The following is an 89,444-nucleotide window of genomic DNA, read 5'->3' as shown; positions in this document are numbered from 1 at the left end:
TGAACTCGACGGGATGGACGAGTTCATTTCCCAGGGTCTTCGCTGCCCCACCGGCCGGCGGCCCTGACGCACCAGGGTGGGTCAGGGCCGCCGCTGGTCACCGACCGGTTCCAGGCCGAGCGCGAGGTGGAGCTGGCGGGCCCACCAGCGAACCTGGGCGGCTGAATCGTCGGACGCGGCACCGGTGACGCCGGCACTGCGCCGGAAGGCGCGTCCGTACAAGGCCTCCGTCGCCATCGCCTGATGCAGGGCCGCGACCGCGAGCCGGGTGTCGTCGAGTGAACCGCCGTCACGCCGCAGGCCATGGAGGGCCTCGACGACCGGGGCGAGCATGCCGCTGCCCGGGTCACGCCATCCCGCCGTGTGCAGCGCCACCGCGAGCTCGCCGAAACCGCGCTGGTAGAGGGTATGGAGCGCCTCGACGAGTTCGAGCAGGTCGGCGTCGTGGTCCAGCCAGCCGGTGAGGAGTTCCTGAAGCGCGTCCCGGAGGCGGCGTCCGCCGTGCCGGAGCAGCTCGGCGAGCAGTTTCTCGCGGTTGCCGAAGTGGTGTGCCACGCCCGCGTCGGTCATGCCGACCCGCGCGGCCACCGCCCGCATCTGGACGGCGGGCACCCCGGACTCGGCGAGCAGCGATGCCGCCGCGTCGAGGATCAGCAGGCGAGCCTCTTCGGGAGTCCTTCGGGCTCGGGATGTCATCACGGGCGGCATCCTACCTTGATGTGCCAAGGTAGTTGAGCTACCTTGACAGCTCAAGGTAATTGGCCCCGGGAGCGACCCCATGACTCGATCAGCGACCACCGAAATCCGCCTCGACCTGGGCGAAGTCGTCCTGCAGGGCACGGTGACGGGTACCGGTCCGACAGTGCTGCTGCTCCACGCGGGCGGAGAGCGCCGCGGTGTCTGGGCGCCGGTCGCCGAGGTGCTGGCCGGGCACGGCCTCCGGACGGTGGCCTTCGACCTGCGCGGTCACGGCGACAGCACCGGCCGCGCGACCACGCTCCGGGCGCTCGCCCGCGACGTGGTCGGGATGATCGGCCGTGAACCGGCGCCGATCGTCCTCGTCGGCGCCTCGGTCGGCGGGCTGGCCGCCATCGCCGCCCTCGCGGACCCCGCCGTCGCGGCCCGGGTGAGCTGTCTCGTGCTGGTCGACGTCGTCCCGGATCCGGCCCCGGCGCGAGTGCGCTCGTGGCTGGACTTCCGCGGCCTCGGCGGCCGCTCCACCCAGCTCGTGGAGGACGTTCTCGGGTCAGGCGCCGCCCTGCTCGCGACGGCCGGCGCCTTGGACATGCCCATCCTCGTGGTGCACGGTGGCCGGGACTCACCGCTCAGCGAGGCCGATCTGCGCCGCTTGCGCGCGGCCAACCGCCGGGTCACCGTCGCCCGCGTTCCGGCCGCGGGCCATCTCGTGGCGAGGGACGCCCCGGAGGAACTCGCGCGCCTCGTGTGGGCGCACATCGTCGCGGTCAAGGCCGACGCGGGATGAAGAGCCGATAGCGGTGACCACCAGTGACGCACGATCGCTCGAACGTAATCGGCGATGGTGGTGACCAGGGGTATAGAACCACATACCGGTCGGCAACAGCGCGCTGCTTACACTGCTGGGCATGACCTACAGCGAACCAGCACCGGTAGCGGGCAGCCGCACGCGATCGCTGGCGTCCGCGTCCCCCTCCGCCGAGGAGGTAATGGGGATCACGATCTACGGATGCGGACAGGATGAAGCCGTCTTGTTCCGGGAGATGGCTCCTCGCTTTGGTGTGCAGCCGACCATCGTGGCGGAACCGGTATCCGAGGCCAATATCGAACTGATCGCCGGGAACCGATGCGTCAGCGTGGGTCATAAAACCCGAATCGAAAATTCCACTCTTCTCGCGCTCAGCGAGGCCGGTGTGTCCTATGTCTCCACGAGGAGCATCGGGTTCAACCATATCGACGTGGAATATGCCGAGAGCGTCGGCATCACCGTCGGAAACGTCTCTTATTCGCCGGACAGCGTCGCCGACTTCACGTTGATGTTGATGCTGATGTCGCTGCGGAACGCGAAGTCCATCATCCGCCGGGCGGACGTCCACGACTACAGACTGCATGACGTGCGCGGAAAAGAGCTGCGTGACCTGACCGTCGGCGTGGTCGGGACGGGGCGCATCGGCGTCGCGGTGATGGACCGGCTGCGCGGTTTCGGCTGCGAAGTACTGGCTTTCGACAAGGTCCAGAACACCGACGCCACTTACGTTTCTCTCGACGAATTACTGCGGCGGAGCGACATCGTGACGCTCCATGCGCCGCTCAACGCGGATACATATCATCTCCTCGGTCGTGACAATATCGAGCAGATGAAGCACGGCGCGTTCATCATCAACACCGGACGCGGTGCACTGATCGACACCGAGGCCCTCATCTCGGCTTTGGACAGCGGAAAACTGGGCGGAGCGGCGCTCGATGTCGTCGAAGGAGAGGAGGGGGTCTTCTACGCCGACTGCAGTGACAAGAACATCGAAAGCAAACCATTGCTGCGGTTGCAGGAACTGCCGAACGTCCTCATCAGCCCGCATACCGCCTATTACACGGATCACGCTCTGCGTGACACCGTTGAAAACTCTATCGTCAATTGCCTGAAATTTGAAAGCGGGAAGCAGCATGGGTAAGTTGAAACTCGGCATCATCTTCGGGGGATCCGGCGAAGAGCATCCGGTCTCGGTCAAGTCCGCGGTCGAGGTCGCGAAGAACCTGAACCTCGAAAAGTACGACCCGTACTACATCGGGATCACGCTGGCGGGCGAGTGGAAGCTTTGCGACGGCCCCAGCGCGGAGTGGGAGTCCGGCGACACCCGGCCGGTCGTGCTTTCCCCGGACCGGAGCGCCCACGGCCTGCTGGTCCTCGACGAGGGCAAGTACGAGACGATCGCCCTCGACGTGGTGCTGCCCGTCCTGCACGGCAAGTTCGGCGAAGACGGCGCGATGCAGGGCCTGCTGGAGATCTCCGGCATCCCCTACGTCGGCTGCGACGTCCAGAGCTCGGCCCTGTGCATGGACAAGTCCCTCACCTATGCCGTCATCCGCGGCGCGGGAATCGCGACCCCGAACTTCTGGATCGTCACGTCGGACAACGACGTCGATGCCGACAAGCTCACCTACCCCGTCTTCGTGAAGCCCGCCCGTTCGGGTTCGTCCTTCGGCGTCAGCAAGGTCTCGAACAAGGAAGAGCTGGCGAGCGCGCTGGAAACCGCGCGGGAGTTCGACTCGAAGGTCCTGATCGAAGAGGCCGTCGTCGGCAGCGAGATCGGTTGCTCCATTCTCGGCAACGGCGACGACCTGTTCGCCGGCGAGGTGGACCGGGTCGCGCTGACCCACGGGTTCTTCAAGATCCACCAGGAAGAAAGCCCCGAGACCGGGTCCGAGAACTCGTCCTTCATCGTTCCCGCCGACATCCCGGCTGAATCGCGCACGCTCGTCCAGGAGACGGCGAAGGCCATCTACCGCACCCTGGGCTGCCGGGGTCTCGCGCGCGTGGACCTGTTCCTCAAGGAAGACGGAAGCGTGGTGCTCAACGAGGTCAACACCCTGCCCGGGCTCACCTCCTACAGCCGTTACCCGCGGATGATGGCCGCCGCCGGCCTCCCGCTCGGCGAGGTCGTCGACCGGCTGGTGGCGTTGACCTTGGCGGGTCGTAACGGATGAAGGATGATTTCGTCTTCGTAGACGAGGTCGTCCCCGGAATACGTTGGGACGCCAAATACGCCACCTGGGACAACTTCACCGGCAAGCCGGTGGACGGGTACCTGGTGAACCGCATCGTCGGCACGAAGGCCTTGTGCGCGGCACTGGAAAAAGCGAAGGACGAAGCCGTGTCTCTCGGTTTCGGCTTGCTTCTCTGGGACGGGTACCGCCCCCAGCGCGCGGTGAACCGTTTCATGCGCTGGGCGGAAGAGCCTGAGGACGGGCGGAAGAAGGCACGGCACTACCCGAACATCGACCGACCCCAGATGTTCGAAAAGGGTTACGTGGCAACGAAATCGGGTCACAGCCGGGGTAGCACCGTCGACCTGACGATCTACCGCCTCGACACCGGTGAACTCGCTCCCATGGGCGGCGACCACGACGTGATGGACGTCGTGTCGCATCACGGCGCGGAGGGGATCACCGAAGAAGAAGTGAAGAACCGGCTCCACCTCCGTGCCATCATGGAGGCGAGCGGGTTCAGCGCTTATGAATGCGAGTGGTGGCATTACAGCTTGAAGGACGAGCCCTACCCGGACACCTATTTCGATTTCCCCATCGAATAGCCGGTCAGGGTGGCAGGTCCGTGAAGGTTTCCTTGAGGGACTTGTATTTGGTTACCCAGTGGTGTGGGTCGCCGGTCCGCACGAGCTTGATCAACGGAAGATCAGGGACGTTGAGTGTCCCGGATCTTCCGTTGATCAACACTGCTTCGCTCGCGGGTGGATGTGAATCGCCGCGCCACGCGCAGGGTGCGTTCTGAGCGAGGCTTGCGGACGCCGGGGCAGGTGTGCGGGTGCCGCGAGCCGGGGCTCACCCCTGCGCCGGCGACGGCACGAGGTGTTGACTGGACGCATGATCCGCAGCGAACCAGTACGGACAAGGGCCCGCCGGATCCCCGGCATCCTCGGAGCGGCGCCCCGTCGGGCACTCAGAGCCTTCGCCGCCGGCCCGCGGGTCGTCGTCGCGACGATCGCCAAGGCGTTCGGCTACCGGTTGGTCCGCATCGAGCCGCGCGACGCGCTCGGCGAGGCGCACGGCGCCATCCCCAAGGGAACAACGGTTTTCGACGACCGGGTTCCCGGTGTGGTCAATCTCGACCCGGGTCTCCTCGCCGCCCTGCGCGAGGCCGCGACAGCCGCCGCGGACGACGGAGTCGAGCTCTTCGTCAACAGTGGCCGGCGCTCCCCGGAGTATCAGGACCGCCTCCGTCGCAACGCTGTCGCGAAGTACGGATCCGAAGAGGAGGCCGCCCGGTGGGTGGCCACGCCGGAGAGGTCCATTCACGTGGCGGGCGGCGCGGCCGACATCGGACCGCCCGCTTCCGCGGCGTGGCTGTCCGAGCACGGGGCCGCATACGGGCTGTGCCAGATTTACCGCAACGAACCCTGGCACTACGAGCTTCGCCCTGAAGCGATCGAGCACGGGTGCCCACCCATGTTGCCCGACCCGAGCCACGACCCGAGATTGCGGCACTGACCTCTGCCGGGAAAGGGAGGGTGGCGAATCATGTCAGAACGTCACATACTATGCGCACGCACCCCGTTGACCCGGTGGTTTGACAATCGGACTCGTTTCGGTCCGGTCGTGAACACGACTCCTTTGCCTTATCGTCTCAAGTGGGACGAAGCGCCCTCGGTACCGGGGCAAAACTGAACCGCTCCGCTGAGGAACCCGCGTCGGCGCAATCGCCTTTGCCGGATAATCGGGCGAACGGCCCCGATGGGATAAGTTCGCCGGTTTCGGCGGTCGGGACGGAGTCGGCGCGCTGAACAAACGTTTCTCGATATCCGCGTTGTCAAGCCGTTAACGGACAATGACGGAATCGCTGTGCGCGGCTCGCTCGGGCACGGTCTCGACCGGGTGAATGGACGTCCAGCCCATCGTCGCCGCGTCTCGGCGCCCTCGGCGGGATCGGCTGAGCCGCCCCTGGCGGCTTGCTCCGAGCCATTCGGTCCCCGTGGCGCGAACCCTGGTGTTGTCGCAGGTCAATCCCATGATCGTGGAGATAATCAGTTGCCTCCCGTCGGTCGGCGCGTGCCCGTCGCGCCCTCGCGGATCACTCATGCCTACGTCCACCATTACATCCCTTACTTTGCTTGTGGGGTCCGACATCTCCCTCGGCATCATGATCACCCGTTCGACGCAGTGGTGCCCCGAAAGGAATACCGGTACGGCCATTCGTGTGAACAACTCGCGATGGACGGAATATGACCGGATCGCCGCATACTCAGGGAAGGGGGAAAATCAAGACCCGCGAACGGTCTAACAAGTGTTGCGAACAGGCTAATCGGGGTGACATCGAGAGGTGGAGATGTCGCGCGAGGGCGTTGTACGCACCGGATGACTGGTGCGTCAATAGAAAGAGTAAAAGTTCCGAAAAATGATCTTGGGTGGCGACCTCACTGCGGAAATCACACTGTTCGTCAATTGCCGACAACGATCGGTCATGCCATGCTGACAGTGTGTGCAATCGCTGGGGATGTGCGCACCTGCTGGGGACTTAGGGGGTGCGACGGTGACTCGCGACCGCGAGGAAATCGTAGAAACCAACCAGTGAGACCACTGGTCTGAGCTTGGCCTTCGCCGAGAACGCGAGGTCGGCCCTGTCCTGAGACCTCGCATCACAGCGCGCTCCGGCGTCGTCGAGCCGATCCGACATCGGCTCGACGAGCCGATGTCGTTGTGCGCTCGTCTCGCCGAAAGCGTGGCACCGAGGCGAGCAGAGGACACCGGTCGGCCCGGTGGTTCCACCGGAGCGCAACGTCGCCTCCGGATACCGGGTGGACCGTGGAAACGGCCCGTGCGCATACGGGTCTGTCAAAGGTGTTCGCGGGACCTCACTGTCGAGGACTCCCATCCCGCGGCCGGCCCCGCGCCGGCCGAGATCTCGGTGTCCAACCACGGAGCTTGAGCAGTTGGACCGTGGGTTCGATGCCGTACCGCAAGTTGCCGAATAACAGATCATTGGGGGCTAGGTGGATCCGACGAGAGTCGACGTTCTCGCTCTCCCGGTCGTCGAAATCGAGCTGTCCCGGCTGTCTTCCGTGTGCTCGCCGCGAACCTCGGGCGAGGATCCGGAGCACGTCGAGACGCTGTTGTCGGCAGAGTGGGAGCTTCCGCCCATTCTCGTGCACCGACCGACGATGCAGGTGGTCGACGGCCTGCACCGGTTGAAGGTGGCGCGGGTTCGAGGCGATACGAAGATCATGGCGAGGTTCATCGAAGGCACCGAATCGGATGCCTTCGTCATGGCGGTCGAGGCGAACATCCGGCATGGGCTGCCGCTTTCGCTCGCCGACCGCAAACGTGCGGCCGTCCAGATCATCGGGACGCATCCGCAGTGGTCCGATCGGCGGGTGGCCTCGGCGACGGGGATCTCCGCCGGCACGGTGGCCGACCTGCGAAGACGTGGAGGAGAAAACGGGAACCAGGCGAGGATCGGGCGGGATGGGCGGATCCGTCCCGTCGACAGTGCGGAGCGGCGGAAACTCGCCGCCGAGCTCATCCGCAACGATCCGGGCCTTTCGCTCCGTCAGGTCGCCAAGCAGGTCGGCATCTCCCCGGAGACGGTCCGCGACGTGCGGGGCAGGCTGGAACGTGGCGAGAGCCCGACCCCGGACGGGACCAGGAGATTGCGGACGAAGCCGCATCCCTTGAGTTTGACGGAGCCGGACCTCAGCCAGACCGTGGACCGTGAACGGCTCGCCATGCTGGAGCGCCTCAAGGCCGATCCCGCGCTGCGGCTGAGCGAAGTCGGCCGGATCCTGTTGCGCCTGCTCACCATGCACTCCATCGACGGGCAGGAATGGGAGCGGATCGTGCGCGGTGTCCCGCCGCATCTGTACGGCGTGGTCGCCGGATTCGCCAGGGATCACGCCAGGGTCTGGGCGGGTTTCGCGGATCACCTGGAGAACCGGGCAACCGATCTGGCCGCGGGATGAGCGCTCGGCGTACCGGTGGCCGGCGGCTCGCCGTTCGGCCACCGGCCGCTCTTGAGTCCACAGTGGACGCACTGGTCGATGCCCAGTCCTCGCGGCTGGACTTCGACAAGGAGGCGGCCTAAGAAAGAGCGGTGACCCTGCAGAAGGCGCTCGTCGTCGGCACCGGACTGATCGGCACCTCGGCCGCGCTGGCCCTTCGCGAAAAGGACGTGGCCGTGTACCTCTCCGACGTCGACCCGGATGCCGTACGGCTGGCGCGGGAGCTCGGCGCGGGCCGGAGGTGGGCCGGCGAGGAAGTGGATCTGGCGGTGATCGCCGTACCGCCACACCTGGTCGGGGAGCGGCTGGCAGCACTGCAGAAACAGAGTGCCGCGCGGGCGTACACCGACGTCGCCAGTGTCAAGGCCGATCCGATCGCCGACGCGGAGCGGCTCGGCTGCGACCTGACCTCCTATGTGCCAGGGCATCCGCTCGCCGGCCGGGAGCGATCCGGCCCGGCCGCGGCCCGCGTCGATCTGTTCTCCGGCCGCCCCTGGGCACTCTGCCCCGGCGCCGCGACCGGTACGGCCGCCTTACGGCTCACGCGAGAACTGGTGTCCTTGTGCGGCGCGAAGGCCGTCGTCGTCGGCGCGGATGAGCACGACTCGGCGGTGGCGCTGGTGTCGCATGCCCCGCACGTGGTCGCGTCCGCGGTGGCGGCGAGGCTGGCCTCCGCCGACGAGGTCACGTTGGCGCTGGCGGGCCAGGGGTTGCGCGACGTGACCCGCATCGCCGCCGGAAATCCCTTGCTGTGGCGGATGATTCTCGCTGGGAACGCCGACCCGGTGGCGGCGGTGCTCGATCGGATCGCGGCCGATCTCGCCTCGGCCGCTTCGGCGCTGCGGTCCGGCGACCTGGATCGGGTGACGGATCTGCTGCGGCGCGGCGCGGACGGCCAAGGCCGGATTTCCGCCTAGGCCAGCGGGTTCCGCGGCGAAAAGCGTTGCCACCGCGTCCAAGTGCCGAAAGTGCTCGCTTGGACCCACTCGTGGACATCGACTCGATTAAGCACGATTGAGATCGCCGACTTGGCGTATGAGAGAGGTGACCGGATGGATGTGGTGTTGCGCTTCGGGGGGGTGGACAAGAGTGATGACGATCCCGATCCCTGGGTGACCAAGGTCAACAAGGGGACTGTGCGCCGCGTCCTCACCTACTTTCGCCCGCATATCGGCAAGGTGGCGCTTTTCGTTCTCGTCGCCGTGCTGGAGGCGCTTATCGTCGTCGCGACTCCGTTGCTGCTGAAGGAGCTCATCGACGGCGGCATCGTCAAGAACGATTCCGGGGTCGTGGTCCTGATGGCCTGCCTCACCGCCGGACTCGCCTTGCTGGCCGCGGTGCTGGCGCTGGTGTCCGGTTACATCTCCGGGAAGATCGGGGAGGGGATCACCTACGACCTCCGCGTGCAGGCGCTCGACCACGTCCGGCGACTGCCGATCGCGTTCTTCACCCGCACCCAGACCGGGGTGCTGGTCGGTCGGCTGCACACGGAACTGATCATGGCGCAGCAGCACTTCACCGGTTTGCTCATGGCCGCCACCGGTGTGGTCATGGTCGTGGTGGTGCTGGCGGAGCTGATCTACCTTTCGTGGCTCGTCGCCATCATCACGCTGGTGCTGATCCCGCTCTTCCTCGTGCCCTGGATCCGGGTGGGACGGGTGATCCAGCGGCGCAGCGTGGCGCTGATGGACGCGAACACCGGCCTCGGCGGACTTCTCCAGGAGCGGTTCAACGTCCAGGGGGCGATGCTCTCCAAGCTCTTCGGTCGCCCGGCCGAGGAGATGGCCGAGTACGAGAAGCGGTCCGGACGGATCCGCGACATCGGGGTGAGCCTTTCGGTCTGGGGCCGCACTGCCTTCGTCATGATGGCGCTGATGGCCTCGCTCGCCACCGCGCTCGTCTACGGGATCGGGGGTGAGCTCGTGCTCGCCGGGGCGTTCCAGCTCGGCACGCTGGTCGCCATCGCCACCCTGCTCTCACGGCTGTTCGGGCCGATCACCCAGCTGTCCGGGATGCAGGAACTCGCGCAGACCGTCGTGGTGAGCTTTTCCCGGGTCTTCGAGCTGCTCGATCTGAAGCCGCTCATCCAGGAACGCCCCGACGCGGTCGAGCTCGAGAAGGACGTGGCGCCGGACGTCGAATTCGAGAACGTGTCGTTCCGCTATCCCACGGCGGACGAGGTTTCACTGGCGTCGCTGGAGCACCTGAAGGGCGAGCGGGAGCGCGGGGAAGTGGCGCCGGAGGTCCTTCGCGGCGTGAACTTCCATGTGCGGGCCGGCACCCTCACCGCGCTCGTCGGCCCGTCCGGCGCGGGGAAGAGCACCATCACCCACCTGGTCTCCCGGCTGTACGACCCGAATTCCGGGACCGTGCGCGTCGGCGGACACGATCTGCGGGACGTCAGCTTCTCTTCGCTCCGCGAAACGGTCGGTGTGGTCAGCCAGGACGCCTACCTCTTCCACAACACGATCCGGGAGAACCTGCTCTACGCCCGCCCGTCAGCCACCGAAGACGAGCTGATCGAGGCGTGCCGGGGAGCCCAGATCTGGGACCTGATCGAATCCCTCCCGCTCGGGTTGGACACCGTCACGGGTGATCGCGGCTACCGCATGTCGGGTGGGGAGAAGCAGCGACTGGCCATCGCCAGGCTGCTGCTGAAGGCGCCCACGATCGTCGTGCTCGACGAAGCCACGGCTCATCTGGACTCCGAGTCGGAGGCCGCCGTCCAGCGGGCGCTCAAGACCGCCCTGCGCAGCCGGACTTCGCTGGTGATCGCCCACCGGTTGTCCACGATCCGCGAGGCCGACCAGATCCTCGTGATCGACGGCGGCGGGGTCCGGGAGCGTGGCACGCACGACGAGCTGCTGGCCCAGGGCGGTCTCTACGCCGAGCTGTACCACACGCAGTTCGCCAACCCGGCGAACGACGCTCCCAAACCGGAACGCGAAGAGCCCGAACTGGACGAGCCCGAGCCGGCGATCCAATACATGGGTTTCGGAGGATGACGATGAATTCCGCCATGCGGACCACGCCGACGACGGTGCTGGCTCTGTTCGCCTCTCACGTCGACCGGACGCCCGAAGCGGTGGCCGTGGCCGAGGGCGATCGGGTTCTGACGTATCGGCAGCTCGACGAGCGCGCGGCCCGGCTGGCCGGGCGGTTGATCAACCGGGGTATCCGCCCCGGTGACCGCGTCGCGGTCATGATGGACCGGTCGGCCGACCTGGTGGCGGCGTTGCTCGCCGTGTGGAAGGCGGGAGCGGCGTACGTGCCGGTCGATGCCGCCTACCCCGCTCCGCGGGTGGAATTCATGGTCGCGGATTCGGCGTCCGCGCTGATGGTGTGCTCGGCCGCGGCGCGTGACGCCGTACCGTCGGGGATCGAGTCGATCGAGGTGGACGCCGCCACGGACGACGAGGTTCCCGACGCGTCCGCGGCCGCGGTGGGCCCGGGAGAGCTGGCGTTCGTGATGTACACGTCCGGCTCGACGGGCACGCCGAAGGGAGTGGCGATCTCCCAGGGCAGCGTCGCGGAATTGGTGCAGGACCCCAGTTGGGCGATCGAGCCGGGCGAAGCGGTGCTCATGCATTCGCCGCACGCCTTCGACGCTTCCCTGCTCGAAATCTGGACGCCGCTGGCGGCGGGTGCCCGGGTGGTGATCGCCGAACCGGGTGCGGTGGACGCCCGGCGGCTGCGCGCCGCCGCGGCGGCCGGGGTGACGAGGGTGTACCTGACCGCGGGGAGTTTCCGCGCGGTGGCGGAGGAATCGCCGGAATCGTTCGCGGCGTTCCGTGAGGTGCTGACCGGTGGCGACGTGGTGCCCGTGCACGCGGTGGAGCGGATACGGGAAGCCTGCCCCCTGGCACGGATCCGGCATATGTACGGCCCGACGGAAGCGACGATGTGCGCGACGTGGCTGGTGGTGGAGCCGGGTGACGAGCTGGGTCCGGTGCTGCCGATCGGGTCTCCGCTGTCGGGCCGCCGGGTTCAGGTGCTCGACGAGTCGCTGCGGCCCGTCGAGCCTGGCGTCGTCGGTGACCTGTACCTCTCCGGGAGCCTGGCGGAGGGCTACTTCGGCCGCGCGGGACTGACGGCGGAGCGGTTCGTGGCGGATCCCGCCGCGCCAGGGCAGCGGATGTACTGGACCGGGGACCTCGCTCAGTGGACCCCGGACGGTGAGCTGCTGTTCGCGGGCCGGGCCGACGACCAGGTGAAGATCCGCGGCTTCAGGATCGAGCCCGGCGAGATCGAAGCCGCGCTGATCGCGCAGCCCGAGGTGCAAGACGCCTTCGTGGCGGCGATCGACGGACGGCTCGTCGGCTACGTGGTGGCCAACGGGGAGGTGGACACCCTTCTCGTTCGCGAGCGGCTCGGGGCGGTGTTGCCGGCGTACCTTGTCCCGGTCGCCCTGCTCGCGCTGGACGCGCTTCCGCTGACCCGTAACGGAAAGGTGGACAGGGCGGCGCTGCCCGTTCCCGGGTTCGAGGCGAGCGCCACGAGCCGCGAACCCGCGACCGAGGAAGAACGGATCCTTTGTGGACTGTTCGCCCAGGTGCTGCGGCTCGACCGGGCCGGTGTCGACGACGGCTTCTTCGACCTGGGCGGCGATTCGATCTTCGCGATGCGCCTGGCGGCACGGGCGGCCAAGGCGGGCTTGCTGGTGACACCCGTCCAGATCTTCGAGGAGAAGACCCCCGCCCGGCTGGCGGCCGTGGCGCGCCCGGTACCGGCCGACAAGCCCGTCGACGGCCCCCTGATCACCCTGACCGCGGCGGAGGAGGCGGAGCTGGCGATCGCCGCTCCGGCTGCCGACGAGATCTGGCCGCTGGCACCGTTGCAGGAAGGCCTGCTCTTCGAATCGATCCTCGACGACCAAGGGCCGGACATCTACCAGGTGCAGGTGATCCTGGAGCTGAACGGACCGCTGGACGAGGCCCGGCTGCGGGCCGCGTGGGAAGCGGTCGTCCGACGGCACGCCGAGCTTCGGCTGACCTTCCATCGACTCGAATCGGGCAAGACGGTGCAGGCCGTCCACGGGGACTTCACCTTGCCGTGGCGGGCGGTGGACCTGACCGGGGCCGACGATGTCGACGCCGCCGTCGAGGCCTTGGCCGGACAGGAACAGGAGAAGCGGTTCGACCTCGCCGCCGCGCCGCTGGTCCGGCTGGTGCTGGTCCGGACCGGCCAGGACCGGCACCGGCTGCTGTTCGTCATCCACCACATCCTGGTCGACGGCTGGTCGGTGGCGGTCATTCTCAACGAGGTGTCCGAGGCGTACGCGGCGGGCGGGCAGCTGCCGGAACCGCGCGGCGGTGCCTCGTTCAAGGACTACCTGGCTTGGCTGGACCGGCAGGACAAGGACGCGGCCCGCGCGGCCTGGCGGACGGAACTGTCCGGCCTCGACGAGCCCGCCCTGATCGCGACGGCGGGCGCCGCGACGGACTACGACTACCGGGCCACCCACCTGTCGCCGGCACTGCACGCCAGGCTGCTGGAGTTCTCCCGCGAGCACGGGCTGACGCCGAGCACGGTGGTGCACGCCGCGTGGGCGATGGTGCTGGCACGCTTGACGCGGCGGACCGACGTGGTGTTCGGCACCATGGTCGCGACCCGGCCCGCGGAACTCGAGGGTATCGAGTCGATGCCGGGCCTGCTGATGAGCGCGGTGCCGGTCCGGGTGACCTTGGACGGCGGGCAATCGGCCGTCGACCTGCTCACCGAGCTGCACAGCCGTCAGACGGCCCTCAAACCGCATCAGCATCTGGGCCTGCCGGAGATCCAGAAGGCGGCCGGCCCCGGCGCGACCTTCGACACGCTGCTGGTGGTCGAGAACTACCCGCGCGAGTACGCCGCCCAATGGACGCATCGGCGCACGATCGAGGGCACCCACTATCCGCTGACCCTCGGCATCACGCCGGGGGACCGGTTCAGGATCCAGCTCGGCTACTGGCAGGGGCAGGTCCCGGAGATCGTCGCCGAGTCGCTGCTGGACTGGTTCGTCGGCGCGATCGACGCACTGGTCGCCGACCCGGCGGGCCTGGTGGGGCGGATCGGGGTCGGCGCGGCCGAGAAGCGCCGCTGGGAACCACCGTTGGTGGCGGGCGAGCCGCTGCCGACGTTGGTGGGCCGGATGGCGGCGCGGCTGCCGGACAACGTGGCGCTGGCGGACAGCCGCGGCGAGCTGACCTATGCGCAACTGTGGGAGCGGTCGCTGAAGTTCGCGGCCGTGCTGCGGGACCACGGTGTCGGATCCGAATGCCGGGTCGGCCTCGTGGTCGGAAGATCGTCCTGGTGGACGGTGGGCATGTTGGGCGTGTTGCTGGCCGGCGGCACGTTCGTGCCGGTGGATCCGGCCTATCCGGACGAGCGCAAGGAATGGATCTTCCGTAGCGCGGATCCGATGCTGGTGGTGTGCGCGGGGACGACGCGGACAACGGTGCCCGCGGAGTTCGCGGACCGGCTGCTGGTGATCGACGAGGTGGATCTCGCGTCGGGCTCGGAGGCGGAGCTGCCGCGGGTGGATCCGCGTAGTGCCGCGTACGTGATCTACACGTCGGGGTCGACCGGAACCCCGAAGGGCGTCGTCGTCACCCATACCGGACTGGGGAATCTGGCGCTGGCGCATATCGACCGGTTCGGGGTGACGCCGTCGTCACGCGTGCTGCAGTTCGCGGCGCTCGGCTTCGACACCATCGTGTCCGAGGTCATGATGGCGCTGTTGTCGGGGGCGACGCTGGTCGTGCCGCCGGAGGAGGATCTTCCGCCGAGGGCGTCGTTCACCGACGTGCTGGAAAAATGGCGCATCACGCAGGTGAAGGCGCCGCCGTCGGTGCTGGGCACGGCCGAGACCTTGCCGGAAACGGTGGAGACGGTGGTGGCGGCGGGAGAACTCTGCCCGCCGGGGCTGGTGGACCGGTTGTCCGCGGACCGGCGGATGATCAACGCCTACGGTCCGACCGAGACCACGATCTGCGCGACGATGAGCATGCCGTTGTCACCCGGCCAGCACCCGATCCCGTTCGGCGGGCCGGTTCCCGGGGTGCGCGGATATCTGCTGGACTCGTTCCTGCGCCCGTTGCCGCCCGGGGTCACCGGTGAGCTGTACCTGGCCGGGATCGGGGTGGCCCGTGGCTATCTGGGCCGCCCGGGGCTGACGGCCGAGCGGTTCGTCGCCGATCCGTTCGTCCCCGGTGAGCGGATGTACCGGACCGGGGATCTGGCGTACTGGACCGACCAGGGTGAGCTGGTCTCCGCCGGACGCGCCGACGACCAGGTCAAGATCCGTGGCTTCCGGGTCGAACCGCGCGAGATCGAGTTCGCCTTGTCCGGCTACCCTCGGGTGACTCAGGCCGCGGTGACCGTGCGCGATGATCGCCTGGTCGCCTACGTGACTCCCGGCGACATCGACACGCAGGCGGTGCGGGCGCGGCTCGCGTCCCGGATGCCGCAGTACATGGTGCCCGCGGCGGTGGTGGCGCTGGACGCCCTGCCGCTGACGGCGCACGGGAAGATCGACCGGCGCGCGCTGCCCGATCCCGATTTCACCACCGGGCCGCCCGCCAGGGAGCCCGCCACCGAGACCGAGCGGGCGTTGTGCGAGTTGTTCGCCGGGGTGCTCGGCCTGGAGCGGGTCGGGGTGGACGACAGCTTCTTCGAGCTGGGCGGGGATTCCATCCTCTCGATGCAGTTGGCGGCACGGGCGCGGCGGTCGGGGCTGACGTTCACCGCGGCGGACGTCTTCGACGGGAAGACCCCTGAGCGGATCGCGCGGCTGGCGGAGGAGGCGGCGTCGCCGGAGCCCGTTCGTTCGACGGCGCCGGAGGGTGTCGGTGAGGTCGCGTGGACGCCGGTGATGCGGATGCTGGGTGACGGCGTCACGGGACCGGGGTTCGCGCAGTGGACGACGGTCGGCGCGCCCGCGGATCTGACGGAGCAGGTGTTGGCGGCGGCGTTCGCGGCCGTGGTGGACACGCACGACATGTTGCGGGCGCGGGTCGTCGACGACGGGAGCGGCCGGCGTCTGGTGGTGGGAGAGCGCGGGGCGCTGGATGTGACCGGCTCGGTCACGCGCGTGAACGCCGACGGTCGCTCGCCGGACGAGGTCGCCGAGGAAGCGGCGCGAGCGGCCGTGAGCCGATTGGATCCGTCGGCCGGGGTGATGGCGCAGGCCGTGTGGGTGGACGCCGGACCGGATCGGGTCGGCCGCCTGGTCTTCGTGGCGCACCACCTGTCGGTCGACGGTGTGTCGTGGCGGGTTCTGCGGTCGGATCTGCAGCTGGCCTGCGAGGCGGTGGCCGCGGGACGGAAGCCGGCACTGGAGCCGGTCGGGCTGTCGTTCAAGCAGTGGGCGAGCCGGCTGAAGGAGTGGGCGGTCTCCGCGGAGCGGGTCGCCGAACTGCCCGCGTGGAAGGCGATTCTCGGATCGGACCAGCACCGGACCGACGCGTCGATGCCGACCACGAGCCGGGCCGCGGAAGGTGCGGTGCGCTCCCGGTCGTGGGTGGTGCCGAAGGCACAGACCTCGACGTTGGTGGGGCGGGCGCCGGTGGTGTTCCACTGCGGGGTGCACGAGGTCCTGCTCGCCGGGCTGGCGGGAGCGGTGGCGCGCTGGCACGGCGAAGACGCGGTGCTGGTGGAGGTGGAAAGCCACGGCCGTCATCCGGTCGACGGCGCGGACCTGTCCCGGACGGTCGGCTGGTTCACCAGCGCGCATCCGGTCCGGCTGGAGGTCGCGGGCACCGATCTGGCGGACGCGCTCGTCGGAGGTCCGGCGGCAGGGCGGTTGCTGAAGCTGGTGAAGGAGCAGTCGCGGGCCGTGCCCGGTGACGGGCTCGGCTACGGCTTGCTGCGTCATCTCAACGGCGCTACGGGGCCGGTGCTGGCGAAGTCGCCCTCACCGCGGATCGGGTTCAACTACATGGGCAGGTCCGCCACCGGTGAGCAGAGCGGTATACGGGCGTGGCAGCCGGTCGGCGATATCGGCAGTTCGCTGGAACCCGGCATGGGCCTGCCGCACGCTGTCGAGGTCAACGCCTTCGTCCAGGATCTGCCCGGCGGTCCCGAACTCACGTTCCTGCTGGAATGGCAGGACGGCCTCCTCGACGAGGCCGAGGTCGAACGGCTGGCCAAGGGCTTGCTGGACATGCTGTCCGGCTTGGCGCGGCAGGCGGACGATCCCGCCGCGGGCGGGCACACCGCGTCCGACTTCGCCCTCGTCGACCTGGGCCAGGGCGAGATCGAGGCCCTTGAAGCGGAATACGCGGACGCCGGCGGTGTCGCCGATCTGCTCCCGCTTTCGCCGCTGCAGCACGGGCTGGCCTTCCACGCGGGCTACGCCGGCGGAGTCGACGTCTACACCGCGCAGGCGGTGCTGGAGCTGACCGGTCCGCTGGACCTGGGGCTGCTCCGGAAGTCGGTGCGCGGGCTGCTGGACCGGCATCCGAATCTGCGCGCCGGCTTCCGGCACGCCGCCGACGGGACCGCCTACCAGGTGATCCCCGGTGTCGTGGAGGTGCCGGTGACCCTGGTCGACGTGACCGAGTCGGCGGATCCGGTCGCCGAGGCGGCGGTGGTGGCCGCGGCCGACCGGGCAAAGCCGTTCGAGCTGGCCGAGCCCCCGCTGCTGCGGATCACGGTGATCGCGCTGGGCGAGGACGAGCACCGGCTGGTGCTGACCAACCATCACATCCTGCTCGACGGCTGGTCGACGCCGCTGCTGTTGGACGAGCTGTGCACGCTTTACCGCGAGGGAGCGGTTCCGGCCGCGCTGGCGCCGGTCACCCCGTACCGGGACTACCTGGCCTGGGTGCGCGAAAGCGATCAGGAGGCGTCGACCGCCGCGTGGCGGGACACTTTGGCGGGTTTGCCGGAGCCGACCCTCGTCGCGGAGGACCGGCCGGTACCGGTCCAGCTGCCAGGGCAGCTGTGGGCCGCACTGGACGAGACGTTCGCCGAAGCCTTGGCCGCGCGAGCCCGCGAGTGCGGGGCCACGGTCAGCACGATGCTGCAGGCGGTGTGGGGCATGGTGCTGGCGGCGCTCACCGGACGCGACGACGTGGTGTTCGGGTCGGTGGTGTCCGGGCGACCGGCCGAGCTGCCCGGTATCGAGACCATGGTCGGCTTGTTCATCAACACCGTGCCGGTCCGGGTCCGGATGCGGCCGCGGCAGACCTTCGCCGAGCTGGTGCGGCGGATGCAGGACGAGCAGGTCGCGTTGCTGGCGCATCACCACGTCGGGCTCGCCGACATCCAGCAGGCCGCCGGGCTCGGCCGGTTGTTCGACACCCTCGTCGTCTACGAGAACTACCCCCGGCCCGCCGAGACCGCAGATGCGGAACCGGATCGGTTGAAGGTGGGGGAGTTGACCGCGGCCGACGCCACTCACTATCCGCTGGCGCTGGCGGTCGTGCCCGGCACCGACCTACGGCTGCGCCTGGAGCACCAACCCGCGTTGTTCACCACCGAGCAGGCCACTGCCGTGCTGGACCGCTTCACGCAGGTGCTCGAAGCCGTCGTCGCCGATCCGCGGCTGCCGCTGTCGGCGGTGCCGATCCTCACCGAGTCCGAACGGCGAGAGCTGCGAGCGCGTAACGAGACCGCGGTGGAGGTGCCGGACCGGACGCTGCCGGAGTTGTTCGCCGCCCAGGTCGCCGCCACCCCGGAGGCGACCGCGGTGACCTTCGAGGACCGGTCGTTGTCCTACGCCGAACTCGACGCCCGCGCCGATCGGCTCGCGCGCCGGCTCATCGATCGGGGTGTCGGACCTGAAGACCTGGTCGCGGTGATGCTGCCCCGGTCGCTGGAACTGGTCATCGCGTTGCTGGCGGTGACCAAGACAGGCGGCGCCTGGCTGCCGATCGATCCGGTCTATCCGGCCGACCGGGTCACCTACATGCTCGACGACGCCGGACCGGCACTGGTGATCACCACCGCGGCGCTTTCGGCGACACCGGCCGGTGCGGTACTGGCCACCCGGTCGACGACGATGGTGATCGACGATCCGGGCGTCGTCGGCGAACCGGCCGGTCCGGACCGGAAACCGGTCACCGGCACCGGCCGCGTCCGGCCGCTGGATCCGCGCGACCCGGCCTACCTCATCTACACCTCGGGTTCCACCGGTCAGCCCAAGGCCGTCGTCGTCACCCACCGGAACCTGGCGAACTATCTGTTCCACTGTGGACAGAAGTATCCCGGCCTGCGGGGACGATCGCTGATGCATTCGTCGATCGCCTTCGATTTGACGGTGACCGCGGTGCTCACTCCGCTCACCGTGGGCGGCACGGTTCACGTCGGCGCGCTGGAAGACCTGATCGGCACGGTGGAAAGCGCCCCGTCGGTTTTCCTCAAGGCCACGCCGAGTCACTTGAAGACCTTGGACACCGGCACCCGGGAAATCACCGTGCCGGGCGACCTTCTGCTCGGCGGCGAACAGCTGCCCGTCGACACGATCGCCCAGTGGCGCCGGACCTACCCGAATACCGTGGTGGTCAACGAATACGGGCCGACCGAAACGACGGTCGGTTGTGTCGAATACCGGCTCGAACCCGGTCAGGCGGCGCCGTCCGGTGACGTGGTGCCGATCGGTACCCCCATGACGAACGCGCGGGTGTTCGTACTGGATTCGTGGCTGCGGCCGGTGCCTCCGGGCGCGGTCGGCGAACTGTACGTGGCGGGCGCGGGAGTGGCACGGGGCTACCTCGGCCGGGCGGGATTGACCGCGACGCGGTTCGTCGCCGACCCGTCCGCTTCCGGTGAGCGGATGTACCGGACCGGGGACCTGGTGCGGTGGAATCCGGACGGGGAGCTGGTGTTCGCCGGCCGGGTCGACGATCAGGTGAAGATCCGGGGATACCGGATCGAGCCGGGAGAGATCGAAGCGGCACTGATGGCCCTGGATTCCGTCGGCCAGGCGGTGGTCGTGGCCCGCGACGGTGCTTCCGGCAAACGGCTGATCGGGTACGTGACGGCCGCCGGGGAGACCGGAGTCGACGAAGCCGCGGTGCTCGAAGGTGTCGCGGCCCGGCTGCCGCAGTACATGGTGCCGGTGGCGGTGGTGGTGCTCGGAGCGCTCCCGTTGACGGCGAACGGGAAGGTGGACCGGGACGCGCTGCCGGATCCCGACTTCAACGGCCGTGCTTCGGGCCGGGAACCGGTCACGGAGGCGGAGCGGTTGCTGTGCGCGCTCTTCGCCGAGGTGCTCGGCCTGGAGCGGGCCGGTGCGGACGACAGTTTCTTCGAACTGGGCGGGGATTCGATCCTTTCGATGCAACTGGCGGCGCGGGCCCACCGCGAGGGGATGGCCTTCGGCGCGCGCGAGGTGTTCGAGCAGCGGACGCCCGCGGCCATCGCGGCGATCGTGGAGCGGGGCACGAACGGCCCCGTCGCGACGGAATTCGCCGCGTCCGACGTCGCCCTTCTGGAACTGAATCAGGACGAGATCGACGAATTCGAGGCCGAGTTCGAAAGCGGCCGTTGACGCTAGTGGTGAGTGGTGAGCGCGGCAGGACCTAGCTCCCAAAGCTCATGTCGCGAAAGCCGCTTTCGAGACATCGCATGTCCGGGAAGTGGCTTTCGCGACACGGCGCATTTGCTTTACCATTGCCTCTACCGACCGGACCGGTCACGACGAAACTGGGCAGCCGCACAGGCGTGAGGTGTGTGTGGAAATAGGGACATTCAACGTCCCTATTTCCACACACCCCCAATTGTGAGCGACATCCACCTCGGCTTGGCGCTGCCTTGCCTTCTCTGTGATCCGAATCGACCACGAGATCATTGCCCTGCACCGGAAATAGCGCGGCTGGACATGTTGTCCGATAAGGCCGGGCAGGGGGATGATCCTGCTGCGGGGGATATTCCGCATACGACGTCGCCCTCCTCGAACCGGTTCGATGCCGGATCGAGGAATTCAAGCTGAGTTCTACGAACTTCAGGCCCTTTGCTGATCGAGGGAGACATTGATGAACCAGTCGCGGATTGAGGAAATCTGGCCGCTGTCGCCATTGCAGGCCGGATTGCTCTTCCACGCGGTTTACGACGGCGAAGGGCCCGACGTCTACATAGGTCATTGGATCCTGGACCTGGACGGCGCGGTGGACGCGGCCAGACTGCGCTCGGCGTGGGAAACGCTGCTGGCCCGGCATGCCCCGCTTCGGGCTTGCTTCCGGCAGCGCAAATCGGGTGAGACGGTGCAGATCATCACCAGGCAGGTGGACCTGCCGTGGCGGGAGGCCGACCTTTCCCATCTCGATGATCCCGCGGAGGCCGTGCGAGCACTGGCCGAGCAGGATCGGACGACGAGGTTCGACCTCGCGCAGGCGCCGTTGCTGCGGTTGACCTTCATCCGGCTCGGCGACCGCGCGTCCCGCCTGGTGGTGACCTGCCATCACACGATCATGGACGGCTGGTCGCTGCCCATCCTGCTGGACGAGATGTCGAAGCTGTACGCGGCGGACGGCGGCCCGCTGGAGCTGCCGGAAGTGACGTCGTACCGCGACTATCTCGCGTGGCTGGGCCGTCAGGACAAAGCGAAATCGCTCTCGGCCTGGACGGAACGGCTGCGAGGCCTGGACGAGCCGACCTTGGTGGTGGCCGCCGATCCGGGGCGGGCGCCGGCCGAGCCGGAGAGCGTCGAAATCGAGCTGCCGGAGCACGTCACGCGATCGCTGGGCGAGCTGGCCCGCGGCCACGGGTTGACGTTGAACACGGTGGTGCAGGGCGCTTGGGCACTGGTGCTGGCGCAGCTGGCCGGGCGCACGGACGTGGTGTTCGGGGCGGCGGTATCGGCGCGCCCGCCGGACCTGCCGGGGGTCGAGGGGATGGTGGGGTTGTTCCTCAACACCGTTCCCGTGCGCGTGCGGTTGCGCGGTTCGAGCCCGGTCATCGAGTTGCTGACGGAGTTGCAGCGGCAGCAGTCGGCGCTCATTCCCGACCAGTACGTCGGGTTGTCGGACATCCAGCAGGCGGCAGGCCCCGGCGCCGTCTTCGACACGTTGATCGTCTTCGAGAAGTTCCACCATGATTCCGGCGAACTGGGCTCCGCGGAGACTTTCGGCGTCGGAGTACATCAGGGCCGGGTGGCCGCCCATTATCCGCTCACGCTGGTCGCCGTCCCCGGCGAGACGATGTACTTCAAGCTCGACTATCTGACGGATCTCTTCGACACCGACGCCGCGCTCGCCATCGTCGAGCGCTTCACCGGGGTGCTGCGTCAGCTGGCGGACGCGGGCGACCTCACGGTGGCCGGCGTCGAGGTGGCGAGCGCGGCCGAGCGTGCCTTGGTGGTCGACGCGTGGGGTGTGGCCTCGCAGCCGTCGCCGAGCCGGTCGGCGCTGGAGCTGTTCGATGGTCAGGTCGAGAACCGCCGCGACGAGGTGGCCATCGTCGACGGCGATCGGACGATGTCGTACGGAGAACTCGCCGAGCGCGCCGAGCGGCTCGCCGGTCACCTGAACGACAAGGGAGTCCGGCGCGGGGACCGCGTGGCCGTGGTACTGGACCGGTCACCCGACCTGGTCGCGACCTTGCTCGCGGTGTGGAAGGCGGGCGCGGCGTACGTGCCGGTGGATCCCGCCTACCCGGTGGACCGCGTGCAGTTCATGCTGGCGGATTGCGGGCCGGCGGCGGTGGTGTGCGCGCAGACTTACCGGGACACCGTGCTGGACGTCGGCCTCGATCCGATCGTTCTGGACGATCCTCGGACGCGTACGGCGGTGGCGGAATCCCCGCGCCGGTCGGCGGGCACGAGCCCCGACGACCTCGCTTACGTGATGTACACGTCGGGTTCGACGGGGACGCCGAAGGGTGTCACCGTGTCGCACGGAAACGTCGCGGCGCTGGCCGGGCAGCCGGGATGGCGAGTGGGCCCCGATGACGCCGTGCTCTTTCACGCCTCGCACGCCTTCGACATTTCGCTGTTCGAGCTCTGGGTCCCGCTGCTGTCGGGCGCCCGCGTGGTGCTGGCCGGACCGGGTGCGGTGGACGGCGAAGCGCTGGCGGGTCAGGTGGCGGGTGGCGTCACGGCCGCGCACCTGACCGCGGGAGCCTTCCGCGTGCTGGCCGAGGAGTCGCCGGAGTCGGTCGCCGGGCTGCGCGAGGTGCTGACCGGTGGCGACGCGGTGCCGCTGGCGGCGGTGGAGCGCGTGCGGCGGACGTGCCCGGACGTGCGGGTGCGGCATCTCTACGGCCCGACGGAGGCCACGCTCTGCGCGACGTGGTGGCTGCTCGAACCCGGCGACCGGACGGGCTCGGTGCTGCCGATCGGGCGACCGCTCGCGGGACGGCGGGTCTACGTCCTCGACGCGTTCTTGCGTCCCGTGCCGCCGGGGGTGGCAGGCGAGCTGTACGCCGCCGGAGCCGGTGTGGCGCAAGGATATCTGGATCGTCCGGCGTTGACGGCCGAGCGGTTCGTCGCCGACCCGTTCGTGCCGTCCGGGCGGATGTACCGGACCGGGGACCGGGCGTACTGGACCGATCAGGGCACGCTGGCCTTCGCCGGGCGGGCCGACGACCAGGTGAAGATCCGCGGGTACCGGGTCGAGCCCGGCGAGATCGAGGTCGTCCTCGCGGGCCTGCCGGGTGTCGGGCAGGCCGTGGTACTCGCCAGGGACGAGCACCTGGTCGGCTATGTGGTCGCCGAAGCGGGGCGGGAGCTCGACCCGGTGTCGCTGCGCGAACAGCTCGCCGAGACGCTGCCCGAGTTCATGGTTCCGGCCGCGGTGCTGGTGCTGGCCGAGTTGCCGTTGACGGTCAACGGAAAGGTGGACCGGCGGGCACTGCCTGAACCGGACTTCGCCGCGAAGGCGGCGGGCCGGGAGCCGACCACCGAGGCCGAGCGAATCCTTTGTGGAGTGTTCGCCGAGGTGCTCGGCCTCGACCGGGTCGGGATCGAGGACGGCTTCTTCGAGCTGGGCGGAGACTCGATTTCGTCCATGCAGGTCGCCGCCCGTGCCCGTCGCGAAGGAATCTCCCTTACCCCACGGCAGGTTTTCGAGCACCGGACCCCGGAACGCCTCGCGGCCTTGGCGCGAGCGGCCGCCACGGCACCCCGCGCCGAGGTCGTCTCCGGCGTGGGAGAGATCCCGTGGACGCCGGTGATGCGCGCGCTCGGGGACGACGCGCTGCGCCCTGGTTTCGCGCAGGTGAGGGTCGTCGTCACCCCGGCGGGGTTGAACCTGGACGCGTTGGTGACCGCGCTGCGAGCGGTCCTGGACACGCATGACCTGCTGCGGGCCCGGGTGGAGCCCGGCGGTCGCCTGATCGTGCCCGAGCGTGGTGCGGTGAACGCGGCCGGACTGGTGACGCGGGTGGCCGCCGGGACAGGCGATCTCGACGAGATCGCCGGACGCGAGGTCAGGACGGCGACGGGCACGCTGGATCCGTCGGCGGGAGTCATGGCGCGGGTCGTGTGGATCGACGCCGGGGCCGCCGAGCCGGGCAGGCTGGCCTTCGTGGCGCATCACCTGTCGGTCGACGCGGTCTCGTGGGGCATCCTGCTGCCGGATCTGCGGGCGGCGTACGACGAGGTGGTCTCCGGCGGGACCCCTGCCCTCGAACCCCCGGCGACGTCGTACCGGCAGTGGGCGTTGCGGCAGGCCGAGCAGGCGCGCAGCGAGCAGACCGTGGCCGAACTCGAGGACTGGGTCGCCCTGCTGGACGGCGCGGACCCGGCCGTGGAAGCGGACACCGGACAGCACACCGGGCAGTCGCATTCGTGGTCCACGAGGCTGTCCGGCGGCGAGGCGCGCGCACTGGTGGGCCTTCTGCCGGGGGCGTTCCACTGCGGTATCCAAGACGTTCTGCTGGCGGGTCTCGCGGGTGCGGTGGCGCGCGTGCGCGGTACCGGCGCCGGGCTGCTGGTCGATGTGGAAGGACACGGTCGCGAAGCCGCCGACGGCGAGGATCTGCTGCGCACCGTCGGCTGGTTCACCAGCGTCCACCCCGTCCGCTTCGATTTGTCCGATGTGGACCTCGGGGCCGCCGGGCCGTTGCTGAAGACCGTGAAGGAACAGATCCGCGCGGTGCCCGGTGATGGATCCGGTTACGGGCTGCTGCGCCATCTCAATCCCGAGACCGCGGCGAGGCTGGCCGCGTTGCCGTCTTCGCGGATCGGGTTCAACTATCTCGGCCGGACCGTGCTCGCCCCCAAGGACAGCGCGTGGCAGCCCGTCGGGGAAGGGCCCCTCGGCGGTGGTCCGGACATGGTCCTCGCGCACGCCGTGGAGGTCAGCGCGGAACTTCAGGACACCCCGGCCGGACCCCGGCTGGGGCTGGCCATCGACACCCGGGATGCCGATCTCGCCACGGTGGAGCGGCTCGGGCAGGCCTGGCTGGAGATGCTGACCGGTCTCGCGGCCCTCGCCGAAGATCCCGGCGCGGGCGGCCACACCCCCTCGGACTTCGACCTCGTCGAGCTGACACAGCGCGACGTGGCGGAGCTTGAGGCCGCGGCGCCGGGGCTGACGGACATCTGGCCGCTGTCGCCGCTGCAGGAAGGCATGCTGTTCGAACGGGACTTCGACGCCGATGGGGTCGATGTCTATCAGAGCCAGCGGATCCTCGATCTTGACGGGCCGCTCGACGCGCGCCGCCTTCGCGAGGCGTGGAGCCGGGTGGTCGCCCGGCACGAATCGCTCCGGACCGGCTTCCATCAGCTGGGCTCCGGTGACACGGTGCAGGTCGTCGCGGGTGAGGTGGACGTCCCTTGGCGGATGGCGGATCTGTCGCACCTCGACGAGACGGCCGCGGCCGCCGAGGTCGAGCGGCTGCTCGCGGAGGATCAGGCCCGGCGGTTCGACGTGACCAAGGCGCCGCTGCTGCGGCTGCTGCTGATCCGGCTCGCCGCGGACCGGCACCGGTTCGTGCTCACGTCGCACCACGTCGTGCTGGACGGCTGGTCGACGCCGCTCGTGCTGGGTGAGGTGTCGATCGCCTACGCGGGCGGGCAGCTCCCGTCGACGGCACCGTCCTATAAGGACTACCTGGCGTGGCTGGGTGGTCAGGACGGGGAGAGGACCCGGTCGGCGTGGCAGGCCGAACTCGCCGGCTTGGCCGAACCGTCCCTTGTGGACGCTGACGCGGGCAAGACGATGGTGATGCCCGGGGAACACGCCGAATGGCTCTCCGAGGAGACGACGCGGGCGCTCACCGAGCTCGCCCGCGGGCACGGCCTGACGTCGAGCACGATCCTGCAGGCCGCGTGGGCACTGGTGCTGGCGCGGCTGACCGGCCGGACGGACGTGGTGTTCGGGTCGGTGGTGTCCGGGCGGCCGGCGGAGGTGCCGGACGTCGAGCGGATGGTGGGGATGTTCATCAACACCGTCCCGGTCCGTGTGCGGCTCGACGGCGGCCGTCCGGTGCTGGAGTTGTTCCAGGACCTGCAGGGCCGCCAGGCGGCGTTGACCGAGCACCAGTACCTGGGGCTGCCGGAGATCCAGAAGGTGGCCGGATCCGGCGCGGTCTTCGACACCATCGTGATGATCGAGAACTATCCGCACACCGCCGACGGCCTCGGCGACGACGGTGGCGTCGCGATCAGTTCGGTCGTGACCCGGACCGGCACCGGCTATCCGCTGACCATGAACGTCAGCCTCGGGAACCGTTTGCGGATCAACGTGTCCTACCGGCCCGACCGGATCGACGGCGAAACGGCCGCCGAGGTCGCCCGGCAGGTGGTCCGTGTCCTGGAACAGGTGGTGGCGCGGCCTTCGCTGCCGGTGGGCCGCCTCGGCGTGGCGAGCGGACAGGCGCGCGCTTCGGTGGTGGAACGCTGGAACTCGACGGGCGAAGCGGCCGACACGACGTCGGTGCTGGAACTGTTCCGGCGTCGGGTGGGCGCCTCGCCGGACGCGGTGGCGGTCGTGGACGGCGAACGCGCCCTGTCCTACACCGGCCTCGACCGCGAATCCGACCGGCTGGCCGGATATCTGGCCGCCGCCGGCGTGCGGCGCGGTGACCGCGTCGGCGTGATCATGGATCGCGGCGCGGACCTTCTTGTCGCCCTGCTCGCGGTCTGGAAGGCGGGCGCCGCGCAGGTTCCGGTGAACGTGGACTACCCCGCGGAGCGGATCGAGCGGATGCTGGCCGACGCCGGGGTGTCGGTCGCGGTCTGCCTCGAAGCGAGCCGCAAGGCGGTGCCGGACGGGGTCGAGCCGGTGGTCGCGGACCTGACGGCGATCGACGGAACGCGGCACGAGGCGCCGCTGGTGACGGTCGGCGCGCAGGACGTCGCCTACGTGATGTACACGTCGGGATCGACCGGGGTGCCGAAGGGGGTCGCGGTGCCGCATGGAAGTGTGGCGGCGCTGGCGAGCGACCCGGGCTGGTCGCAGGGCCCCGGCGATCACGTGCTGCTGCACGCTTCGCACGCGTTCGACGCCTCGCTGGTCGAGCTCTGGGTGCCGCTGGTCAGCGGGGCCCGCGTGGTGGTCGCCGAACCGGGCACGGTCGACGCGGAGCGGCTCCGCGACGCGATCTCCCGCGGCGTGACGACAGCGCACCTGACGGCGGGCGCCTTCCGTGCGGTGGCCGAGGAAGCACCGGAGTCCTTCCGTGGGTTGAGGGAGATCCTGACCGGTGGGGACGCGGTACCGCTCGCCTCCGTCGAACGGATGCGCCGGGCTTGCCCGGACGTGCGGTTCCGGCAGCTCTACGGCCCGACCGAAGGCACTCTCTGCGCCACTTGGCTCGTCCTCGAACCAGCGGCCGGAACGGGCGACACCTTGCCGATCGGCAGGCCGCTGGCCGGCAGGCAGGTCTACGTGCTCGACGCGTTCCTGCAGCCACTGGCCCCGAACGTGACCGGCGAGCTCTACATCGCCGGTGCCGGACTGGCACACGGTTACCTCGGCAACACCGCGTCGACCTCGGAGCGCTTCGTCGCCAATCCGTTCGGCCCGGGCCGGATGTACCGGACCGGTGACCTGGCGCGCTGGACGGAGCAGGGCGAACTGCTGTTCGGCGGGCGTGCCGACGCCCAGGTGAAGATCCGCGGCTACCGCGTCGAACCCGGCGAGATCGAGGCGGCGCTGACCGACGTCCCCGCCGTCGCGCAGGCGATCGTGGTGGCGCGGGAAGAACGTCCGGGCGAGAAGCGCCTGATCGCGTACGTGACCGCGGAACCGGGGCGGGAACTGGAATCCGACGCGGTCCGCGCGCACCTCGCGGCCCGGCTGCCGGAGTTCATGGTGCCGTCGGTGGTGCTGGTGCTGGACGGTTTCCCGTTGACGCTCAACGGGAAGATCGACCGCGCGGCCCTGCCCGCCCCGGAGTTCACGCCGAGGGCGGCCGGACGCGAACCGCGGACGGAGACCGAGCGGCTGTTGTGCGCTCTGTTCGCCGAGATCCTCGGGCTGGACCGGGTCGGCGCCGACGACGGTTTCTTCGAGCTGGGCGGGGACTCGATCCTCTCGATGCGGCTGGCCGCCCGCGCACGTCGCGAAAACCTCTTCTTCGGGGCGAAGCAGGTCTTCGACCGGAAGACACCCGCGGGGATCGCGGCGGTCGCCGAACACGGCGGACGGACGCGGGCCGAGGACGGCGAGGGCGTCGGAGAGGTCCCGTTGACGCCGGTGGTGCGGGCCTTGCTCGAACGCGACCCGCTCGGGCTGACCCGCGGCGGCATGGCGCAGTGGGTGATCGTGGACGTGCCCGGCGACCTTTCCGTGCCCGCGCTGGCGGCCGGGCTGGGCGCGGTGATCGACACGCACGACCTGCTGCGGAGCCGGCTCGTCGAGACCGAGGGCGACCTGCCCCGGCTGGTCGTGGCCGAGCGGGGAACGGTCGACGCGGTGACGCTGGTCGAACGGGTCGACGCCACCGCGGGCGACCTCGACGGAATCGCGAGCGACGCGGCGGCACGCCTGGATCCCGTCGGGGGCGTCATGGTCCGGGCGGTCTTGGTGGACGCCGGACCGGCGCGCTCCGGACGGCTCGTGGTGGCCGCGCACCACCTCGTGGTCGACGTCGTGTCGTGGCGAACCCTGCTGCCGGACCTGCAGGTGGCCTGTGAAGCCGCGATCGCGGGATTGCGGCCGTCGCTCGACCCGCCGGACGTCTCGTTCCGGCGCTGGTCGCGCACGCTGACCGCCGAGGCGGCGAACCGGACCGCGGAACTGGCGACGTGGACCGAGATACTCGGCGGGGCACAGCCGCGGCTGGGCGAACTCGATCCCCGGCGCGACACCGTGTCGACCGCGGGACGCCGGACCTGGACCCTGCCGGGGGAGCACGCGGGCACACTCGTGGAGAAGGTCACCTCGGCCTTCCACTGCGGTGTCCACGAGGTGCTGCTGGCCACCCTGGCGGGCGCGGTGGCAGGCTGGCGCGGCGGCACCGCCGTCGTGGTGGACGTCGAAGGCCACGGACGTCAGCCCCTCGGCGAAATGGACCTGTCGCGGACACTCGGCTGGTTCACCGACGTCCATCCGCTCCGGTTGGACACGACCGGCGCCGACCCGGCCGAAGTCATCGCGGGCGGCGCCGCGGCCGGTCGTCTGCTGAAGCAGGTCAAGGAGAACGTCCGGGCCGTCCCCGACGGCGGTCTCGGCTACGGGATGCTGCGCCGGCTCAACCCGGAGACCGCGCCGGTTCTCGCCGCGCTGCCGAAGGCGGAGATCGGGTTCAACTACCTCGGCCGCTTCTCGGCACGGTCCGACGGCGACGGCAAGCCTTGGCGGATAACGGGAATCGTCGGCGACGCGGCGGACGGGGACACGCCTTTGCGGCACGCCCTGGAAATCGACGCCGTCGTGGTGGACGGCGCGGACGGCCCCGAATTCAGCCTGACCGTGACCTGGGCCCGACGGATTCTCGGCGACGCCGAAGCGGACTCGTTCGCCGACGCGTGGCTGGCCACGCTGACCGGCCTCGCCGCGCACGCCGACGGCGGCGCGGGGGGACACACGCCGTCCGATTTCCCGCTCACCGCCCTGACGCAGCGGGAGGTGGCGGAGATCGAGGCCGCCGTGCCGGACCTGCTCGACATCTGGCCGCTTTCCCCGCTGCAGGAAGGTCTGCTGTTCCACACCGCCGACGAGGAGGGTCCCGACGTCTACGCGAGCATGCGGACCCTCGCCCTCGACGGTCCGCTGGATGTGGCCCGGTTCCGCGCGTCCTGGCAGGCCGTGCTCGACCGGCACGCCGCCCTGCGGGCGAGTTTCCACCAGCTCGGATCCGGGACGGCCGTGCAGGCGATCGCCCGCGAGGTGACGTTGCCCTGGCAGGAGACCGATCTGTCCCGGCTGCCCGAGGACGAGGCATTGGCGGAATTCGACCGCCTCGCCGCGGCACAGCACGCCGACCGGTTCGACTTGGCCCGGGGACCGATGCTGCGCCTGCACCTGGTGCGCCTCGGCGAACGCGAGCACCGGCTGATCTTCACGTCACACCACATCGTGGTCGACGGCTGGTCCCTGCCGCTGCTCGCCACCGGCGTGCTGACCGCGTACGAAGCGGGCGGTGACGGCCGGGCGCTGCCCGCCTCGGCGTCGTACCGCGACTATCTCGCCTGGATCGCCCGCCAGGACAAGGCGGCCGCCCACGAGGCGTGGCGGACCGAACTCGCCGGCCTCGACGAGGCGACCCAGATCGTGCCGCCGGAGTCGATCCTCACCCCGCTCGAACCCGACCGCGTCAGGTTCGAGCTCGGCGACGGGCCGAGCAGGCGCCTGGCGGAGTTCAGCCGCCGTCACGGGGTCACACCGAACACGCTCTTCCAGGGGATCTGGGCCCTGCACCTGGCCCGGCTGACCGGACGCCGGGACGTGGTCTTCGGCGCGGCGGTGGCCGGGCGCCCGCCCGAGATCCCCGGCGTGGAGGCCGCGATCGGCCTGTTCATGAACATGTTGCCGGTCCGGGCCCGTCTCGTCGGCACCGAGCCCGTCGTCGACATGCTGAAGAACCTGCAGGAGCGGCAGCTCGACCTGCTGCCGCACCAGCACCTCGGGCAGAGCGAGATCACCAAGTCCGCCGGCCGCGGCGCGGCGTTCGACACGATCGTGGTGTTCGAGAACTACCCGGCCCCGCCGCCCCGGCTCGACGGCTCCGACGCGCTCGTCATGCGGCCGGCGGGGAATTCGGACGACGACGGGCACTATCCGCTGTCCCTGCGCGCGTCCGTGGCGGGAGGCCGCGTCCACGGTGAAGTGATCTACCGGCCGGACGTGCTCGACCGGACCGGGGCCGAGGAGACGGTCGCGGCGATCCTCCGCGCGCTCGACCAGGTGCTGGCGCAGCCGCGGACGCCGGTGGGGCGGGTCGGCCTGATCGGCCCGGAGCAGCGCCGCCTGGTGGTGGACGAGTGGAATCGGACCGACGCACCGCTCACCGAAAAGACGTTGCCGGTGCTGCTCCGCGAACAGGCGGAGCGGACACCGGACGCGGTCGCCGTCGAAGACGCGGCGCGAAGCCTGTCGTACCGAGGATTGCTCAGTGAAGTGGAGGCGCTGGCGCGGCTGCTCTCCGGAGCGGGCGTGCGGCGCGAAGCCCGGGTGGGTGTACTGGTCGAGCGTTCGGTCGACCTCGCGGTGACCCTGCTGGGGGTCACCTTCGCCGGCGGCGCGTTCGTCCCGGTCGATCCGGACTATCCGCGTGACCGCGTCCAGTTCATGCTGGCGAACTCGGCGCCCGGGGTCTTGGTGTGCACGAAGGCGACCCGGTCGTTCGTGCCCGCGGAGTTCGCGGGCACGGTGCTGGTGCTGGAGGAGCTGCCCACCACCGACCCGGTCGCCGAATCGCCCGCGGTGGCACCGGAAGACGCGGCGTATGTGATCTACACGTCCGGATCGACGGGGGTGCCGAAGGGTGTCCTGGTCACCCACTCCGGACTCGTCAACCTCGGGTACGCGCACATCGAGCGGATGGCCGTGACGTCGTCCTCGCGCATCCTGCAGCTGTCCGCGATCGGTTTCGACGCCATGGTCTCCGAGCTCTACATGTCCCTGCTGGCGGGCGCGACCCTGGTCCTGCCCGACGCGGCGAGCATGCCGCCGAAGGTGACGCTGGGCGCCGCGATCCGGCAGGCGGGCATCACGCACCTGACGGTGTCGCCGAGTGTGCTGGCGAGCGAGGACGACCTGCCCGACACCCTGCGGACCGTGCTGACCGGCGGCGAGGCTCTCCCGGCCGCGCTGGTGGACCGCTGGTCACCGGGGCGCCGGGTGATCCAGGCCTACGGGCCGACCGAGACGACCATCTGCTCGACGATGAGCGCCCCGTTGTCCCCTGGACACGACGTGGTCCCGCTCGGCGGCCCGATCCACAACGTGCGGCACTACGTGCTCGACGCCTTCCTGCAGCCGGTGCCGCCCGGCGTGGTCGGCGAGCTCTACATCGCCGGTGTGGGGCTGGCCCGCGGCTACCTCGGGCGGCCCGGTCTGACGGCGGAACGGTTCGTCGCCAGCCCGTTCGCCCCCGGCGAGCGGATGTACCGCTCCGGCGACCTGTTCCGCTGGACCAGGGAAGGCCAGCTGATCTTCGCGGGCCGCGTCGACGCGCAGGTCAAGGTGCGTGGATACCGCGTCGAGCCCGCCGAGATCGAGGCCGTGCTCGCGGAACACCCGTGGGTGGGCCAGGTGGCGGTCTCCGTCCGCCGGGACGGGCCGGGCGACAAGCGGCTGGTGGCCTACGTCGTGCCGTCGGCGGACGCCGTCGCCGAGAACGGCACACTGGCTGCCGCGCTGCGGGAGCTGGCTGCGGAACGCCTGCCGGACTACATGATGCCCGCGGCGTTCGTGTCGCTGGAGAAGATGCCGCTCACCCCGAACGGCAAGCTCGACCACCGGGCGCTGCAGGCCCCCGACTTCGCCGCGATGGCTTCGAATCGTGCCCCGCGCACGCCCGTGGAAGCGAAGTTGTGCGACCTGTTCGCGGAGGTGCTCGGCCTCGCCCAGGTGGGGCCCGACGACAGCTTCTTCGAACTCGGCGGTGACTCCATCACCTCGATGCAGGTGTCGGTCCGCGCTCGCGCCCTCGGGCTGCGGCTGACCCCGCGGCAGGTCTTCGACGAGAAGACGCCGGAACGACTGGCGGCGATCGCACAGGAACTTCCGCCCGAGGAAGAGACCGTCGCTGCGCCGGAACCCGGCGGGGACACGCTCGTCGCCCTCTCCCCTGACCAGATGGACCTACTCGAGGCCGGGTTGGCAGGCGAATGACCGCCAGGCACTCGGGTACTCAGGCACTAAGGAGCACATTGTGACCGTTGACGACACTCGCGCGAAGCGTCGCTCCAGCGTGGAGGACGTCTGGCCTCTTTCCCCGCTGCAAGAGGGGATGCTCTATCACACCGCCCTCGACGACGAGGGTCGTGACACCTACACCGTGCAGACCGTCTACGCCATCGACGGACCGCTGGACGCCGCTCTGCTGCGGGCGTCGTGGCAGGCCCTCGTGGACCGGCATGCCGCGCTACGGGCGTGTTTTCGCTACGTCAGCGGCGCGCAGATGGTGCAGGTGATCGCGCGGGACGCCGAAATCCCTTGGCGGGAAACGGATCTCACCGGACTGCCCGAGGACGTCGCCGAGGGCGAGGTGGACCGGCTGGCCGCCGACGAAGCGGCCGAGCGGCTGCGCGTCGAGGTGGCGCCGCTGATGAAACTGCACCTGCTCCGGCTCGGCCCGGAGCGCCACCGGCTCGTGCACACCCTGCACCACGTGCTGGTGGACGGCTGGTCGATGCCGATCCTGCACCGTGAGCTCGCCACGATCTACGCGGCGGGCGGGGACGCGTCCGGCCTCCCGCCCACCGTGTCCTATCGGGACTATCTCGCGTGGCTGGGACGGCAGGACAAGGACGCGGCCAGGGCGGCCTGGCGGGCCGGGTTCGCCGGGCTGGACACCCCGACCACGGTCGCCGCGCCCGATCCGGCCCGCGTACCGGACATCCACACGACGGTGGTCGAGCTGTCCACGGAACTGACGGACGGTTTGGCGCGGTTCGCGCGGGGCAACGACCTCACGCTGAACACCGTCGTGCAGGGCGCGTGGGCCGTCGTGCTGGCGCAGCTCTCGGGCCGCGACGACGTCGTGTTCGGCGCGACCGCCTCCGGGCGGCCCGCCGACCTCGACGGGGTGGAAGCGATGGTCGGCCAGCTGCTCAACACCCTGCCGGTCCGGGTCCGGCTCGACGGCGGGAAACGCGCGGTCGACCTGTTCGCCCGGGTGCAGCGCGAGCAGGCCGCGCTCATGGCGCATCAGCACCTCGGCCTGCAGGACGTCCAGGCGGTCGTCGGACCCGGGGCGGTCTTCGACACCCTCGTGATCTACGAGAACTTCCCCCGCAAGGGCCTCGGCCGGACGTCGGACGGCGGACTGGCCCTGATCCCGGTGAAGCGGGGACGCAACTCGTCGCATTATCCGTTCACGCTGGTCACCGGACCCGGCGAGCGGATGCCGCTCATCCTCGACTACGACCGGAGCCTGTTCGACCCCGCGGCCGCCGAATCGGTCGTCGGCGCGCTGGAACGGGTGCTGGAGCGGCTGGTCGCCGAGCCCGACGTCCTCGTCGGCCGTCTGCCGCTGGTGAGCGACGCCGAGCGAGCCCTGGTGCTGGACGAGTTCAACGCGACCGACGGCCCGGTGCCGGGGGACTCCGTCGTCGAACTGTTCGCCCGGCGGGTGGCCGCGGCGCCGGACGCGGTGGCGATCACCGACGCCGCCGGTGCGGACCTGACCTACGCCGAGGTCGGCCAGGCGTCGGACCGGCTGGCCGGTTACCTCGCCGGTCACGGTGTCGGCCGCGGCGACCGGGTCGGCGTGGCCATGGAACGGTCGCCGGACCTGGTCATCGCGTTCCTCGCGATCTGGAAGGCGGGCGCCGCCTACGTCCCGGTGGACGTCGAGTACCCGGCCGAGCGGATCTCGTTCATCTTCACCGATTCCGGTGTCTCGACCGTCCTGTGCACCGAAGCCACGAGCGCGGTCGCGCCGGAGAACGCGATCGTGCTCGACGCGCCCGGAACGCGCGCGGCCGTGAACGACTGGGCCGCACCGGAAATCCGGCCGCACGCAGACGATCTCGCGTACGTCATGTACACCTCGGGATCCACCGGCCTGCCGAAGGGCGTGGGCATCCCGCACGGGGCCGTGGCCGGTCTGGCCGGTGACGCCGGCTGGCAGATCGGCGCGGGCGACGGCGTGCTGATGCACGCGACGCACGTCTTCGACCCCTCGCTCTACGCGATGTGGGTGCCGCTCGTCTCGGGTGCCCGGGTCCTGCTCACCGAACCGGGCGCGCTGGACGCGGCCGGGGTGCGGCAGGCCGTGCGCCGGGGCGCGACCTTCGTCCACCTCACCGCCGGTACCTTCCGCGCGCTGGCGGAAACGGCGCCCGAGTGCTTCGACGGACTGGTCGAAATCGGGACCGGCGGCGACGTCGTTCCCCTGCAGTCGGTGGAAAACCTGCGCCGGGCCCAGCCAAGTCTGCGGGTGCGCAACACCTACGGGCCGACCGAGACCACCCTGTGCGCGACGTGGCTGCCGATCGAACCCGGCGACGCGCTCGACGGCGAACTGCCGATCGGGCACCCGATGACCAACCGCCGGATCTACGTCCTCGACGCTTTCCTGCGCCCGGTCGCGCCGGGCGTGGAAGGCGAGCTGTACATCGCGGGGACGGGCCTGGCCCGCGGGTACCTGAACGCGCCGGGATTGACGGCGGGCCGGTTCGTGGCGTGCCCGTTCCTCGACGGCGAACGCATGTACCGCACCGGGGACCGGGCGCGCTGGACCTCGGGCGGCGAGATCGTCTTCCTCGGCCGCGCCGACGACCAGGTGAAGATCCGCGGCTACCGGGTCGAGCTCGGCGAAGTGGAGTCCGTGCTGGCCGCCCAGCCGGGAGTGGTCGAGGCCGTTCTCCTGGCGCGGGAAGACCAGCCGGGTGAAAAGCGCCTGGTCGGCTACTTCGTGTCCGACGGCACCGACGCGGGGCCGGAGGAGATCCGGCGGCAAATGGCACTGGTGCTGCCCGATTACATGGTCCCGATCGCGGTCGTCGCCTTGCCCGGTCTGCCCGTCACCCCCAACGGCAAGGTGGATCGCCGGGCGCTGCCCGCCCCGGATCTCGCGGGACGCTCCTCGGAGAAGGCGCCCGAGAACGAGACCGAGAAGGTGTTGTGCGCGCTGTTCGCCGAAATCCTCAGCGTCGACCAGGTCGGGGTCGACGACGCCTTCCACGATCTCGGTGGCAGTTCGGCGCTGGCCATGCGGCTCGTCGCGCGGATCCGTGAGGAGCTCGGCGCGGACCTGCCCATCCGGCAGCTGTTCTCTTCGCCGACGCCAGCGGGTCTGGCCAGGGCACTCGCCGCGAAGTCACGGCCCGCGCTGGAAGCCGTCCCGCGGCCGGACCGGCTGCCCCTCACCGCCCGGCAGCTGCGCGCCTGGCTGCTGGCGGATCCGAGCGGGGAGACGGCGGGCCTGCACACCTCGGTGACGCTGCGCCTGCGCGGAAAACTGGACGTGCCCGCGTTGACGTCGGCGCTCGGCGACGTCGCGGCCCGGCACGAACTGCTCCGCACGACCTTCCCCGGTGACGCGCAGAGTGTCCGCCAGGAGGTGCACGAGGCCTGGCCGGTCGAGCCGGCGGCGGTTCCGGTCACCGAGGAGGACCTCCCCGGCCTGCTCGCCGAGCGGCGCGGGTCGGACTTCGACCTCACCAGGGAAGTGCCGTGGCGGTGCGACCTGTTCGCGCTCTCGGACAAAGAACACGTGCTGCATCTGCAGATCCACCGGATCCTCGCCGACGACGACTCGCTGGACGTGTTCTTCCGCGACCTGGCGGCCGCGTACGGCGCGCGGCGCGAGGGCCGGGTGCCGCAGCGGGCGCCACTGGCCTTGCAGTTCGCCGACTACGCGCTTTGGGAGCAGCGGCTGCTCGAAGGCGGGAATGAGCCGGGCGGCCTGATCAACGAGCAGATCACCTTCTGGCGGGACAACCTGGCGGGTATCGACGAGGAGACGGTGCTTCCGTTCGACCGTCCTCGGCCCGCCGTCCCGTCCCGGCGGGCGGGCTCGATCGCGCTGCGGTTGGCCGCCGGCCCGCACGCCCGGTTGACGGAGGCGGCGGAACCGATCGGCGCGGAAACGCTCCAGCTGGTGCACGCCGCGCTCGCCATGCTGCTGATCAAGTACGGGGCGGGCCACGACGTGGTGATCGGCACGACGCTGCCGCGGGACGAGGAACTCTTCGACCTCGAACCGATGATCGGGCCGTTCACCCGGCCGCTCGCGCTGCGCACGGATCTCTCGGGGGATCCGACCTTCCTGGAGGTCGTCACCCGGGTTCAGGAAGCCTTCCAGGCCACGGAACAGCACCTGGACGTGCCTTTCGAGCGGATCGTCGAGCTGCTGGATCTGCCTGCCTCGCTCTCCCGCCACCCCGTGTTCCAGGTGGGACTGCGGGTGGACGAGGAGGACATCGACGGGTGGTCGGCGGCGGAACTGCCTGCCCTGCGCACCAGCGTCGAACCCGGCGGGACCGGGGCCATGGAGCTGGATCTCGCGGTCGAGCTCACCGAGCGCTTCGACGACGATGACGAAGCGGGCGGCCTCGAAGGCGCGCTGCACTACGCCGTCGACCTGTTCGACGAGGCGACGGCCGAGTCGGTGGCGCGGCGGCTGGTCCGCGTCCTCGAACAGGTGGCGGAGGACCCCCGGCGGCGGATCAGCGACCTGGACCTCTTCCTGGACGACTTCGAACGCGGTCGTCCGCCCATCGCACCGGCGCGCTGGGCCGGGGACGTGCCCCAGGTGGTCGCCGACCTCGCCGGGGACAGTCCACTCGGCGCGCTCCTGCTGGACGATCGGCTGCGTCCTGTCGCTCCGGGCGCCGTCGGAGATCTCTACGTCACCGGTCCCGCTGTGGACGAGGGACCGGCCGAACTGCCGACCGTGTCCTGTCCGTTCGGGGAGGCAGGGCACCGGATGCTGCACACCGGTCTCCTCGCCCGCAAGACTCCTGCCAAGACCTTGGTCGTAGTGGGCGAACGGCGGCGAGCGAGCGCTTCGGTGAAGACGGGTGACTTCGAGATCCTGTTGCCACTGCGGGTCAGCGGTGACCGCCCGCCCCTGTTCTGTGTCCACGCGAGCGGCGGACTGAGCTGGAACTACGAGCCGTTGCTGCGCTACCTCCCGCAGGATCAGCCGGTCTACGGCGTGCAGGCGCGCGGACTGGCCCGCACCGAACCGTTGCCGGGCAGCGTCGAGGAAATGGCCGCCGATTACCTGGCGCAGATCCGTGCCGTGCAGCCCGAAGGGCCGTATCACCTCCTCGGCTGGTCGCTCGGCGGCCGTATCGCGCAGGCGATGGCCAGGTCGCTCGAAGCGGAAGGGGAGCAGGTCGGCCTGCTCGCGCTGCTCGACGCCTATCCCGTCTACATGGGCCGCAAGACGACCGGTGCCGCGAGCGAAGAAGCGGCCCTCTCGAAGCGGAATCAGGCGGATCTGGATCTCGCGGGGCAACTGGTCAAGGGAGAGGCCGCCCGGGCACGGCTGGAGGCGGTCATGCGCAACCTCTGGGAGATCGGGCCGCGCCACACCTCTTCGCCCTTCGCCGGGGACATCCTGCTTTTCATCGCCACGGTGGACCGTCCCGAGCATTTGCCCGTATCGGTGGCGAAAGCCAGCTGGAAGGAGTTCACCAGCGGGTCCGTCGAGGCCCACGAGATTCCGTCCAACCACTACGACATGGTGCAAACCGCGGCGCTGGGCCAAATTGGAGCCATCGTCGCCGAGAAACTCCGGCACCGCCCGGAGGGTGAAAGGACACAACGATGACCAACCCCTTCGACAACGAAGACGGTTTCTTTTTCGTTCTGGTCAACGACGAAGGACAGCACTCCTTGTGGCCGTCCTTCGCGGAGGTGCCCGCCGGTTGGACCCGGGTGCACGGCGAGGCCACCCGGCGGGAATGCCTCGCCTATGTCGAGGAGAACTGGACGGACCTCCGGCCGAAGAGCCTCATCCAGGAAGCGAACGCCTGAGAGAAGGTGTCCAGCCGCTCAACGCGGACGGTTGGACGAGCGCGGTAGCCAGGTCGCGAAAGCCACTTTCGGGACGTCAGATGTCTCGAAAGTGGCTTTCACGACCCGCCCCTGCGTCGCCCTCCCCTAATTCATCGGCTGGACGAGGCGAAAGGACCTTGTGCGGTGTTCGAGGAGAACAACGCCCTCCGGGGCACGGAAATACACCGGAGAGACCGATTCGATCCGGGGCCGGAGTTGCGTTCCCTGATGAGCGAAGGCCCCTGGTCCATCTTGGAGGACAAGCATTCCCCCGACGGACGGACCGGGTGGCTCGCCACCGGGTACGACGAGATCCGGCAAGTTCTCGGCTCGGACAAGTTCAGCGCCAAGCTGCTCTTCGGCGGGACCGCGGCCGGCCGGATCTGGCCCGGCTTCCTCGGTCAGTACGACCCACCGGAGCACACGCGCCTGCGCCGGATGGTGGCGTCCGCGTTCACTTTCCGGCGGATGCAGGCCTTCCGGCCGCAGATCGAACTGATCGTCAAGGCCACCCTGGACGACGTCGAGGCCACCGGTGGCCCGGTGGATTTCGTCCCCCGCTTCGCGTGGCCCATCGCTACGACGGTGATCTGCGACTTCCTCGGCATTCCCCGTGACGATCAGGCGGACCTGTCCCGCGCCCTGCACGCCAGCCGGTCCGAGCGGTCGGGTAAACGGCGCGTGGCGGCGGGGAACAAGTTCTGGACGTACATGGGCCAGGTCGCGGCCAAGACCCGCCGCGATCCCGGTGACGACATGTTCGGCGCGGTGGTGCGCGACCACGGCGACGAAATCACCGACGCGGAACTGCTGGGAGTGGCCGCGTTCGTCATGGGCGCGAGCGGCGACCAGGTGGCTCGCTTCCTCGCGGCGGGCGCGTGGCTGATGGTCGAGAACCCGGAACAGTTCGCTCTGCTCCGGGAGAAACCGGAGACCGTCCCGGAGTGGCTGAACGAGGTGGCCCGCTACCTCACCAGCGACGAGAAGACCACTCCGCGCATCGCGCTGGAGGACGTGCGCATCGGCGATCAGCTCATCAAGGAGGGTGATGCCGTCACCTGCTCCTTGCTGGCCGCGAACCGCCGGAAGTTCCCCGCCGAGGAAGACCGGTTCGACATCACCCGGGAAAAGCCCGCGCACGTCACGTTCGGGCACGGCATCCATCACTGCCTCGGCCGTCCGTTGGCCGAGATGGTGTTCCGGACGGCCATTCCGGCGCTGGCACACCGTTTTCCGACGCTCAAGCTGGCGGAGCCGGATCGAGAGATCAAACTGGGCCCGCCGCCGTTCGACGTGGAAGCCCTGCCGCTCGACTGGTAGCGGCGTCGGTACAGGTGGTCGTGAGTGGCGATTCGGGTTAGAACCCGAATCGCCACTCACGACCAACGGTACCCACTCCTCACCTGTGTCCCCTTCTCCGCCGTAGCAAAGGAGTTTTCCCGTTGAGCGAGGATGACCCGCGGCCGCTGCACATTCGCAGGGACGGCTTGGATCCGGCGGACGAGCTGCTCGCCGCCGGATCGTTGACGAGGGTCACTGTCGGATCCGGCGCGGACGCCGAGACCCACTGGATGGCGGCCACGCACGCCGTCGTCCGGCAGGTGATGGGCGACCACAAGCAGTTCAGCACCCGGCGCCGCTGGGACCCGCGCGACGAGATCGGCGGGAAGGGCATCTTCCGGCCGCGTGAACTGGTCGGCAACCTGATGGACTACGACCCGCCCGAGCACACGCGGCTGCGCCAGAAACTGACTCCCGGCTTCACCCTGCGCAAGATGCAGCGGATGCAGCCGTACGTCGAGCAGATCGTGCACGGCTGTCTCGACGAGATGGCGGAAGCGGGATCCCCGGCGGATCTCGTCCCGCTCCTCGCCGAGAAGGTGCCCGGTGCCGTGCTGTGCGAACTGATCGGCGTGCCGAGGGACGACCGGGACATGTTCTTGAAGCTCTGCCACGGACATCTCGACGCCTCACTGAGCCAGAAGAGACGGGCGGCGCTCGGTGACAAGTTCTCCCGCTACCTGCTGGCGATGATCGCCAGGGAACGGAAGGAACCGGGCGACGGGATGATCGGGGCGGTCGTCGCCGAATACGGGGACGACGCCACGGACGAGGAGCTGCGAGGCTTCTGTGTTCAGGTGATGCTGGCCGGCGACGACAACATCTCCGGCATGATCGGGCTCGGTGTACTGGCGATGCTGCGGCATCCCGAGCAGATCGCCGCGTTCCGCGGTGACGACCAGTCGGCGCAACGGGCCGTCGACGAACTGATCCGGTACCTGACCGTGCCCTACAGCCCGACACCCCGTATCGCCACGCAGGACGTCACCATCGGGGGCCAGGTGATCAAGCGGGGCGAGAGTGTCATCTGTTCGCTGCCCGCGGCGAACCGTGACCCCGCCCTGGTGCCGGATCCGGAGCGGCTCGACGTCACCCGCGACCCCGTCCCGCATGTCGCGTTCGGGCACGGCATCCACCATTGTCTCGGCGCCGCGTTGGCCCGCCTCGAACTGCGCACGGTCTTCACCGCCCTGTGGCGGCGTTTTCCCACACTGAGGCTCGCGGATCCCGCACAGGACACCAAGTTCCGCCTGACCACTCCCGCGTACGGAGTGAGCGAACTGATGGTCGCCTGGTGATCGGCGGTCCCGTCCACCCGGGCCGCTGGACGTCCCGCCTGATTACGGGTGGAATTGGGGCGTCGGCGTGTTCGGGTCGATAAAGCCGAACGGTCATTTCCGGTCAATCAAGGAGCTTCCATTCGGATGGGGCACGGTATCGATCAGGTCGCGCCACTCCTGCGGGAGCCCGCGAACTTCCAGCTGAGGACGAACTGCGACCCGCATGAGGAGAATTTCGAACTCAGGGCGCACGGCCCGCTGGTCCGGATAGCCGGCGATTCGTCGGCACAGTTGGGCAGGGACTTCGTCTGGCAGGCCCACGGCTACGACGTCGTCCGCCGGATATTGGGCGATCACGAGAATTTCACCACGCGGCCGCAATTCACCAACGCGAAATCCGGGACACACGTCGAAGCCCAGTTCGTCGGGCAGATATCGACTTACGATCCTCCCGAGCACACCCGGCTGCGGAAAATGCTCACGCCGGAGTTCACGGTCCGGCGGATCCGCCGGATGGAGCCCGCGATCCAAAGCCTCGTCGACGATCGTCTCGACCTGCTGGAGGCCGAGGGATCGCCCGCGGACCTCCAGTCGCTGTTCGCCGACCCGGTCGGTGCCTTCGCCCTGTGCGAACTGCTCGGCATCCCGCGGGACGACCAGCGCGAGTTCGTCCGGCGGCTCCGGCGGAACACCGATCTGAGCCGCGGTCTCAAGGCGCGGGCGGCGGACAGCGCGGCGTTCAACCGGTACTTGGACAACCTCATCGCCCGGCAGCGCGCGGATCCGGACGACGGGTTCCTCGGCATGATCGTGCGCGAGCACGGCGACAACGTCAGCGACGAGGAACTGAAGGGGCTGTGCACGGCGCTGATCCTCGGCGGTGTCGAGACCGTCGCGGGGATGATCGGTTTCGGGGTGCTCGCCCTGCTGGAGAACCCCGACCAGATCAAGGTGCTCTTCGAAGGCCCGGAACGCGCTGATCGCGTCGTCAACGAACTGGTGCGTTATCTGTCTCCCGTGCAGGCGCCGAATCCACGTCTCGCCATCAAGGACGTGGTCATCGACGGACAATTGATCAAGGCGGGGGATTACGTCCTTTGCTCGGTCCTGATGGCGAACAGGGACGAGGCGTTGACGCCGAATCCCAATGTTCTCGACGCGAATCGTGCCGCGGTGTCGGACGTCGGATTCGGGCACGGAATCCATTACTGCGTCGGCGCGGCCTTGGCGAGGTCGATGCTGCGGACGGCGTATCAGACCCTGTGGCGGCGATTCCCGGGCCTGCGGCTGGCGGTGCCCATCGCGGAAGTGAAATACCGAAGCGCGTTCGTCGACTGTCCTGATCGGGTTCCAGTCGTCTGGTAGCACGACCCGGGGGTGAAAACCAGCCTCCGCAATTTGACACTCGATAGAGGAATGGTGGGAGATGTCGGTCGAAGACTTCGATGTGGTGGTGGCCGGTGGCGGACCGGGCGGTTCGACCGTCGCCACGCTGGTGGCCATGCAGGGCCATCGGGTGTTGTTGCTGGAGAAAGAGGTTTTCCCGCGATACCAGATCGGCGAGTCGCTGCTGCCTGCCACGGTGCACGGCGTGTGCCGCATGCTCGGCGTCTCCGACGAGCTGGCCAACGCCGGTTTCCCGATCAAACGGGGCGGCACGTTCCGCTGGGGTGCCCGGCCGGAGCCATGGACGTTCCACTTCGGCATCTCCGCCAAAATGGCCGGTTCGACGTCGCACGCCTATCAGGTCGAGCGGGCGCGCTTCGACGACATCCTGCTGAAGAACGCCAAGAGCAAGGGCGTGGTCGTGCGGGAAGGCTGCTCGGTCAACGACGTCGTGGAAGACGGTGAGCGGGTCACCGGTGCGCGCTACACCGATCCCGACGGCAACGAGCGTGAAGTGTCGGCGCGGTTCGTGATCGACGCGTCGGGCAACAAGAGCAGGCTGTACTCGAAGGTCGGCGGATCGCGGAACTACTCGGAGTTCTTCCGCAGCCTCGCGTTGTTCGGCTATTTCGAGGGTGGCAAACGCCTGCCAGAGCCGGTCTCGGGGAACATCCTGAGCGTCGCCTTCGACAACGGCTGGTTCTGGTACATCCCGTTGAGCGACACGCTGACCAGTGTCGGCGCGGTGGTGCGCCGGGAGGACGCCGACAAGATCCAGGGCGACCGCGAGAAGGCGCTGAACGCCTTGATCGCCGAATGCCCGCTGATCTCGGACTACCTCTCGAACGCGACCAGGGTGACGACCGGCAGGTACGGCGAACTCCGGGTCCGCAAGGACTACTCGTATCAGCAGGAGAGCTACTGGCGGCCGGGGATGATCCTGGTCGGCGACGCCGCGTGCTTCGTGGACCCGGTGTTCTCCTCCGGGGTGCACCTGGCGACCTACAGCGCGCTGCTCGCGGCCCGGTCGATCAACAGCGTCCTCGCGGGTGATCTGGACGAGAAGACCGCGCTGAACGAGTTCGAGTCGCGCTACCGCCGCGAGTACGGCGTCTTCTACGAATTCCTCGTGTCCTTCTACCAGATGAACGTGAACGAGGAATCGTATTTCTGGCAGGCCAAGAAGGTCACCCAGAACCAGAGCACCGACATCGAATCGTTCGTCGAGCTGATCGGCGGCGTGTCGTCCGGGGAGACCGCGCTGACCGCGGCCGATCGGATCGCCGCGCGCAGCGCCGAATTCGCCGCGGCCGTGGACAAGATGGCGGCGGGCGACGGTGACGACATGGTGCCGATGTTCAAGTCGGCGGTGGTCCAGCAGGCGATGCAGGAAGCGGGCCAGGTCCAGATGAAGGCACTGCTCGGCGAGGACGCCGAACCCGAGCTGCCGCTCTTCCCCGGCGGCCTGGTGACTTCGCCCGACGGGATGAAGTGGCTGCCGCACCACCCGGTGTGAGCCGCTGCCCGTCATGAGCCCACGGTGGCCGAGGACCTACGAAACAGGGGATGCGAAATGCGCGTGCTGATCTCGGGGTGTGGATCACGCGGAGACATCGAACCGTTGGTGGCCTTGGCCGTCCGGTTGCGAGAACTCGGTGCGGAGGCACGGATGTGCCTGCCGCCCGACTACGCGGAACGGTGCGCCGAGGTCGGTGTGCCGATGGTGCCGGCCGGGCCGGCGGTACGAGCGGGGGCACGCGGGCCGGGGGAACCGGCGCCGGGGGACCCCGAAATCGTGACCGATGTGGTCGCCGAATGGTTCGGCAAGCTTCCGGCGGCCGCCGAGGGTTGTACGGCGGTGGTGACGACCGGTCTGCTGCCCGCCGCCGTCGCCGCGCGGTCGGTGGCCGAGAAGCTGGGCGTCCCTTACCGCTACATCGTGCTGTCCCCGGACCATCTGCCGTCGGTGCACAGCCGGGCGGAGCTGGACATGTACAACGAGGGCGCTTATGGGCTCTTCGGTGACACGGTCAACGAAAAGCGGGCCTCGCTCGGCCTGGCGCCGGTTAAGGATCTCTTCGACTACGGCTACACCGAGCGGCCCTGGCTGGCGTCGGACCAGGTTCTGGCGCCGCTGCCGTCGTCGGACTCCGGCACTGTCCAGACCGGTGCGTGGATCCTGCCCGACGAACGGCCCCTGCCTTCGGAGCTGGAGGCGTTCTTGGCCGCCGGGCCACCGCCGGTCTACGTCGGTTTCGGCAGCTCGTCCGGTGCCAGGACCGCCGCTGCCGCGAAGGTGGCCGTCGAGGTGGTCCGCGCACAGGGCCACCGGGTGGTGCTTTCCCGTGGTTGGGCCGATCTCGCCCTGCCGGACGAGGACGACGGCTGCTTCGCCGTCGGCGAGGTGAACCTCCAGGAGCTGTTCGGCCGGGTGTCCGCCGCCATCCACCACGACAGCGCGGGCACGACGTACGTGGCCATGCGAGCGGGCATTCCCCATGTCGTCGTGCGTCGCGTGGTGGACAACGTGGTGGAGCAGGCGTATCACGCCGACCGGGTGGCCGCGCTGGGTGTGGGGGTGGCGATCGACGGGCCGATCCCGGCCGCCGATTCCTTGTCGACCGCGCTCACCACGGCCCTGTCGCCGGAAATCCGGGCGCGGGCGAAGGCGGTGGCGGACACGATGCGCGTCGACGGGACGACGGTGGCCGCGGGACTCCTGTTCGACGCGGCCGGCGTCGAGAAGCCGGTCGTGCCCGCATGAACGGGGGAAACGTGACGAGGGTGTTGCTGGCGACGTGCGGAAGCCGCGGTGACGTCGAACCGTTGGTGGCGCTGGCCGTCCGGTTGCGGGAGCTCGGTGCGGAGGCGAGGCTGGCCGCACCGCCGGACTGCGCGGATCGGCTGGCCGAGGTCGGCGTGCCGCATGTGCCCGTCGGTGCCTCCGCGCGCGAGCCGGTCAAGAACGCGGCGCCACCGACGCGTGAGGACATGCAGCGGTTCATGGCCGAGACGATCACCACGCAGTTCGACCGCATCCCGGCCGCCGCCGAGGGGTGCTCCGCCGTGGTGACGTCCGGGCTGCTGGCCGCCGCGATCGGTGTGCGGTCGGTGGCCGAGAAGCTGGACATCCCGTACTTCTACGCCTTCCACTGCCCGAGTTTCGTGCCGTCGCCGCACTATCCGCCACCACCGCCCCTCGGCGAGCCGCCCGCACCGGAGGGGACCGACATCCGGGCGCTGTGGGAGCGGAACAACCAGAGCGCCTTCCGGCGATACGGTGGTCCGCTCAACAGCCGACGGGAAGCGATCGGCCTGCCGCCGGTGGAGGACATCTTCGGCTTCGGCTACACCGATCACCCCTGGCTGGCCGCGGACCCGGTGCTGGCCCCGCTGCGGCCGACCGACCTCGACGCCGTGCAGACCGGCGCGTGGATCGTGCCCGATGAACGACCGCTTTCCGCTGAGCTGGAAGCCTTCCTGGCCGCCGGTACCCCGCCGGTGTATCTCGGGTTCGGCAGCCTGCGCGCGCCCGCCGACGCCGTCCGGGTGGCCGTCGACGCGATCCGTGCCCAGGGCCGCCGGGTGATCCTTTCCCGTGGCTGGGCCGATCTGATGCTGCCCGATGACCGGGAAGACTGTTTCGAGACCGGCGAAGTGAACCACCAGGCGCTCTTCCCCCGGGTGGCCGCCGTCGTCCACCACGGCGGCGCGGGCACGACGCACGTGGCGACGCGGGCGGGCGCGCCCCAGATCCTGCTGCCCCAGATGGCGGACCAGCCTTACTACGCGAGCCGCGTGGCCGAGCTGGGGATCGGCGTGGCGCACGACGGTCCGGTCCCGACCTTCGATTCCCTGACGGCCGCGCTCACCACGGCGCTCGCCCCGGAAACCCGTGCCCGGGCGACGGCCGTGGCGGCCACGGCCGGGACGGACGGGACGACGGTGGCGGCGGAACTGCTGCTCGACGCGGCCGGCCGGGCCAAGGCTTCGATTTCCGCGTGAAACCCACAACCGATCAAGATAGGGGACGCGAAATGCGTGTGCTGTTGTCGACGTGCGGAAGCCGCGGAGACGTCGAACCGCTGGTGGCCTTGGCGGTCCGGTTGCGAGAACTCGGCGCGGAAGCACGCATGTGCGCGTCGCCTTCCTCCGCCGACCGGCTCGCCGAAGCCGGTGTGCCGCATGTGCCGGTCGGCCTGGCGCACGAGGGCATGCTGCTGCAGGAGGGGATGCCGCCGCCGTCGGCCGAGGAGGAGCGCAAGTTCGCGGCCATGGCGATCGACATGCAGTTCGACCAGGTCCCCCCGGGGGCCGAGGGCTGTGACGTGGTGGTGGCGACCGGCGAGCTGGCCCACGCGACCGGCGTGCGGTCGGTGGCCGAGAAGCTGGGCATCCCCTACTTCTACGCCGCCTACAGCCCGAACTATCTGCCCTCGTCGTCCTATCCGCCGCCCGAAGACGAGCGGACCACGCCGGGCGTGACCGACAACGGTGTGCTGTGGGCCGAACGTGCCCAGCGTTTCGGCGAGCGGTACGGGGAAGCGCTCAACAACAGGCGTGTCGCGATCGGACTGGCCCCGGTCGAGGACGTCTTCCGCTACGGCTACGGCGAGCGGCCCTGGCTGGCGGCGGACGCCGTCCTGGCCCCGGTGGATCCGGCTCTCGACGCGGTGCAGACCGGCGCGTGGATCCTGCCGGACGAACGGCCGCTCCCGGCGGATCTGGAGGAGTTCCTGGTCGCCGGGCCGCCGCCGGTGTACGTCGGTTTCGGCAGCGCGTCCGGCCCCGGACTCGCCGACGCCACGAAGACGGCCATCGAAGCCATCCGCGCCAAGGGCCGCCGCGTGATCCTTTCCCGCGGCTGGGCCGATCTGGACCTGCCCGACGACGGGGCCGACTGCTTCGCCGTCGGCGAGGTGAACATCCAGGCGCTGTTCGGCCGGGTGGCCGCCGCCCTCCACAAAGGCAGCGCGGGCACGGAGCACCTGGCCACGCGGGCGGGCATCCCCCAGCTCGTGCTGCCCCGGCACACGGACCAGCCGTACTACGCGAGCCGCGTGACCGCGCTGGGGATCGGGGTGGCACTGGAGGAACGTCCGGTCCCGACCTTCGACACCTTCTCGGCCGCGCTCGCGAAGGCCCTTGCCCCGGAAACCCGCGCGCGAGCGGCGGCCGTGGCGGACCAGGTCCGCACCGACGGCCGGACGATGGCCGCGGAACTGCTGTTCGAGGCCGCCGGACAGGGCAAGCTCACTGTTCCCGCGTGACCGCGGGCCACGACTTCTTCGACGACAAAGCACAGAGGAGACCGCATGCCGACCACGTCCCAGTGCCGTATCTGTGACGGCACCGTCACCGAGTTCATCGATTTCGGGCGACAGCCGCTTTCGGACGCGTTCGTGGTTCCCGGCGAGGAGAAGAAGGAGTTCTTCTTCCGGCTCGCCACGGGGATCTGCGATTCCTGCACGATGGTGCAGCTGATGGAAGAGGTCCCGAGGGACCTGATGTTCCACGAGGCCTACCCCTACCACTCGTCCGGTTCGGCCGTCATGCGCGAGCATTTCACCGAACTGGCCAAGCGTTTGCTGACCACGGAACTGACCGGCGACGACCCCTTCATCGTCGAACTCGGCTGCAACGACGGCATCATGCTCAAGGCCGTGGCCGAAGCGGGGGTGCGCCAGCTCGGCGTCGAACCCTCCGGCGGTGTGGCCGATCTGGCCGCGGCCAAGGGGATCCGTGTCCGCAAGGACTTCTTCGAAGAGGCGACGGCGGCCGACATCCGGAAGAACGACGGTCCGGCCGACGTGATCTACGCGGCCAACACCCTGTGCCACATCCCGTACATGGACTCGATCCTGAAGGGCGTCACCACCCTGCTCGGCCCGAACGGCGTGTTCGTGTTCGAGGATCCGTACCTCGGGGACATCGTGGAGCGCACCTCGTTCGACCAGATCTACGACGAGCATTTCTTCTTCTTCACCGCGCGTTCGGTACAGGAGATGGCCGCGCGCAACGGTCTCGAGCTCGTGGACGTCGAGCGCATTCCGGTGCACGGCGGCGAGGTGCGCTACACCCTCGCCCTCGCCGGCGCCCGGAAGCCGACCCAGGCCGTGGCGGAACTCCTGGCGTGGGAGACCGAACGCAAGCTGGCGGAGTACGCCACGCTGGAGAGTTTCGCCACGAACGTGAAGAAGATCAAGGAAGACCTGATCGCGCTGCTGACCAAGCTCCGCGCCGAGGGCAAACGCGTCGTCGGCTACGGCGCGACGGCGAAGAGCGCCACGGTGACCAACTTCTGTGGCATCACCCCGGATCTGGTGGAGTTCATCTCGGACACCACCCCGGCCAAACAGGGCAGGCTCAGCCCTGGCCAGCACATCCCGGTCCGCGAGTACCGGGAATTCGCCGACGATCACCCGGACTACGCCCTGTTGTTCGCGTGGAACCACGCAGACGAGATCATGAACGCGGAGCAGGCTTTCCGTGACTCCGGCGGACAGTGGATCCGGTACGTGCCGAATGTGCACGTGAGCTGACGTGGCCGCGATGACCCACGACCTCGGCGCGGACCGGCTACTGGCGATCTCGCCCCATCTGGACGACGCGGTCCTGTCCTTCGGGGCGGGCCTCGCCCAGGCGGAACGCGACGGCGCGAAGGTGACCGTCCACACGGTGTTCGCCGGTAGCGCGACGCCGCCGTTCTCACCGGCGGCGGAGCGGCTGCACTCGATCTGGGGGCTCTCGCCGGATCAGGACGCGTCGCTGCGTCGCCGCGAGGAAGACATCGCCGCGCTCGGCCATCTCGGGGCTGAGTACCGGCACAGCCGATTCCTCGACGCCATCTATCGCAAGTCGCCGGACGGCCGATGGCTGGCCGACAACGTGCCGGGACGGCAGAAACTGGCCATCGGACCGCAGTCGCCGCAGGGGGATCCGGAGCTGTTCGCCGCGGTGAAGGCGGAAATCGCGTCGATCGTCGGCGAGTGCGACCCGACGCTGATCGTGACCTGCGCGGCCGCCAGCGGACATGTCGACAACGAGATCACGCGGGACGCCACGCTGCTCGTCGCGCGGGAGAAGGACATCCCGGTGCGGCTGTGGGAAGACCTTCCGCACGCGATGTTCGCGCCGGGCGCCGCCGAACTCCCGGCGGGTTTCGGGCTCGGTGTTCCCGATTTCGTCTCTGTCGAGCCGGCGGCGCGGACGCGGAAGTTCGAGGCGATGCGGCTTTATCCGACGCAGATGTCGATGCTCCACGGGCCGGAAAAGGACCTTTTCGCGCAGTTGGAAGGGCACGCCCGGAAAAGCTCGCCACAGGGAGCGTACGGCGAAACGACCTGGCCCGTCATCGCCCGCGAAGACAACGGCTGAACCGTGCCGGAGACGAATGCCGACCAGGAGGATGTCCTGATGACCGATCAACTTGAGCGCGGCCCGGCGCGGACCGCGCACGCCGGCGTCCTGCTTTCCTCGGTGGGGGAGCGGGGTGTGCTGTGCGACTTCTACGACGAGGACGGGTCGGACACCTATCGGGATTTGATCCAGGACTCCGACGGCACCCTGGAAACGCGGGAATTCGCGGCTCGCGTCCCCGGGGATCCCGGGCCGGTACTGGAGCTCGCGGCCGGAATGGGCAGGCTGACGTTCCCTTTCCTGGAACTCGGCTGGGAGATGACCGCCTTGGAGCTGTCGGCCACGGTGGTCGCCGCGTTCCGGAAGCGGCTGGCGGAAGCGCCGTCGGACCTGCGAAAGCGCTGCACGGTGGTCCAGGGGGACATGAGCGCTTTCGCGTTGGGCAAGCGCTTCGGCGCCGTGGTCATCAGCTCGGGTTCGGTCAACGAACTCGGCGAGGCCGACCGGAAAGGCCTGTACGCGTCGGTTCTCGAGCATCTCGCGCCCGGGGGGAAATTCCTGCTCAGCCTGGAATTGACGAAACCCGTCGACGCGGAGCCGGTGGAGCGCAGCCAGGAGTTGTCCGGGCGCAGCGGCAGGCGGCACGTACTGCACGTGAAGATCCTGCCGTCGGAGGAGATCCAGGAAATCACCATTTACCCCGCCGACGAGACCGCGGATCCCTTCGTCGTCTGCACCCATCGCCGCAGGCTCTTCACGGTGGACCGGATCGTGCGGGAACTCGGGCAGGCGGGCTTCGACGTCGTCGCGCGGAAACCGTTCGCCTCCACCGGCGGCGGTCGCGACGACATGGTGCTGGTGGAGGCACAACGGTCCTGAGCGGCGAGAAAAATCGACCCCCAGTACATGAAGGCCCCCTTCCTTGCGCCTGGCGCAAGGAAGGGGGCCTTCATGTACTTCATGCTCACGGCAGCCGTGAAGTGATCAACGCGGCGAGTCGGCTCACTCCTTCCTCGATCAGCTCCGGCGTGAGCAGGCTGATGGACAGCCGGAGCTGATTGAACCCGTCCTTCCCGCCGTAGAAGTGATGCATCGGGGTGAACAGCACACCGTGGTGGCGGGCGGAGTCGGCCAGCAGTTCGTCGTCGACGACGAAGGGCACGGTGACGGTGACGAAGAATCCGCCCGTCGGGGTGTTCCAGCGGACCCCGGCGCAGCCGCCGAGCCTGCGGTCGAGCTCGTTCAGCGTCAACTGCATATTGCGTTGGTAGATGGCGGTCTCACGAACGTTGGCCTTGGTCAGGCTGTAGTCGTTGAGCAGCAGCTTCCCGGCGATCACCGCCTGCGCGATGGGGGAGGTGTTCACGGTGAGCATGCCCTTGAGCTTGGAGAGCTGGTCGGCGTACAGGCCGCCGCCTCCCACGCGCTGATCCGCCACCGCGTACCCGACCCGGGCGCCGGGCATGCCGGTCTTGGCGAAGGATCCGATGTAGACCACGGTCCCCGACCGGTCGAGTGCTTTCAGCGTGGGGAGGCGCTCGGCGCCGAAGAGCCCGTACGCGTTGTCTTCCAGCAGCAGGATTCCGTGCGCCTCGGCGACGTCGAGAAGCCGGTGACGGGACGCCAGATCCATGCTGGTGCCGGTGGGGTTGGCGAAGTTGGGGGTCACGTAGCAGGCGCGCACCCGCTTGCCCTGTTCGTCGGCTCGCTTCAGCTGGAGGACGAGATCCTCGGGGTCGATGCCGTTCTCGCCCGACCGGACCGGCCAGACGGGGGTGTCGGTGAGCAGTGCCGCACCGGTCAGGCCGACGTAGGTCGGAGCGGGGGCGAGCAGCACGTCCCGCTCGTTCGCCCGCAGCGTGCGGAGCACCAGGAACATCGCCTCCTGGGCGCCGACGGTGACGACCACGGATTCCGGGGCGACGTCGATGTTCTCGTCCTCGGCGAGGTTGCGGGCGATGATGTCGGCGATGATGCCCTTCGTGGTGCCGTACTGGAAGAGTGCACGGGTGACACCGGCCTCGTCCATTTTCCGGTCGCGCCGGAGATGATCGCAGTACGCGTCGAGGTAATCATGAATGAGCCGGATGTCGAAGAACTCTTCATACGGTCGGCCTGCCGCCATGGAAATGGCCACAGGATATTCGTCGATCAGCTCGTTGAGCAGATTCATCGACGAGATGGCGGGATCGGTGAGTGATCCGTGCAGCGATTTCATGTCCAAATGATTGGACAAACCGTTCGAAAACATAAATGCTAGGATTTCCATCCGGCTGCGAAGTGTCAAGCAGCGGCGTGGACGCGATTACCGTCGATTTTTCGTCCATGTCCAGTACCGAATCCTTCCAGATGATCGAGCTTCGAAGGTACGGTCACGACAGTGCGCACGGGACCTGGGGATCGCACGTTCCACATCAGACGGAAACCGGCACCGACGTTATTCGACGGCTGCCATGTCGCTGCGCGCCGTGGCTGTGCGGCGAGCGGGGAAGGACCATCATGCTGATGACAACCGAGAACGGGATCCGGTTGTCTTACCACGACCAAGGTGACGGTCCGGCTGTGCTGTTGCTGACCGGCACCGGGGCGCCGAGCTCGGTGTGGGACCTGCATCAGGTACCGGCACTGCGCGCCGCCGGATTTCGCGTGATCACCATGGACAACCGCGGGATCCCGCCGAGCGACGATGGCGCGGGCGGGTTCACCATCGACGACCTCGTCGCGGATGTGGCCGCGCTGATCGACTACCTCGACGCGGCCCCGTGCCGCGTGGTCGGCACGTCGATGGGCTCGTACATCGCGCAGGAACTGGCACTCGCCCATCCGGAGTCGCTGGATTCGGTCGTGTTGATGGCGGCGTGCGGCAGGAGCAGCCTCGTCCAGCGGGTGCTCGCCGAGAGCGAGGCCGAGCTGATCGAGCGGGGGACCGAGTTGCCGCCGGGCTTCCTCGCCGCGGTCCGCGCCATGCACAACCTGGGGCCCGCGACCCTCGCCGACGACGATCTCGTCGGCGACTGGCTGGACCTGTTCGAGGCGTCGGGGGCCTGGGGACCGGGGGTCCGGGCGCAGCTGCTGCTGAGCGCGCTGCCCGACCGCCGCGAGGCCTACCGCGCGATCGAGGTGCCCTGCCACGTCATTTCCTTCGAACACGACCTCGTGGCGCCGCCGGCCGCGGGACAGGAGTTGGCCACCGTGATCCCTGGCGCCACGCACCACACCGTCCCGGGTGTCGGGCACTTCGGCTATCTGGAAAACCCGGCGGCGGTGAACCACGAGTTGCTCGGGTTCCTTCGCGCCGGGTCCGGCGCACGTCTGGGGGAGACCGCATGACCGGTACGACCATGTCACCCGAGCTCGCCGTGCCCGCGGCGGGCACGACGCCCGCGCTGTTCGAGGCGACCGCCGCGGCACTGCCGGACCGGCCTGCCGTGGCGATGGGTGCCACCACGCTGACCTACGCCGAACTGAACGCGGAAGCCAACCGGCTCGCCCGACGGCTCGTCGCGCACGGCGTCGGTCCGGAGCGGCTGGTCGCGTTGGCCATGCCGCGGTCGATCGAGTTCGTCGTCGCGATGCTGGCCGTGCACAAGGCGGGTGGTGCCTACGTGCCCGTCGATCCGGACTATCCGGAGGAACGCAGGCGGCACATGCTGGACGACACGGCGGCGCACTGCCTGCTGTGCTTGCCGGGACAGGATGTCTCGGACGCCGGGGACGTGATGAGCGTCGTGCGGGAGCCCGGTGCGTCCGAGCCGAACCTGGCCGACCGGGACCGGCTCGGCCCCTTGCTGCCCGACCACCCCGCTTACGTCATCTACACCTCGGGCTCGACAGGGCGGCCGAAGGGCGTGGTGGTCACCCACCGCGGCATCCCGAATCTGGCCGCCGACTACGTACGCCGCCAGCGATTACTGCCGGACAACAGGTTGCTGGCCTTCGCCTCGCCCAGTTTCGACGCCGCCGTCGCCGAGTTCTGGCCGATGTGGGCGGCCGGTGGCTGTCTGGTGCTCGCGCCCGCGGCGGACCTGGTCCCCGGCGAACCGCTCGCCAGGCTGGTCCGGGAGCAGGGCATCTCCCACATCACGTTGCCGCCGTCCGCTTTGGCGCCGCTGGAGGACGCCGGCGGGCTGCCCCCGGGAGTGACGCTCCTGGTCGCGGGCGAGGCGTGCCCGGCACCGGTCGCGAAACGCTGGGCGACGGACCGCGTCATGATCAACGCGTACGGTCCCACGGAGACCACGGTCGCGGTGACCGCGAGCGACCCGCTGACCGGCGACGGCACGCCGCCGATCGGCAAGCCGATCACCGGTGTCCGCGCGTATGTGTTGGACGATCGCCTGCGGCCCGTCCCGGACGGGGACGTGGGCGAGCTGTACGCGGTGGGCCCCGGTCTCGCCCGCGGTTACCTCCGCAGGCCGGGCGCGACCGCCGTGCGGTTCTTGCCGGATCCCTTCGGTGAGCCGGGTGGCCGCATGTACCGCACCGGAGACCGGGTGCGGCGGCGTTCGGACGGCCAGTTCGTCTTCGTCGGCCGCGTCGACGACCAGCTGAAGGTCCGCGGTCACCGGATCGAACCGGGCGAGGTCGAGACGGCCCTGCTCGCGGCCGACGGCGTGGCACAGGCGGTGGTGACCGAGCATGAGAACAGGCTCGTCGCTTACGTGGTCGGCACCGCGGGCGAGCGGGTGTCGGCCGAGGATCTTCTGCCGCCGCTGCGAAAGCGGTTGCCCTCGTATCTGGTACCCGATGTGGTCGTCAGCTTGCCGAGCCTGCCGATCTCGCCGAACGGCAAGGTCGACCGGGCCGCCCTGCCCACTCCCGAAGAGGAGCACGCCGGGCGGGCGACGACGGGGCGAGCGCCGCTCACGCCGACGGAGATCCTCCTCGCCGAGTTGTTCGCCGAAGTGCTCGGCGTCGGCAGTGTCGGCGTCGAGGACAGCTTCTTCGAGATCGGCGGCCACTCGTTGCTCGCGACTCGTCTGGTGAGCCGCATCCGCGAAAGCCTGAAGATCCGGCTGCGAGTGCAGGCCTTCTTCGACGCGCCGACCGTGGCACAGCTCGCCAAGGTGCTCGACGGCGCACTCACCTGACCTGGAGACCCTTCATGCAGACGACGACAGCGGTCGACCTCGGCAACCCCGATCTGTACACGACGTTGGACCGCCACACCCGCTGGCGCGAGTTCGCGGCGGAAGACGCGATGGTGTGGAGCGAGCCGGGCAGTTCACCCACCGGCTTCTGGTCGGTGTTCTCGCACCGGGCGTGCGCCGCGGTCCTCGGACCGTCCGCCCCCTTCACCTCCGAGTACGGGATGATGATCGGCTTCGACCGTGACCACCCGGATAATTCGGGTGGCCAGATGATGGTGGTCTCCGAACAGGACCAGCACCGCAAGCTCCGCAAGCTGGTCGGCCCGTTGCTCTCGCGGGCGGCCGCGCGGAAACTGTCGGATCGGGTGGGGGCCGAGGTGCGTGGCGTGCTCGACCGCGTGCTCGACGGTGAAGTGTGCGATGTGGCCGCGGCGATCGGACCGCGGATCCCCGCCGCGGTCGTCTGCGAGATCCTCGGCGTGCCCGCGGCGGACCAGGACATGCTCATCGACCTGACCAACCACGCCTTCGGCGGTGAGGACGAACTGTTCGACGGGATGACGCCGCGGCAGGCGCACACCGAGATCCTCGTCTACTTCGACGAGCTGATCAGCGCGCGCCGCAAGCAGCCCGGCGACGACCTCGTCGGCACGCTGGTCGCCGATGACGACCTCACGACCGACGACGTGTTGCTCAACTGCGACAACGTGTTGATCGGCGGCAACGAGACCACGCGGCACGCGATCACCGGTGCCGTGCACGCGTTCGCCACGGTGCCCGGTCTGCTGGACGAGATACGGGCCGGGAGCGCGGACATCGACACCGTCGTGGACGAGGTGCTGCGCTGGACCTCACCCGCGATGCACGTGCTCCGGGTGTCGACCGGCGAGGTCACGATCAACGGTCGCGACCTGCCGTCCGGCACACCGGTGGTCGCGTGGCTTCCCGCCGCGAACCGGGATCCCGCCGTGTTCGACGAGCCCGACACGTTCCGGGCCGGGCGGAAACCCAATCGGCACATCGCGTTCGGCCACGGGCTGCACCACTGCCTCGGCTCCGCCCTCGCGCGGATCGAGCTCGCGGTCGTGCTGCGGGAGGTGGCCGAACGGGTGTCGCGAGTGGAACTGGTGAAGGAACCGACCTGGTTGCGCGCGGTCGTCGTGCAGGGATACCGGGAACTCGCGGTGCGGTTCAGCGGACGCTGATCCCGCGTCGCGTCCGTCCGATGTGGACTCCAACTGTCAAGCGGACACCATTGATGCGAAATTGACCTCGCGTCATCCTGTGAATGAGCGTTGCATCTATTCCATGGAGGAATGTCTTGTCTTCTGAAGCGACCATGCGGAATTTCGAGATCGACTATGTGGAAATGTATGTGCCGAATCTCGAGGTGGCCGCGTCCGGCTGGATGGACAAGTACGATTTCACCGTCGCCGGTACGGACCGGTCGGCGGACCACCGGAGCGTCACGCTGCGGCAGGGACCGATCAAGCTGATCCTCACCGAGCCGACGTCGGACCGTCACCCGGGGGCGACCTACCTGCAGACCCACGGCGAAGGCGTCGCCGACATCGCGCTGCGCACGCCGGACGTGGCCGCCGCCTTCGAGGCCGCGGTGCAGGGCGGGGCGGAACCCATCCGCGAGCCGGGCGAGCGCTCGGAGTCCGTCGTCACGGCCACCGTCAGCGGTTTCGGCGATGTCGTGCACACCTTGATCCAGCGCGAAGAAACCCCCGAGACCCCGGCGACCGGCCGCGGGCGGGGAGCCGTGGAACTGCTCGCGATCGATCACTTCGCGGTCTGCTTGAACGCGGGGGATCTCGGCCCGACGGTGGCGTTCTACGAGCGCGCACTCGGGTTCAAGCAGATCTTCGAGGAGCACATCGTGGTCGGCGCGCAGGCGATGAACTCCACCGTCGTGCAGAGCGCGTCGGGAGAGGTCACCCTCACCCTGATCGAGCCGGACAAGAGCGCCGACCCCGGCCAGATCGACGACTTCATCAAGGAACACCACGGTGCGGGAGTCCAGCACATCGCCTTCACCAGCGCGGACGCGGTCCGCGCGGTCAAGGAGCTTTCCGCGCGCGGGGTGGAATTCCTGAAGACCCCGGACACCTATTACGACCTGCTCGGCGAGCGGATCGAGCTGGAGACGCATTCGCTGGACGATCTGCGGGAGACGAAGCTGCTCGCCGACGAGGATCACGGTGGCCAGCTGTTCCAGATCTTCACCGCCTCCGCGCATCCGCGTAAGACCATCTTCTTCGAGATCATCGAGCGCCAGGGCGCCGGCACCTTCGGCAGTTCCAACATCAAGGCCCTGTACGAGGCCGTCGAGCTGGAACGGACCGGGCAGAGCAAGCTCGGCCCAGCCCGTCGATGACGCACCTCTGCCTGGACGACCTCGAACGTGCCGCACGGGACGTCCTCCCCGGCGAGATCTGGGATTTTCTCGCCGGGGGGAGCGGTGCGGAGGCCTCGCTCACGGCCAACCGCGCCGCGCTCGAGCGGATCTTCGTGGTTCCCCGGATCTTGCGCGAGCTGACCGGCAGCACCACCGAGGTCGAGTTCTTCGGCCGCCGCGCCGCGCTGCCGATGGCGGTCGCCCCGATCGCGTACCAGCGGTTGTTCCATCCCGAGGGGGAACTCGCGGCGGCTCGCGCGGCGCGGGACGCCGGCGTGCCGTACACCATCTGCACCCTGAGCAGTGTCCCGCTGGAGGAGATCGCGGCCGTCGGTGGACGACCCTGGTTCCAGCTGTACTGGCTGCGCGACGAGAAACGCTCTCTCGAGCTGGTCCGCCGCGCGGAGGACGCCGGTTGCGAGGCGATCGTGTTCACCGTCGACGTGCCGTGGATGGGACGGCGGCTGCGGGACATGCGCAACGGCTTCGCTCTGCCGAATTCCGTGACAGCGGCCAACTTCGACGCCGGCGTGGCAGCGCACCGGCGTACCCGCGGTCAGTCGGCGGTCGCGGACCACACCGCGCGTGAATTCGCCCCGGCCACTTGGGAATCCGTCGAGACCGTCCGGGCGAACACGGACCTTCCCGTGCTGCTCAAGGGAATCCTCGCCGTCGAGGACGCCCGTCGCGCGGTGGACGCGGGTGTCGGCGGAATCGTGGTGTCCAACCACGGAGGTCGTCAGTTGGACGGGGCCGTGCCCGGCATCGAGATGCTGGGCGAGATCGCCGCCGCGGTCTCCGGATGGGACGGCGAACTGTTGCTGGACGGGGGAATCCGCAGCGGCGGGGACATCCTCAAAGCCGCCGCTCTCGGCGCGTCGGGCGTACTGGCCGGCCGGCCGGTGATGTGGGGGCTGGCCGCGGCGGGCGAGGAGGGCGCCCGGCAGGTGCTCGACCTGCTCGCCGTCGAATTCCGGAACGCGATGGGGCTGGCCGGTTGCGACTCGGTGAGCGCGGCGCGCCGGCTGGACACGAAGGTTTCCCACCACCGCTGACATTCCGCCTTCACCCGACGTCGAACCGAGCTTTCCCGAAGGAGGAAGGTGCTTCTCTCGCTACCCGCGCCGATCGCCCCGATCGCCGCACACAGTCTTCTGGTCTTCTTGCTCCAGGTCGGTTCGCTGCTGCTGCTCGCCGTCGTCTTCGGACGGCTGGCCGTCCGGTTCGGGATGCCGGCCGTGGTCGGCGAACTGCTCGTCGGGGTGCTCCTCGGTCCCTCGCTGCTGGCTTGGGCCGTGCCTGGCCTGCACGGCTGGCTGTTCCCCGCCGTCGCCGAGCAGTACCACCTGCTCGACGCCGTCGGCCAGATCGGCGTCCTGCTGCTGGTCGGGCTCACCGGTATGCAGATGGACATGCGGATGGTCCGCCGTCGCGGCGGCGCGGCCGCGGGAGTCAGCTTCGGTGGCCTGATCGTTCCTCTCAGCCTGGGTATCGGCGCGGGTTTCGTGCTGCCCAAGATGCTGATCCCCGACGGCACCGACATCACCGTCTTCGCGCTGTTCCTCGGCGTGGCGATGTGCGTCAGCGCCATTCCGGTCATCGCCAAGACCCTCATCGACATGAACCTGTTGCACCGCAACGTCGGGCAGCTCACGCTCGCCGCGGGCACGATCGACGACGCGTTCGGCTGGTTCATGCTGTCGGTCGTCAGCGCCATGGCGGTCCACGCGGTGACCACCGGCACCGTGCTTCTCTCCCTCGCTTACCTGGTCCTCATTGTCGTCTTCGCGCTCACCCTCGGCAGGCCACTGGCCAGGGGCGCGTTGCGGGTCGCCGCCAAGTCCGAGGGGCCGGGGCTCACCGTCGGCGTCGTCGTCGTACTGGTATTGCTCGCTTCGGCGGGCACCCAGGCTCTCGGCCTCGAAGCGGTTTTCGGGGCTTTCGTCTGCGGCATCCTGATCGGCACCGCCGGCAAGGTCGATCCGGCCAGACTCGCCCCGTTGCGCACGGTCGTCCTGTCGGTCTTCGCGCCGATCTTCTTCGCCACCGCGGGACTGCGGATGGATCTCACCGCGCTGATCCGTCCGCAGGTCCTGCTGACCGGGCTGGCGGTGCTCGCACTGGCCATCGTCGGCAAGTTCGTCGGTGCTTACGCCGGCGCGCGGCTCAGCGGGCTGAACAAGTGGGAAGGACTGGCGCTCGGCGCCGGGCTGAACGCGCGCGGGGTCATCGAAATCGTGGTGGCCATGGTCGGCCTGCGGCTGGGCATTCTCAGTGTGGAGATCTACACGATCGTCATCCTCGTCGCGATCGTCACTTCGCTGATGGCCCCGCCGATCCTGCGGTTCGCGATGAAGAGGCTGGAGCAGACCGCCGAGGAGCAGGTGCGGGAGACCGAACACCGGGCGTGGAATTCGCAATCGGCGGCGAGTCAGCAGGAGCAGCCGCTCTAGCACTGTCCATTATGGACCTATCAGCCGTCGGTCGGGTGAATCCGGTGTCGGCGAACGAAGAATCCGGCAAGAAAGGGTATTGGACGATCTGTTCCGCCGAGATCGGCCGAAGCTACCTTGTCCGAGGACATGGGGGTGGATGTATCGATGACGGTCCGTACCGCACCGGGCGGGGAACAGTCCGTTCGCCGGATCCCGGCCACTGGCCGCTCGACGACAGGGGGTCCTGTGATGCAGCATTGCCTGGTGCCACCCGGCACGGTGCGTCCCCGCGACGATCACGACCACGCGGACCGCATCGCCTTGTCGGCCGCGACCACCGAAGGCGTGCAGATGCGCACCGAGGACGTCCGTACCTGGATCGCCGAACGCCGCGAGGCCAACGTCTTCCACGTCGAACACATCCCCTTCGCGGCGCTGGACCAGTGGCGGTTCGAAGGCGGCACCGGCAATCTGGTGCACAGCAGCGGGCGGTTCTTCGCCATCGAGGGCCTGCATGTGGTCGAGCAGGACGGCCCGCACGGCGACGGTCCGTACCGCGAATGGTGGCAGCCGGTCATCAAGCAGCCCGAGGTGGGCATTCTCGGCATCCTCGCCAAGGAGTTCGACGGGGTCCTGCACTTTTTGATGCAGGCCAAGATGGAGCCGGGAAACCCCAATCTGGTGCAGCTCTCGCCGACCGTGCAGGCCACGCGCAGCAATTACACCAAGGCGCACGGCGGGACGAACGTCAAACTCATCGAGTACTTCGCCCCGCCCGACCCCGACCGGGTCATCGTCGACGTTCTCCAAGCGGAGCAAGGATCCTGGTTCTTCCGGAAGAGCAACCGCAACATGATCGTCGAGACCGACGACGACGTGCCGATGTGGGACGACTTCTGCTGGCTCACCCTCGGCCAGATCGCCGAGCTGATGTACGAGGACGAGACGATCAACATGAACGCGAGAAGCGTGTTGTCGTGTCTTCCTTACCACGACGAAGCGCCCGGCGCGCTGCTCTCCGACGTCCAGCTCCTGTCGTGGTTCACGAACGAACGGTCGCGGCACGACGTGCGTGCCACCCGAATCCCGCTCAAGGACGTGACCGGCTGGAAGCAGGGCGTCGAGGCGATCGAGCACGAAGACGGCCTCTACTTCAAGGTCCTCGCCGTCGCCGTGAAAGGCAGTAACCGCGAGAAGATCAGCTGGACGCAGCCGCTGCTCGAATCGGTCGGGCTGGGGGTCGCCGCGTTCCTCATGCGCGAGATCGGCGGTGTGCCGCACGTTCTGGTCCACGCCAGGGTCGACGGCGGTTTCGTGGACACGGTCGAGCTGGCGCCGACCGTTCAGTGCACGCCCCGGAATTACGCGCATCTGCCCGCGGAGAGCCGCCCGCCCTTCCTCGACGACGTCCTCAACGCGCCGCCGTCGCGGATCCGCTACGAGGCGATACATTCCGAAGAAGGCGGCCGCTTCCTCAACGTCAGGGCCCGCTATCTCGCGGTCGAGGCGGAAGACATGTTCGATCCGCCACCCGGCTACGCCTGGGTCACCCCGGCCCAGCTCACCGCGCTCACCCGGCACGGGCACTACGTCAACGTCGAGGCCCGCACGCTCCTCGCCTGTCTCAACGCCGCGTCGGCACAGCCCCGGCGAGGTGTGTGACATGCAGACGATCACCGTCCTCGGCGCGTCGGGCTTCGTCGGCTCGGCCGTCACCCGCGCACTGGCGCGGCGGCCGATCCGGTTGCGTGCGGTGGCGCGCAGACGTTTCACCCCACCGCCCGGCCGGGCCGAGATCACCGTCGTCGCCGCCGATCTCACCGACCGTGCCGCGCTCGCCGACGCGGTCGCGGGTTCGGACGCGGTCGTGTACCTGCTCTTGGCGGACGGCGGCTGGCGTGCGGCGGAGGGGGCGGAACGCGTGAACGTCGGCGTGCTGCGGGACCTGGTCGAACTAGTCGGCGGAGACGGGGAGCCTCCGTTGGTGGTGTTCGCCGGTTCGACCACTCAAGTCGGTGTGCCGCCGAGGGAGCCGCTCGACGGGAGCGAGCCCGATCATCCGGCGACCCCCTACGACGTGCAGAAGCTGGCGGCGGAAGAAGTCCTCAAGAAGGCCACGGCCGAAGGCGTCGTCCGCGGTATCAGTCTCCGGCTGCCGACGATCTTCGGGGAGAACACGGTGGAAGGCGGCAACCACGACCGCGGTGTCGTGTCCGCCATGGCGCGGCGCGCGCTCGAAGGCCAGGCGCTCACCGTCTGGGGCGACGGCACGGTGCGCCGCGACCTGCTCCACGTCGAGGACGTCGCGGCGGCGTTCACGGCGGCACTGGATCACCCGGACTCCCTGGTGGGCGGCCATTGGCTGCTCGGCGCGGGCCGGGGTGATCAGCTGGGGGAGGTCTTCCGGCTCGTGGCGAGGGAAATGGCCGCACAGACCGGGGAGGATCCGGTCGAGGTGACCTGTGTGGAACCACCGGCACACGCGCCCGAGACGGATCTTCGCAGCATCACCATCGATTCCACCTCCTTCCGGGCGATCACCGGCTGGCGCCCGGAGATCTCGCTGTCCGACGGGGTGCGTCGCACCGTCGCCGCTTTGACGTCATCAGTTCAGGGAAGGGTTCGCACATGACCACGCGTGTATGGGATTACCTGGCGGAATACCGGGCCGAACGGCTCGACCTGCTGGACGCGGTCGAGACGGTCTTCGATTCGGGGCAGCTTGTGCTCGGCGCGAGTGTGCGCGGTTTCGAGTCGGAATTCGCCGCATACCATGGGGTCGGGCACTGTGTCGGTGTCGACAACGGGACGAACGCGATCAAACTCGGCCTGCAAGCGCTGGGCGTCGGTCCGGGCGACGAGGTGATCACGGTGTCGAACACGGCGGCCCCGACCGTGGTCGCCATCGACGGCACCGGCGCGACCCCCGTCTTCGTCGACGTCCGCGAGGACGATTTCCTGATGAACACCGACCAGGTCGAAGCCGCGATCACCGAGCGAACCAAATGCCTGGTGCCCGTGCACCTGTACGGCCAGTGCGTGAACATGGTCCCGTTGAAGGAACTCGCCGCGAAGCATGGACTGTCCATTTTGGAGGACTGCGCCCAGGCGCACGGCGCCAGGCAGAACGGGACCGTCGCCGGTTCGACCGGCGACGCGGCCGCGTTCTCGTTCTACCCCACCAAGGTGCTCGGCGCGTACGGCGACGGTGGCGCGACCATCACCTCCGACGAAGCCGTGGATCGACGGCTGCGGCGGTTGCGCTACTACGGCATGGACAAGCAGTACTACACGCTGGAAACGCCCGCCCACAACAGCCGTCTCGACGAGCTCCAGGCGGAGATCCTCCGGCGCAAGCTCAAGCGGCTGGACACCTACATCGCCGACCGCCGGGCCATCGCGCAGCGCTATGTCGAGGGCCTCGGTGACACCGAGCTGGAACTCCCGCGGACGGTCCCGGGCAATGAGCACGTGTACTACGTCTACGTCGTGCGCCACCCGCGACGCGACGACATCATCGAGCGTCTCAAGGCCTACGACATCCACCTGAACATCAGCTACCCGTGGCCGGTGCACACCATGACCGGGTTCGCCCACCTCGGCTACGAGAAGGGTTCGCTGCCGATCACCGAGAAGCTGGCCACCGAGATCTTCTCGCTGCCGATGTACCCCACGTTTTCCCCCGACCTGCAGGACAAGGTCGTCCACGCGGTCCGCGAAGTGCTGTCCACCCTCTGACCGCTCCACCATCAGGAGTAGCCGTGCAAGCACGCAAACTCGCCGTCGAGGGTGCGATCGAGTTCACCCCTCGGGTCTTCCCCGACGACCGGGGCCTGTTCGTCTCGCCGTTCCAGGAGGAGGCCTTCGCCGAAGCCCGAGGCGGCCCGCTTTTCCGGGTGGCGCAGACGAATCAGAGCCTGTCCAAACGCGGCGTGGTGCGAGGCGTCCACTACACCACGACGCCACCGGGTACCGCGAAGTACGTCTACTGCGCGCGCGGCAAGGCCTTGGACATCGTGGTCGACATCCGCGTCGGCTCGCCGACGTTCGGCCGGTGGGACGCGGTTCTGCTGGACCAGCGAGACCATCGGGCGGTGTACTTCCCCGTGGGTGTCGGCCACGCGTTCGTGTCGCTCGAAGACGACACCACCATGTGGTACCTGATGTCCACGGCTTATGTGGCGGAGAACGAACTTGCCCTCTCCGTCCTGGATCCCGTGCTGGGGCTGCCCATCGACGTCGGCGCCGACATCGAACCGCTTTTGTCCGATCGGGACCGGGTGGCCGTCACCCTCGCCGAGGCGGAGCGGCAGGGGTTGCTGCCCGACTACGCCACCAGCCTGGAGCTCGAACGGCAGCTGTCGGGGATCACTCACGACCGCCACGGTGGCCCCTTGGACGACATTGACCGTCGAGTTCGGACAAGCCTACTTTCGAAATAGCCACCGAAATCAGGGAAAGGTGAGAGAAATGCCCGCTGCGCGGTACAAGCAGCTGCTTCGAAGCAAGCTCAGAACATGGGGGTGGATGTATCGATGACTACCGTTGCCGAACCTGCTGAAGACTTGTCCGTCCACAACGGACTCACCGAGATCACCCGATTCGCCGGGGTGGGCACCGCGGTTTCCGCCACGTCCTACTCGCAATCCGAGCTCCTGGAAATACTCGACGTAGCGGACCCCAAGATCCGATCGGTCTTCCTGAACAGCACGATCGATCGGCGCTTTCTCACACTTCCCCCAGAGAGTCCAGGCGGGGGACGTGTCTCGGAACCGCAGGGCGACCTCCTCGACAAACACAAGCGGATCGCCGTCGACATGGGGTGCCGGGCGCTCGAAGCCTGCCTGAAGTCGGCGGGAGCGACGCTTTCGGACCTGCGACACCTGTGCTGTGTCACCTCGACCGGTTTCCTGACCCCCGGCCTGAGCGCGCTGATCATCCGTGAAATGGGCATCGACCCGCACTGCAGCCGTTCGGACATCGTCGGCATGGGCTGCAACGCCGGCCTGAACGCGCTGAACGTGGTCTCGGGCTGGTCCGCGGCGCACCCGGGCGAACTCGGCGTCGTCCTGTGCAGCGAGGCGTGTTCCGCCGCTTACGCGTTGGACGGCACCATGCGGACCGCGGTGGTCAACAGCCTGTTCGGCGACGGATCCGCGGCCCTCGCCGTGATTTCCGGTGACCGGCGCGTGCCGGGCCCGCGTGTCCTGAAGTTCGCGAGCTACATCATCACCGACGCGGTCGACGCGATGCGCTACGACTGGGACCGCGATCAGGACCGGTTCAGTTTCTTCCTCGACCCGCAGATTCCTTACGTGGTCGGCGCGCACGCCGAGATCGTCGTCGACCGGCTCCTGTCCGGTACGGGACTGCGCCGCAGCGACATCGGCCATTGGCTGGTGCATTCCGGCGGCAAGAAGGTCGTCGACGCGGTCGTGGTCAACCTCGGCCTGAGCCGGTACGACGTCCGCCACACCACCGGTGTGCTCCGCGATTACGGGAACCTTTCCAGCGGCTCCTTTCTCTTCTCCTACGAGCGGCTCGCCGACGAGGACGTCGCCCGCCCCGGAGACTACGGCGTGCTCATGACCATGGGGCCTGGCTCCACAATCGAAATGGCGCTTATCCAATGGTGACGCGTAATGAAGTGAACGGTGAACTGGTGCTGCGGTTCGACGGCTCCCGGCCGTTGTCGGCCGCGGTGGTCGAGGAGCTCGGCGCCCTCTGCGATCGGGCCGAAGACCGGCGGGAAGCGGGTCTGGTCACCGTTCATGTCACGGGAGCCCCGCCTGCCGACTGGACGAAGGGGCTCGCGGTCGGCCTCGTCTCCAAGTGGGAACGGGCCGTGCGCCGGTTCGAGCGATTGGGCAGGCTCACCGCCGCGGTGGCGTCGGGTGAGTGCGCCGGACCGGCGCTGGACCTCGTTCTCGCCGCCGACGTCCGGATCGCCGAGCCGGGGACCCGGTTGCGACTCGCTTCCGTCGGCGAAGCCACCTGGCCGGGGATGACCGTCTACCGGCTCACCCAGCAGGCGGGCGCGGCGGGTATCCGGCGGGCCGTGTTGCTCGGCGCCCCGATCGGGACCGAACGCGCGCTCGCCCTCAACCTGATCGACGAGGTGTCCGGGGACCCGGCGAAGACGCTGGCGGAGTTGGACGGTGTGATGGACGGCGCGGAGCTGGCGATTCGCAGGCAGCTGATCTTCGAGGCGGGCTCGACCACCTTCGAAGAGGCGCTCGGCGCGCACCTGGCCGCGGCGGACCGGGCCTTGCGACGGGAAGCGAAGCCGTGACAACGGATTCCCGCACTATGTCGCCTTCGTCAGGGCTCGACCACCGAGCCCTGGCGGAGGCGGCCCGGCGAGTCGACGAGCTGCTCGCCGGACTGCCGTCGCCTTCCGCCCGGACGGACGCGCAACGCGACGCCGCGTCCTCGGCGCTGGACGAGATCAGGACACTGCGCACGGACTTCGTGGCGACGCACGCCGAGGAGATCTACGACGCGCTCACCGACGGCCGGACCCGGTACCTGCGGGTCGACGAACTCGTCCGAGCCGCCGCACTGGCCTATCCAGGACTGGTGCCCACGGAAGAGCAGATGGCGGCCGAGCGTTCGCGACAGCAGGCGGAGAAGGAAGGGCGCGAGATCGATCAGGGCATCTTCCTGCGCGGGATCCTGCGTGCCCCGCAGGCCGGTCCGCATCTGCTCGACGCCATGCTCAGGCCCACCGCCAGGGCGCTCGCTCTGCTGCCCGAATTCGTCGAGTCCGGGGTCGTGCGGATGGAGGCCGTCCGGCTGGAGCGTCGTGACGGTGTCGCGTATCTGACCCTGTGCCGGGACGACTGCCTGAACGCCGAGGACGCCCAGCAGGTCGACGACATGGAGACCGCTGTCGACCTGGCGCTGCTCGATCCGTCCGTCCGGGTGGGGATGCTGCGCGGCGGCGAGATGAGCCATCCCCGCTACCGGGGGCGCCGGGTGTTCTGCGCGGGGATCAACCTCAAGAAGCTGAGCTCGGGCGACATCCCCCTCGTCGATTTCCTCCTGCGGCGGGAACTGGGCTATATCCACAAAATCGTGCGCGGCATCGGCACGGACGGTTCGTGGCACTCGCGGTTCGTCGACAAGCCGTGGATGGCTGCCGTCGATTCCTTCGCCATCGGCGGCGGGGCCCAGCTCCTGCTGGTCTTCGATCACGTGATCGCGGCTTCCGACTCGTACTTTTCCCTGCCCGCGGCGACGGAAGGGATCATTCCCGGGGCTTCGAATTTCCGGCTTTCCCGGTGCACCGGGCCGCGGGTGGCCCGGCAGGTGATCCTCGGCGGCCGCCGGATCCTGGCGAACGAGCCGGACGCGCGGCTGCTCGTGGACGAGGTCGTCCCGCCGGAGGAGATGGACGCGGCGATCCAGGGCGCGCTGGCCGGACTCGACGGAGACGCGGTTCGGGCCAACCGGCGCATGATGAACCTGGCCGAGGAACCGCTCGAAGGATTCCGTGGGTACATGGCCGAATTCGCCCTGCAGCAGGCGTTGCGCATCTACGGCGCGGACGTGATCGGCAAGGTGGGTGGCTTCGCCCGGGGATCGCGATGAGCGAAACCGTGGTGCGGTACGAGAAGAAGGACCACGTCGCCTACGTGACGATGGACCGGCCCGAAGTGCTGAACGCGATGAACCGGCGGATGCACGAAGACCTCGCCGGGATCTGGGACGACGTCGAGGCCGACGACGACATCAGGGTGGTGGTCCTCACCGGTGCCGGAAATCGCGCGTTCTCCGTGGGGCAGGACCTCAAGGAACGCGCGCGGCTCGACGAGTCCGGCCTGCCGCCTTCGACGTTCGGCAGTGGGGGACAGCCGGGTCATCCGCGGCTGACGGACCGGTTCACCCTGTCCAAACCGGTGGTCGCCCGGGTGCACGGCTACGCGCTGGGTGGCGGCTTCGAGCTGGTGCTCGCCTGCGACATCGTCATCGCCGCCGAGGACGCGGTCTTCGCCCTGCCGGAGGTCCGGCTCGGCCTGATCGCCGGAGCCGGCGGGGTGTTCCGCCTGCCGCGGCAGCTGCCGCAGAAGGTGGCGATGGGGTATCTGCTGACCGGGCGCCGGATGGACGCGGCCACGGCACTTCGATACGGACTGGTGAACGAGGTCGTACCGCCCGCCGAAATGGACCGGTGTGTCGCGGAATGGACCGACAGCCTGGTGCGCGGTGCCCCGCTTTCGATTCGCGCTATCAAAGAGGCCGCACTGCGGTCGGTCGACCTCCCGCTCGAAGAGGCGTTCACCACTTCGTATTTCTGGGAAGAGCGCCGTCGGCGAAGTGCGGACGCCATCGAAGGGCCTCGCGCCTTCGCCGAGAAACGGGATCCGATCTGGACGGGGCGTTGGTCGTGAGTGATTCGGGCAGGCAAAACGGCCGGTGTCGCTTACGAGCTGGACAAAGCCTTTTCGGTTATTTTGAGTTCGTCATTCACCCGAGACCGCCGACCGGGCCGGGAAACCCCGGCTTTCCCAGTGCCCGGTGCCGGCAGAAACGCTGGATATCTGATGACAACAATCGCCGCCGCGGCCGATCTCGACAATCAGCGCATCGATCGCACGGTCCCTTTGGTCACCCCCGCCCTGCTGCACCATGAATTGCCGCTCAGCGCCACCGCGGCCGACACGGTGCGGGAAGGGCGCGCAAACGTCGTCCATGTCCTCGACGGTGAGGACGACAGGCTGCTCGTGATCGCGGGCCCCTGCTCGGTGCACGACCCCGCCGCGGCGCTCGAATACGCCGACCGCCTCGCCGCCCTCGCCGGCCGGTTCGCCGACGACCTCCTGATCGTCATGCGGGTGTACTTCGAAAAACCGCGTACGGTCGGTGGCTGGAAAGGGCTCATCAACGACCCCCACCTCGACGGCACCGGCGACGTCAACCAGGGGCTGCGCATCGCGCGTGACCTCCTCCTCGAACTGGCCGAAGGCGGCCTCCCCGTCGCGTGCGAATGGCTGGACACCACCATCCCGGCCTATCTCGCCGACGCCGTCTCCTGGGGCGCCATCGGTGCCCGCACCGTGGAAAGCCAGAACCACCGCATGCTCGCCAGCGGCCTGTCGATGCCCGTCGGCTTCAAGAACCGCCGCGACGGCGATGTCACCGTCGCCGTCGACGCGATCCGCGCCGCCGAGGCACGCCATGTCGTCCCCGGCGTCGACCCCGGCGGCCTGCCCGCGATCCTGCACACCGTCGGCAATCCCGACTGCCATGTGGTCCTGCGTGGTGGCAACAGCGCGCCCAACCACAACCCGGCGTCCGTCCGGGCGGTCCTCACCACCCTCCAGAACGCCGGACTGCGGCGGCGCGTCGTGATCGACGCCAGCCACGACAACAGCCGGAAAGACCATCTCCAGCAACCCGTCGTCGCCGAGCAGATCGCCGAACAGATCAGGACCGGCCAGCGTGGCATCGTCGGCGTCATGCTGGAATCCAACCTCCAGGCAGGCCGCCAGGACCTCCACCCGGACCGGCCGCTCACCTACGGCCAATCCATCACGGACGCCTGTATCGACCTCGCCGCCACCCAGAACGTGCTCCGGACCCTCGCCACGGCGACCGCCGCCCGCCGACGACGCGGCCGGTGAGACAACCCGGGCTCAGCTGCCACCGGCTCCCGGCTGAGGGGCGATGGCGTCGAGCAGTGCCAGCTCGTCCGCGCTGAGCCGGATGGCGCCCGCCGCGACGTTCTCCTCCAGGTGCGCGGGGTCGCCGGTGCCGGGGATGGCGAGCACGTGCGCGCCGCGGTGCAGCGTCCAGGCGAGCCGGATCTGCGCCGGGCTGGCGCCGTGCGCGTCGGCGACCTTCGCGATCTCGGCCTGTCCGGGAACGGGGCCATCGTGCGAGGCCGCGCCGGGAACCGAGGTCGTGACGGCGAAGAACGGTACGAAGGCGATGCCGTGCTCGGCGCACAGGTCGACCAGGGCATCGTCTTCCCGGTCGGTCAGGCCGTACCGGTTCTGCACACAGACCACCGGCGCGATCGTCCTCGCCTCGGTCAGCTGCTCGGCCACGACGTTGGAGATGCCGAGGTGGCGGAGCAAACCCGCTTCGCGCAGATCCGCGAGCGCGCCGAAATGTTCGGCCACCGAGCCGGGTTCCTTGCCCATCGCGGCGCCCCAGCGCAGGTTGACGACGTCGAGCTGGTCGCGGCCGAGCTGCCGGATGTTCTCTTCGATCTGACCGCGGAGCTGATCGGGACGCGCGAAGGAGAACTCGCCGTCCCGGGACCGGCCGGCCCCCACCTTCGTGGTGATCACGAGGTCTTCGGGATAGGGCTGGAGCGCGGTGCTGATCAACTCGTTCGCCGAGCGCGTGGGGGTGAAATAGAACGAGGCGGTGTCGATGTGGTTGACGCCGAGTTCGATCGCGCGGCGCAGGACGGCGATGGCGTCCTCGCGGCTCTTGGGTTTCGCGTCCCAGGGCATACCGGTCAACCGCATCGCGCCGAGGCCGAGCCGGTTGACGGTGCGGTCGCCGAGTCGCCACAGACCTGCGGCGTTGTGCTGGATGTTCGTCATGTGGCCCAGCGTCGCGACGGGGCGGCCGGAAGTCAGGAAATGGCAACAAGCTGCCAGGTGGTCGCGGGCCGGGAACGCCAGGCAGTATTGATGCCATGCGGGCTGACGACGGCATCACGCGGGCAGGTGACGCGGTCACGGTCGTGCGCGGTGAGGAGGAGCTGTTCCGGCGAGTGGGGCACCTGTTCACCACCGTGACCGACCTCGCGTGCGCCGCCAACGACCTCGCGACCTGGGTCGCCGACCGCAAGTCCGGCGAGATCCCCACGGCGGCGCGACGCCGTGCGGCCGACCTGCGGATCCGCAAGATCTACCGGTCCAGCGTGCTGCTCGACCCCGGCTCCGCGCAGGAACTCGCGGACCGGCGCGACACTTTCGGCGCGCGGATCCGCATCACCACCGAGGACCTCAACGAGACGATCATCATGGACGGCAGGCTCGTGATCCTGGCCGGTGACCTCATCGCCGGGCAACGCGGCTACAGCGTCATCACCCAGCCCGAAACCGTGCAGGGCGTGATTTCGCTGTTCGAGACGGCCTGGCGCTCGGCGACCGAGCTCGCCGTCTTCGACGCGCGGGTCTCCGAGATCCGCCGGCTCGCGCCTGCCGTGCTGGACCTGCTCGGCAGCGGGGTCAAGGACGAAGCCGCCGCCCGGTCCCTCGGCCTCGGCGTGCGTACCTACCGGCGCCGGGTGGCCGAACTGATGTCGGCGCTGGGCGCGGAGTCCCGTTTTCAAGCGGGTGTACGGGCACGGGAACTCGGCCTGGTTTAACGGGTCGTGAGTGATTCGGGTCGTTCAGGCCAAGGGTGTTTCTCCGGCGGGTGAGCCCGGTAGCGGCTGAGCCCCCAGTACATGATGGCCCCCTTCCTTGCGCTAGGCGCAAGGAAGGGGGCCATCATGTACTTCACGCCAGCAAGGCCGCAGATCCGTCGCTCAGCCGTTCGGAGTCGTGATCACCGCGAACGTCGAGCCCTTCGAGGCGATCCGCTCGCTGAGGTCGGTGGTGATCGTCTCGATCGGCGCGTAGTTGTTCAGTTCGCCCGCCTGGCAGGGACCGGACCGGGACTGCTGGTTGCCGATCAGGATGCCCAGCGCGGTGTGGTCGGCCTGGCTGAACAGCGGTCCGCCACTGTCGCCGGGACGGGCGCACAGGTCGGTGTTGATACCGACGTCCGTGGACAGGACGCGACCGCAGCGGGTGCCGACGAGGTAGCCGGCGCCCGCGCCGCTGTCGACGGAATCGGGGTAGTTCGCCGCGCTCGACGCCGTCCCGCTCGCGCAGACGACCCAGCCCGCCTTGATCTCGGCGAGCGTGTGGGTGCCGGTGATGTACTCGTCCACCGACGTGGCCTGCGTACCGCACGGGGTGTCACCGTTGCTGTCCATGCCGCCGTTGCGGCAGTACTTCAGCACCCGGTTGCGGCCGGTCTGCCCCTCGAGCCATTTCGTGGCCGCCGCGTCGTCCACGTACGGCAGGGCCGCGTAGTCGTACGGGTAGGAGCTCTTCTCGATGCCGTGCTGCTGCACCACGGCGTTGCCGTTGTGCTGGGTCGGCGTGTTGTTGGTCTTCGTCCGCATGCAGTGCCCCGCGGTCAACACCCAGCCCTTGCCGGGGAAACCGCCGCCGGTGGACCGCAGGTTGAAGGCGCTGGTGCAGCCGCCCCAGGTGCCGTCGTCCCGCTTCATGTCCAGCCGGATGCCGCCGCGCATCGGGCCGTAATCGGTGCAGTAGAGCGGATGGCAGTAACCCCAGTCCACATTCGGCGTGGACAGCGCGTTCGGCTCCGCCAAGACGCGGGAGACGACCATGCCGGATTCCGCCGCCGCGGCCTCGCGCGCGGTGTCCGCTTCGGCGGCCACGACGTCACCGGCGGCGCGCGTCGCCACCTTGTCTTTTGCCACCCAGGCACGTTCCCAAAGCACGACGCGGTTCTCGGATTCACTCACCGCCGGAAGGTAGACGGCCTCCCGTCCTGCGCCGACCTTGGCCGCGACGCGTTCCTTCGCCGCCGTGAGCTGCCGCAACGAATGCTGGACCCGCTGCGTGCGGACATCGGCCCGGACGGGCATCGCCTTCAGATACGGCTCGGCGGCCGCCGGTTCGGTCATCGCCACGACCAGCTGGCCCTTGCTCTGGTCGAGCCACATTCCGCCGTACTCGGCGCCGCGATCACGGCGCAGCAGCTCGTCCAGTTTCGCCCCGTCCGTCTGCAATTCCAGACGGCGCAACGCTTCCTGCTCGTTCACCTGATAGGTACGGACCAGGTAGTGCACCGACTCCCGCACCGAAGCGGGGTCGAGCGAAGTGTGGAACGACTGCACGGTGTCGGCCGACGCCGCACCTCCCAGCGCCGTCGTCGCCGCCAGTACCGAAACGGCCAGTGCCCCCAGCCTGCTAGCTCTCCGCACGAGATCTCCTCACCTGTCGGGAACTTCGTGAGTATTCAACCGGAGAAAGCGGGGCCGCCGGGCGGATTTCCCCATAACAGCGCGGAAATCGACTGGACGATGATCGGGCCTGGTCGTTTGGCGCACGGGTGTCCAGAAAAAGAAATTCCGGGTGATTGACACCGGGGGAACCCCCGCCCCTTTCAGGTTATACCAGAATCGCGCACCTCATGTGGCGCCGGAACTTGATCCATACTGCCCGTCGCACACCGAACCGACGAACGATGGAGCAGGGCAATTGGCCAAGGTGATGGGTTTCGAGCAGATCGACCGGACGAATCTCGCGGACGTCGGCGGAAAGGGCGCCCAGCTGGGTGAGCTCTCGCGGATCGACGGTGTCCGGGTACCGGACGGTTTCTGCGTGACGACCGACGCCTTCCGGCAGGTCGTCGCCGCGACGCCGTCGATCGGTGCGCACCTCGACCTGCTCTCCCGCGTGGACCCTGCCGATCGCGCGGCGATCCGCACGCTGAGCGAGGAGATCCGCGGGCTCGTCGAAGGTGTCACGATGCCCGCCGAACTGGTGGCCGAGGTCAGCGCGTCGCTGGCCAGGCTCGGGGAGCGGGCCGCCTACGCCGTGCGGTCCAGCGCGACGGCCGAGGATCTGCCGACGGCGTCGTTCGCCGGGCAGCAGGACTCGTACCTCAACATCGTGGGCGAGGAGGAGGTCCTCCGGCACATCCGGCGATGCTGGGCCTCGCTGTTCACCGAACGAGCGGTGACCTACCGACTGCACAACGGCTTCGATCACCGGAGCGTGTGGATGGCCGTGGTCGTGCAGCGGATGGTGTTCCCCGAGGCGGCCGGGATCCTGTTCACCGCCGATCCGGTGACGTCGAACCGGAAGATCGCCACCGTGGAGGCGGGCTGGGGGCTGGGCGAGGCGCTGGTCTCCGGTCTGGTGAACGGGGACGTCTACACGGTGCGTGACGACGAGATCGTCTCCACCGCTGTCGCCACGAAGCAGCGGGCCGTCCACGCGGCGACGGGAGGCGGCACCCTGGATGTGCCGATCGAGCCGGAGCGGCAGACGCGGCCTGCGTTGACGGACGCGCAGGTCCTGCGCCTGGTGCGGCTGGGCCGTCGGATCGAAGCGCGTTTCGGACGTCCTCAGGACATCGAATGGTGCCTGGCCGACGACGACCTCCACGTCGTCCAGAGCCGTCCGATCACCACGTTGTTCCCCCTGCCGGAGGTCGACGACCAGGAGAACCACGTCTACGTCTCCGTCGGCCACCAGCAGATGATGACCGACGCGATGAAGCCGCTGGGTCTGTCGCTCTGGCAGCTCACGACCCCGCGCCCGATGCACGAGGCGGGCGGCCGGCTGTTCGTCGACGTCGCACCCGCGCTGGCGACCTCCGCCGGTCGCGCGACCATGCTGGGGACGCTGGGGAAGTCCGATCCGCTGATCCGGGACGCGTTGCAAACGGTGCTCGACCGCGGCGACTTCGTCCGCTCGGTTCCCGACGGCGACGGCGGCGCCGGACCCGCTGCCGGTACGCCCGCCCCGATCGAGACCGACCCGGCGGTCGTCACCGAGTTGATCGCGCGAAACCAGGAGTCGGTGGCCACCCTGCGACAGGAGATCCAAGCCCGGTCGGGACCGGCGCTGCTCGACTTCATCCTCGCCGATATCGCCGAGCTGAAGCGGCTCCTGTTCGACCCGCGCAGCCACCAGGTGATCACGGCGGGAATGGAGGCGGCGGGCTGGCTCAACGACAACCTCGAAGCCTGGCTCGGCGAGAAGAACGCGGCCGACGCCCTGACGCAGTCCGTGCCCCACAATGTCACGGCGGAGATGGGGCTGGCGCTGCTCGACGTCGCGGACACGATCCGGCCGCACGCGGCCGTGCTGGAGTTCCTGCGGCGCGTGGTGGACGAGGGCCGGGACGGCTTCCTCGACGAGCTGGCCGACCTGCCCGGTGGCCGAGAGGCACGCGACGCCATCGTGGGCTACCTCGACGAGTACGGAATGCGTTGCGCGGGCGAGATCGACATCACCAGGACGCGCTGGAGCGAACATCCAGCCACCCTGGTGCCCCTGCTCCTCGGCAACATCAAGAACTTCGAGCCGGGCGCGGGCAAACGACGGTTCGCTCAAGGGGCCCAGGAGGCGCGACGGAAAGAGGAAGAACTGCTGACGCGGTTGGCGGCCCTGCCCGATGGGAAGGAAAAGGCCCACCAGACCAAGCTGATGATCGACCGCGTCCGCACCTTCGCCGGTTACCGGGAATACCCCAAGTACGGCATGGTCAGCCGCTATTTCGTCTACAAACAGGCGTTGCTGCGAGAAGCCGGGCGCCTCGTGCGGGCCGGCACTCTGCGGGAGAAGGAGGACATCTTCTATCTCCGGCTGCGGGAACTGCACGAAGTCGTGCGCAGCGGAAAGGCGGATGACGAACTGATCCAGGCGAGGCGGGAGGCGTTCCGCTCGTACGAAGCGCTCACGCCGCCCCGGGTCCTCACCTCGGACGGTGAGGTCGTCACCGGCGACTACCGGCGCGAGGACGCCCCGCCCGGCGCGCTGGCCGGTCTGCCGGTCTCGGCGGGCACCGTCGAGGGCCGGGCGCGGGTCGTCGTGGACATGGCGCACGCCGACATCGAGACGGGCGACATCCTGGTCACCACCTACACCGATCCCAGCTGGACCCCGCTGTTCGTCGCCGTCGCCGGACTGGTGACCGAGGTAGGCGGCCTGATGACGCACGGGGCGGTGATCGCGCGGGAGTACGGGCTGCCCGCCGTCGTGGGCCTGGAGGGAGCCACCCGGCTGATCCGGGACGGGCAGCGGATCCGGGTCGACGGCACCGACGGTCACGTGCAGATCCTCGACTGAGCGGAGGGTCGGCGTCCTCCCGAAGATCCGCTGGCCGAGGTGGGGAACCGAAGCGCGGTGAGGTGCGTCGGTGTACACGAAAGGTCGTCATCGCGTTTCGGGAAACGTCGCGCGCGGGTGGGTGTGAACTCCTAAGCTGCGCGATGGAGCACTATTGGTCAGGTACGCACGGGCGCAGGCGCCGAGACTGGAGGGATCACTCATGACTCGCCGATTCGACCCGGATCAGATCGCCGCGCTGGCCAAGAAGGTCGGCGGGCTCAAAGACGGGTTCAGCAAGACGGGCACGGACTTGGGTGACGGTAACCCCGGCGGCGCCTTCGGCGATCTGAGCAACGCGGCCAGCGCGGGTAAGACGGTGCAGGGGTTCTACAGTGGCGTGAACGCCGAGCTGAACGCCGCCGCGAAGCTCGTCGACGCCGCGTCGGCGGCGCTGGCCAGTGCAGCCGCGCGCATACGGGCCGACGAGGCCCAGGGCGTGCACACTCTCGGCGGCCACCGCGAGCGGGACTGATCGGATCGAGGACGGGAACACAGGGGGATTAACCGATGACCACCGCAGAACGGGATCTGGGTGCGCTCGACGACCCGTCGCGTGACCGTCCGAAGTCGATGGACGCCATCGACAAGCACGCCCAACAGGCACAGAAGCTCAACGCGCGCGCGGTCAACGACCAGGCGGCCAAGGTCGGCGGAGCCGCCACCAAGGCCAACGATCTCGGCGACGATCTGAAGCTTTTTCGCGATGACGTGCTGCGCGAATGGGAAGGCAAGGACGCCGACGCCGTCGCCGACCACCTCGAAGCGCTCGGCAAAGCCAGCTACAAGGTCAGCGACAAGGCCGAAGCGGCCAAGAACATCCTCCAGCGCGTGTCCGAGATCCTGGACGAGGTCAAGAAGAAGGTCGCGCAGCTCGCCCAGGAAGCCAACGACAAGGACGCCGACAACCGCGCCCTGATCGGCGCGGCCCGGCAGCGGAAGAACAACGCCAAAGACGACAACGAGATCGCCGCCGCGGCGACCGACATCGAGCGGCTCCGGCAGCTCAACGAGAAGGACTCCAACGGCAAGAAAGAGGAGATCGAGCGCGCGCTGGACGCCGCCGAGAAACAGATCGACGATCTCCTCAAACCGCTCGGCCTGGAAATCGAAGGCGGTTTCCTGGAGTTGATTCCCGCCGAAAGCGGCCAGACCACGGCGTCGAGCGTCCACGCCAAACCCGTCGATTCGAGGGTCGGCCCGGCCCCCGTGTACGGCGGCGGAGACGGCGGTGGCGGTGGCGGCGGTGGGGTCGCCGGGGTCCAGGGCGACGGAAGGCCCGCCAAGCCGATCGACGCGCGGGGCGACAACCCGGCCAAGATCGCCGAGCAGTTCCTCGGCCGTAACGCCGGTGACCTCAAGCGCAGCGGCGAGCTGCCCGCGATGCAGTCCTGGGTGCCCAACAACGTCAACTGCGCGAACTTCGTTTCGGGCTGCCTGGAGGCGGCCGGTCTGATCGACAAGAACCAGGCCAGCGCCTCGGTCGCGGGGCTGACGGCCAACCTCGAGGCGGACGGCTGGAAGTCGGTACCGCTCTCCCAGGCGAAGCCCGGCGACGTGGTGATCTCGAACGGCGGCGGGCACGTCGTGCTGTACGCGGGCGATGGTCAGTTCATCGGCTCGAACAACATCAACCCCGACGGTTCGCAGAAGATCAGCATGGGTGGCGGCGGCGGCCTCGTGAAGGTCCTCACCCCGCCGACCTGAGCCGGTCAGGCCGCGTCCTGTAAGTCGTCTTCGAACAGACTTACAGGACCCGGCCTCGGCGGAAGGGTCAGAATCCGAACAGCGCGCGCGGTGCCTCGTGCTCGTCCGGCCAGGTCAGCCAAGCGACGTCGGTCGGGCCGACCGCGTAGTTCGCCAAGCGCCAGGCCCGCGCGTCGTTCTCGGGACGCGGTTCGTCGGTCTTCTTGAGCAGGGCGACGTAGACGTCGGACATGACGCCGTCGGCCCGGCGTGCCTCGTAGACGGTGCCGGCGTAGTACGGGCGGCCGTTGTCGGTGCCACGCATCGTGCCCTGCAAGAACACCCAAGGCCCCAGGCGGTCGAAGCGTTCCACCTGCACCTGAACGCGATCGCCGAACCACTCGTCGAGGCGGGCGGTGGCGGCCTGGAACGCCGCTTCCCGGACCGGGTCGCCCGGGGTCAGCGCCACCGGAAACGGGTGTGCGGACGGGGTGTACATCAAGCTACCTCCCAATAGCGGGCAGCGATCCGGTCGACGGCGGCGGCCGGATCGGCTGGTCCCGTGATGCTACCGCGTGCGGTGGGCCGAGTCCTGGCTTCGGACATACCTCCGTCGTCGTGGCCCGAGCCCATGAGGGTTCATGGACGCGGCATCAAGCGCGCTTCGCCCTACTCCTCACTCACGAGCCCGGCGGAAAGATCTCGCCGAGCACGCGCCGCGCCTCCGCGGCCTCCTCGTCGGCCCGGCTCACCGTCCGCGCGTACCCGATCAGCGCCTTCCACAGCGCCCAGCCGCGCCCGCGCGCCCAGGTCGCGTCGTCGACGGACAGGCGCTCGCGAAACGCCTGCCTGGCGTCGTCGGTCAACAGCGTCCAAGCGATGGCCAGGTCGCAGGACGGATCACCGACCCCGCAGGTCCCGAAGTCGATGACGGCCGCCAGCTTCCCGCCGTCGAGCAGGAGATTTCCCGCTGCGATGTCGCCGTGGAACCACCGGTCGACGCCGTCGAAGGGTGAGTCCAGCGCGGTCTCCCAGAGCTCGCGCGCGAGGTCGACGTCGATATGGCCGTCCAGCGCGGTGAGGGCGCGCCGGACCTGCGCGTCGTAGGTGCGCAGGGTGGCGCCCCGGAACCAGTTGTGCTTACCGGGCCGGGGACCGTCGGTGGCATCGAGACTCTGCAAGACCGCCAGGAATCCGGCCAGGTCGAGGGCGAAGCGGACCGGGTCGGAAACGCGGTCCGCGCTCGCGGGTTCACCGTCGAGCCATCGGTAAATGGACCAGGAAAAGGGATAATCCGCGTCCGGCCGCCCCTTCGCCAGTGGGATGGGGATGGGCAGCGGCAGCAGGGGAGCGAGCACCGGAAGCCACCGTTGTTCCTTGTCGACGGCCAGTGCGTACTCGGCCGCGCTCGGCAGCCGCGCGATCATCGCGTCGCCGACGTGGAAGGTGACGTTGTCCCAGCCGTTTTCCGCCACGGGCCGGACCGGGAGGCCGGCCCAGTGCGGGAACTGGCCGGCGATCAACCGGCGCACCTGCGCCGCGTCGACGGTGATGCGCCGGGGTGGGGCTCCGAGATCCGGTGTGGTCATTCGCTGCTCTCGTCGAGGTCGCCGGTTACCCCCGCCATGATCCCAGGTCGGCCGGCGAGAAGCGCCGGTTCTGTCGGTGGGGGAGGTTAAGGTCTGCCGCAGCTGCCTGACCAGGAGGGACACCCTGCCATGACCACTCTCGACAACCGGCCGAACACCGCGCTCCTTGTCGTCGATGTCCAGAACGGCGTCGTCGACGACGCCTACGAGCGTGACGCCGTGGTCGCGAACATCGGCGGCCTCGTCGGCCGGGCCCGGCGGGAAGGCGTCCCGGTGGTGTGGGTACGGCATTCCGACGAGGAACTCGTGCAGGGAAGCGAGGAATGGCGCATCGTCGACGAGCTGCGGCCGGACGACGCCGAACCCATCGTCGAGAAGTCCTACGGGGATTCCTTCGAGGACACCGATCTGGAGAAGATCCTGGCCGAACGCGGCATCGGGCGGCTCGTGGTCACCGGAGCGGAGACCGACGCCTGCATCCGCTCGACGCTGCACGGGGCGCTGGTCCGCGGGTATGACGCGACGCTGGTCGGCGACGCGCACACCACCGGGGACAAGACGGCCTGGGGCGCGCCGTCGCCGGAGCAGGTCATCGCGCATACGAACCTGTACTGGCGGTTTCAGCTCGCGCCCGGCCGGAGGGGAGGGACGGTCGAAACCAGCGAGGTCGATTTCCGAGGCTGAGCCGCGAAAGACCGGCAGCCGGGGCGCGTTGCCGGCTACCACCCCTGATCCGGTGCCCCGGATCAGGGGTGGTAGCTCTCCTTGACCGTGGTGATCTGGTCGGCGCCGTCCACGTTGATCCGCGCGCGCACCGGGTTGCCGTCCTCCAGCTGCTGGATCAGCTGGTCCTGGCCGCACGGCAGGGTGCCGTAGCCCTGGTCGTCGATGGTGACCGAATCACTCGGGCACAGGGTGGCCGCGCTGAACACCCCCGCCCGGCCGGCACCCCGGCATCGGGATGAATGCCGTGGCTGGTTACGGAATGACGCGGTTACGCAGGTTGTGCGGGTACGGGCCTTCACCGTGGATGCTCAGCTCGGTGCCCACCTCGAAGCTGTAATACGGGTGCGAGGTGAAGTAGCTGTCCAGATTGGTGCCGCCGAAGCAGATCAGATCCGCGCCACCGGCCGAATTGGGGCCGTTGCACAGGCTCAGCGTCGGGTAGGCGAACGAGTCCAGCGGCCGGAAACCGGCGCCGCCCGGGCCGGGCACGGGCAGGTGCCCGATCAGGCCACCGGGGTCACCCGGCCAGTTCGACTCGACGGGCTGCCGCCGCCCGTCGGCGATCAGCACGCCCTGGATGTTCCGTCCGGGTGGCTCGGTCTCCAGCACGGTGCCCGCGACGAGGGCGCCGAGGCTGAACCCGACGATGTACACCTTGGTGTCGAGGTCGCAGCCATAGGTGACATAAAGGTTGTAGAGCGCGGTCCTGAGGTTGGCGACGCCCGCGTCGACGTCGGCGTACAGATTGACGTCGCCGGCGCTGTTCGGGTACGGGATGCGCACCGGGTCGGCGCCACCCGGCGCGAGCGCCGGGTCCAGAAGTTTCTGCGCCCCGCCGTCCTGATATCCCGGTACGACGAACATGACCGGCCCGCACGCGCCCGCCGTCCGGGCGGTGGCCGCCTGCGCCGCCCCCGGACCGGCGATCGCGCCCGCCAGTGCGACGACGGACAAAACGGCGGTCGCGAGCCACCGCGCTCCGACTTTTCTCATCGGTCTCTCCCCACTGTCGAATTCCCGGCCGAACGCTAATGAGCGCCGATGAAATACCGATGAAACGCCAGGGTGCCCTTCAGTCGATCGCCGTCGTACAGCTCATCGCCTCCTCCGGTGCGGTCACGCCACCGGTGCGCTGGAGATGTGTTTCACCCCAGACCCGGACTCCTTCGACGACGGGCAGGACGGTGGTCCCGTAAGGAGTGAGCCGGTAGATGACGCGTGCCGGGACCGGTCCGGTGACGACGCGTTCGATGAGCCCGTCGGCTTCGAGTTCGCGTAGCTGTTCGGTCAGCACCTTGGGCGTGATCGGCGTGCCTCGGCGACGGAGACCCGCGAAATGGGTTTCGCCGTGGGCGAGCCAGTACAGCAGGGTCAGCTTCCATTTCCCGCCGATCGCGGCGAACGCCGCGGCCATCGGGCAGCCGGGCAGCGGGTTGGGGCGGGAGGGGTTACCCGCAGGTGCCTTCTTGTCCACGAGCGCGCTCCACTCGGATAGTCGGACCATGACCGTGCCATACAGACGCATTCTGCTCGCGGGGCTTTCGGCCCTCATCCTGCTCGCGACGGCGGCCTCGGGCGACGCGGCGACGTCTCCCACGTCGTCGGCGACCGCCGACGGCCAACGAGACTTCGACTGGGAGGTCGGCACCTGGCGTTCCACGGTGCGGGTGCTGGCCGAGCCGCTCTCGGGTACGCCGGACGAATGGCTCCGGTTCACGGGAACCAGTGTCGTCAAACCGCTCCTCGACCGGCGGGCGAACGTCCTCGAATTCCAGGTCTCGGGCCCGAACGGCCGCATCGATGCCCTTAACCTCCGGCTTTACGAACCGCAGGCGCAGCGCTGGAGCCTGACCTTCGTCAACATGCGTGACGGGCTGCTCACCCCGGCGGTGTACGGCGGTTTCCGCGACGGAACGGGCGAATTCTTCGGCGACGACCAGTACGACGGCCGACCGATCAAGGTGCGCTTCCGCATTTTCCGGCCGAGCGTGGACGAAGCGAGATTCGAGCAGGCGTTCTCGGCCGACGGCGGAACGACGTGGGAAACGAACTGGAGCGCCGTGGACCGCCGAATCCGCCGGTGAGGACCAACGACAATCGCGAATTCGCCGGAAGCCATTCGCGCGCCGGAGGAACTACGCCGGTTTCGTCGCCGCCAAGAAGGTGCACGAGGAACTCCTCCGGTCCGGCCCGCTGCCCGTTCGTGGTTTGCGGGCCGCGCAGTTCCACGAGTTCGTCGGCCAGCTCCTTGAGTGGCAGCAGGACGGCGTCGCCTACATTCCCGCGCTGCCCACGCAGCTGGTGGCCTGCCGCGCTGTGGCCGAGGAACTGGTCGACCTGGCCATCGACCCGGCCGAGCCGGTCCCGGGAACCCCGATCCCGGAGATCGCCGGGCCCCGCAAGGAAATCATGGCGGAGGCCGCCGCGCTGCTCGGTGCCCGCCGGGGCGTCAAGGTCGTCGGCATCGACGGCTCCCGTATCCCCGACGGCGAGATCCCCGACGGCGAGATCGCCGCCAATGGGGGTGGCTCGACGCCCAGTCTTGAGCCGGGCATCGACCAGGATTCCACGTTGGTCGATCGGGCGCCGGTGGGAATGGCAGCGGCTTATGTGGTGGTATCGAGCCCCGGCGGCGTGTTCAGCGCCTCCAGGAGAAGGCGCGTGTCGCGGGCGTAGTCGGCATAGGAGACGCCGCTGCGCCGTACCAGGTCGCGGAAGCGATGCTCCAGTACTTCGCGGCACTGCTCGACCATGCGCTTGCCTTCGACGGTGAGACTCAGCCGCCGCCGGTTTCCGCCAGCCGGATCCGGTTGCGCGTCGAGCAGGCCCATTCCGGCGAGTACGCCCGTCATCCGGCTCGCCGACGGTTCCGAGACACCCAGTTCCTCGGACACCGCCCGCTGCGTGGCCGCGCCCAGCTTGCCCACGATCAACAGGGTCCGGAACCGGCGGTACGAGAGTCCGTACTCCGCCTGGAGTATTCGGTCGGCGGACCGATCCAGCCGGGCCGTCAACGCGTGGAGATCGAAGCTCAGATCTTGCGACACAAAGAACCTTAGCATGCTAACTTAGCTAAGCAAGTCTAGGCTGTCGGATTCGCCGGTCGCGAAAGGTGAAGCGCATGGTCCACCTCGCCCTGCTGGTCGTCCATATCGCCACCGGCACCGTCGGTTTGCTCCTGGGACCGTTGGCCATGCGACAGGACACCCGGCGCTTCGCCGCCGCCGAGCGGTCCACAGGCGTCCTCAGTGCCTGGTATCGCGCGATGGTTCTCGTCGTGTGCCTGTCCGCGACCGGGCTGGTGATCGTTCGCCGCGGCGACCTGTGGTGGCTGGTGCCGGTCTCCGCGCTGACCTACGGCCTGGCCGTGCTCGCCAAAAGGTCGGCGAGCCGTCGCCATCGCGCGTGGACCCACGGTTACGTGCACGGTCAGGGCGGCTCGTACATCGCATTGGTCACCGCCCTGATCGTGGTCGCACTGGTCGTCGATGGACCGGTTTCCGGCCCCGCCGAGCTGATCCCGTGGCTCGCGCCGACCCTGATCGGCACCGTCCTCATCGAAGTGTGGCGGCGCCGGCTGAACGCGGCACTGCCGGATGGTTCCCATCTCGCCGGTCCGCTGTCCCCGATGTCGCATTGGAGACACTGAGCGTCACGAATGCGACAGTGGGAACCCGCTCGCGTGCCTCAGTCGATGAGGACGTTCTTGTAGAACAGGTTCGCGTAGCGGTTGGGGTCGTCCATGCTGCTGCGCGAGCCGAAGCCCAGGTACAACCGGGTCTCCCCGGCCAGGCTCCGGTAGATCCCCAGTCCCTCCGGCTCACGGAACACCAGCGACTCACCCGCCTTGGTCAGCGCGCGGCTCTTCACCTTGCCGGTGTTCATGTCGATGCACGTGAGGTAGGAATCGATGTCGGCGGGATTCGCGTGGCCCGTACCGTCCACTGTGTACAGATACTGGCCGAAGATGGTGTATCCCTGGAATGTCACCGGTTCGTCGGCCAGTGCGGGCTGCGGGAAGTGTGCCAGCGGTGCGCTGAAATCACCGGCGGCGGCGGATGCGAGCGGGTAGACGCTGATGAACATCCTGCCGCCCTCCTTGCGGCGTACCGCGATCCGCTTGTTGATCGGGTCGGTGGCACAGGTGATCGTGTCGCTACCGGTGAGGAACTTCTTCACCGACGGCGTGCCTCCGTTGACGAACTTGAACCTGGCCAGCGCCGTCCCTCGCCCGTCACCAGTGGGTCCGTCCGAGTCACATTCCATCCAGATGTAGGAGTCGGCGCCCACCGGTTCGACGCCGATCGACACACCATGCCCGGCGTTGTTGAGATGCATCGAGCCCTGGATCTGCCCGGAGAAGTTGACCTGAGTGATGCACAGGTCGTCCCCGGTCCCGCCATTGCGGGCGTTCACGATGAAGATGCGCACGTTCTGGTTGTCGAAGGCGAAGCCCTGCATCACGTGGTGCGACTCGTGCAGGATCTTGCCGCGGAACTCGTCGTAAGACGGCTTGGTGAGGTCGAATCGCTTGGACACCGGCATCGCGGTGATCGCGGCCGAAGCCGGTCCGGCGGACATCGCGCCGGCGCCGAGCAGTGCCGTCGTCGCGGCGAGTCCGCCACCCATGCGCAGCAGTGAACGTCGAGAAACGAGAGCACGGGGCACTTGCTCGGACATTGAGCGCTCACCTTCATCGAGTTTCGCGGTCCGACCGAAAAATTCTTCAAGCCCGTACAAAATCCGTACAAAGCGGCCGCGATCGCCTTCCCGTTATGATCGGCGGCAGGGGGAGACACTTTGGAAGACTCAGAGACCGCAGCCGCCTACCGCAGGGTCGTCGAACATCTGCGTGCCCTGCACGAACCCGCGTTCGGTCGCCCGCAAGCACTCCGGGAGCCGCACGTGACGCAGGATGGCGGGAGGGCGGTGGTGACCGGTGCGGTCCTCGACGAACTCACCGGACTGCCGAGGACCGCGGTGTACGCCGCGGTGGCCGGGGAGCTTCGCGCGGTGTCGGCAGGACGGGGATCGGCGCGGTGGGCGCGATTCTCTCCGGACGGCGGCACGCTGGCCTTCCTCGCCGATCGCCGTGAGGCCGGTGTGTTCCAGCTGCATCTGCTCCGGGACAAGGGGTTCGGCGAGGCGGTCCCCGCGCCGGAGGCTCCCGGCAGCGTGGAGTACCTCCACTGGTCTCCCGATGGTCGCAGGATCCTGCTCGGCGTCTCCGGGCTCGGCGCGGACCGTTCCAGTGGCGAGGGATCGGGTTCGAACAACCGGCGGAGGACGGAACGGCCGTCGTGGTACCCGGAGGTCGAGGACGACGCCACCGACGACTCCGCCTGGCGTCGCCTGTGGGTCTACACGCCGGCCACCGGCACCCTGACCCGGTTGTCCCCGGACGGCCTCAACTGCTGGGAAGCGGGCTGGTGTGGGCCGGATCAGGTCGTCGCGATCTCGTCCGGCGAGCCGGGGGAGGACGCGTGGTACACCGCGCGGTTGAGCCTGCTGGATTTCGACGGTCAGGTGCGCGAGCTGCTGGACAGTCCCGTGCAATTGGCTCTGCCGGCCGGTGCCCCGGACGGGTCGCGGGTGGCGGTGATCGAGGCCGTGTGCAGTGACCGCGGGGTGGTCGCCGGCGATCTGCTGCTGGTCGATCCGGCCACCGGTGTGGTGCGGCGGATCGACACCGCGCGCACCGATGTCACCCAGGTCCAATGGCTCGACGCGGACCGCCTCGGCTACCTCGGGCAGCGTCGGCTCGATTCGGTCGCCGGGATCGTCGACGTGCCCGGTGGCGCGGCCCAGGAGGTGTTCGCCACGGAGTTGTCTTGCAGCGGTGACGCCTTTTATCCCACTGGCGCGTTCACCGCGGACGGCCGGGTGCTGACCGTGCGGGACTCCTACTCCCTCCCGCCCCAGCTCGTGCTCACGGGGGAGAGCGGCGACCGAGTACTCGCCTCGACAGCCCATCCAGGTACCGATTACCTCCTTTCTGTGGCGGGCGAGGCCGAGACGGTCACGTGGACCGCACCCGACGGCCTCGACATCGAGGGAATCCTGTGCCGTCCGGAGGCCCAGGGGCCGTTCCCGCTGGTGGTCAACGTCCACGGTGGACCCATCTGGGCGTTCCAGAACTGCTGGTCGATGCGTTACCCCTGGGTCCCGCTCCTGGTCGCGCAGGGCTACGCCGTGCTGAACCCCAACCCTCGCGGCAGCGGCGGCCGGGGCCAGGAGTTCGCCGCGCGCGTGGTCGGCGACATGGGCGGCGCCGACACCCACGACTACCTGTCCGGAATCGACACGCTGGTCGAGCGCGGCGTCGCCGACAAGGATCGGGTCGGCCTGATCGGCCGCAGCTACGGGGGCTTCATGTCGTCGTGGCTGGTGACCCAGGACAGCCGCTTCGCCGCCGCGGTCCCGATCTCCCCGGTCACCGACTGGTACAGCCAGCGGTTCATGAGCAACATCGCGTCCTGGGGTGACCGATTCCTCGACGGCGACCCGGAAACGCCGGGGACCCTCGTGCACACCCGCAGCCCGGTCCTGCACGCGAGCAAGGTCCGGACCCCGTGCCTGAATGTCGCGGGCGCGCTCGACCGCGCCACGCCTTCGGGACAGGCCCGGGAATTCCATCAGGCCCTGCGTGCCAACGGCGTCCCCTCGGCGTTGGTGATCTATCCGGAGGAGGGCCACGGTGTCCGGGCATACCCCGCGCAGATCGACCTCCTCGCGCGCGTCCTGCGGTGGTTCGAGCGCTACCTGCCCGCTCCCTGAACCCCGGCCCCGCGGCACCGTGGAGGGCCGCCATCAGGAACGCTCTCCGATGACGGCCTTCGAGAAGGTATCTCGGTCAACGCAAGGTGCGATCGAGGAACTTCCGGATGAGGGCGGTGATCTCCGGGCCGTGGGTTTCCAGGGCGAAGTGTCCGGCGTCGAGGAGGTGGAGTTCGGCGTCGGGTAGGTCCCGCAGGAACGCCCGGGCTCCTTTGGCACCGAAGATCTCGTCGTTCTCGCCCCAGGTGATCAGCGTCGGCGGCCGGTGCTCGCGGAAGTACTGCTGGAACGCCGGGTAGACGTCGAGGTTGAACTGGTAGTCCCAGAACAGCTGCAGCTGTACTTCCTTGTTGCCGGCGCGGTCGAGGAGCGCCTGGTCGATCGTCCAGGTGTCCGGGGTGAGCCGGTCGAGCCGGTCCGCGGGCACGCCGTGGGTGTACTGCCAGCGGGTCGCGTCGAGCTCCAGCAGTCCGCGTACTTCCGCCTCATGCGTTTCGCGGTCTTTGGCGTGCGCGAACAGCACGCCCCAGAACGGTGTGAAGCCCTCGACGTAAGCGTTTCCGGACTGCACCAGCAGGGCACTGACCCGCTCAGGGTGCGCGCTGGCGATGCGGAGTCCGATGGGGGCGCCGTAGTCCTGGATGTAGAGGGCGAAACGGTCCAGGCCGAGCGTGTCGATCAGTCCGAGGGTGATCGCGGTCAGGTTCTCGAACGAGTAGTCGAACTGATCCACGGGCGGGGCGTCGGAGTTGCCGAAGCCGATGTGGTCCGGGGCGACGACGTGGTAGCGGTCGGCCAGCGCGGGGATCAGCGTGCGGAACATGTGCGACGACGTGGGAAAACCGTGCAGCAGCACGATCGTCGGCGTGGCCGGGTCACCGGCTTCCCGGTAGAAGACGCCGCGGCCGTCGATCGTCACGGTGCGGTGGTGCACCACGGGGGTTTCGGACATGGGTGAGTACTCCTCGGTGCCAGATCTTTCTAACCGTCTAAAAATCTTAGAACGGTTAGACCCAAGCACGGCCGGAGCTAACCTGTCAAGCGGTTGACGGAGGGTAGGATGGGCGGCGTGCTGCGACGCCCCTTGTCCGGCGAGCCCCTCGCCCTGGACCTGCTGAACACCACGTGGCCGGACCGTGGTGAGCAGCGTGACGTCTTCGACGAGCCCGGCGGGGTCGGCGCCTGGCTGGCCGAGCGGGGTATCCCGGATGTGCCGGGTGTGGAGGGTCCGTTACGCCACACCCGTTCCGTTCTGCGCGATGTGCTCGAGAAGTCCACTGTGGAGGCCGAACACGCGCTGAACGCGGTGCTGGAGCGCGGGTGTCTGCGACCGGGGCTGAGGCAAGGCGCTCCTGAAGACGTGATCGAGGTCGAGCAGGCGGCGTGGCGGCCCGCGTGGCTCGCGGCCTACGACTACTTGATGTTGCTTCGCGGGCGCCCGGAACGGATCAAGCGGTGCTCGGCCTATCCGGTCTGCACGCTGTACTTCGAGGACACGACACGGAACGGCACCAGGCGCTGGTGCTCCATGGAAACCTGTGGGAACAGGGCGAAAGCCGCCCGTCACTATCGCCGCGGACACTCGGGCTGAAATCCCTCCCGAAGCCCCCCTGCCGACAGCCGAAAAGAAAATGGACGGTCGTTACGTCGTTTAGATCCAGCACACCGATCTTCTTGTGGTCGGCGGTACGGAGCAGCTCTCTTCACGGTGGGGTGGCCGGCGAGGTTCGGTCAAGATCAGGGGCGGACTGCTAGGCGACGTCGTCCAACGCGACGCCACCCAGCCGTCGCGCGTCAGTGACCAGGTCGGACCGACCGGTGCGGGCGTTCACCGCCGCGCCAAGTGGGGAGTGCGCGCTTGCCGACGGAAACCTCGAACGCGGCTCTGGCCAGCAGCCGCGTCGAGTCCAAGGTGGGGAGCGGTGAGACGTCGGGTGTGACGAGGAGCGGGATCTCGGTACACACCAGCGCGACCGCGTCACACCCTCGGTCGCGCAGCCCTTCGATCACCCGAAGGTACTCTTCGCGCGCGGAATCGGTGAACACCCCGTTGACCAGCTCGTCGAAGATGATGGTGTTGAGGCGATCCCGGTCGGCCTCGGGCGGTACCTCGGCGTGGATTCCGTGCGCACCGAGCGCGCGATGGTAGAGCGTGCTGTCCATGGTGTACTTCGTCGCCAGCACGCCGACCCGCCGCCTGCCGTCGTGTGTGGCTTGTTCGGCGACGACCTCGGCGATGTGCAGGCCAGGCAACTCGAGATCGTCACCCGGGGCCTCGATCGCGAGGTGTGCGGTGTTGTCGGGACACGCGAAGAAATCCGCCCCGGCCGCGGCCAGCCTGCGCACGCTGGTCGCCAGCGTCGCGCGGATGGGCGGGTAGTCGTCGGCGTCCCACGCGGGCATGCTGTGGCCCATCGCGATGCAGTCGAGGGTGACGTCGGGATGTTGGTGCGCGCCGAGTTCGCGGGCACCTTCGTTGGCGAAGGTGCGCAGGCACAGCGCCGCGCCTTCGACACTGTGCGCGAGGATTCCGAAGTGCTTCATTTTCGCCTTTCTCATTCTTTCGCGTCGTCGGTGCGCGCCAAGCCATGTCGGTCTACCTCGCGGCGCGCCGAGGCCATGGTCATAATCATCGGTGTGGCCGGTAGCAGCAACGATTTTCGCTCTCGCGTGCTCTCCGCGGTGTGCTGAATTCGGCGTTCGTCAGATCTCGTAGGTCCGTGCCACCGCGACGAGATCGCCGTCCTCGCGGGTCGACGCGACCACTCCAAGGGGTCTCGGCTGGAATC

62 protein-coding genes (1 of these 62 running past the window's edge) are annotated in these 89,444 nt (G+C 68.9%); 48 read left to right on the top strand and 14 right to left on the bottom strand.

The window, feature by feature from the left end; translation table 11 throughout:
* Positions 1–81 precede the first annotated feature (81 nt).
* Positions 82–696, bottom strand: a complete 615-nt coding sequence (locus tag AVL48_RS34065; protein WP_061981588.1) for a TetR/AcrR family transcriptional regulator — start codon at positions 694–696, stop codon at positions 82–84.
* Positions 697–778: 82 nt separating this feature from the next.
* Here AVL48_RS34065 and AVL48_RS34060 point away from each other — a divergent pair, with 82 nt between their 5' ends.
* From AVL48_RS34060 to mpaM, 23 genes are all read left to right on the top strand, one after another.
* Positions 779–1,483, top strand: coding sequence for an alpha/beta fold hydrolase (locus AVL48_RS34060; RefSeq protein WP_061981344.1), 705 nt, complete (start codon positions 779–781; stop codon positions 1,481–1,483).
* A gap of 202 nt (positions 1,484–1,685) precedes the next feature.
* Positions 1,686–2,645, top strand: a complete 960-nt coding sequence (gene vanH / locus AVL48_RS34055) for a D-lactate dehydrogenase VanH (RefSeq protein WP_063816515.1) — start codon at positions 1,686–1,688, stop codon at positions 2,643–2,645.
* Positions 2,638–3,678, top strand: coding sequence for a D-alanine--(R)-lactate ligase (gene vanA, locus AVL48_RS34050; protein ID WP_061981346.1), 1,041 nt, complete (start codon positions 2,638–2,640; stop codon positions 3,676–3,678). Before vanH ends, vanA begins: the two co-directional genes overlap by 8 nt.
* Complete coding sequence (vanX, locus tag AVL48_RS34045; RefSeq protein ID WP_061981347.1) at positions 3,675–4,283, top strand: D-Ala-D-Ala dipeptidase VanX; 609 nt, start codon at positions 3,675–3,677, stop codon at positions 4,281–4,283. Before vanA ends, vanX begins: the two co-directional genes overlap by 4 nt.
* A 289-nt stretch (positions 4,284–4,572) precedes the next feature.
* Entirely contained in the window at positions 4,573–5,196 is a 624-nt protein-coding gene (locus tag AVL48_RS34040) for a D-alanyl-D-alanine carboxypeptidase family protein (protein WP_082857855.1), read from the top strand.
* A gap of 1,499 nt (positions 5,197–6,695) precedes the next feature.
* Entirely contained in the window at positions 6,696–7,661 is a 966-nt protein-coding gene (locus tag AVL48_RS34030) for a ParB/RepB/Spo0J family partition protein (RefSeq protein WP_061981349.1), read from the top strand.
* Positions 7,658–7,783: a hypothetical protein gene (locus AVL48_RS40645; RefSeq protein WP_279626625.1), complete on the top strand. Its 126-nt coding sequence runs from the start codon at positions 7,658–7,660 to the stop codon at positions 7,781–7,783. Before AVL48_RS34030 ends, AVL48_RS40645 begins: the two co-directional genes overlap by 4 nt.
* 9 nt (positions 7,784–7,792) lie before the next feature.
* Positions 7,793–8,617, top strand: coding sequence for a prephenate dehydrogenase (locus tag AVL48_RS34025; RefSeq protein WP_061981350.1), 825 nt, complete (start codon positions 7,793–7,795; stop codon positions 8,615–8,617).
* A gap of 135 nt (positions 8,618–8,752) precedes the next feature.
* Positions 8,753–10,705 (top strand): ABC transporter ATP-binding protein, encoded by a 1,953-nt coding sequence (locus tag AVL48_RS34020; RefSeq protein ID WP_061981351.1) that lies wholly within the window; start codon positions 8,753–8,755, stop codon positions 10,703–10,705.
* Positions 10,706–10,707: 2 nt separating this feature from the next.
* A complete protein-coding gene (locus tag AVL48_RS34015; RefSeq protein WP_061981352.1) occupies positions 10,708–20,175 on the top strand; it encodes a non-ribosomal peptide synthetase in 9,468 nt (3,155 codons plus the stop codon).
* Positions 20,176–20,659: 484 nt separating this feature from the next.
* Positions 20,660–32,851, top strand: a complete 12,192-nt coding sequence (locus tag AVL48_RS34010) for a non-ribosomal peptide synthetase (RefSeq protein WP_061981353.1) — start codon at positions 20,660–20,662, stop codon at positions 32,849–32,851.
* Between the two features lie 40 nt (positions 32,852–32,891).
* A complete protein-coding gene (locus tag AVL48_RS34005) occupies positions 32,892–38,468 on the top strand; it encodes a non-ribosomal peptide synthetase (protein WP_061981354.1) in 5,577 nt (1,858 codons plus the stop codon).
* A complete protein-coding gene (locus tag AVL48_RS34000; RefSeq protein ID WP_061981355.1) occupies positions 38,465–38,674 on the top strand; it encodes an MbtH family protein in 210 nt (69 codons plus the stop codon). The genes AVL48_RS34005 and AVL48_RS34000 overlap by 4 nt, the downstream gene beginning before the upstream one ends.
* 165 nt (positions 38,675–38,839) lie before the next feature.
* On the top strand, positions 38,840–40,015 hold the full coding sequence (locus AVL48_RS33995) for a cytochrome P450 (protein ID WP_061981356.1): 1,176 nt from the start codon (positions 38,840–38,842) through the stop codon (positions 40,013–40,015).
* 122 nt (positions 40,016–40,137) lie between these two features.
* Complete coding sequence (locus tag AVL48_RS33990; protein ID WP_061981357.1) at positions 40,138–41,334, top strand: cytochrome P450; 1,197 nt, start codon at positions 40,138–40,140, stop codon at positions 41,332–41,334.
* 126 nt (positions 41,335–41,460) lie between these two features.
* The gene (locus AVL48_RS33985; RefSeq protein ID WP_061981358.1) at positions 41,461–42,681 is read left to right on the top strand and encodes a cytochrome P450; all 1,221 of its coding nucleotides are present in this window, start codon (positions 41,461–41,463) and stop codon (positions 42,679–42,681) included.
* A 61-nt stretch (positions 42,682–42,742) separates the two neighbouring features.
* Positions 42,743–44,218, top strand: a complete 1,476-nt coding sequence (locus AVL48_RS33980; RefSeq protein WP_061981359.1) for a tryptophan 7-halogenase — start codon at positions 42,743–42,745, stop codon at positions 44,216–44,218.
* A 57-nt stretch (positions 44,219–44,275) separates the two neighbouring features.
* Entirely contained in the window at positions 44,276–45,466 is a 1,191-nt protein-coding gene (locus AVL48_RS33975; RefSeq protein ID WP_061981360.1) for a glycosyltransferase, read from the top strand.
* An 11-nt stretch (positions 45,467–45,477) separates the two neighbouring features.
* The gene (locus tag AVL48_RS33970; RefSeq protein WP_248846481.1) at positions 45,478–46,707 is read left to right on the top strand and encodes a glycosyltransferase; all 1,230 of its coding nucleotides are present in this window, start codon (positions 45,478–45,480) and stop codon (positions 46,705–46,707) included.
* A 32-nt stretch (positions 46,708–46,739) separates the two neighbouring features.
* The gene (locus tag AVL48_RS33965) at positions 46,740–47,972 is read left to right on the top strand and encodes a glycosyltransferase (RefSeq protein WP_061981362.1); all 1,233 of its coding nucleotides are present in this window, start codon (positions 46,740–46,742) and stop codon (positions 47,970–47,972) included.
* 45 nt (positions 47,973–48,017) lie between these two features.
* The gene (locus AVL48_RS33960; protein WP_061981363.1) at positions 48,018–49,244 is read left to right on the top strand and encodes a class I SAM-dependent methyltransferase; all 1,227 of its coding nucleotides are present in this window, start codon (positions 48,018–48,020) and stop codon (positions 49,242–49,244) included.
* A gap of 10 nt (positions 49,245–49,254) precedes the next feature.
* A complete protein-coding gene (locus AVL48_RS33955; RefSeq protein WP_061981590.1) occupies positions 49,255–50,079 on the top strand; it encodes a PIG-L deacetylase family protein in 825 nt (274 codons plus the stop codon).
* Between the two features lie 39 nt (positions 50,080–50,118).
* Entirely contained in the window at positions 50,119–50,940 is an 822-nt protein-coding gene (gene mpaM, locus AVL48_RS33950; protein ID WP_061981364.1) for a daptide-type RiPP biosynthesis methyltransferase, read from the top strand.
* A gap of 85 nt (positions 50,941–51,025) precedes the next feature.
* Here the strand turns inward: mpaM and AVL48_RS33945 are convergent, their stop codons facing one another.
* Positions 51,026–52,312, bottom strand: a complete 1,287-nt coding sequence (locus AVL48_RS33945; RefSeq protein WP_061981365.1) for an aminotransferase-like domain-containing protein — start codon at positions 52,310–52,312, stop codon at positions 51,026–51,028.
* A 248-nt stretch (positions 52,313–52,560) separates the two neighbouring features.
* On the opposite strand from AVL48_RS33945, the gene AVL48_RS33940 reads away from it, so the two are divergent.
* From AVL48_RS33940 to AVL48_RS33870, 15 genes are all read left to right on the top strand, one after another.
* On the top strand, positions 52,561–53,391 hold the full coding sequence (locus tag AVL48_RS33940; RefSeq protein WP_061981366.1) for an alpha/beta fold hydrolase: 831 nt from the start codon (positions 52,561–52,563) through the stop codon (positions 53,389–53,391).
* A complete protein-coding gene (locus AVL48_RS33935; protein ID WP_082857854.1) occupies positions 53,388–55,151 on the top strand; it encodes an amino acid adenylation domain-containing protein in 1,764 nt (587 codons plus the stop codon). Before AVL48_RS33940 ends, AVL48_RS33935 begins: the two co-directional genes overlap by 4 nt.
* A 14-nt stretch (positions 55,152–55,165) precedes the next feature.
* Positions 55,166–56,356, top strand: coding sequence for a cytochrome P450 (locus AVL48_RS33930; protein WP_061981367.1), 1,191 nt, complete (start codon positions 55,166–55,168; stop codon positions 56,354–56,356).
* A 134-nt stretch (positions 56,357–56,490) separates the two neighbouring features.
* Positions 56,491–57,534 (top strand): 4-hydroxyphenylpyruvate dioxygenase, encoded by a 1,044-nt coding sequence (gene hppD, locus AVL48_RS33925; protein ID WP_061981368.1) that lies wholly within the window; start codon positions 56,491–56,493, stop codon positions 57,532–57,534.
* Positions 57,531–58,610, top strand: coding sequence for an alpha-hydroxy acid oxidase (locus tag AVL48_RS33920; RefSeq protein WP_061981369.1), 1,080 nt, complete (start codon positions 57,531–57,533; stop codon positions 58,608–58,610). The genes hppD and AVL48_RS33920 overlap by 4 nt, the downstream gene beginning before the upstream one ends.
* A gap of 48 nt (positions 58,611–58,658) precedes the next feature.
* Positions 58,659–60,008, top strand: coding sequence for a cation:proton antiporter (locus tag AVL48_RS33915; RefSeq protein ID WP_061981370.1), 1,350 nt, complete (start codon positions 58,659–58,661; stop codon positions 60,006–60,008).
* Positions 60,009–60,239: 231 nt separating this feature from the next.
* Positions 60,240–61,652, top strand: a complete 1,413-nt coding sequence (locus AVL48_RS33910; protein ID WP_061981371.1) for an NDP-hexose 2,3-dehydratase family protein — start codon at positions 60,240–60,242, stop codon at positions 61,650–61,652.
* A 1-nt stretch (position 61,653) separates the two neighbouring features.
* The gene (locus tag AVL48_RS33905) at positions 61,654–62,622 is read left to right on the top strand and encodes an NAD-dependent epimerase/dehydratase family protein (protein WP_061981372.1); all 969 of its coding nucleotides are present in this window, start codon (positions 61,654–61,656) and stop codon (positions 62,620–62,622) included.
* Complete coding sequence (locus tag AVL48_RS33900) at positions 62,619–63,728, top strand: DegT/DnrJ/EryC1/StrS family aminotransferase (RefSeq protein WP_061981373.1); 1,110 nt, start codon at positions 62,619–62,621, stop codon at positions 63,726–63,728. The genes AVL48_RS33905 and AVL48_RS33900 overlap by 4 nt, the downstream gene beginning before the upstream one ends.
* A 23-nt stretch (positions 63,729–63,751) precedes the next feature.
* Positions 63,752–64,432: a dTDP-4-dehydrorhamnose 3,5-epimerase family protein gene (locus AVL48_RS33895; RefSeq protein ID WP_082857853.1), complete on the top strand. Its 681-nt coding sequence runs from the start codon at positions 63,752–63,754 to the stop codon at positions 64,430–64,432.
* A 93-nt stretch (positions 64,433–64,525) separates the two neighbouring features.
* Positions 64,526–65,626 carry a 3,5-dihydroxyphenylacetyl-CoA synthase DpgA gene (gene dpgA, locus AVL48_RS33890; protein WP_061981374.1) on the top strand — a complete coding sequence of 367 codons (1,101 nt, stop codon included), beginning with the start codon at positions 64,526–64,528 and terminating at the stop codon, positions 65,624–65,626.
* Positions 65,627–65,637: 11 nt separating this feature from the next.
* Complete coding sequence (dpgB, locus tag AVL48_RS33885) at positions 65,638–66,282, top strand: enoyl-CoA-hydratase DpgB (RefSeq protein WP_244162361.1); 645 nt, start codon at positions 65,638–65,640, stop codon at positions 66,280–66,282.
* Positions 66,283–66,299: 17 nt separating this feature from the next.
* On the top strand, positions 66,300–67,583 hold the full coding sequence (gene dpgC / locus AVL48_RS33880) for a (3,5-dihydroxyphenyl)acetyl-CoA 1,2-dioxygenase DpgC (RefSeq protein WP_061981376.1): 1,284 nt from the start codon (positions 66,300–66,302) through the stop codon (positions 67,581–67,583).
* Positions 67,580–68,383 carry an enoyl-CoA-hydratase DpgD gene (gene dpgD / locus AVL48_RS33875; protein WP_061981377.1) on the top strand — a complete coding sequence of 268 codons (804 nt, stop codon included), beginning with the start codon at positions 67,580–67,582 and terminating at the stop codon, positions 68,381–68,383. Before dpgC ends, dpgD begins: the two co-directional genes overlap by 4 nt.
* Positions 68,384–68,536: 153 nt before the next feature.
* Positions 68,537–69,616 (top strand): 3-deoxy-7-phosphoheptulonate synthase, encoded by a 1,080-nt coding sequence (locus tag AVL48_RS33870; RefSeq protein ID WP_061981378.1) that lies wholly within the window; start codon positions 68,537–68,539, stop codon positions 69,614–69,616.
* Between the two features lie 12 nt (positions 69,617–69,628).
* Here the strand turns inward: AVL48_RS33870 and AVL48_RS33865 are convergent, their stop codons facing one another.
* Positions 69,629–70,549 (bottom strand): oxidoreductase, encoded by a 921-nt coding sequence (locus tag AVL48_RS33865; RefSeq protein WP_061981379.1) that lies wholly within the window; start codon positions 70,547–70,549, stop codon positions 69,629–69,631.
* A gap of 95 nt (positions 70,550–70,644) precedes the next feature.
* Between AVL48_RS33865 and AVL48_RS33860 the strand changes: the two genes are divergently transcribed.
* On the top strand, positions 70,645–71,322 hold the full coding sequence (locus AVL48_RS33860; RefSeq protein WP_061981380.1) for a helix-turn-helix domain-containing protein: 678 nt from the start codon (positions 70,645–70,647) through the stop codon (positions 71,320–71,322).
* A gap of 162 nt (positions 71,323–71,484) precedes the next feature.
* Here the strand turns inward: AVL48_RS33860 and AVL48_RS33855 are convergent, their stop codons facing one another.
* Positions 71,485–72,960: a trypsin-like serine protease gene (locus tag AVL48_RS33855; protein WP_177242304.1), complete on the bottom strand. Its 1,476-nt coding sequence runs from the start codon at positions 72,958–72,960 to the stop codon at positions 71,485–71,487.
* Positions 72,961–73,246: 286 nt separating this feature from the next.
* On the opposite strand from AVL48_RS33855, the gene rph reads away from it, so the two are divergent.
* From rph to AVL48_RS33840, 3 genes are all read left to right on the top strand, one after another.
* Positions 73,247–75,838, top strand: a complete 2,592-nt coding sequence (gene rph / locus AVL48_RS33850) for a rifamycin-inactivating phosphotransferase (protein WP_244162372.1) — start codon at positions 73,247–73,249, stop codon at positions 75,836–75,838.
* 202 nt (positions 75,839–76,040) lie between these two features.
* Positions 76,041–76,352 carry a hypothetical protein gene (locus AVL48_RS33845; RefSeq protein WP_061981381.1) on the top strand — a complete coding sequence of 104 codons (312 nt, stop codon included), beginning with the start codon at positions 76,041–76,043 and terminating at the stop codon, positions 76,350–76,352.
* A 35-nt stretch (positions 76,353–76,387) separates the two neighbouring features.
* Positions 76,388–77,584 carry an NlpC/P60 family protein gene (locus AVL48_RS33840; RefSeq protein ID WP_061981382.1) on the top strand — a complete coding sequence of 399 codons (1,197 nt, stop codon included), beginning with the start codon at positions 76,388–76,390 and terminating at the stop codon, positions 77,582–77,584.
* 67 nt (positions 77,585–77,651) lie between these two features.
* On the opposite strand, the gene AVL48_RS33835 is transcribed toward AVL48_RS33840, so the two are convergent.
* Together AVL48_RS33835 and AVL48_RS33830 are read right to left on the bottom strand one after the other, a co-directional pair.
* Positions 77,652–78,062 carry a hypothetical protein gene (locus AVL48_RS33835; RefSeq protein ID WP_061981383.1) on the bottom strand — a complete coding sequence of 137 codons (411 nt, stop codon included), beginning with the start codon at positions 78,060–78,062 and terminating at the stop codon, positions 77,652–77,654.
* A gap of 181 nt (positions 78,063–78,243) precedes the next feature.
* Positions 78,244–79,152 (bottom strand): aminoglycoside phosphotransferase family protein, encoded by a 909-nt coding sequence (locus AVL48_RS33830; protein WP_061981384.1) that lies wholly within the window; start codon positions 79,150–79,152, stop codon positions 78,244–78,246.
* 129 nt (positions 79,153–79,281) lie between these two features.
* On the opposite strand from AVL48_RS33830, the gene AVL48_RS33825 reads away from it, so the two are divergent.
* A complete protein-coding gene (locus AVL48_RS33825; protein WP_061981385.1) occupies positions 79,282–79,836 on the top strand; it encodes a cysteine hydrolase family protein in 555 nt (184 codons plus the stop codon).
* A gap of 62 nt (positions 79,837–79,898) precedes the next feature.
* On the opposite strand, the gene AVL48_RS33820 is transcribed toward AVL48_RS33825, so the two are convergent.
* From AVL48_RS33820 to AVL48_RS33810, 3 genes are all read right to left on the bottom strand, one after another.
* Positions 79,899–80,084 (bottom strand): hypothetical protein, encoded by a 186-nt coding sequence (locus tag AVL48_RS33820; protein WP_061981386.1) that lies wholly within the window; start codon positions 80,082–80,084, stop codon positions 79,899–79,901.
* 46 nt (positions 80,085–80,130) lie between these two features.
* Positions 80,131–80,871 carry a hypothetical protein gene (locus AVL48_RS33815; protein WP_061981387.1) on the bottom strand — a complete coding sequence of 247 codons (741 nt, stop codon included), beginning with the start codon at positions 80,869–80,871 and terminating at the stop codon, positions 80,131–80,133.
* 79 nt (positions 80,872–80,950) lie between these two features.
* A complete protein-coding gene (locus AVL48_RS33810; RefSeq protein WP_244162362.1) occupies positions 80,951–81,382 on the bottom strand; it encodes a winged helix-turn-helix transcriptional regulator in 432 nt (143 codons plus the stop codon).
* On the opposite strand from AVL48_RS33810, the gene AVL48_RS33805 reads away from it, so the two are divergent.
* Together AVL48_RS33805 and AVL48_RS33800 are read left to right on the top strand one after the other, a co-directional pair.
* Positions 81,381–81,962, top strand: coding sequence for a hypothetical protein (locus tag AVL48_RS33805; protein ID WP_244162363.1), 582 nt, complete (start codon positions 81,381–81,383; stop codon positions 81,960–81,962). The two genes, AVL48_RS33810 and AVL48_RS33805, sit on opposite strands and share 2 nt — an antisense overlap.
* A gap of 79 nt (positions 81,963–82,041) precedes the next feature.
* Positions 82,042–82,554 (top strand): SDR family oxidoreductase, encoded by a 513-nt coding sequence (locus AVL48_RS33800; RefSeq protein WP_244162364.1) that lies wholly within the window; start codon positions 82,042–82,044, stop codon positions 82,552–82,554.
* Here the strand turns inward: AVL48_RS33800 and AVL48_RS33795 are convergent.
* Entirely contained in the window at positions 82,485–82,925 is a 441-nt protein-coding gene (locus tag AVL48_RS33795) for a MarR family winged helix-turn-helix transcriptional regulator (RefSeq protein ID WP_061981389.1), read from the bottom strand. The genes AVL48_RS33800 and AVL48_RS33795 overlap by 70 nt on opposite strands.
* Before the next feature lie 74 nt (positions 82,926–82,999).
* On the opposite strand from AVL48_RS33795, the gene AVL48_RS33790 reads away from it, so the two are divergent.
* Positions 83,000–83,527, top strand: a complete 528-nt coding sequence (locus tag AVL48_RS33790) for a hypothetical protein (RefSeq protein WP_061981390.1) — start codon at positions 83,000–83,002, stop codon at positions 83,525–83,527.
* A gap of 38 nt (positions 83,528–83,565) precedes the next feature.
* Here the strand turns inward: AVL48_RS33790 and AVL48_RS33785 are convergent, their stop codons facing one another.
* A complete protein-coding gene (locus AVL48_RS33785; RefSeq protein WP_061981391.1) occupies positions 83,566–84,558 on the bottom strand; it encodes a phage baseplate protein in 993 nt (330 codons plus the stop codon).
* A 120-nt stretch (positions 84,559–84,678) separates the two neighbouring features.
* On the opposite strand from AVL48_RS33785, the gene AVL48_RS33780 reads away from it, so the two are divergent.
* On the top strand, positions 84,679–86,655 hold the full coding sequence (locus AVL48_RS33780; RefSeq protein WP_074038111.1) for a S9 family peptidase: 1,977 nt from the start codon (positions 84,679–84,681) through the stop codon (positions 86,653–86,655).
* Positions 86,656–86,731: 76 nt separating this feature from the next.
* Here AVL48_RS33780 and AVL48_RS33775 read toward each other — a convergent pair whose 3' ends face one another.
* Positions 86,732–87,607 carry an alpha/beta fold hydrolase gene (locus AVL48_RS33775; RefSeq protein ID WP_061981392.1) on the bottom strand — a complete coding sequence of 292 codons (876 nt, stop codon included), beginning with the start codon at positions 87,605–87,607 and terminating at the stop codon, positions 86,732–86,734.
* 108 nt (positions 87,608–87,715) lie between these two features.
* Here AVL48_RS33775 and AVL48_RS33770 point away from each other — a divergent pair, with 108 nt between their 5' ends.
* Positions 87,716–88,246: a CGNR zinc finger domain-containing protein gene (locus tag AVL48_RS33770; RefSeq protein WP_061981393.1), complete on the top strand. Its 531-nt coding sequence runs from the start codon at positions 87,716–87,718 to the stop codon at positions 88,244–88,246.
* Positions 88,247–88,449: 203 nt separating this feature from the next.
* Here the strand turns inward: AVL48_RS33770 and AVL48_RS33765 are convergent, their stop codons facing one another.
* A complete protein-coding gene (locus AVL48_RS33765; protein ID WP_061981394.1) occupies positions 88,450–89,199 on the bottom strand; it encodes an aspartate/glutamate racemase family protein in 750 nt (249 codons plus the stop codon).
* A 159-nt stretch (positions 89,200–89,358) separates the two neighbouring features.
* Positions 89,359–89,444, bottom strand: partial view of a M20/M25/M40 family metallo-hydrolase gene (locus AVL48_RS33760; RefSeq protein WP_061981395.1) — the 3' portion only. The gene runs 2,233 nt beyond the window's last position; only the last 86 of its 2,319 coding nucleotides appear in the window; its start codon lies off the right edge, out of view; the stop codon is at positions 89,359–89,361.

The organism is Amycolatopsis regifaucium, assembly GCF_001613935.1.
Classification (GTDB): Bacteria; Actinomycetota; Actinomycetes; order Mycobacteriales; family Pseudonocardiaceae; genus Amycolatopsis; species Amycolatopsis regifaucium.
Note: the sequence above shows the minus strand (reverse complement) of the source record. Positions and strands in the feature narration are given on the sequence as shown.

Bases quoted from the DNA above. Each gene is read 5' to 3' on its own strand.
- vanX (WP_061981347.1), top strand. From the start codon at position 3,675: ATGAAGGATGATTTCGTCTTCGTAGACGAGGTCGTCCCCGGAATACGT.
- AVL48_RS33905 (WP_061981372.1), top strand. From the start codon at position 61,654: ATGCAGACGATCACCGTCCTCGGCGCGTCGGGCTTCGTCGGCTCGGCC.
- AVL48_RS34060 (WP_061981344.1), top strand. From the start codon at position 779: ATGACTCGATCAGCGACCACCGAAATCCGCCTCGACCTGGGCGAAGTC.
- dpgC (WP_061981376.1), top strand. From the start codon at position 66,300: ATGTCGCCTTCGTCAGGGCTCGACCACCGAGCCCTGGCGGAGGCGGCC.
- AVL48_RS33805 (WP_244162363.1), top strand. From the start codon at position 81,381: ATGACCGTGCCATACAGACGCATTCTGCTCGCGGGGCTTTCGGCCCTC.
- AVL48_RS34015 (WP_061981352.1), top strand. From the start codon at position 10,708: ATGAATTCCGCCATGCGGACCACGCCGACGACGGTGCTGGCTCTGTTC.
- AVL48_RS34020 (WP_061981351.1), top strand. From the start codon at position 8,753: ATGGATGTGGTGTTGCGCTTCGGGGGGGTGGACAAGAGTGATGACGAT.
- mpaM (WP_061981364.1), top strand. From the start codon at position 50,119: ATGACCGATCAACTTGAGCGCGGCCCGGCGCGGACCGCGCACGCCGGC.
- dpgD (WP_061981377.1), top strand. From the start codon at position 67,580: ATGAGCGAAACCGTGGTGCGGTACGAGAAGAAGGACCACGTCGCCTAC.
- AVL48_RS33975 (WP_061981360.1), top strand. From the start codon at position 44,276: ATGCGCGTGCTGATCTCGGGGTGTGGATCACGCGGAGACATCGAACCG.
- AVL48_RS33935 (WP_082857854.1), top strand. From the start codon at position 53,388: ATGACCGGTACGACCATGTCACCCGAGCTCGCCGTGCCCGCGGCGGGC.
- AVL48_RS33900 (WP_061981373.1), top strand. From the start codon at position 62,619: ATGACCACGCGTGTATGGGATTACCTGGCGGAATACCGGGCCGAACGG.
- AVL48_RS33840 (WP_061981382.1), top strand. From the start codon at position 76,388: ATGACCACCGCAGAACGGGATCTGGGTGCGCTCGACGACCCGTCGCGT.
- AVL48_RS33845 (WP_061981381.1), top strand. From the start codon at position 76,041: ATGACTCGCCGATTCGACCCGGATCAGATCGCCGCGCTGGCCAAGAAG.
- AVL48_RS34010 (WP_061981353.1), top strand. From the start codon at position 20,660: ATGAACCAGTCGCGGATTGAGGAAATCTGGCCGCTGTCGCCATTGCAG.
- AVL48_RS33790 (WP_061981390.1), top strand. From the start codon at position 83,000: ATGGTCCACCTCGCCCTGCTGGTCGTCCATATCGCCACCGGCACCGTC.
- dpgA (WP_061981374.1), top strand. From the start codon at position 64,526: ATGACTACCGTTGCCGAACCTGCTGAAGACTTGTCCGTCCACAACGGA.
- AVL48_RS33960 (WP_061981363.1), top strand. From the start codon at position 48,018: ATGCCGACCACGTCCCAGTGCCGTATCTGTGACGGCACCGTCACCGAG.
- AVL48_RS33985 (WP_061981358.1), top strand. From the start codon at position 41,461: ATGGGGCACGGTATCGATCAGGTCGCGCCACTCCTGCGGGAGCCCGCG.
- AVL48_RS34000 (WP_061981355.1), top strand. From the start codon at position 38,465: ATGACCAACCCCTTCGACAACGAAGACGGTTTCTTTTTCGTTCTGGTC.
- AVL48_RS33830 (WP_061981384.1), bottom strand. From the start codon at position 79,152: ATGACCACACCGGATCTCGGAGCCCCACCCCGGCGCATCACCGTCGAC.
- hppD (WP_061981368.1), top strand. From the start codon at position 56,491: ATGCGGAATTTCGAGATCGACTATGTGGAAATGTATGTGCCGAATCTC.
- AVL48_RS33775 (WP_061981392.1), bottom strand. From the start codon at position 87,607: ATGTCCGAAACCCCCGTGGTGCACCACCGCACCGTGACGATCGACGGC.
- AVL48_RS33945 (WP_061981365.1), bottom strand. From the start codon at position 52,312: ATGTTTTCGAACGGTTTGTCCAATCATTTGGACATGAAATCGCTGCAC.
- AVL48_RS33865 (WP_061981379.1), bottom strand. From the start codon at position 70,549: ATGACGAACATCCAGCACAACGCCGCAGGTCTGTGGCGACTCGGCGAC.
- AVL48_RS33785 (WP_061981391.1), bottom strand. From the start codon at position 84,558: ATGTCCGAGCAAGTGCCCCGTGCTCTCGTTTCTCGACGTTCACTGCTG.
- AVL48_RS33860 (WP_061981380.1), top strand. From the start codon at position 70,645: ATGCGGGCTGACGACGGCATCACGCGGGCAGGTGACGCGGTCACGGTC.
- AVL48_RS33770 (WP_061981393.1), top strand. From the start codon at position 87,716: ATGGGCGGCGTGCTGCGACGCCCCTTGTCCGGCGAGCCCCTCGCCCTG.
- AVL48_RS33765 (WP_061981394.1), bottom strand. From the start codon at position 89,199: ATGAAGCACTTCGGAATCCTCGCGCACAGTGTCGAAGGCGCGGCGCTG.
- AVL48_RS34065 (WP_061981588.1), bottom strand. From the start codon at position 696: ATGACATCCCGAGCCCGAAGGACTCCCGAAGAGGCTCGCCTGCTGATC.
- AVL48_RS33930 (WP_061981367.1), top strand. From the start codon at position 55,166: ATGCAGACGACGACAGCGGTCGACCTCGGCAACCCCGATCTGTACACG.
- AVL48_RS33870 (WP_061981378.1), top strand. From the start codon at position 68,537: ATGACAACAATCGCCGCCGCGGCCGATCTCGACAATCAGCGCATCGAT.
- AVL48_RS33920 (WP_061981369.1), top strand. From the start codon at position 57,531: ATGACGCACCTCTGCCTGGACGACCTCGAACGTGCCGCACGGGACGTC.
- AVL48_RS34040 (WP_082857855.1), top strand. From the start codon at position 4,573: ATGATCCGCAGCGAACCAGTACGGACAAGGGCCCGCCGGATCCCCGGC.
- vanH (WP_063816515.1), top strand. From the start codon at position 1,686: ATGGGGATCACGATCTACGGATGCGGACAGGATGAAGCCGTCTTGTTC.
- AVL48_RS33980 (WP_061981359.1), top strand. From the start codon at position 42,743: ATGTCGGTCGAAGACTTCGATGTGGTGGTGGCCGGTGGCGGACCGGGC.
- AVL48_RS40645 (WP_279626625.1), top strand. From the start codon at position 7,658: ATGAGCGCTCGGCGTACCGGTGGCCGGCGGCTCGCCGTTCGGCCACCG.
- AVL48_RS33810 (WP_244162362.1), bottom strand. From the start codon at position 81,382: ATGGTCCGACTATCCGAGTGGAGCGCGCTCGTGGACAAGAAGGCACCT.
- AVL48_RS33955 (WP_061981590.1), top strand. From the start codon at position 49,255: ATGACCCACGACCTCGGCGCGGACCGGCTACTGGCGATCTCGCCCCAT.
- AVL48_RS33910 (WP_061981371.1), top strand. From the start codon at position 60,240: ATGCAGCATTGCCTGGTGCCACCCGGCACGGTGCGTCCCCGCGACGAT.
- AVL48_RS33825 (WP_061981385.1), top strand. From the start codon at position 79,282: ATGACCACTCTCGACAACCGGCCGAACACCGCGCTCCTTGTCGTCGAT.
- vanA (WP_061981346.1), top strand. From the start codon at position 2,638: ATGGGTAAGTTGAAACTCGGCATCATCTTCGGGGGATCCGGCGAAGAG.
- AVL48_RS33835 (WP_061981383.1), bottom strand. From the start codon at position 78,062: ATGTACACCCCGTCCGCACACCCGTTTCCGGTGGCGCTGACCCCGGGC.
- AVL48_RS33815 (WP_061981387.1), bottom strand. From the start codon at position 80,871: ATGAGAAAAGTCGGAGCGCGGTGGCTCGCGACCGCCGTTTTGTCCGTC.
- AVL48_RS33965 (WP_061981362.1), top strand. From the start codon at position 46,740: ATGCGTGTGCTGTTGTCGACGTGCGGAAGCCGCGGAGACGTCGAACCG.
- AVL48_RS33940 (WP_061981366.1), top strand. From the start codon at position 52,561: ATGCTGATGACAACCGAGAACGGGATCCGGTTGTCTTACCACGACCAA.